Raw genomic sequence first — 114156 nt, 5'->3', positions numbered from 1 at the left:
ACCTGCACCAGATACCGCTGATGTCGGTGTTCCAAGGCCAAACGGACCATAGCATCGCGAGAGGGTGCGTATCTGTAAAGCGTGCGCAGGCTGACACCCGCCGCGTCGCGCAAGTCTTCGACGCTGGGCTCGGTGAACCCTCTTGCGGCGAATGTTCGTTCCAATCCGCCCGCGATCTTTGTCATCATCTCGTTCATACTTGCGTAAGTAGAGTGATCCCTCTACTTACGCAAGTAGAGTAAACATTCTACCGGAGATTTTCATGACCCTTCCCGACAAGATGTATGGCGTTGTTATGACAGGCCATGGCGGACCTGAGATGCTTGAGGTCCGCGATAATTTGACGGTTCCCACACCGGGACCGAACGACGTAATCATCCGTGTGGGCGCTGCTGGTGTGAACAACACCGACATTAATACGCGCACGGCCTGGTATTCGAAAGGCGAGGGTGAAGATGCGGATGCGGGATGGGCGGGAACGCCACTCGAATTTCCGCGCATTCAGGGGGCGGATGTTTGTGGAAGGATCGTTGCCGTAGGCCGGAACGTTGCTGCCAGCCGCATAGGGGAGCGCGTTTTGATCGAGCCTTGTCTTCGTGTTGCAGATGGTGAGGAACATTCCCCGCCTTGGTATTTCGGCTCTGAATGCGATGGGGGTTTTGCCCAATATGCGCGGGTCGATACGTCTCATGCCTATGCGGTTAAAAGTGATTTGACGGACATCGAGCTGGCGTCCTTTCCATGCTCGTATTCAACCGCTGAAAACATGCTGACCCGTGCAAACGTTAAAGCGGGAGAGACTGTTCTGGTGACCGGCGCTTCGGGTGGTGTGGGCTCAGCAACGGTGCAGTTGGCGCGCGCCCGAGGTGCAAAAGTGATCGTAGTCACAAGCCCTGCCAAGATGGATACATTGCGCGACCTTGGTGCCACGCGGACATTGCCGCGTGATGCCGATCTCGTTTCCGAATTGGGTGCGGGTTCTATCGACGTTGTGGTCGATCTGGTCGCAGGTCCCGGCTGGCCCGCGCTTTTGGACGTCCTGCGCCCCGGTGGTCGCTATGCCGTTGCGGGCGCCATTGGCGGCGCGATGGTCGAACTGGATGTGCGCACCCTATATCTCAAGGATCTCAGCTTTTTCGGCTGCACCGTTCTGGAACCAGAGGTATTTGGCACCCTTGTCGGGCGGATTGAGCGATCCGAAATCAAGCCGTTGGTCGCAGAGGTTTTTGAGCTGAAAGACATCAATGCCGCACAAATAGCCTTTGGCGACAAAGGGTATACTGGTAAGATTGTCCTCAAGGTGGACCACGCATAGTGGTGTGAACCGCTCGGGCCAGCGTGAGGATTGAATTTTTGGCACACGGGCAAAGGCGTGGTCAGGTTAGGCTATCGTCGGGGCCTTTTACCGGAACTCTTCCATGTCTGACTTCACTCTTTACGTTGCATGGAAATTCCCCACGGTGAAGTCGACTTCCGCACCGCTGGCCCAGTCAAACAGCGATCTCTTCACCGCAGTGAGGGGGCCTTCATAGACATGGATCGCATCGGGGCTGAGGCTGGCCACTTCTCCCGCTAAAATTACTTTGTTTCCGCCATGCTTCAACCGACCCGGCTCGCGCTTATATAAAAATTCTATTTCGGCACCACGGTAGACGGCGATATGCACAGACATGCAGTGCTCATGCGGTGCGAGGACCACGTCTGGATCAAACCGGCAGGTCCAGATCGTACAAGTCTCATCCTAAAATAACGTCACTTCATCGTCTTGCTGTGCTGTTATCGCATCCGCCATGGCGTCAGCCTCCGACATACTGTTCTTGAGCAGTTCGCGGATTGCAGATGTCCGGTTGTCGGGTGCCGCGGCAATCCGAGCCTGCTCTGCGAAATTTTCAAGAATTGTCTGCGGCATATCGATTATTCCCCATTGGATTTAATTGGGCGCTCAGTTTTGAGAACGCAAGGGACTATGTTGCAAAAATCCAGAAGGGGTTCATGTCGTGAATCCAGTGTGGTAGCTTCCCTGCATAAGCAAACCGACATCACCTAGGGCCGAGTGCCGAGATCTATAATGCCAGCGGAGCTGGCGGATCGGCATAAAGGCGACGTTCGCCATGTCCAGAATGCTTTCGCTATCCTCGCGCAGGTCCTCATCGATATCCTCATCGTCCAGCATTTTGCGAAAGAACGATGTCGGAGGGAGCTGCTTGGTATCCCCGACGACCACCGCTTGGCCAGCACGACTAAGCGCCCCGATCGCATTCTCCGGCGTCATTTGGGACGCTTCATCGATCACCACAAGATCGAATTCCATGCCCTCATGCAAATACTGTGCTACTGCCAGTGGCGACATCATCCAACAAGGTTTCAGCTCTAACAACGCTTGGCCAGCCCGCTGAGTAAGCTCTCGAATGCCAAGGCGATTCCGTCGCTTATTCATCTCATTAATTATCAGGCTCATTTCGGTATAAGTCGACTTGTGACCGATACCGTTTCCCTGCGGCGGACGAGCATCGCGCAACAAACCCTGGCGAATGACCTTGCGCGACATCCGGATAAGTTCGCGGTCACGCTCGATGATTTCTTCACGAATCCGGTCAAAATCCTGCCCGTCGTAGTCCTGCAATGCAGAACCGTGAATGGTGAATGCTTTGTCGACCATATTTTTGGCGATGATCGCTCGCATCACCTTGGCAAGCCGAGTGGGATCAAAATTCTCTAAATCATTGCAGGCCCAATCGACCAATTCAGTGTACCCTTGACGACGCAAGGCATCTTCGGAACGTTTGAGTTGTGCACGATCCAACAAAGCGTCTGGATCCAGCGACGCCGCTTCCAAATCAGATTTGTGATCAAACAAAAATTGCAGGGACCTATAATCTACCGGCAGACGGACACTATCGCAGAATTCTCCAGCGCGTGCGGCCAAGTCGTTGCGACGCTCATCTATTTCCATGACTGTTCGCAACAGGGAATCCGCATCGGCTGAGCGCAGGATAGATACTGCCAGATCAGTATTTTCGAAATCGAGTATCGCCCTCGCCAAACGAACCTCTCTTTCCACAGCCACGATCGCGGTAGCTTTCCCCAGATAGCGATCTCCAAGAAGGCCCCCGATCTCAGATGTCGCGAGTGAACTCTCCAATGATTGGATGCGGGCCCGGTTTCCGATAAATTCTTCGATTTCGTGCAGATCAATATCCGAACGGCCTTGGAATAGGGAAAGGTAATTTCGCGATGCAGTAAGCGCGTCATTTCCGGCGGCAATATCGTCGTTCAGGATTTCGATATCTCCGCGGAGTTCAGATAGGGTTGGCGACTATCAAGACGCGATGATTCAAGATCCTGCAGGTCAAATACCTCAACAACATCATTGAACAGGACCATCGCTTCGTAAAGCGGATCACGGGCCCAATGCTTGGCTTCAAGGCCTTCAATTCTGCCGAGGCTACCTTGGCTGGGATCGAGACCGTGCACATGACCCGAAAGGGGCAAATCTATGCCAACGGCCTCACCGCGTTTCAGCAGATTGCTGCGCCCGCAGCATAGGTATGTCCAGGCTATGCCCGCACTCAAACTCCAATAAAATTTGCGACAGCAACCAAAGGATGTCATAGTGCTACCTCGCCAAATGTGTCGCGCCATATGTGCAACAACAGGAGTGGTTCGGCCAATAGGTTGGGCGTCTGGCGCATATAAAGATGGCCTATGCCTTCAAGTCGCCCTCCCATATGCCGCGCTGCACCAGGTCGCGCGCGACATCCAAGGTGACTTGGGCGATGGCATGGCAGGCGCGGCTACTTTTGCGGGCCGGATTGGTCGCCAAATAGACGGGGCGCACCATGTCTGGTTCGTGGATCGGGGCCTTGACCAATTCGCCGCGTGCGACGAAATCATGCGCGGCGGCCGGGGCAAAAATGGTATGGCCCGACCCGCGCGCCACCAGTTCTTTTATCTGTGTCATCGCGTCCATTTCGATGGTCACGTTCAATTGCACCCCGCGTGGCTGGGCGTAACTTTCGACTGTCTTGCGCAGGCCGTGCGACGGGCTGGGCAGGATCAGCTCTAGCTTTTGCAGGTCGTGTAGGCGGACGGGCGTCCCGGGCGGTGTATCAAGCGGCCAAGCGTCCGGCGCCGAAAAGAAGAACAGGCACTCGTTCAGCACGTGTGTGACGCGAAAATGATCGGCTTTGGTCAGGTCATAGATAAAGCCTATATCGACGGTGCCATCGTCGATCCACGTCTTGATATAACCGCTCATCGCCTCGATTGCCTGCAATCGCAGATCGGGGAATTCGACCCGAACCGTTTCGGCCATAGGCACGGCCATGACCATCGAAACCGAGGGCGGCATACCAAACCCGACCTTGCCACGCACCGCGCCGCCCGCCTCGCGCATTTCATCAAGGCAATCCTCGAACGCGGCGCAGACGGTGCGGGCATGTTTCAAAAGTAGCGTTCCATCATCGGTAAGGATGGTGCCGCGCGGGCTACGCTCGACCAAGCGCACACCCAGCTCTTCCTCCATGCGCACCACATTTTGCGACAGCGACGGCTGCGCGACGCCCAGAATGCTGGCCGCGACCGACAGGGAGGGCGATTCGGCGATGGCAATGAAGTACCGAAGCTGACGGATATCCATAGGCGTTCCCTTGGCTTTAGAGGGTTAGCTAAAGGGAGCGCCTATGAATTTGTCAAGTTTTCTCTGTCAGAGCGTCAGCTAAAATCGACGATCTGGCGGATCGCCGTGCCGTCGTTCAGCCGGTCCATTGCCAGGTTGATTTCATCCAGACGAATCCGGTGGCTTAGCATTTTTTCAACCGGCAGCTTGCCTTGCTCATAAAGGGCGAACATGCGGGGCAGATCGCGTTGCGGCACGCAGGATCCGATATAGCTACCCTTCAGGGTGCGTTCCTCGGCGACCAGTTTCAGCGCGTTCAGGGCCATGCGTTGATCAGGGTGGGGCAGGCCCGCCGTCACGGTCAGGCCGCCGCGGCGGGTGATTTCATACGCAGTCTCCAGCGCCTTGACCGACCCGGCCAGTTCGATGGCGCAATCAACGCCGCCATTGGTCATATCGCGCACGGCCTGAATGGTATCGCCGTCCGCCTTGATGCAATCGGTCGCACCCATGCTACGCGCGGCGTCCATTTTGGACTCGAATGGATCAATCGCAATGACACGACCCGCACCAGCCGCAGCGGCCCCAAGCACAGCCGACAGGCCGACGCCGCCCAGGCCGATCACGGCCACCGTTTGACCCGGCAAGATGCGCGCGGTGTTGAATACGGCGCCCGCGCCGGTCAGCATCGCACAGGAAAACAAGGCCGAAACGTGGGCTGGCAGATCGTGTTCCACCTTGACGAGCGAGCGGCGATCCAGAACCGCATGGGTGGCAAAGGCCGAGACACCGACGTGGTGATTAATGGGCTGGCCATCCATCGACAGGCGTCGCGCACCGGTCATCAATTCGCCAACGCCGTGATGCTTGGCCGCGCGCTCGCACAGGGCGGGGCGGCCCTCGGCGCAGGGATTGCAGTGACGGCAACCGGGGGCGAAAATGCACACAACATGATCGCCGACCTTCAGGTCATCGACGCCTTCGCCGATTTTCTCGACATAGCCCGACGCCTCATGGCCCAGTGCCATCGGCAGGGGGCGCGGACGGGTGCCGTTGATGACGGACAGGTCGGAATGGCAGACGCCTGCCGCGCCGACACGGATCAAAACCTCGCCCCGGCCCGGCGGCGCAAGATCGACCTCGCGCACCTCTAGCGGGGCTTCGGCGGCGAAATTTTTGGTAATCCCGTCGCGCATCAACACGGCTGCGGTGATTTTCATGGTGACCTCTCCCAAATGTCGCGCCCGGCGCGTTGCTGATGGCCCGGCAAGTTGATTCTGCACGCGTTCAGCGTAATGCAAAAGAGCAGCTTGCGCCACAAGGGATAGGCTAGCGCTATAGCTGTACAAGGGATAAACTATTAGTCGCCATCCAACGATCAAGAGTAAGCTGCCCTCAGTCATACCTTTGGGAGGGGGTAGATCATGTTTGTTGCACATAATAATGCCTTAGCCACATAGATGGCCTGCACTGGTGTCGCCACTGTCGCACAAGGCGCCATCCAGATGATTATCAATCCGATCGCGACCCGCTGATCGTTTATCGGGCCGCACCGGCCAATTCGGGGCAGCCCAAGCAATAATAAAGGGGAGAGAAACCAATGAAAAAACTGCTTATGGCAACTGCTGCCTGCGCTCTACTGCCGCTTGCGACGTTCGCGCAGGACAAGCCCGAGAAATTGCAAATCGGCGTCACGTCCTTTCTGACCGGCCCTGCGTCGGTCTTTGGCGTGCCGGCCAAGGCCGCAGCCGAAATTCTGGCCGAAGACATCAATGCCGCAGGCGGCATTCAGGGTGTTCCGGTCGAACTGACCTTTATCGACGAGGGTGCTGGCACCGAGGTTCTGACCTCTGAGTATCGCCGCATCGTCGAAGGTGGGGCAGATGTCATGCTGGCCGCGATTTCGTCGGGCAACTGCAAGACGCTGGCACCACTGGCCGAAGATCTCAAGGTCATCAACATCATGTGGGATTGCGGCACGCAGAAGATCTTTGAAGAAGACGATTACAACTACGTCTTCCGCTCGGGCGCGCATGCTGGCACAGAAATGCTGGCCACTGTCGCCTATCTGCTCAAGACGAAGCCTGACTTCAAAACCATCGCCGTTGTGAACCAAGACTATGCTTGGGGTCGTGATAGCTGGGATATCTTTAGTGCTGCGCTGACTGCGCTGCGTCCCGATGTCGAAGTCGTCGGTGAATTCTTCCCCAAGTTCGGTTCGGCTGACTTTTCCACCGAAATTTCGCGTCTTCAGGCGCTTCAGCCCGATGTCATCCTGTCTACCAGCTGGGGCGGCGATCTGGACACGTTCGTCCAGCAAGCCTCGCAGCGTGGTTTGACCAACACCTCGACGTTTGTTCTGCCGCTGGCCGAAAGTTCGCTTGAGCGTCTAGGATCGGCCCTGCCGTCCGGCCATATTGTCGGTGCGCGTGGCGATCACTATTGGGATCACCCCGAGCGTCGCGATGACGCCGATTTCCAAGCGTTCATGACCAAATTCGAGGACAAGACTGGAGCCAAGGCGATCTATCCTGTCTTTCACATGAGCCAAGGTATGGCCGCTATTCAGGCCGCCTATGACAAAGCTGCCGAAGCAAATGGCGGTAACTGGCCCAATGAGGATCAAGTAATCGCGGCGATGGCAGGTCTGGAATTCCAGGGTCTGGGCCGTCCGGTGACACTGCGCGAAGATCATCAAGGCATCGAGGCTCAGCTGATGGGCACATCGGTTCAAACGGGCGAGCATCCTTTTGCTACGCTTGAGAATATGATGATCTTTGACGGTGGCGAGTTGACATCACCCGTGGGCGAGGAATCGGTCGCTTGGGTTAGCACGCTGCAACCTGGCTGGGTCGATACCCTGACTGTCGAGACATTCGAGAACTGATCTCGGATACAGGTGACAAACGGGGCCTTCGACTGGCGAAGGCCCCGTTTGTCACCCTGCCTTCGATATGATTTTCTGGCTGTGTTCGCCTGATCGCTGCCTTTCAAACGCCGCCCAAACAGTGTGGACCCCAATGAACCTGACCTTGTTTCTGCTCGCTTTGTTCGACGGTATTGCCTACGCGGCGCTCGTCTTTATTGTCGCCGTCGGCTTGACGCTGATCTTCGGTGTTATGCGTATTCTCAACGTCGCGCATGGCTCGCTTTATGCCATGGGCGCCTATTTGACGGCCTCGCTGACCACCTTTGTTCTGGCGGCCGGATTGCCGCCGGTCTTTGCCTTTCCCTGCATGCTGGTCTCGTCCATCTTGATCGGCGTTGTATTGGGCGGCCCGTTAGAGTGGCTGCTGCTCAGGCGAATTTATCACAAACCCGAAGTGCTACAGCTGCTGGTTACCTTCGCGATCTTCATGATCCTCGAAGACGTTCAGCGCCTTATCTGGGGCACGCAACCGATATTCCAATCGGCCGCGCTGCAACTGATGGGGAATGTGAAGGTGTTTTCGGTCAACTACACAGTTTATCAGCTGATCCTGCTGCCCATTGTCGCGATTACCCTGCTGTTCGGGCTGCGCTATTTCCTGCGCCGCACGGTGGCGGGCAAGCTGATCCTGGCCACAACCGAGGACCGCGAAGCTGCGCAGGCGATTGGCATTGATGCTGACAAGGTGTTTCTTTTGACCTTCATCGTGGGCGCGGGCCTTGCCGGCCTTGGTGGCGCGTTGGCTTCGCCGACCACATCCATTCTGCCGGGGATCGGCGCGGATATGATCGTGCTTAGTTTTGCGGTGGTCGCGACCGCCGGTCTGGGCCAGATCGAGGGCGCGGCGCTGACCGCGTTGATGATTGGTCTTGGACGGTCTTTCGCGGTCTATGTCTGGCCCGAGACGCAGGTTCTGGTGCCGTATCTCATCATGGTAGCCGTGCTGTTGGTCCGCCCCGAAGGGCTGTTTGGCAGCCCGTCGGCACGCAAGATTTGAGGGGGGGCAGATAATGTCGATCCGTATCATCACCCCCGTAATCTTGCTGCTCTTGCTGGCGCTGGTTCCGTTCGGGGCGCAATCGCTGCAAGTGCTTCTGACGCTGGCGCTGGCCAAGGGCATCGCCGTCATGGGCGTCACCGTCCTGTTGCGTAGCGGTCAGGTGTCGTTTGGCCATGCGCTGTTCTTTGCGATCGCGGCCTATGGTGGCGCATTTACCCTGATGCTGATGCCCGGCGCCGATCTGATCGTCGTCTTCTTGCTGGGTGTCATGGCGGCGGTTCTGTCGGGCATCCTTGTGGGTCTGTTCGTGGCGCGCTACCGCTTTATCTTTTTCGCGATGCTCAACCTCGCGTTTTCCATGATCTTCTGGTCGATTTTGGAGAAATTCTATCACTATACTGGCGGCGCGGACGGTATGCGCCTGCCACGCCCGACGGTCTTATGGATCGAGATGGAGCGCGGCGCCTATGAGCTGTTCATGTTCTACCTTGCACTGGCGCTGGCCATTGGCCTTGGCTGGTTCTCAATGCGCTGGCTAGAGTCACCCGCCGGACAGTTGTTCCGCACACTCAAGACCAACGAGACACGTCTGCAATATCTGGGCATGTCGCCTCAGCGCGTGATGATGAGCGGGTATGTCCTGTCTGCCATGCTGTGCGGCACAGGTGGTATTCTGATGGGGCTGGTTCAGGGTGTTGTGACGCCGGAATACGCCTATTGGATCCGCTCGGGCGAGATGGTGTTTATCGCCGTCCTTGGTGGGGCCGGATCGGTTCCCGGGGCCTTGGTAGGGGCCGCGATTTATGAAATCGTACGCACCTATGCCTCGGCCTTTGCGGGGGATGTTTGGCAGTTGGTACTGGGCTCTTTCCTGTTGATCATCATCCTTTTCGCGCCGGGCGGTATCGCCGGTATCTATAACAGTCTGATGGACTGCATCGCCGGAACGAAGGAGGATGGCGAATGACCCATCTGCTTGAAACCAAAGGCTTGGAGATCCGCTTTGGCGGGGTTGTGGCCGCCGACAATATCTCGTTGCAGATCGACGCGGGCAAGAACCTTGCCATCATCGGTCCCAATGGGGCGGGCAAAACGACCTTTCTGAACATTTGCACCGGCTGGCTGAAACCCTCCAAGGGCAAGGTCTATTTCGAGGGCCGCGACGTGACCCCCCTGTCGCCGCGTCAGATCACGCGGCGCGGCGTGGCGCGTGCGTTCCAGATCCCACAGTTGTTCACCGAGCATACTGCGTTGGAAAACCTGCTGATCGCCGCCGCTGCGCGCGACCAGCTGCGCAACCCGATCCGAGCGTTGAAAGACACGCGTCAGAAGGCCGAGATGATGCACCTTCTGGACATGATCAACTGCACTGATGTGGCCCATCGCCAAGTGGATGAATTGTCCGAAGGCCAGCGCAAGCTGATCGACATCGCCGTGGCGCTGGCGCTGAAGCCCAAGCTGCTGTTGATGGACGAGCCGACATCAGGCGTCGCCAGCTCGGAAAAGTTCGAGGTGATGGAAATCCTGGTCAAAGCCTTGACCGAGGCCAAAGTCACCGCCGTCTTTGTCGAACATGACATGGGCATCGTCGAGAAATACGCCGACGAGGTTGCCGTCTGGAATATGGGCAAGATCGAAATGCGCGGGTCGCCCGCCGAAGTGCTGGAGCATCCCGATGTGATCCGTGATGTGATCGGGGAGGTTGTCTGATGCTGAGTTTTCACAATGCCAATGCGTCGATTGGTAAAATTCCTATTCTGCGTGGTCTGGATTTCACCGTACCTGCCTCTGGCACCGTCGCGCTGATCGGGCGCAACGGCGCGGGCAAAACGACGCTGCTGCGTTCGGTCATGGGGTTTACCAATGTCACCGGCGAAATCCGGTTTGACGGGCAGAACATCACCGACATGACCCCGGCCAAACGTCCCGCGCTTGGTATCGGCTATGCGCCCGAGGACCGGCGTCTGTTCTCGGCCTTCACGGTCGAGGAAAACATCCTGCTGCCCGCGCAAGTGGCCAAACTGGATGCCAAGACAACGCAATCGCGCATTGACCGTGTCTACCACATTCTGCCTGAGCTTAAGGTCATGGCAGACCGTCCCGCCGGGAACGTTTCAGGCGGGCAGGGCAAGATGGTGGCTCTGGGACGTGCGCTGATGCTGGGCACCAAATTGATCATGTTGGACGAACCCTTTCAGGGCCTCGCCCCTGCATTGGCCCTACGCTATGCCGATGCGCTGCGCGACCTGCGAGATACGGATCCGAACGTGACACTTATCATTACTGAATCGAACCCGTCGCTGTTGCGCGGATTTGCAAGTCTGACCTTTGTGATCGAGCGTGGCGCGGTCGCAGTAGGGTCGCTTGACGACAAAAAGGAGACGACATGATGCCGAACGAACTTAGCCTGCCCAAACCGCTGAACCTGATCGCGGGTAAATGGGTGCCCGCCGCATCGGGCGAGGAAATGGACGTACGTTCGCCCTTGGATGGCGAGGTGTTCACGACAATCGCGGCGGCACAGCCGGAAGATGTGGACGCGGCGGTAAAGGCCGCGCGCGAAGCATTTGATACAGGTGCTTGGGGCCAACTGACCGCCGCCGAGCGTGGGCGTCTGATGCTGAGGTTCAGCCTGCGCATTCTGGAAGAAGCCGAGCCGCTGGCCCAGCTGGAGTCCCGCGACAATGGCAAGCCGCTAAAACAGGCGCGCGCCGATATGGTTGCCTGTGCGCGTTATTTCGAATTCTACGGCGGCGCCGCGGACAAGGTCCACGGCGAGGTGATCCCGTTCATGATGGGTTACAACGTGCAGGTCGTGCGCGAGCCGTATGGCGTGATCGCCTGCATCATCCCGTGGAACTACCCGTCACAGATGTTTGCGCGTGCGCTGGCACCAGCGCTGGCTGTGGGCAATTCCACCGTCTTGAAGCCGGCCGAGGATGCGTGCCTGACCTGTCTGCGTCTGGCCGAATTGGCGGGTGAGGTCGGCTTTCCCGATGGCGCGATCAACGTGGTCACGGGTCGTGGTGACGTTGCGGGCCGGGCCCTGTCCGAACATCCCGGCGTGGATTTCATCGCCTTCACCGGCTCGCCCGAAGTGGGCCAGATGATCCAGATCGCAGCGGCGAAAAACTATATCCCCTGCACGCTGGAACTGGGCGGCAAATCCCCGCAAATCGTATTCGACGATGCCGATATCGATGCGGCGCTGCCATTTCTTGTGGGCGGGATCATCGCCAATGCGGGCCAGACATGCTCGGCCGGGTCGCGCATCCTGATTCAGGAAGGTGTCTACGACAAGGTTGTCGCGGGCCTGAAAGAGCGGTTTGAGGCGCTGGAAGCATCCGATATCGCGGAAGAGGCGGCATTGGGTCCGGTCATTTCAGCCAAACAGAAAAAGCGGGTCGAGGCCTATATCGACGGTGCCGATGCGCCGCTGATCGCGCGCGGCACAGTACGCGAGGGCGCGCCCAAGGGCGGATATTACGTCGCTCCCGCGTTGTTCGGGCCGGTCGATCCACACTCGAATATCGGTCAGGAAGAAGTGTTCGGCCCTGTCCTGTGTGCAATGACCTTCAAGGATGAGGCTGACGCGATCCGCATCGCCAACGACACCGAATATGGCCTTATGGCATCCGTCTGGACCCATGATGGCGCGCGACAGCAGCGCGTTGCGAAAAAGCTGCGTGGCGGTCAGGTCTATATCAACGGTTTCGGTGCAGGCGGCGGGATCGAACTGCCGTTCGGGGGCGTGCGTAAATCCGGGCATGGTCGCGAAAAAGGGTTCGCGGCGCTGCTTGAGTTTTCACAGATCAAAACGATCATCAATAAGCACAACTAAGGTAGAACTATGAAACTTAAGGGTAAAGTAGCACTCGTGACGGGTGCGGCCTCGGGCTTTGGCAAGGGGATTGCCGAGCTATTCGTGGCCGAGGGCGCAAAGGTCGCCATCGTAGACTTGAACGAGCAGGGCGCGCGTGATGTCGCGGCCAGTCTGGGCGGCGCAGCCATCGCAATCGGCTGCGACGTGGCGGACGGCGCGCAGGTGGCAGCCGCGGTCAAGCAGACGACCGAGGCGTTCGGCGCGCTGGATATCGTGGTTAACAACGCGGGCTGGACCAACAAGAACAGCCCGTTGATGGACACGGACGAGGTGACATTCCGCAAGATCTATGACATCAACGTGCTGTCGATTTTCCACATGACCAAGGCCTGCGTCCCACTGTGGCGGAGTCAGGGCAACGGTGTGATGATCAATATCGGTTCGGTCGCCGGTATCCGTCCGCGCCCCGGCTTGACGTGGTACAACTCGTCCAAGGGCGCTGTCAATTTGATGACCAAATCGCTGGCAGTAGAGTTGGCACCAGACAACATCCGCGTCAATTGCGTGGCCCCCGTCATGGGCGCGACGGGCCTTCTGGAGCAGTTCATGGGCATGGAAGACACGCCTGAAAACCGCAAGAAATTCATCGCGACCGTGCCAATGGGTCGGCTGTGCGAGGCACGGGATATCGCCAACGCGACGCTGTATCTTGCCTCGGGTGATGCTGATTTCATCACTGGTGTTGTGCTGGAGGTCGATGGCGGTCGAACCATCTAACCCCCTTCAATACACAGCCCTAAAATCAGGCCCGCGCCCATTGGCACGGGCCTGATTCGTGAATTGATGTGCCGTTTGTGTCGACCGCGACGGTCACGGGCATGTCCTGCACCGTGAATTAAGGTCGAACCGATGATCCTTGAGCCGTTCCCGTAGCACCGGTTCGAGCAACACGCCGCGTTCCGAGCCTCGCCAAATATGCCTCAAGCGGATCCTCTGCGCGCAGATTCTCCAGTGCTTTACGTAGTCGGGCAATCTCGTTGTCTTTTTGTTCAATGTCCCTTTAGTCCCATCCACGTCAAAACCCCACGCGGTTGGCACCTTTACTATTTAGCAGGCGGTGAAATGCCAAACCTTCGTCGGGAAGGCTTGCCCGTTGATTTTAAGACCGGGCCGCACAGTTACGTGGTGGGGCCGCTCTCTACACGCTCCGACGGGGGGGTCTATGAGCCAGTAAAAGGTTTGCTGGGGAACGATACACTGCTAGGCCTGCGTGGCCCTGCACGCTCTAAGGCCGCGCCGATCCTATTCGGATATCGCCATAATGAACTTGTCCGAGAAGCTATGCGAATGGTCGAGTATGTTGACAGTGCCGACGAACTGCAAGCCAACCTTGCAGGCACCCGGGACGATTGGTGTGCTGAGCCGGAAACCATGCCCGATAGCGAATTGGCAGGCATTGCCGGATGGGCTTGGAACTGCAGATTGAAAAACGGCATCTATCGTGGCCGTGACAGCGCCTTTCCTGTTCAACGGCTGGCCCTGGACGCCCTGCGCGGCCAAGCTAATGGCGTGGATGCTATCGCCCTGTTGGTGCTGTTGGAGGATCAGCACGGCCATAGCCCTGGAAAACGGTTTCCTTTGGACTTTAAAGCCATGCGGCGAGCTGGTTTGATTAACATATCCACGCCTCGTCTACGGGCCGCACGCCGCATGTTGGAAGGCGCCGGACTGGTTCGGCTGGTGAGCAAGCATCGCGCAGGGTCGCAACCACAACTGTTTGTTCTGACACGGATGAATTCGGGCCTGTCCGCCCTTGATCGGATCGCCGACACGCCAAGCTCACAACACAGCAATAGCGCGACTATGTAGCGGGGGGAGGGCTAAGATTACTTATGACGCGCAATTTCGCACCTACAAATCAAACGAGCAGTAGCCATTTGAGTTTGGCGACGTAAAATGCTTCGCATCGTCTGCTCAAGTGTAATTATTCGTTACATCCCGCGTAACGAATAATTACATCTGCGCAAGTAAGGTGCTGGTCTGAAACTTAAGAACGGAAAGCCAACGTCAGATTTATAATGTTCAAAGCGTCATCCGGCAAGCCATGCTGTAGCGCAACTTTACATCGGGCACAGTGATTTCGGTCTTGCGGCACGAACAGGTCAGCTAGGGTCAGGACTTCGGTAACGGGGACGTCTCAGTCAAGTGCTTTTTGACATACGCATCCGGCCGCATAGTTGCGGATTTGATGACAGTTGTTTTCTGAGCCGTTCTGCTTTCGCCACAGCCTTCTTTTGAGATCACCCCGGGTGCATGCTTCGGTCCGTGGTCAGCGCGATGGCTACCAACATGATGCTGGTTCAAATGCAATTCCGATGTGCCCATCTCATAGGCGTGCTCGATGTTGGTCGGCAACAGTCCGGAGCACGGCATCATCGGAACCACGTCCCTAGGGGACCTCGAAGGCCTGCAGTCAGGCGCGTGACGGCAGGAAAAGCAATTTTTTAGACCGCATGGGGCACGGCAGTGTCTGATCGAAAGTCTGTGTCATCAACCCACATCCGGTGCAGGATCACCCCGATGCGCCGGGCTAACGCGACCATGGCGCGCTTACCACCTCTGCGGCGGGCGACTTGCGCTGCCCATGTTCTCAGCCAGGTCGAACGCCCGCGGTGCAACATCACGGTCGCAGCCTGACATAGCGCGCGACGCAGGTTGACATCACCTGCCTTGGTGATGCCGCCTGAGACATCGCGTTCGCCCGACTGGTTGCGTGATGGTGTCATGCCGACCCACGGGCCAACATTCTTGGAAGATGTGAACCGGGTGGGATCATCGACGGCTGATCTGTAGGTTAGCGCGACAACAGCTCCCACTCCAGGCATCGACATAAGTCGACGACAGACTGGGTCATCCTGAGCCATCTGACGGACAAGGCGTTCCAATCCCGCCAGCTCCTTTCGCAAGGATGCCCGTGCCAGAAGCATAGGGCCTGTCGCGGCCTCCAGCATCGAATTACCGTCCGCCAATTCGCGGATTCGGTGTTCATACCTGCCCCGAGAGATAGCACCAACTTTCAACCCAAAGTTCCGCAACAGCCCACGCATAGACATTTCTAGGGCGATCATACCTTGCTGGATGGCCTTTCGGGCACCGAGCACGGCACGAACTTCTTGCGCCGAGACGGATTTGCAGTGAACGGGCCGGAACCAGCCAAGGTGAAGCAGGCGCGCAATGCCCTCGGCATCCCGCCGGTCCGTCTTGATTGGCATCGCCTTCAGGGCGCCTTTTACCTGGCGGGTTTCCATCAGGACGACTTCAAGCCCTGCAACGCTCATTGCGCGATGTAACCATTGAGACAATGGGCCAGCCTCGAGCCCAATGGCGGCAATAGTGCCGTCCTGTTCGCGGGCCCAACGCACCAATTCTTCAGGTTCACTGGCGACCTGCGCTTCTTTCACGATCTTGCCATGCTCGCTGATCACGCAAATTGCGGTCTTTGCCAGCGATACATCCAACCCAACAAACAGTCTCATCCTGTAGCCCTCCATGTGGATCCAATACGGGATGGTCGACAAATTGCCCCTGATCTTGCAAGCGGTAACAGGCAGTGTGCAACGCAGGCCCCGTTACGGCATCTCATAACCAAAAGATAACGGCTGCTGCGAGAGCAATTGCAGAGAGGAAGACGGTTGGGGATCTGTCGTAGCGGGTTGAGATGCGTCGCCAATCCTTGAGCCTGCCGAACATTCTCTCGATACGGTTACGTCGTTTGTAGCGGCGCTTGTCGTACTTGACGGTCTTTTTGCGCGACTTGCGACCGGGGATGCAGGGCGTTGTGCCCTTGTCGACAAGGGTTTCACGGAACCAATCAGCATCGTACCCTCTGTCAGCGAGGAGCCAGTCAGCCTCAGGCAGACTATTCATCAAGGCGGCTGCACCAGTATAATCACTGACTTGTCCTGCTGTGATGAAGAGGCGGATTGGTCGTCCGCTGGTGTCTGTGACAGCATGTAGCTTTGTATTCATACCGCCCTTGGTCAACCCGATCAGGCGTCCTCGCCCCCCTTTTTTAACCGCAGGCTGGAGGCCGTACGATGTGCCTTGAGGTAGGTGGCGTCGATTGAGATGGTTTTGTTGTCGGGGGGGTAATCGCCCCCTTTTTAACGGGGTGCATCTGTAGAACTTACGCGGCCATTTTCAGTTTCATAGCGGGTGTGATGCCGCCGATGCCCATGTTCGGGCGGTCGTTGTTATATGTCCAGAGCCATTGTGTGGCCTGATCCTGAGCCTCCTCGATGCTTTCGATGATGTATTGATCCAGCCATTCATGCCGAACCGTCCGGTTGTAGCGCTCGACATAGGCGTTCTGCTGGGGCTGTCCGGGTTGGATGTGCTGGATCGTAACACTATGTTTCTCAGCCCATTTTCTCAGTGTTTCGCTGATATATTCCGGCCCATTGTCGACCCTGATCGTGCCCGGTTTTCCGCGCCATTCGATAATGCGATCAAGGCTGCGGATGACCCGTTCGGCAGGGAGCGAGAAATCAACCTCGATCCCCAGCCCTTCGCGGTTGAAGTCGTCCAACACATTCAAAAGCCGAAAAGCCCTGCCGTCGCCGAGGCGATCCGCCATGAAGTCCATGGACCAGGTCACATTCGGTCTGTTCGGGACCGCCAGAACGTCAGGCTTCTCCCGTTTCAGCCGCTTGCGCGGCTTGATGCGCAGGTTCAGTTCCAGCTCACAGTAGATCCGGTAGACCCGCTTGTGGTTCCACGGATGCCCCTTCACGTTGCGCAAATGCAGGAAACACAGGCCAAATCCCCAAGTCTTGCGCGCATCCGTCAGCCCTGTCAGCAGATCGGCGATCACCTCGTTCTCGTCTTTCAGCTTCGGGCTGTAACGATAGCAGGTCTCGCTGACCTCGAAGGCCCGGCACGCCAGCGCGATGCTGACGCCCCGTCGCTCTACCGCCGTTTCGGCCATCTCGCGGCGCTGAGATGGCCCCGTTACTTTTTTCCGAGGGCTTCCTTCAATAAGTCCGCCTGCATGCTCAGATCTGCATACATCCGCTTCAGCCTGCGGTTCTCTTCCTCCATGGCTTTCATCTGGCTGACCATGGATGCATCCATGCCACCATACTTCGCACGCCATTTGTAAAACGACGCATTGCTCATGCCATGTTCACGGCAAAGCTCGGCCACCGGCACACCACCTTCGGCTTGGCGCAGGATCGCAAGGATCTGGGGTTCGCTATATCTGGTCATTTTCATTCAAAATCTCCTCGTTCATCTTGCCGAGAAAATTCTACTTCCGCAGCCCCTTACTTTCGGGGGGGATTACCCTAAGGGCCAGTCGAGTTGACCGCTTCCAGCCATGCCGCCCTTGGACGAATTGCCAACGAAAGCGTCAAAATCGACTTTCGATTTAAGATCATCGTTGATTACTTGCAGGTCTGGATCACTCAAGGCTGTCGCCAATTTTCGTATTGGTCGACCGTACGTGTTATAGTCTGCTTGCTGAATGTCTAAAATTGCATTGTTGAGGTCTTCAAGTGCGGAAGCTACGGTCATAAAATTCTATTTCCCAATCCGCGCCGCCGCTGCTTTTTCAAGAATGCTGTTGCGTGCTTGTTCTTTGAGTTGTCCGGCAAGGTTCTGTATCCAGTCGTTTCGCTCATAAGATCGTGTTTTATCGTCGATTGCATCGCTTATTTTTTGCAATGCGGCTTCGATGCTTGCGGGATCGCTTGGATCAAAACTTACACTAGCCAATTCGCCGTCGATTTCGCGGGCAAATTTCGACATTTGCTCTGTCTTCTTCATAATCGCATCAAGGCCTGTAATTTTCATCGCTCAACCGTTCATAATAAATTCAACGAAACTTTGCGACAACTTCGATCTTAGCACAAGATTAGGATTCACGTTTCCGTAAGAGCCTCACTCAAATAGCAGCGCATTCCAGTCAATTCCGCGACATGCATTGCAACATGCAAAGAGACAATCCACCCATAGGTTTTCATTTAAAAACAAACACTTACAGGGGATTGTGGCGGAGACGAAGGGATTCGAACCCTCGAGACCCTTCCGGGCCTACTCCCTTAGCAGGGGAGCGCCTTCGACCACTCGGCCACATCTCCACTTACGCGTATAGCCAAGTAAACATGGGTGACACAAGGCTAAAAAGCCAATTTTTGAAATTTTCCAATGTGGTCAAAAAAACCCTCAAAGTGGCACTGAGAGGCACTGAATGGCACTGGGTATGGGAAACATTTGGGCAATTTCCCTTACAGGAAAAGCGCCTTCGGCTCGAACAAGCACCACAAACGGTTGCGATTACGTGCTGTAGTCCCTTCAGACATTTATACAAACCTCACGCCCCCCAACCGACAAACCCCACAAAAATTTATCAAACTTTCGCGCGATATGATTTCCGATGCGTAGACTTCGCACCGAGTTTCTCATCATGATGAAATCTTCAGTAACAGAACACTACTCCAGCATCGCAACGATCGAAGAAATTGAACATTACCTCAGGGTAAAGGGCGACAAGCGAAGAGAACTCTTCGCCCACTGGGGTCTTCCGAGTAATCGTTCAATGTTGTGGTCCGAACTCTGGTCCTCGATGGGATTAGACCCGACTCAGCGCAAGAAGCTTTGGGGTGACCTTCAAGCACCGCTCTGGGACATTAAGGAGGTATCCCAGGTTACGGGCATTAGCGTCGGTGCAATCAATGCTTGGTGCAACAAGGATAGATATCCAGAGCGCTTCCCTCCACCCATTCGGCTTGGCCCACGCAAGAAATTATGGATCTCTCTGGAGATTCTCGCATTTGAGCAGCCAAGCCTGTACTTAGTACGAGCAAAGGAAATCCGCCGACTTCCACATCTCCCCGTGTTCGCTAAACCGCAACCGATGGCTTTGAAAGTTGATCTCAACCCATTGCCCTCCACTCCCGAGACAGAAAAAACTTCTTCGCCTCATGATCGATCGGCCATTGCGCAATGCTGATACCGTGTTGCGTTGGGGTGAGGACAAGCGATCGTCGAAAAACCGGAATAGCAGGCAAGCCCTCATCTTCATCTTTGGTGCATAGCCTTCGCCATGGAACGGACATGAGAGCACGAAGAATCGGGTCCTGCGAAGGTGGCGGAAAGAGATCGTTCGTGGAGGAAATACCAGAATATTCTCTAAATAGCTTTGCGTCAGCGATAAAGTGGTGCGTTATTATGCCTTCAGGTAGTGTACCCGCAACAGGACCCAGCAGCCAGGCATCCTGAGCGTGGAATCGTGGACGAGCGCCGGAAATCGAAATACTCGAAAGGTCGTGCGCATGTATGCTTTGACTCTTGGCTCGACTTGGATCGACAGCATAAAGATGGCAATTACCAACAAACTCCGTATAGCCAGCCGTTTGATGCACTCGCCATATCGGGTCCTCATGCCAATCTTCGCTCATCTCTATAGATTGGTCGCTTTGATATTGGTGCGATGCGAACCAAGAAGATACGGCAGGATTGGAAGAGAAGTCTAAATAAAATGAGCGCCAGCCGTAATGCTGAAGAATTGCCTGTGTCTCTTCGATACTTCCAGACGAACCATCCACATACAGGTAGGGTGCCAGCGCGAAGCGGGCGTAATGACTCCATTTTAACATTAGAGGTGGGACGCATCCCGCTCTGTCGAAAGGGTAATCCCCCCCGAAAGTAAGGGGCTGCGGAAGTAGAATTTTCTCGGCAAGATGAACGAGGAGATTTTGAATGAAAATGACCAGATATAGCGAACCCCAGATCCTTGCGATCCTGCGCCAAGCCGAAGGTGGTGTGCCGGTGGCCGAGCTTTGCCGTGAACATGGCATGAGCAATGCGTCGTTTTACAAATGGCGTGCGAAGTATGGTGGCATGGATGCATCCATGGTCAGCCAGATGAAAGCCATGGAGGAAGAGAACCGCAGGCTGAAGCGGATGTATGCAGATCTGAGCATGCAGGCGGACTTATTGAAGGAAGCCCTCGGAAAAAAGTAACGGGGCCATCTCAGCGCCGCGAGATGGCCGAAACGGCGGTAGAGCGACGGGGCGTCAGCATCGCGCTGGCGTGCCGGGCCTTCGAGGTCAGCGAGACCTGCTATCGTTACAGCCCGAAGCTGAAAGACGAGAACGAGGTGATCGCCGATCTGCTGACAGGGCTGACGGATGCGCGCAAGACTTGGGGATTTGGCCTGTGTTTCCTGCATTTGCGCAACGTGAAGGGGCATCCGTGGAACCACAAGCGGGTCTACCGGATCTACTGTGAGCTGGAACTGAACCTGCGCATCAAGCCGCGCAAGCGGCTGAAACGGGAGAAGCCTGACGTTCTGGCGGTCCCGAACAGACCGAATGTGACCTGGTCCATGGACTTCATGGCGGATCGCCTCGGCGACGGCAGGGCTTTTCGGCTTTTGAATGTGTTGGACGACTTCAACCGCGAAGGGCTGGGGATCGAGGTTGATTTCTCGCTCCCTGCCGAACGGGTCATCCGCAGCCTTGATCGCATTATCGAATGGCGCGGAAAACCGGGCACGATCAGGGTCGACAATGGGCCGGAATATATCAGCGAAACACTGAGAAAATGGGCTGAGAAACATAGTGTTACGATCCAGCACATCCAACCCGGACAGCCCCAGCAGAACGCCTATGTCGAGCGCTACAACCGGACGGTTCGGCATGAATGGCTGGATCAATACATCATCGAAAGCATCGAGGAGGCTCAGGATCAGGCCACACAATGGCTCTGGACATATAACAACGACCGCCCGAACATGGGCATCGGCGGCATCACACCCGCTATGAAACTGAAAATGGCCGCGTAAGTTCTACAGATGCACCCCGTTAAAAAGGGGGCGATTACCGAAAGACGTAACTAATGACGTTTTACCGGTGTTTGTAGTATAGTTTTTGGTCTGCCCCCTCGTATCGACGGCTGGCCAAAGGCTGCAAAGTGGCTAATAAACCTGCCCGAATACAAAAAACGGCGATTTGAGTTACCTGCACAACTTGGACCAAGCGAAACGCGTGGTTCTGCGGTGGATGGAGCCTGGCGGTCCTCTCGACGCGACATTAGCGCGACCGGATAGCGACGCCCTCGACATTCTTGATCGCGCTGGACACCTCGTTCCCAGCGAAACGCCCGCGGTTGTCAGCACACTTTCGGGTCAGCTTTTACATGATCGACCCACCAGCATTCAGCTTCCTCGTCTCATTTCGGTCGCGCAGGCAACGCGTAGCTTCCGAAGCGTGAAAGTTCAGAAGACGAGCCAGACGGTCCAAATACTCTTCAGATTGCCTAGGAGAAATGCTTTAGACGGGGCTTTATGCCAGCAGGGCCAGAATTTCCTGTGCCGCTGCAGCCGAGGACGCAGGGTTTTGCCCTGTTACCAGCTTGCCATCGCGCAGCACAAAGCTTGCCCAATCCGCACCCTTTTCATAGGCACCACCTTTGGCTTTCAACATATCCTCCACCAAAAATGGAACGATGTCTGTCAGGCCAACAGCCTCTTCTTCGGTGTTGGTGAAGCCCGTTACGCGGCGCCCCGAAACCAAGGGTTTTCCGTCTGTCCCAAGCGTATGGCGGAACACGGCCGGGGCGTGACAAACGGCACCAACGGGATGGTCTGCTGCGGCAAAGGCTTCGATCAGGCGCTTGCTGTCGGCATCTTCGGCAAGATCCCAAAGCGGGCCGTGGCCACCGGGATAGAAAATCGCGTCAAAGCCGGTCTCTGTCACGTCGGCAAGTTCAAGCGTCGTCGCAAGCTGTTTTTGCGCATCAGCATCGGCCTTGAAACGACGCGTGTCGTCCGTCTGGGCACCGTCATCATCGCTGGAGGGGTCAATGGGTGGCTGCCCCCCTTTGGGCGACGCGATGGTGATCTCGGCCCCTGCGTCTTTGAAGACGTAATAGGGGGCTGCGAATTCCTCCAGCCAAAAGCCGGTTTTCTTGCCCGTGTCGCCCATTTTATCGTGTGAGGTGAGAACCATAAGAATTTTCATGACTATATCCTTCATTTATTGCCAACGCGGATCACGCGCTTGCCAAAGTTTTCGCCGTTCAAAAGTCCGACAAAAGCCTCGGGTGCATTTTCCAAGCCGTCGATGATCTCTTCGCGATATTTGATTTTACCCGTCTCAATCCACGCAGACATTTCCTTGGCGAATTCAGGGTAGAGGTGGCCGAAATCATCAAAAATGATAAAGCCCTGAACCTTGACCTTTTTGCGCAAAATCTGACCCATTAACCAATTCATACGATCAGGGCCATTTGGCAGTGCGGTTGCGTTATATTGCGAGATTAACCCACAAACCGGTACCCTCGCGTTGGGGTTTAGCAATGGGATAACGGCATCAAGGACCTTGCCGCCAACATTCTCATAATAGACATCGATGCCATTGGGCGTCGCTTTGCCCAGCTGATCGGCAAAGTCATCGGCTTTGTGGTCAATACAGGCGTCAAAGCCCAATTCGTTCACCGCATAGGCACATTTATCTCGCCCACCTGCGATGCCTACGACGCGGCACCCCAAAAGTTTGCCGATTTGACCAACCGTAGCACCGACCGGGCCGGTGGCTGCGGCGACAACAATCGTCTCTCCTGCCTTTGGCTCACCAATCCGTGTTAGTCCAGCCCATGCCGTAAAGCCGGGCATCCCGAGGATACCAAGCGCCCATGACGGGTGATCCGGCGTTTTGCCAAGGTTGGTCACACCCGTGCCATCCGATAGGGCGTAATCCTGCCAGCCATTGAAGCTGAGAACAAAGTCACCCTCAGCAAACCCGTCGACATTGGATGTGATAACCTGCGCCACTGTGCCACCAACCATCACGCCGCCAATCTCAACGGGTGGGGCGTAGGAGGGGGCATCGCTCATCCGGCCGCGCATGTAAGGGTCAAGCGACAGAAATTCAGTGCGCAACAGCATCTGATCTGCGCCCGCTGTGGGGATCGTGGTTTCCTTAAGGGTTAGGGTGTCTCTGGTCGGTGCGCCCTTTGGACGCGTCGCCAAAACAAGCTGCCGATTGGTTGTTGTTGTCTGTGTCATGATTGAGCCCTCTTACAGTGCTGCGTTAAGAATGCGGCGCGCGGTGTCTGGTGTAATGGCCTGGTTTTCACCAAGTGCGGTCATGCCGTGGCTTTCCAGGGCTGCGACAAGCAGGTCGATGTCGGGTGCCCCAAGGCCATAGTCCCCAAGGCGGGTGTCGATCCCCATTGCGTGGAAAAAGTTCCGGGTTGCATCAATCGCGGCGTCGATGCGCGTGTCGTCGTCGCCTTCGCGAATGTTCCAAACATTGGCCGCATATTGCAGCAGCTTTTCGCGCTTGGGGCCGCGCTGGTCTTGCATCAAGGCGGGCAGAACAACGGCCAAAGTACGGGCGTGATCTGTGTCATTTAACGCGGTGATTTCATGCCCGATCATATGGCTTGCCCAGTCTTGCGGCACGCCTGCGCCGATCAGACCGTTCAAGGCAAGTGTTGCGGTCCACATCAGATTGGCGCGGATGTCGTAGTCATCTGGCGTTTCCAGCGCCTTAGGGCCCAGCTCGATCAGCGTGCGCAAAAGCGTTTCGGCAAAGCCGTCCTGAACAGAGGCTGCGACGGGGTATGTCAGATACTGTTCGATAATATGCACGAAAGCATCGGCCACGCCATTCGCGATCTGGCGCGGGGGCAGCGTGTAGGTAAGCTCTGGGTCAAGGATAGAGAAAACGGGATAGCAATGCGCGGTCATAAACGGCAGTTTCGCACCTTTTTCGGCATGTGTAATGACAGAGCCGGGGTTCATCTCGGACCCTGTTGCGGGCAAGGTTAGCACTGTGCCAAACGGCATCGCGGATTTCACAACGCTGCCCATAGAGGTCAGAATTTCCCATGCATCGCCGTCGTACTTGGCCGCCGCTGCGATGAACTTGGTTGCATCAATGACGGAACCGCCGCCGACAGCCAACAGGAAAGTGATGCCATGCTCGGCGATCACATCCACAGCTTTGATCGCAGTGGCAAAGCGTGGGTTCGGCTCAATTCCACCGAATTCAACAACCGTGCGATTGCCAAGTGCGGACCGGACTTGGCCCAGAACGCCGGTTCGTTCGGCGCTACCGCCGCCATAAAGAAGCAGAACCTTTGCTTGCGCCGGTATTTGGGCATCAAGATCCGCGATACGACCTTTGCCAAAAAGAATATGTGTCGGGTTGTGCAAATCGAAGTTGTTCATGGGTGGTTTCCTTTGATTAAAGTGCGCAGGCACATCTCAATGTCGCTGCACGGTGTATGGTTTCGACGTATAAATAGACCGGTCGTCTAGGTTTGCGGCAAAAAAATGGCTTATGGGGGTGGGATTGCGATGTCCGTCGATCTTAGCGCGGCGTCCAAGGGGGTGCTGTCCTGTGTCAGCCCTGCAATAAGGCTGGCGCCTAGCCACTGGTGATAGATTGATTGGGCGACGCTCTGGATGTCTTTGATCGGGGCAATCGAGCCTTCGTTGATGCCCTCTTCAATGGTTTCGGTCAGGCTTGTGATGATGTCAGTAACGCCGCGCTGCAAGATTTTGCTCATATCCGGTGAAAGATCGGCCACCTCGGCAGATAGCTTCACCACGAGGCAGCGGTCCTGCAGGTTTGGCCCGGTTTGTTTTTGTAGCCAGCCCTCAAAATAACGCAGCAACCGTGCGCGTGCATCAAGCTTGGAATCGAGCAGCGTTTCGCCAAGACTAGCGTGGTATTGTGAGACAAAATCATCGAGTAGCGCGCAACCATAAGCCTCTTTGGACGCAAAGTAGTGGTAGAAGGAGCCTTTGGGCACGCCCGCTGCTTTCAACAGTTCATTCAGCCCCACGCCAGAATATCCCTGCCGCGCCGTCAGGCTGCGCCCAACGGATAAAATGTGACTGCGTGTATCTTTGGTTTGTGTGCTCATAGGGGATACATAGGCATAATTAGACCAGTCGTCTAGGGGCATGCGGATTCTTTTTCCAGTATCGTGAATTGCAATTTCGGCTTCGTGTCACCGCCATTGCTCTTGGCTGACTCTGTTGCTCAAATCAGCTGACGGACGGCTCTCCCCTTATCTCAGACGGATTTACCCCACGGCTTCCGTGACGGGGATGCCAAGCGCGGTGTAGCCGTTCAGGATCGCAACGCGCACTTGAACCTCGGCGACCTGGCGGTCAAAGTCGCGCGCCATTAGGCCCTGGCCCAGCAGTTTCATGCAATGCATCCGCTGCCCGGCAGGGTTATGCGAAGCATGAGCCCGAAAGGGTTTGTCTCGACGCGGCTCCGGCGGAGGTATCCGCTCCAGTTTCGCCAGAGTGCCCGACCCAGATATCTTGATGCGCGGAGTGCGTCGTTCCTGCCATGGCCCCGGCAGTGGTTGGCTTCCATGGCTGGGCATTTCTACGCGGGGGGATGACCGCAGAGGCTCCATGATCGGCAATGGCGTTATGGCATCGGCGCGTGTCGTATGCACCATCCGCAGTTACGCTGCCGATCTGCTGATCGCGTGGGATCTGGTTGAGCAGATGAGGTAACATCGGTGCATCACCGGTATTGCTGCCCGTGATCTCAACCGCTCTGGCTTCCAGCGTTTGCTCATCGATACCCCCTCTCGGCAGATTGCTTTGCAATCGCCTACCGGGCAGTGGATGTGGATCTTGCGCCAGACGCGTCGCTTGGGGCCGCCGTGCTTGCGGGCGTTCCATTCGCCTTCACCCTCGACCTTGATGCCAGTGCTGTCCGCTGCCCGGCAGGGTAGTGCGCAGCAATGCCTGAGAGGGCAGTGGTCAGGCACGTCTGGATGGCAGCGTCACTAAATGTCCGCGACCTGCCCCGCTTGCCGGAAGGTTCGGCATCCCAGCTCATCTCGGGACCGAACCAGCCTTACGGCGATTACACGTAATCGCCTACCGGCCAACGGATCGTCAGTGATCCGCGGCGCTTTAACGCCGCGTTATAATCAGCCCAGTTCGTCGTCTTATAGGTAGGTGATGTCGGTTTGCTTATGCAGGGAAGCTACCACACTGGATTCACGACATGAACCCCTTCTGGATTTGTGCAACATAGTCATGGGGGACGCTGTCTGCGTCATAGCTATTTGGTAGGACTTGCGGCATGCGAAGGCAAGGCGGATGCTATAAGTTGATTGAATTTAAGGATTTTTTATGAATTCCCATGCAAAGGGTCTGGAGTCTCGCTGTGCTTTTTGTAGGTGGCTGACATGGTCAGGCTGCGCTCCGAACTTCGCGCAGATTTCTGGAATGCCTGATGGGATCACAAGCATGGATCACGTCTGCGTGAAAACTTACGCATTGGCAACAAAGTGTTGCGGGGTAAGCCATGACAGGTAATAGTCGTCCACTACAGGTGGCTTGCCGCCACAACCCTTACATTTGCACACTCAAGGATTTCACGTTTCCATGACAGCCTGCCTTCTCAATCCGGCAACGGTCAGTAGATGCTGATCTATACTCTACGCCGTGTGCTGGCGATTATCCCCGTGATGGTCGTGGTCGCACTGGTTGTCTTCTCGCTGCTCTACTTTAGTCCGGGTGACCCCGCATTGGTGATGGCGGGCGAGACGGCTACGCCAGAGGAAATCGCACGTATCCGCACGGCGCTGGGCCTTGATCGGCCCTATCTGGTGCGGCTTGCTGAATGGTCTTTTGGGATACTGAGGGGTGATTTTGGCCAATCGATATTCTTCGGCAAATCCGTCGCAGAGCTGATCGTACAGCGCACCATGCCAACGCTTTGGCTTTCGCTTTTGACCATGTTTTTTGCGCTGGCCTTGTCGCTGCCGCTTGGCATCGTGGCCGCCTGGCAGGCCGGGCGCGCGCCTGACCGGATAGCGATGGGCTTTGCCGTGCTGGGCTATTCAATGCCGGTCTTTGTTTTGGGTTACTTGCTGATCTTTGCATTCTCGGTCTGGCTTGGCTGGTTTCCTGTCCAGGGCTACAAACCGCCGTCAGAGGGGCTTTGGCCTTTCCTGAGCCATCTCATCCTACCCGCCTTTACGCTTGGGGTGGTGTATGCCGCGCTTATTGCACGGATCACCCGTTCCGCCATGCTAGAGGTTTTGCGCCAGGATTATATGCGTACGGCCCGCGCCAAAGGCCTGAGCCTTTGGTCCATGTTGCTGGGGCATGCACTTAAAAATGCGGCGATCCCGATTATGACCATTGTGGGTATCGGCTTTGGCTCGGTCATTAGCGGCGTTGTCGTGACGGAGACGGTGTTCAACATTCCCGGCATCGGGCGGCTGACCGTCGATGCAATTCTGCGCCGCGATTATCCTGTCATTCAAGGCGTGGTATTGGCGTTGTCAGGTGTTTACGTTCTGATCAATCTTCTGGTTGATCTTAGTTACGGGCTTTTCGATCCGAGGATGAAATATTGAGCGCCGCTGTTTCCCCCACAACTGCTTCAACCCCGGACGGGTTGACCCTTGGTGATGTATTGCGCCACCCGACGATCATGATCGGTGGCATTATCATGTTGGTTATGATGGCAGCGGCCCTGCTCGCGCCTTGGCTGGGGACGGTTGACCCGCAATCGCTTTCGGGTCTGCGGCGGTTGAAGCCCCCAAGCATGGAGATCTGGTTTGGCGGCGATATGGTCGGTCGCGATGTCTATAGCCGCACAGTTTACGGTGCGCGGGTTTCACTGATGGTCGGGCTGTCCGTGGCCACGATCTCAATTTTGATCGGGTTAAGCATCGGATTATTGGCCGGGTTTGTCGGCTGGATAGATGCTATTGTGATGCGCATTATGGATGGGCTGATGGCGATCCCGTCTATTCTTTTGGCGGTGGCATTGATCGCCCTTACCGGTGCCAGTGTGGGGAACGTGATCCTTGCGATCACAATATCCGAAGTGCCGCGCGTTTCCCGGTTGGTACGAAGTACAGTGCTCTCGTTAAAAGAGCGACCTTTTGTCGAGGCGGCGCTGGTTGTCGGCACACCCTTTCCCGCGCTGCTTTGGCGCCACATCCTGCCCAATACGCTTGCGCCTTTGTTGGTGCAGGGCAGCTATATCTTTGCCGCGGCGGTGCTGACCGAAGCTGCGCTTAGCTTTATCGGTGCCGGTACGCCGCCCGAAGTGCCAAGCTGGGGCAACATGATTTCGGACGGTCGCCTTGTATTTCAGATCGCACCACATCTGGTGATCTTTCCGGGTGTGGCCCTGGCGCTGACGGTGCTTGCGGTGAATATGATCGGTGACGGGCTGCGTGATGTGCTCGATCCAAACTTCCGGGTGCGCTGATATGGCCTTGTTAGAAATCGATACGCTTTCGACGGCTTTTGCCAGTCGCCAAGGTCAGGTTCTGGCCGTGGATCGACTATCGCTGCAAGTAGAGCGGGGGGAGACGCTGGCCGTCGTTGGCGAATCCGGCTGCGGCAAAAGCGTAACAGCCCTGTCTGCGATGCGCTTGTTGCCCGAACCCCACGGGCGGATTACCGGCGGGCAAATCCGCTTTGATGGGCGTGACCTTGCAGGCCTTAGCGAAGCACAGATGCGCAAAGTGCGCGGTCGTGACATCGCGATGATCTTTCAAGAGCCAATGACAAGCCTGAACCCCGTGTTGACCATCCAGCGCCAGATCGGCGAGACGGTGCGCCTGCATATGGGGCTGAACGCGACAGATACGCGGGCGCGCGCGTTGGAGATGTTGGAGCTTGTCCAGATCCCCGAACCCGCGCGGCGATTGACGCAATATCCACATGAGTTGTCGGGCGGCATGCGGCAAAGGGTGATGATCGCAATGGCATTGGCCTGCGACCCGAAACTGCTGATCGCGGATGAGCCGACGACCGCGCTTGATGTCACGATTCAGGCACAAATTCTGGAAATTCTAAGGGACCTCTCCACACGTCTTGGCATGGCGACCATGTTGATCACACATGATCTTGGCGTTGTGGCCGAGATGGCGTCGCGCGTTGTGGTGATGTATGCCGGCCGCATGGTAGAGCAAGGGGCCGTGGCGGATGTGCTGCACAATCCGCGCCATCCTTATACGGTCGGGCTGCTGGGGGCGGTGCCCAAGCTGGGGTCAAGCCTGAAGGCCGGCCCGCGCCCGACGCTTGCCGAAATTCCCGGAACCGTGCCGCTTGTGCGTGCGGCCCAAAGTTCTTGTGCGTTTGCGCCGCGCTGTCCGCTGGCCGTGGACCGTTGCCGTGCCGAACTGCCACCGGCCGTCGATCAGGGCGCAGGGCATGTCAGCGCGTGCTGGCGCACAGAGGATGTTCCTGCCATGGCTGCGAAATTGCGGGAAGGCACGCCATGACGCTTTTACACGTTCAGGATCTGAAGAAGCATTTCCCAGTCCGGCGCGGCGCGCTTGATTGGCTGAAGGGTGCACCGGCTCAGGTTGTACATGCGGTGGACGGGGTCAGCTTTGACATTGCGGCGGGCGAGACCTTGGGCCTTGTGGGCGAGTCCGGTTGCGGAAAATCCACGGTCGGCCGCAGTATCGTGCGGCTGGAAGATGCCACCGCCGGGGATATCAGCATTGACGGGCGGGCCATTACCACGCTTAGCCGACATGATTTTCGCAGCCTGCGCAAAGATGTGCAGTTTGTGTTCCAAGACCCCTTCGCCTCGCTGAACCCGCGCATGACGGTGGCACAAGCTGTGGGGGAACCTTTGCGCAATTTCGGTGCCACCGATCCGGTCGCCCGCCGTGCAAGAGTGGCCGAGCTGATTGAACGCGTGGGGTTGCGACCCGACCAGATGGACCGTTTTCCACATGAATTTTCAGGTGGCCAGCGTCAGCGCATCGGCATTGCCCGTGCGCTTGGCTTGAACCCGAAACTGATTGTTTTGGACGAACCGGTGTCGGCGCTGGATGTTTCGGTACAGGCGCAGGTAATTAACCTGTTGATCCGTTTGCAGCAGGAATTCGGCATCGCCTATCTGTTTATCGCGCATGATCTGGCGGTGGTGGAACATATCAGCGACCGTGTCGCCGTGATGTATCTGGGCAAGATTGTGGAGCTGGCCGAAAAGCGCAGCCTTTTTGCACGGCCCCGCCATCCCTATACGCAAGCGCTTTTGTCGGCTGTGCCGGTTGCCGATACCCAGGTGCAACGCGACAAGATCATTCTGAAGGGTGATTTGCCAAGCCCGATCCAGCCGCCGTCAGGCTGCCGCTTCCGCACGCGCTGTCCCATCGCTCAAGCTATTTGCGCCAAGCAAGAGCCACCCTTGCGGCAGGTCTCGGCAGGTCATAGTACCGCCTGTCACTTCGCGGAATAGACCTTTTGACAGTAACGGGCCGCCCCCATCAGAAGGCGGCCCATCTGTTTATTCCGACTTGGAGATGTTCCAAAGGATCATCGTGCCGGGCATCCCGATAACACCGCTCAGCTTGGGCGAATGTGCGGCTGGTACGTACCACTGGCCAAAGGGCACGTAGGGCACAACATCATTGTAAGCCATGACCTGGATCTGATCGGCGAGCGCCTGACGATCCTCAGGTGTCGCTGCATCGGGGAACTGATTGATCAGGGCCTGCATCTCATCGTTGCAAGGCCATCCTGGCCAGGCCTTGTCACAGCTTGCCTGCAGCGGGATGTTCCCGACCGGATCAGAGATCAGCAGACCGGGCCAATAGGTCAGGCCGATATGCCAACCACCCTCGGACGGTGCGGCACGGCTTGCACGGCGCCCTGACATCGCAGCATAATCCAGCGCCTGCAACTCAACATTGACACCAATGGATCGCAGGGCTTCTGCAAGGACCAGTGTCGAAGAGTTCATGGTTTGGACATCCGTCGGGTGCAGGATGATGATGGTTTCGCCGTCATAACCCGCTTCGGCAAAAAGCGCCTTGGCTTTTTCCTTATCCTTGCCAAAATCAGCCTCAACCCCGGCATCGCTGGCCAGCGGCGCGCCGCAAACCAAGAAGGCGCTACAGGTTGAATACAGTTCCGGATCACTGAACATTGTGGTCAGGAATTCATTCTGGTCAACAAGATACAGCAAGGCACGCCGCGCACGGATATCATCAAAGGGTGGATGAATATGGTTCATCCGTATCATCCCCTGCGAGCCAAGCGTGTCTGTCCGGCGGATTTCTATTCCGGCAGACCGCAAGATTGGCAAGAAGTCGGTGCCGGGCGATTCAAGATAATCCACTTCGCCGTTTTGCAAGGCAAGGATTGCCGATTGCTGGTCGCGGATGTTCAGCCATTCCACACGGTCGACATTGACAACCTTACCGCCGCTGGCCCCGTTTGCGGGTTCATCACGCGGGACGTAGTTCTCATTGCGCTTATAGACGACCTTAGATCCCGGAACCCATTCTTCGGCGACAAACTCAAAGGGGCCGGAGCCGATAACTTCGGTAACGGCCACATCGGGGGGCGTTTCTGCCAATCGCTTGGGCATAATGACCGGCAGGATTACGCTCGGTTTGGACAAGGCATAAAGCATCAGTCCATAGGGTTTGTTCAGGCTCCAGACGACTGTCTTGTCGTCCGCAGCCTTTAGCTCGGCGGTGCGGCTCCAGATTTGCCGTCCAAAGCTGTCTTTCGCAGCCCAGCGGGTCATGGAGGCGACCACATCCTCGGCGGTGACAGGCGCACCATCGTGGAACGCCAGCCCGTCGCGCAGAACGAATGTCCAGGTCAGCCCGTCTTCGGATTCTGTCCAGCTTTCGACCATCTGCGGCTTGGGGGTCTGGTCCTCATCACGGGCAAACAGGACGTCATAGACCATTGCGGCGTGGCGCTGAACGATGCCCAGGGTCGTGACGATCGGATCAAGCGATTGCAAATCGGCATAGGGTACAACGCGAAGAACACGGTTTTCGGGCACTGAGGTCTGCGCAAGCGCGGGCGCGGTTGCCATTAAACAGGTGAGCATTGCACCGGCAAGCCCACCTTTCAATCTTCGAAGTACTGTCATTATAGCATCCTTATCGTTGCGGTTGCGGGGTCAATCTTGCAGAACAGCGCCGTCGGGCTTGGACATGCCGATAGCGACTGCCGGACGTTTCGCGACACGGTCGTGCCAGCGCTCCAGATGCGGAAAATCATTGAGGTCAAGCGTTGCCCAATCCGAGCGGGCAATCCATGGAAAAGCCGCGATATCAGCGATTGAATAGTCGCCGCCAAGATAGGGCACCTCAGATAAACGCTTTTCCAATACGTTGTAGATCCTGCGGACCAGGCCGACGCTATGCAGGCGCGCGGCCTCCGGTTTTTCAGGGGCCAGATCGGTCCAGTGGTGCGCTTGCCCCATTGTCGGCCCAAGCCCGGTCAGCGCCACCATCAGCCACGCCATCGCGTCTGCAAGGGGGCGGTCGCTTGTAGGCAAAAGGCGCCCGTGACGCTGTGCGAAATCAAGAAGAATGGCCCCGGATTCGAATAGCACATGGTCCCCCGATGCGTCATTCCACTCGACGATGGGGATCTTGCCATAGGGATTGCGGGCCAGCACCTCGGGGGCATTCTGTTCGCCGCGCCGGATATTGATTGGCACGACGGTATAATCGAGGCCCAGCTCCTCTAGGAGTATCGAGACGCGGTTCGAATTTGGTGTGGCCCAAAGCCATGCCTTTAGGTCCTGTTCTTTTTGCAAAAGCCGTTCCGATACTGATATTTTGTCCGATAGCAAGATCCCGTGCCTGCAGGCACGTTCGGGGCACTTCGTGTGAAGTGGTTTGGCCGTTCACCGATCCAAACCCATGCGACGGTTCAATTTGATACCACGTCACTGTACCAAAGGTTTTGGATGGCGCAAGCGCGATGATGCCCGATCCTGAGTACAAAACCTCTTGCGCAGGCCTTCGGTGATTTATATACGCACATATGCGCTAATGTACGTATATATGCCTGAACAAAGATGGTGAACAAAATGCAAGAAAACCCGTGGACGATAGCAATAGATGAGTTCCTACATGTCGGTGGCGCACTGGTCGTTATCATCGCATTTGTAACGGTGATGACGGGCATTCTTCGGGAATATATCCCGCAGGACAAGCTGCAGAAGAAACTGGCAAAACACGAGAATCGCGGCCCTTTGATGGGCGCGCTTCTTGGGACGTTGACCCCGTTTTGCAGTGCGTCGATGGTGCCGGTCGTGATGGGAATGGTAGAGATGGGGGCCTCGATGGGGACGATCTTCGGGTTCCTGATCTCTGCGCCCTTGTGCAACTTTGTGGTGGTCGCGCTTATTTTTGCAACCTTCGGCCTTAAAGTCACTCTTGTCTATATTGCCATCACACTCGGTGGGGCGGTTCTTTCGGGGTATTTGATCGGGCTTACGCCATTGAAGCACGCCGTTCGACGCAACATATCCGCGCCTGCACCCAGTTGTGGCGGTGTGCCGGTGCCTGCCTGCGGGGGCGGCGCGCCAACGGTGGCGTCGGTAAGCTGTGATGACGCTGTAGCAACCAGCGGTGACATGTCTGCGCCTGTCGATTGCTTTGGCGGTGCGGGCGTGGCGGCCCATCCCGGACTGTCCCATGCCGACCGTATCCGCGCCTCCATGCCCTTTGCTTGGGCCTTGTTCAAGCGCATCATCCCCTATGTCCTGATCGGTGCCGTGATCAGCGCCCTGTCCGCGGCATTCCTGCCTGCGGAAATGGTTGAAAAATACGTCGGCAGCGATAGCTGGTCTGCGATTCCGATTGCGGCCGGGATTGGTGTTCCGCTCTATCTGCGCATTGAAATGGCGCTGCCCCTGCTTCAGGTGTTGATCGCCAAAGGCATGGGTATGGGGGCCGCCATGGCGCTTTTGATCGGCGGCACAGGGGCCAGTCTGCCCGAGATCGCGATTATCTCCTCAATCCTCAAGCCCAAAGCCGTTGTGGCTTTCGTCTTTACCGTGCTGACGCTTGCCATGGTTGGCGGGGGGCTGTTCGTTGTCATCGCCTGATGATGTCATGGGGGGCGACCGCAGGGCACCCCGCAGCCTTGGTCTGGCAGCACTAACCTGCCCCTTACGAGCATGGATGGCCATGAAGCTTAAGATCAAAACAACGCTCTTGAACCTGTGTCCCTATACCCATCTCTGGCGGGCCGGCAGGCGGATGATAACGGACCGAAAGCTGCCCGAATCCGCGCGGCCGGGGGCCTGTATCGCGCTGTTGGGGCTGTTTTGCCCGCTCTTCTGGATTGCCTTGTTTTCAGGGGCGGGCAAAGGGGAGCTGATCTTTCATGCGATCCATTCGGGCGTCGTGTTTTTGATCGGGATCGTGATGTTGTTGGTCGGTCTTGCGAAAGAAAGCCGTAACCTCTCTGCAAAGGATCCAACGCATTGCCGTTCTGTGAGGGCTCGGATAGATTCCGATAGGGCTGATCACGGGGGAAAAGATGGATGACCGCTACGTCGAAGCGCTGAAGGCCATAGCAGAGCCCCACCGTTTGCGGTTGTTTTGGCTTTTGCTGGAGGTCAATGAGCGTATCTGTGTTGCCGAAGCCATGGATGTGCTGGGAGAGACCCATTACAACGTGTCCCGAAATCTGAAGATCTTGCTGAAAGCGGGGCTTGTGCGCGCCGAGAAAGACGGAAAATGGGTGTTTTATACGTTGAACACCAAGGATAACGCTTTTTACCGCAGCCTTGCAAATACCGTCCAGACGATCCCTGCATATGAGTGTGAGGATGAAATCAAGCGATGTCGTTTGCGGTTGAGCCTGCGCAAAGACGGGCGTTGTGTTGTGGGGGCAGGGAGTGCCGAGTGGGCGGAAATCTCTGGCCCTGCAACACTGGGATAGGGCCGCGGAGCACAGTGAATACTGCCATGGGCCGGGTATGCAAAGAAGAGGAAATCACAATGACGGACCGACTTGGGGCGAGTGAAGCGCGACAAACGCAGGGATCGCCGACTGAGGTCTTTTGGGCGTTCCTTTGGCTGGGACTGACCAGTTTCGGCGGGCCGATTGCACATCTGGGTTATTTTCGCGATGAGCTGGTGATCCGGCGGCGCTGGCTGTCGGATCAATCATATGCGGATCTTGTGGCACTGTGTCAGTTCCTGCCCGGTCCGGCGTCGTCCCAAGTGGGCTTTGCCTTGGGTATGATGCGGGCAGGTTGGATGGGCGCAATTGCGGCCTTCGTGGCCTTCACCCTGCCGTCCGCCCTCGTACTATCGGGGTTTGCTGTGACGGCGGCGTCGATGTCCGGGCCTATTGGCTCTGGTGCTCTTCACGGGTTGAAGATTGTGGCGGTGGCAATTGTCGCACAAGCGGTCTGGGGCATGGCGCGGACCCTTTGCCCCGACCGCGCGCGTGCAGCTATTGCCGTTCTGGCGGTTATCCTTCTGGCGTTCCTGCCTGCGGCAGTTGGCATGATCTGTGCTATCGTTGTGGGCGCTGTGATCGGCCTGATGCTTGGGCGGGGAACAGCGATGTCGACCGGCGGCCACATGGCAATGCCGGTGACCAAAGTGCAGGCAGGTCTTGCCTTGGCCACTTTCGCCGTGCTGCTGGTCGGTTTGCCCTTGATTGCGGGTGTTTCCAACAGTCTGAATGTGGTGGACAGCTTCTTTCGTGCAGGCTCTTTGGTGTTCGGGGGCGGCCATGTGGTTTTGCCGTTGTTGCAGGCCGAGGTCGTTGATCCGGGCTGGGTCACGGCGGATCAGTTCTTGGCGGGCTATGGGGCCGCGCAGGCAGTCCCGGGGCCGCTCTTTGCTTTCGCAGCTTATCTGGGGGCGGTGCTTGGCCCCGAGCCGAACGGGGGTGTCGGTGCGGTTCTGGCGCTTTTGGCGCTGTTTCTGCCCGGGTTTTTGCTGTTGATAGGGGCTTTGCCGTTCTGGGATCATTTCCGGACCATACCCGCCGCCCAATCAGCGCTCCAGGGGTCGAATGCCGCTGTGGTCGGTATTCTTGGGGCCGCACTCTATACACCGGTTTTCACCAGTGCGGTTCTGGACATGCAGGACTTTGCGCTGGCGCTGCTTTGCTTCGTGGCGCTGCTGGTTTGGAAGGCACCGCCATGGCTGGTCGTGATTATCGCGGCAGTTGGAGGCATTGGATTGCAGCTGCTGGGCTAAGCGGTATTTTTGCCCGAAAAGCCCTTGCGGCAATGGCTTATCGCCTTGCTGCAGGGGGCGGGCGCACGACAAATTCGGTTTATGCTGCGCCCTCGTAGCCCGCTTATGCCCACAGAGTGGCGTTCAGCCTTTCATCTAGAAACTCCAAACGGTCCTGAGCCCAAAAACGCGCGCTCTTATAGACATAGGTGGGCGTGCCAAACACGCCTGCGGCGCTGGCCTCGGTATGGCTTTTTTCCCAAAGGGCGTGGATTTCGTCGCTTTCCTTCATCGCGAGCAATCGCGCGCCGTCCATACCTTCGGCATTGGCGACATCAACCCGCACGGCGGCATCCAGAATGTCACGCTCCTCCGCCCATAGGGGCATGGCTAAAGCGCCGCCTGCAAGTGCCATGCCGAGCGCAAGCGCGCTGGCCCCCATTTAGAACCGTAAAAACTTTATTGTCTGTCTCCCGTTTTAGGGAAAGGCATTGCAGTCTATTCTTGGTTTCAACGACAGCTCACTTTTGTTTGCGCTTCAGCGTGGCGGACCCAAGCGGATGCATCAAGCGATTGGCCCAGCAGAAAATGGCGATTGCGTGGACCAGGTCGCGCGCCATCAGGCTCTGGCCCAGCAGTTTCATGCAATGCATCCGCTGCCCGGCAGGGTTATGCGAAGCATGAGCCCGAAAGGGCTTGTCTCGACGCGGCTCCGGCGGAGGTATCCGCTCCAGTTTCGCCAGAGTGCCCGACCCAGATATCTTGATGCGCGGAGTGCGTCGTTCCTGGCCATGGCCCCGGCAGTGGTTGGCTTCCATGGCCGGGCATTTTTGCGTGGCGGTATCACCGCAGCCGCACCGCGCTCGGCGATGCCGTTATGACATCGGCGCGTGTCGTATGCACCATCCGCAGTTACGCTGCCGATCTGCTGATCGCGTGGGATCTGGTTGAGCAGATGAGGTAACATCGGTGCATCACCGGTATTGCTGCCCGTGATCTCGACTGCTCTGATTTCCAGCGTTGCTCATCAATGCCCTGCCGGGCAGTGGTCAAGCACGTCTGGATGGCAGCTTCACTGAATGTCCGTGACCTGCCCCTCTTGCCGGAAGGTTCGGCATCCCGCTTCATCTCGGGATCGAACCACATCGTCAGTGATCCGCGGCGCTTCAGTGCCGCGTTATAATCAGCCCGGTCCGTCGTCTTATAGGTCGGCGATGTCGGTTTCCTCATGCAGGGAAGCTACCGCACTGGTTTCACGACATGAATCCCTCAACCCCTTTGTGCAACAGTGCCCCTGTTTTAGGGAAAAGGCATTCCAGTCCATTCCTGGTTTCAACGACAGCTCACTTTTGTTTGCGCTTCAGCGTGGCGGACCCAAGCGGATGCATCAGGCGATTGGCCCAGCAGAAAATGGCGATTGCGTGGATCAGGTTGTCGATCTCATCCGGCGATAATCCGGCATCGCGCAACGTGGCGACATGGTCACGTGTGGCGGCTACGGGTGTGGCCGAAAGCGCCTCTGCAAAGGCAAGGATTGCGGCATCCCGCAGCGACAGCCGGTCACGGTTTCGGGTCCAGATCCCGTATATCACATCTGAGGACCCGCTCTCAGTCGCATGGTGATCCGCAGGAACATAGGCGCAGTATTTGCAGCCGTTGACCAGCGAGGCGCCAAGCGCACCAAGTTCACAGTTTGCCCGCGACTGGCCGCCTTTGATGCGCACGGCCGACGTGGGGTTTTCTGCCTTTCCCCTAGATCATGAGCGTCTTAAATGCCTTGCCCAATGCGATTCGCCGCTTGTCGCCGCGGTCCAAAAAGGTGGCGTATACGACTCCGCCGAACATTTGCCGCTTTCGGTGTTCACAGAGGTGAGGCTAGCAACCGTCAGTAACAGCTTTCGCATTCGCAACCAGATCGGCCGTGCGTTGCAAGGTCAGGATGTGCGCCCGACTGCCGAAATTTTGACCACTCTTCTTTGAACGCGGTTATGGCGGCGGGGGTGGGCATCGGAATTGCGATCCCGTCACGGCCTTTGGTGTGCCTGTTCAGGGGATCACTATTCGCCCCCTTGCCACGCACATCAAGTATAGCTGGGGGATGTTTACCCCCTTGGAAACGAACCTGATGGATCACTTGGTGCAATTGACCGAAGCCTTCACCGAAGTAAGTTTGGCCATTGTGTCGCAAGTCGAAGACCTGCGGAATGGTCCCTCAAAAGGACAAGCCGGTTAGGACGTCGGTTTGCCCGGCTTGAGTGGCCGCAAGGTCCGGTTGTAACCCTCACCATACAACCAGGGGTGCTCTGTTCAGAGCTGAGATGCGCAAGACCGCGTGAACCCTTCACCGCTGATCCGGATAATACCGGGGGAGCGAGGGAAAATGTTTATAGGCGCGCAAGTGTCGCTTTATCCGATGACGTCAGATTTTGTTGGCGTTATCACATCGGGGCTCGCGGCCCTTACACCCTATCAAGACAAGCTGCGGGTTGAGACGGACGACATTTCGACCTTGATGGTCGGTGCGCCTGATCCGCTGATTGATGCCATTCGCGATCTATTTGCTGCCACCGCGCGTCGCCCCGATCATGTTACGATGCATGTCACCCTGTCGCGTGGTTGTCCGGGTGAGCCTGACGATCCAAGCTGTCGTTGTGACACGCTGGCCCGTGCACAAGATCAATCCCTTGAGGACCGCAAATCGCTTGCGCTTGCGGCGGTGCGCGCAGCCCCAGATCTTGAGGCCACGATCGATGTGCTGGGGCAAGACAGGCATATGGATGAAATCTATGGCTGCATCGATTTCCTGAAGGCGTCAGGTACATTCGTGAAACCCAAGAACTTCTGCACGCGCCCGCGTGGTGATGCGGGCGTGGTATTTGAGACTGTGCGGCAAGCGTTCTTACGGTTCGGTCCTGCCGAGGGTCATGTCACGATCGATCTGACGGCCTCGGCCAACAGCCCCAGCCTCGGCTAATTCCCGATCAGCGCGGCACGGTTGCGTTTGGAGACGTCATGCAGTTCATGCGACATATTCTGCCGACCATTTTGCTTGCCGCGGCGCTTTTGATGGCGTGGCAAGCCTATTGCACGCTGGCCGCCGTGTCACCGCTGCTGCTGCCCGCACCCGACCTGCAGATCTGTCAGGCAAGACCTATGCAGGCGTTGGTGGCGGGCAGGGCCGATTTCACCCTTGAAGTGGCGACTTGGAAGGGGGTGAATGGCGTGCTTTTGGGGCGTCAGAAATCCTATTTCACCTATGCCGATTACGGTATCCCCGATCAACAAAACGGCTATATCGGCACCCGCGCGGAGGTGTTGCAAGAGGATGCCGAAATGGTGGCCGCATTTATGCAAGCAACGCAGCAGGGCTATGAATGGGCGGCCGACCACCCGGCGCAGGCGGCGGACATGTTGATGGCAGCAGGCGAATTTCCGAACCCGGCTTTGGTTGGCGCCTCTATTCAAAGCATCGTTGGCGGCGGCTATTTGCGGGATGGTGATACGGCGGTTGGCACGATCGATGCAGATCGTTTTGCCGCGATGGCACGGTTCCTTTTTGACAGTGGTGTCCTCAAGGACACGACCGGCACACCGCTGGAATGGCCGGGGGATGTTTCGGCGTGGTTCGATCAAAGCTGGCTGGCGGATTGATCTCTTTTGCTGGCAAGATCGGTTACCGCATCAGTGCTCCCTGTCACAAAGGCCATGATCAGCCAAAGAGGCGAGCACGTAGCAATCTTCCGAGACGCCGCCTCCGTGACAGCCCTTGGCAATCCGGCTAAGTTCCTGCTCCAAGGTCTTTAGGCGTTTGATCTTCTCGCGCACATGGGCAAGCTGCGAAGTTGCGATTTCGTTCGCGGCTTCGCAGGACTTGTCGGGGTGTTCCTGGAGCTCGATCAGGGAAGAGATCGCCTCTATCGAGAACCCCAGATCACGTGCGTGGCGGATAAAGCTGAGCCGTTCCAATCCGGTCTTGTCGTATCGTCTTTGGTTCCCCTCGGTGCGTTCCGCCTCTGGCATAAGTCCCATGCCCTCATAGTAGCGAACCGTGGGAACTTTGACCTTGGTGCGCTTTGACCGTTCGCTGATAGAATACATGAAAGCCCCTATAACCTCTAGCTTGTATAGATATTGCGGGGGCTGGTGCCCGAACTCAAGAGCCGCCCGCATCACCGGTTTTCGGGCTATGTATTTTCTTTGCATAATATGGGGGGCGGCGATAAACTATGCCAGCAAAAGCGTGGGCGGTGCCGTCGTGCGTATGGATATAAGGGTGATCTCGGTGTTGATATCTAAGGCTAAATCTGTCTGTTTCGCGGGGTTCGCAATATGATTTCCATCGTTGCAGAGAGCCCCTTGGGGCCGGATCTGGACTTGCTAATGGCCCGCCATACGGCGGATATGCATGCAGATACCCCTCCTGATAGCATCCATATGATGGACGCAGGCCAGCTGGCCGTGCCTGCGGTCTCATTTTTCGTGATGCGCGATAATGGTGTTCCGGTCGGCATGGGGGCTTTCAAGCGGATTGACGACACGCATGCCGAGATAAAGTCGATGCATATTCTGGTCGAAGCCCGCGGCCGTGGCCTGTCCAAACGTATGTTGTCGCATTTGGTGGATGAGGCGCGTGCAAGCGGCCTTCGCAGGCTAAGCCTAGAGACCGGCATACAGCCCACATTTGTTGCCGCGCGTGCACTTTACGAAAAAGCGGGCTTTATCCTGTGCCCCCCGTTCGAGGGCTATAGCGAAGATCCCAACAGCATCTTTCTTACAATTACACTTTGAATTGGCGTTCTTGGTGGGGGCGGCACGTCTGTGTGCTTTCGCTGGCTCTGTTGCACAACCCTTGGCGGATGCAATGTCCGGCCCGATCATGGTGTATAATTACCGGTTGTCGTTGAACACCATGAAGGTCGAAAACTATGTTAGCGAAGGGATCTGAGGGGCGCGCCCCTTAATTCCGGTCAATCCAAAAATCTCTTGAACCTCTAGTTGCTAGAGGCGTTAGGCATAGAATCACGAAGAGTGATGCCCAGCCATATCCGGAGAGAACGATGACCACAACTTTGCCCGACCAAGCCGAACCCCGTTGCGAATGGACCGTTCGGGCATGGATTGCGGATCATGTGCCAATAAGAACAAAACCGCCTTGGAGCGGCTTCCGGGCGTGTCCGATATCAACGTGGCCTTGATGACCGAGAGGTTGAAACTCTCGCTTGATGAAACGCAGACACGCCGTGACAAGGTGGAGGCAACGGTGAAGGCGCTTGGTTATGGGATCAAAGAATGGCGGGTTGGACGCAGCCGGATTGCGGCGGGCGACCGCGCTGGAGGAGGAAGGCAAGACCGTTGCCGTGCTCTACCGCGACCAAGAACCCCTTGCCCTTTTTGCGCTGCGCGATGAGCCACGCAAGGACGCGGCCGAGGCCGTGCGCTAGTTGCGCGCCATGGGAATTAGACCGATTATCCTGACAGGTGACAACCCGCGCACTGCGGCCGCTATTGCGGGCGGTCTGGGCATGGAGTTTCAGGCAGAGATGATGCCCGAGGACAAGCTGGTCGCGATCAAAAAGCTGGGTGAGAGCGGCCATGTGATGATGATTGGTGACGGCATCAATGATGCACCCGCGTTGAAGCAGGCCTGCGTCGGTGTGGCGATGGGATCGGGCACCGATGTGGCGCTGGAAACCGCTGATGCGGCCATCCTGCGGGATCGTGTGACAGATGTGCCCGCGCAAATCCGGCTGGCACGGGGGGCGATGGCCAACATCCGCCAGAATGTGATGTTGGCGCTGGGATTGAAGGCCGTGTTTCTTGTCACCTCGGTCCTGGGCTTGACGGGCCTTTGGATCGCCATTTTGGCCGATACCGGTGCCACTGTGCTGGTGACATTGAACGCGCTGCGCCTGTTGCGTTTCAACCCCGAACAGGAGGGATAAGCGCTAAGCCTTGAAGAAATACGCCGCCCTCTGTCGGCTGAGCTCCGGTTCCATTTCGGGATCGTAGCCGCCTTTGCGCGCTTCAATCATGGCGCGCCAAGGGTAGCTTATGTTGCGGCTTTCAAGGATGGCCATGTGCTCTTCCATCGTTCTAATCTTGCGGGGCGGGTTCCCGGCATAGACCATACCACCTTCAATGCGTCCGCTGACCACGCTGCCCGCGCCGATTATGGTGTTGGGGCCGATGTTCGATCCCGGAAGGATATAGGTGCCCACCCCGATGAATACGTTGTCACCGATGACAACGGGCCCCACGGCATCAAATTTGGTTCCATGCGCTTGATTAAGCATAATCGCCGATCCGTCGTGGCCGGATACAAACCCGCCTGTGATCCAGACGTTATTTCCAATCCGCGTTAGATGCGGGTCCGTAAAAACGGCCGCAGGATTGATAGAGCAATTATCACCCATGCTTTCAAAACCGGCATGGCGGCGCATGTATTCTGTCCAGTCATCCAGCGACGGATTGCCGAATTTACGCCAAATCTTGACATATTTTCCGTGCTCGACCGCAGACTTTCGCAGAAACTTAATCAATAACTCACGTAACATTTATGTAGTTCCTCAGTTTGGGCGACTGTATCGGCCCAAGGGGGTATTCTCAAGTTAATGGGATAAAACACATGCTTGCGTAGGCATCTTCATGCCTGTGCTTGATATGTGTTTCTAAACCGGAAAACGTATTCCCTTTATTAAGTGGGGTTATTGTCAGCGCTATTTTATATCTGGGCCTGTTTTTGTATTTTTTAATTGGCCGATTACCAGGCCATTAAATTGCCGCATCGGGAAGGGGCTCCTCTTTTCCCAAACGGTTCCTTTGATGGGCGTTGTTGCATAAGTCGGTTTTAAGACGCGACGTCCCCGTTCCCCTTTTGGGTCAGGCAACGCGTTCGATCTCGGCGGTGCCGAGTGCATTGAAGCGGTTCATGAGTGCCACACGGATATGGACTTCAGCAGCTTGGCGGTCGGGGTCTCGTGACGCGATCCTCTCACCGAATGCTTTGAGACATCGCATCCCGGCCTCGATACGACTTCTGACGTGATAGCCGGACCAGCGTTTCCAAATGGCCCTGCCCAGGCGTTAGGTCGCCCTGAGGATGTCGTTGCGGGCTTGGGCGGAGGGACAATCCTCTTTCCAGCGGCGGCCATTCTTGCGAATGGGGATGACTGCGGTGCCGCCTCGATCAAGGATCGCGGTGTGACAACGGCGGGTGTCGAAGGCGCCATCCACTGCCCGGCAGTGCATGTTTACATGCATGTGAGGGACCGGTCACTGTGCCGATCTGTTCATCGGGCGGGATCTGGTCCAGAAGATGAGGTAGAACCGGGCTGTCACCGTGGTCGCTTGAGGTGAACTCCACCGCCCGGATGTCGTCGGTGGCAGTATCCATCGCCAGATGCACCTTACGATACTGGCGGCGGCGATGTGTGCCATGCTTGCGCGCAAGCCATTTGTTACCCGGCAGGGGATTGCATCGCAATCGCCCGAGAGGGCGCCATCGCCCAAGAACTTGATCCCCGTGCTGTCCACCAGCAGGTTCATAGGCCCCGGCGCACGGCGGTTCGACATTTGCACCGTGATGGTCTTTTGTCGCCGACTCAGGGTCGAAAAGTCGGGCACCGTCCAGTCCAGGCCTGCCATCTGCAGGATGCTGCCCACCATGCCAGTCGCTTGCCGCAGTGGTAGGCTGAACAGAACCTTCACCATGAGGCAGAACTGTATCGCGGCGGGAGAAAACACTGGTGGGCGACCAGGGCGGCCCGCCTTCGGGGCGAGCCACATCATGTCCTTGTCCAACCACCCTCTCACGCATGCAGGCATGCGTTGCCGGGCAACGGATCAACAGTGAACCACGGCGCTTCAGCGCATCGTTGTAGGATTTCCAGTTCGTCGTGCGATAGCGGGCGATTGGGGGCTTGCTCATGAAAGCCTGTCTAACCGCATTGTTTCACCTTGTGAATCGCCTGCCGTCAGAGTTTTGCAACAACGCCCATACCATCTGCCCTTGGCAAAACCTAACTTGATTTTTCAGATCTTTGATCTCACCACCGACATTCGACGCTTGCGCTCATCGCAGCATCGGTCGAAGAAGGCTCAATGCCGACCTCGAATGCAGCGCAGCATTTCACGATATGATGCATTGTCAACGTCGGGTTGTCGTTGTGGGAGGGCGTGGCAGATCGGAGGAACTGTCATGCAAACACCAAACTTACCCGCCATCCGCGCGCTTCGTCGGCCTAGAATAAGGGCCGGATCATCGACTAGAAAAGGCCGCTCAAGCCCGAACACGTCTGGGGGCACTGTCAGAAGAAACCTTGTTGAGGCGGGCAGGGCGAGCAATTAGCTTCGTGGGATGACTATGTTGCACAAATCCAGAAGGGATTCATGTCGTGAATCCAGTGTGGTAGCTTCCCTGCATAAGCAAACCGACATCACCTACCTATAAGACGACGAACTGGGCTGATTATAACGCGGCGTTAAAGCGCCGCGGATCACTGACGATCCGTTGGCCGGTACGACACGCGCCGATGTCATAACGGCATCGCCGAGCGCGGTGCGGCTGCGGTGATACCGCCACGCAAAATGCCCGGCCATGGAAGCCAACCACTGCCGGGGCCATGGCCAGGAACGACGCACTCCGCGCATCAAGATATCTGGGTCGGGCGCTCTGGCGAAACTGGAGCGGATACCTCCGCCGGAGCCGCGTCTAGACAAACCCTTTCGGGCTCATGCTTCGCATAACCCTGCCGGGCAGCGGATGCATTGCATGAAACTGCTGGGCCAGAGCCTAATGGCGCGCGACTTCGACCGCCTGGTCGCCGAGGTTCAAGTGCGCGTTGCGATCCTGAACGGCTACACCGCCCTTGGCATCCCCGTCGCGGAAGCCGTGGGGTAAATCCGTCTGGGGAAAGGCGCGAACCGTTCGTCAGCTGATTTGCGCAACAGAGTTGCGTGGGATGACAAAACGCAGTCCCTTTCGTTGCTTCAAGACGAACCCAGAGATTATCCGTCTGGCCGTGATGCTATATGTGCGGTTTCCGCTTTCGCTTCGCAATGTTGAGGATGTTTTGCACGAACGCGGCATCGAAATCAGCCATGAGACGGTTCGATTTGGGTGGCACAGATTTTGTCCGCTGTTTGCTGCAGAGATCCGTAAGAAAAGGGTCAGCCAGATGCGCGCATATTCGAATTGGCAATGGCACTTGGACGAAGTGTTCTTGAAAATTAACGGCGAGACGCATTATCTTTGGCGGGCGGTGGATCACGAAGGAGAAGCCCTGGAAGGCTTTGTTACAAAGCGCCGGGATCGCAAGGCAGCATTGAAATTCCTGAGTAAAACAATGAAGCGTCATGGGCGCGCACATATTTTCGTGACCGACAAGCTGCGATCCTACGGTGCGGCGATGAAGGTAATCGGCAGCACCGAAAAACAGGAAACTGGCCGCTGGCTAAATAATTGGGCCGAGAATTCACACCAGCCATTTCGAAGGCGGGAACGGGCTATGCGACGCTTGAGGCGGATGCGAACCCTGCAGATATTTGTCGCCGTCCACGCCTCGGTCCACAACCATTTCAATCAGGAACGACATCTCTACAGCCGATCAAATTTCAAGCTCAACCGCGCAATCGCTCTTGCCGAGTGGCGTCAACTCGGCGCGGCATAAGGATCAGCCTTACTGTCCTTGGAGAGACAGCTTCGCATTTGTCTGACACCACCGCGGCTAACAATCACACCACGTTCGGCAAGCAGATCCTCGACACCCGCCGCGCTCAGCGGGAACCGGTGGTACGCCCGGACAGCGTAAGCGATGATTTTACGTGGGTGACGAAAGCCCTTAAGGCGGAGCATTGGCCCGGTATTTTCATGCGCCACCCGATAGCCAATCCAGCAGGGCTGAACAACTTGGCAATGCCGTCCTGACCCTAGCAGTGCGTGAGTAAAGCAGGCGCATTGAGTCTTGCAGTCTATCAAGCTGTTGTTATTATTTTATTGGTGAAAAAAATCTGGTGGTACATACGCCAACCATTTTCAGGCACGGCGCTTTCCCATAAGTTCGGCAACTAATTGTTGAACCGACTTCGTCTGTTTTTCCGGCCAGCACCGCGTGCTTGCATGGGGGAGAGGGGGGCTGGACAGGGAAAGAAGCTGGCGCAAGCCTTGGCCGCCCTGCGGTTTTCGGGATGCCACGATCCAGGCTCCGTTCAAGCTGCCCCTGAGACAGACGCCAGGTATGGTTGTCGGCTTGCTGCAGATGGCGGATCTTGAACGGGGCGGTGCCCGATTACACCACCTTGTGCGACGGCAAAAGACGCGGGCTGTCCGGATCCCAAAGGGCAAGCGATCGGCTTGGGGACTGCTGGTGGCGGCTATGACGCCCAAAGCCGGGTCGAGAGTCCGCGATGCGTTCGCCGAAGGGCTTCAGGCAGTGCATCGCGGCAAGACATCCAGACCGCGAAACCCAAATCAGCATCGCGCCGACAAACCACTTCAATGCGTCAGGCATCGCCAAGAACGTTCGCGTGGCCTGAAGCCCGTGGGGAAAGGGGAAGTCACGCCTCAGGCTTGAGGCGCGCACCCGCGCCTACTCCACGGAACACTTCAACAGGCCGCTTGACAAATAGGCACGAAAGCTGCCCATTTGGTAAAAATCTGTTCTGCAGTCATGGGTGCAGAACAGAGAAAGTAAAAACAATAGGGAGTCCATCATGTCTTTTGATCCATCTTTTCGTAAATTAGGCGCCTTTGCGCTTTCTTCGCTTTTGCTTGGGGTTGCTCCCGCAGCACTCTTTGCCAACACTCCGGCCGATACGCTCGTGATTGCCGATGCGATTGACGATATCGTCTCGCTCGACCCGCATGAGGCGTTCGAGTTTTCGGGCACTGATATCGTCAACAACACCTATGACAGCCTGATCGAGCTTGACCCGCAACAGCCCGGCGAATTGCTGCCCGGCCTTGCTGAAAGCTGGGATGTGTCCGAAGACGGCCTGACCTATGTATTCAAGATGAAGCCGGGCATCACCTTTTCGTCTGGCAATCCAGTGCGGGCTGAGGATGCGGCATGGTCACTGCAACGCGTCGTCAAGCTGAACAAGAACCCGGCGTTCATTATCAACCAGTTCGGCTTTACCCCCGAAAACGTTGAGGGAAAAATCACAGCGGATGGTGACACCCTTACCATTGTCACTGACAAACCCTATGCGCCAACATTCTTTTACAACTGCCTGACGGCGGCCACCGGTGCCATTGTGGACAAAGAAACCGTCATGTCCCATGACGACGGTGGTGACATGGGTGGCAAGTGGCTCAATACCAACTCGGCTGGTACAGGTGCTTATACGCTGCGGTCGTTCAAGCCGAATGAAAGCGTTGTTCTGGAGGCGCGTGAGGGCTATTGGCGCGGGGATGCCAAGTTGAAGCGCGTCTTCATCCGCCATATTCCAGAGGCGGCGACCAACCGTCTGCTGCTGGAAAAGAGCGATATCGACATCAGCCGTGAAATGACGCCGACCGATATTTCGGGCATCGAAGGCAACGCCGATCTGAAGGTGCAGGATGATGTTGGCGGGCAGGTTTACTACCTTGCGATGAACCAGAAAAATGAGGTTTTCAATAACCCCAAGGTTCTGGAAGCGATGCGCTATGCTGTGGATTATCAGGGTATGGCGGGCAGTTTTCTGAAAGGTCAGCAGGTTGTGCATCAGGCCTTCTTGCCCTCAGGCTATCTTGGCGCGCTGGACGATACACCCTACAGTCTTGATATTGAAAAGGCCAAGGCGCTGTTGGCAGAAAGCGGTGTCGGGCCGATTAAAACCTCGATCACTGTGCGCAACGTGCAAGAGCGTATGGACATCGCCCAGTCGATCCAGAACACTTTTGGCCAAGCTGGCATTGAGGTGGAGCTGAAAGTCGGTGACGGGGCCGAGGTGTTGGGCATTTACCGCGCCCGTCAGCACGAAATCACTGTGCAAACATGGGGTCCGGATTATCCTGACCCGCATACCAACGCCTCCACTTTTGCGATGAACCCCGACAACTCGGACGAGGCGAAACTGACCGGATATCTGGCATGGCGCACCGCCTATGATCCCGGTGAGCTGATGACTATGGCGGAGCAAGCCGTTACAGAGCGTGACACGGCCAAGCGTAAGGTCCTTTACGAAGAAATTCAGCAAAAGCATCGCGAAACATCGCCCTTTATTGTGATGTTCCAGCAGGCCGAACAATCGGCCATGCGCAAGAATGTAGAGAGCTTCTATACTGGCGGGGCGACCGATCAGGCGACGTTCTGGCTGGCCACGAAGTAAGCACAGCAGGCGGGCGGTTTTTTGGCCGCCCGCCGCTATTTATATGACAGATACTTCGCACCCCTCCCGTATTTCGCGCTTGCCTGCGTTTTTACAGCAGATTGCAGGCATTATTCTGACGCTGGCCATCACTCTGTTGGGGCTGCTTCTGGTGACCTTTGTCATCTCCCGTGTGGTGCCGATTGACCCGGTTTTGGCCGTGCTCGGTGAACGCGCGACAACCGCGCAATATGATGAAGTGCGGCTGGCTTTGGGGTTGGATGAGCCGTTGTGGAAACAATTCGCCATCTATGTCTGGGACGCGCTGCACGGTGATCTGGGCAATTCGATCAAATCCGGCAGGCCCGTCGCGCAGGAAATTGCCCGCTATTTCCCCGCCACCTTGGAACTGGCAACGCTTGCCACAATTATCGGCGTCATTGTCGGGGTGCCTGCGGGCGTTTTGGCCGCCACCAAACCCGGAACCTGGATTGACCAGATCGTGCGGGTTGTGGGTTTGATGGGGTATTCTATGCCGGTGTTCTGGCTGGGGCTGATCGGTTTGCTGCTGTTTTACGGCATTCTTGGCTGGGTGGGCGGGCCGGGGCGGCTGGACAGCGGTTTTGAGATGATGCTGGAATTTGATCTGACCCAATATACCGGCATGATCTTGCTGGATACCGCGCTGAACGGGCGTTGGGATATGTTCGCCAACGCCATCAGCCATATCATTTTGCCTGCCTCGCTGTTGGGCTACACCTCTATGGCCTATATCAGCCGGATGACGCGCAGCTTTATGATGAACGAACTGGGGCAAGAATATATTACGACGGCGCGCGTCAAGGGCATGCCGGAATACCGTGTGATCTGGGTGCATGCCCTGAAAAACGTGATGGTGCCGCTGATTACCGTGATCGCCTTGTCCTATGCCTACCTGCTGGAAGGTTCGGTTTTGACCGAGACTATTTTTGCGTGGCCCGGGTTGGGGCGTTATATCACCGACTCTTTGTTTTCCGCTGATATGCCTGCGGTTTTGGGCGGGACTGTGGTTGTGGGGGCGGTGTTTGTAACGCTGAACATGCTGTCGGATATCTTGTACCGACTTGTTGATCCGAGGGCGCGGTGATGGCTGTCTTTACATATTTGCGCGACCAGAACCCGTCCTCGCGGATGCAGGCACGGCTGGGGCAATGGTATTTGGCGTGGCTGCGGATGCGGCGCAATCCACTGGCGATGACCGGGCTTGCAATCATTCTGGCGCTGCTTTTCGTCGCCGCTTTTGCGCCATGGCTGGCACCCTATGACCCATTGGAGCAGGATTTGGGCCGTCGCCTGCTGCCACCGTTGTCGCCGGGCCATTTATTTGGCACCGATGATTTTGGTCGTGACATGCTTAGCCGGATTTTGTTTGGCAGCCGGATTACGCTTTATATTGTGTCGCTGGTCGCCGTTACTGCCCCGGTTCTGGGGTTGTTGGTTGGCACCGTGGCGGGGTATTTCGGCGGCTGGACGGATCAGATCCTGATGCGCATTACCGATATCTTCCTTGCCTTCCCGCGTCTTATCCTTGCGCTTGCACTGATCGCGGTGATGGGGCCGGGGATTGAAAACGCGGTGCTGGCCATCGCCCTGACCGCATGGCCACCCTATGCGCGTGTGGCGCGGGCGGAAACGCTGACGGTTCGCACCTCGGACTATATCGCGGCAGTTGGTTTGCAAGGGGCGGGGTCGGGGCGGATCATCTGGGGCCATGTGATGCCGATGTGCCTGCCGTCTGTCATTATCCGCGTCACGCTTGATATGGCAGGGGTGATTTTGATCGCTGCCGGTCTGGGCTTTTTGGGCCTTGGCGTGCAGCCGCCCTTGCCGGAATGGGGGCTGATGATTTCGTCGGGGCGCAAACTGTTGTTTGAACAGTGGTGGGTCGCGACGGTGCCGGGCCTTGCCATTTTCATCGTCTCGCTTGGCTTTAACCTTTTGGGCGACGGGTTGCGCGATGTACTGGACCCAAGGAATAGTGGCAAATGACCCTTCTTTCAGTTAAGAATCTGCGTGTTAATTTCGACACCGAAACCGGCGTGGTGGAGGCGGTTCGCGGCGTGTCATTCTCGCTTGGGCGCGAACGGTTGGGGATTGTCGGTGAAAGCGGGTCCGGGAAAACCATGACGGGACGTTCGGTGCTGCGGTTGATCCGCCCGCCGGGCCATATCAGCGCGGATGAGATGGTGTTTGACGGCATCGACTTGATCGGAGCCAGTCAAAAGGAAATGCGCGCGCTGCGCGGGCAACGTATCGCGATGGTGATGCAAGACCCGAAATACTCGCTAAATCCGGTCATGCGGATCGGCGCACAATTGACCGAAGGCCTGCGCCAGCGCGACCGGATGTCAAAGGCAGAGGCCCGCATCAAGGCCATCGCCGCGCTGGAGGCTGTGCAAATCCGCGACCCTGAACGCGTGATGGACGCCTATCCGCATGAGCTGTCGGGCGGCATGGGCCAGCGTGTAATGATCGCGATGATGCTGATCCCTGACCCTGATTTACTGATCGCGGATGAGCCGACCTCGGCACTGGACGTTACGGTTCAGGCGGAAATCCTGTCCATTCTTGATAATCTGGTGAAAACGCGCGGCATGGGGCTGATCTTTATCTCGCATGATTTGCGTCTGGTCGGGCGTTTTTGTGACCGCGTTTTGGTGATGTACAAAGGCCGCGTGGTAGAGGAGTTGGCAGCGAAAGATCTGATGCACGCCAAACACCCCTATACACAAGGTTTGCTGAACTGCCTGCCACGGATCGGCGGCAATCGCGCCCCGCTTGCCGGGCTTGATCGCGATGCAGAATGGGCAACGTAAAATGCTGATTGAAGTTGAAAACCTATCCGTCACCTATACTGCCAAAGGGCGCAAGGTCCGCGCCGTAGAGAACGTCAGCCTGTCTGTTGGCTTGCATGAAAGCTATGGCTTGGTGGGGGAAAGCGGGTCGGGAAAATCGACCATCCTGCGCGCGATCTGCGGGCTCGCACCTATCAGTGCCGGCTCGATCCGCATTGACGGGCAGCCTTTGACCGCCCCCCGCAGCCGCGATTTTGTGCGTCAGGTCCAGATGGTCTTCCAGGATCCCTATGCCTCGATCCACCCGCGCCACACGATTGACCGCACCCTGTCGGAACCGCTGGCGATCCACGGGATCAAAGACAGCGACGCCCGCGTTATTCAGGCGCTGACCGATGTTGGCCTGCCGACCAGCTTTCGCTTCCGCTATCCGCACCAACTTTCGGGTGGTCAACGCCAGCGGGTTGCGATTGCGCGCGCACTGATGTTGGAGCCGTCGATCTTGCTGCTGGATGAGCCGACCTCGGCGCTGGATGCATCGGTGCAGGCGGAAACCCTGAATCTTCTGTCCCGTTTGCGCAACGAACGCGGCTTGACCTTCCTGATGGTCAGTCACGATTTGGCGGTCATCGACCATATGTGCGATCGCATTCTTGTGATGCAACAGGGCAGCGCGGTTGAAGAACTGACCCGCGATCAACTTGCCGGTGCCCAGATGCAAACCGACTATGCCCGCACCCTTTTCGACGCGAGTGCGGACCGTATGCTTGAAGGCTAACCCTTACCCCGCACCCCAAAAACCAGTAATTAAACAGGTCTTTCTTCATGTATCATCCGGTTTTCGACGGCCATAACGACTTTCTGCTCCGGCTTTTAAAGGACCCCGAACGGCGAGAGGATATCTGGCTCAAGGGTGATGGCACGGGCCATCTTGACTTGCCACGTATGCGCAAGGGCAGCTTTGCAGGCGGGTTCTTTGCGATCTATATCCCGTCGCCCATGGCGCATGACGCGCCTGATTTTCAAGAGATGATGCAAAACCCACCGTTTGAGGTGCCGCTGCCGGACCCTATCCCGGCCCATATCGCACAGCCCACGGCGCTTGCGATGGCGGGGCACCTATTGTGGATGCAGCGTGCTGCACCTGATGATTTCGCGCTCTGTACCACGGTTGTTCAAATCCGTGATGCCATGGCAAAAGGCAAGATAGCCGCGATCATGCATATGGAAGGCGCCGAGGCGATCAGCCCCTCTCTGGACGAATTGCCGCTATATCATGCGATGGGTTTGCGCTCTCTCGGGCCGGTTTGGTCGCGACCTACGGCCTTTGGTCATGGCGTGCCGTTCAAGTTTCCCGGCTCCCCCGATACGGGTCCGGGCCTGACGGATGCAGGTAAAGATTTGGTCCGCGCCTGTAATGAAATGCGCATCATGCTGGACCTGAGCCATTTGAACGAGGTGGGGTTTAATGATGTCGCCCGACTTTCAGACGCGCCACTTGTTGCGACCCATTCAAACGCCCATGCGGTGACCCCCTCCACCCGCAACTTGACAGACCGGCAGCTGGCGATGATCCGTGATAGCGGTGGCATGGTCGGGCTAAACTATGCCAGCGGCTTTTTGCATCCTGACGGTAAAGAGGGCGCCGATATGGGATGGGAACCGATCTTGCGCCATATGGACCATCTCATTGAGCGGCTGGGCGAAGATCATGTCGGGCTTGGATCTGATTTCGACGGCGCAACATTGCCCAAAGGGATAGGCGATGTAACAGGGCAACATGCCCTACAAGACGCGCTGCGCAGCCATGGTTATGACGATGCCATCCTCGCTAAGATTTGCCATGAAAACTGGCTTGCGGTGTTGGAGCGAACATGGGGCGGGTCGTAATGCCTGTTATCCCGTTTCGACGTGGTTGGGCAATTTTCAAACTACCACTGTGTTTGGCATAGTCCTTACACCCAACGCCAAGGTTCAGGCCTTCGCTAACGGGGACGTCTCAGTCAAGTGCTTTTTGACATACGCATCCGACCGCATAGTTGCAGATTTGATGACAGTTGCTTTCTGAGCCGTTCTGCTTTCGCCGCGGCCTTCGTCGGAGATCATCCCGGGTGCATGCTTCGGTCCGTGGGCAGCGCTTGGCTGCCAACATGATGCTGGTTCAAATGCAATTCCGATGTGCCTATCTCATAGGCGTGCTCAATGTTGGTCGGCAACAGTCCTGACCACGGCATTATCGGAACCACGCCCCTGCGCGACCGCCGGTTTGTGATCCAACGAACAGATAGTTTTTGCGCCCAGGCACTAAATCGCTCCGCGATATGGGCGCTTGTTTCTGGTGTTGCGCTGAGTTGGGATTTGTTTCGCGATTTGAGATGTTGGGTGTGTGCTGTTGGTTGAGGTGATTTTGCCTCGATTGACAGAGGGTTTTCCCATGAGCATTCAGCACTCCACTCCAACACCGCCCCTTACCGCCGGAGCCGCGTCGAGACAAACCCTTTCGGGCTCATGCTTCGCATAACCCTGCCGGGCAGCGGATGCATTGTATGAAACTGCTCGGTCAACGCCTCTCCGCGCGTGACTTCGATCGTCAGGTTGCGGAGATCCAAATCCGCGCAGCGATCCTAAATGGCTTCACAGCTCTCGGCATACCCCATACAGTGGTCGTAGGCTAAATCCGTCTGGGGTTAGGGGAAGTGTGACCTCAGGCCGATTTGTGCAACAAAGCCGCTCGCGACTGCAAACGCCGTTCTAATCAAATCCGCAATGTCCAGCTCCCTCGCCGGATAATCCAGGTTCACTCCCTACAGCGGCCATTCTTCGCCCCGCACCTCTCGGGCGTTCTACTTCCCCGGACCCAGCTCTCCCTTCAACCGTGCTAACGATTTCATTTTCGAATCTTTAGCTCGTACTGCGTAAAATTGAGGCCATTTGGTGCCTCGGCTTCATTCTTCCTTCTTGCTTAAGCCGTACCAAGGGATTCACACGACGCAAAAGGACTGCCCGATGCCCACATACTCATTCATCGGCTATTCGACTGACTCGTTGGTCTACGATTCTGTTAATAATTCGTGGTCGCTTCGGCCGGACTACGACCAAGACCTGCATAGGGTTCAGTTTTCCATAAGCGACGATGACGCCTATATGGGCGGGGACAACTTCGATGACGAAACCGGCAACGACGCCAACCAGTTTGCAACAGTCACGGATATGAATGGCTCGCCCGTCGCAAGCGGGCAGGTCTATGCCGAAGAATTTTACGCCGTTTCCAACTCAGCGACGGGGCCGATCTGGATCGAAAAAGTGGAGATAGCAGGCAAGCATGTCGGTTACCTGGTCAGCGCGCCTCTGGATCCCAGTCTGACTTATTCCCAAACAACTAAGATGGACTCGGAGGATAATGCGCCAGACAGTGATGCTCCACAGGGCAATACGCCATCCTATGCCTCGCTTGCGGACGTTCCTCCGTGTTATGCACCAGGAACTTTAATCGACACACCTGACGGTCCGCGAGCAGTTGAAGCGCTTGAGCCCGGAGATATGGTCATTACCCGCGACCACGGTCCTCAGCCAATCCGCTGGACTCACCAAGGCGAGCACTCGTTGGACGACGCCGAAGTTAATGAAAAACCAGTCCAAATCAAGGCTGGCTCCCTCGGGTACGGTCTTCCGTCCCATGACTTGATCGTATCGCCGCAACACCGCATCCTTGTCGGCGGGGTCGGACAGTTGCATCAGGTCTTTGCCACCGAGGCGTTTGCGCCCGCGAAATCGCTGACAAGTGTGCAGGGCATCCGCCACATGCAGAGCAAGGCCAAAATAACATGGGTTCATTTCGCCTGCGACCGCCATGAAGTTGTAACCGCCAACGGCTGTTTGTCGGAATCCCTACTGCTCGGGCCTATGGTCTTGAACGGATTGCAAACCGTCGAACGTAACGCGCTGATCGATATCTACGGACCTGCGCTGACGCCAGACGTGGCCCTGAATGGCCCACCTGCACGGGAATGTCTGACCGTTGGCGCAGTCAAACGCCGCATTTTCGAACACTTCAAGGAAAAGGGAAAACTCATCGCCAAGGAAATCAAGAAATGGAACGTGGATGCAGCGTTGGAGAAATATGAGGTCGAGCAGATGCGCTTGGCGAAATCGTCAGTTCAATCCAATACGAATACAATCCTCGTCGCGTAGGCTTCGCATCGGCGCGTCAAAGAGGGCTTTAGCTGCGCTACAGAATAATGGTAAGTTTGGGCGGTGATCTCAACCGGTCGATGCAACACACTGTGCGAACTTCTCTGCTGGCGTTTGATATTGCAAGGTCTTGCGAGGTCGTTCGTTGAGTTGCCTTGCGATAGCGCTGAGTTTTGCTTGGGAATGGACGTACAGGTCGGTTCCGTGTGGTAAATACTGCCTCAAAAGCCGGTTGGTATTTTCGTTCGATCCGCGTTGCCACGGTGACTGAGGATCGCAAAAGTAGACATCAACATCCGTGGCCAGCGTGAAGCGCGGATGATCCGCGAGCTCTTTTCCGCGATCCCACGTGAGAGATTTGTACAACTCGCGTGGCAGGTATTGTGCCGACTTGATCAATGCCGTGATGACACTCTTGGTGCCCTTGTTCGCGACTTTCACCAGCATCACGTACCGAGAATGCCGCTCAACAAGCGTCGCGACATAGCTGTTCTTGGATCCGCCAATAAGGTCCCCTTCCCAGTGCCCCGGTACGGCACGATCGTACGCGCTCTATCGCAACACGCCCCGCGCCTCGCTGTATCCTGGCGTTCGATTGTTGAGCCATCAACCGCGCACCGGTCTTGGCAGCAATCTGGTCCAACAACTCCATCTGCGGGGCGCGCAGGGCCAGACCCGTGACCAAAATAGTCGTGCGCTTGCCTGCACGCAAAGCATCGGCCGCGTCCCTGATGCGTTCTGCGTCGGGGGCTTGCGGCACATGTGGCGAAAGCGGCGCAGGCTTGGCCATCGAGGTTTCCGTCCACGCTGCATCGGCATGAAGGATAAGTGTGGCAATCTGGCCGGAGTTGGCGCGGGCGGCCTTAATAGCCTCTTGTGTCTTTGTGCCAACTGTATCCGATGTCGCGGCCCGACCCACCCATTGCGACATGGGCCAAGCGAGAGAGTCAATGTCGGAGGTCAGCGGCGCGTCATGCATCAGATGATAGGTTGCGTGGTCTCCCACCACGTTGATTATCTGAGTATGTGCGCGCCGGGCGTTGTGGAGGTTTTCCAACCCGTTCGCCAGCCCCGGCCCTAGATGCAACAGGGTCGCCGCCGGTTTGTCGGCCATTCGGGCATATCCATCGGCGGCCCCGGTGAGCACACCTTCGAACAGGCCAAGGATACAGCGCATCCTGGGCTGGCGATCTAGTGCCGCTACAAAATGCATCTCGGAGGTACCAGGGTTGGCGAAGCAAACGTCGACGTCATTCGCGAGCAATGTTTCACAAAGTAGATCGGCACCGTTCATCTGTGTTGGTCCTTTATCAATAAAGTTGCTTGGTGGCGAGCAGTCGAAAGAACGCCCCAGCCCGTCGCAGCCGCGCCTAACAGCCGGGAGAATATGTCTGATTTGGTTCTTGAATAGGCGGCTATCCCCGCACTATGCGGTACAACAGCATTATCTGGCGTTGTGATGCTGTAACGCGCAAAGACGTTTTCATCCGCCTCCCGCCTCCCGCCTCCCGCCGCCCCAGTCCGGCATAATGGCTTGTTGTTCGCCGTACCTCTGCGTGCAAAACCTTCGTAAGAAAGCCTGCGAAATCCACATTGCTAACCAACTCTGGCACCCCGGATAAAGGACTCAGTATATTGTGGCTGGCCGCAAAGTCCTTCTCTCGATGGAAAGTATCGCGCGGCGGCGCGCTGTTGTCGCGGTGTGTGGCTGCCACTATTATTACGAAACCGTTAAAGGAAGTAGCCTCGACAGCAGTCGTGTCGGAAACTAGGGAAAGAAACACCGCGTCCATATGTTAGGATGCCTGTCGCAAGCCGGCATGCCCGGACTCGACTTGCTGGCCATAGTTCTTGAATTTGACCAAAACATCAGCGACCTGAGACTCTGACATGATTGACGGTTCGCCAAGCGGCAGGCACATGACATACTGATGCGCCAGCTCCTCGACGGTTACGGCCAGTGAAAGCGCTCGAGCAATAGACACATGCCCAGTAATCACTCCGTGATGCGCTAGCAAGCAAGCGCGGCGCCCCTCTAGCGCCAATAGCACACTATTGGCCAGTTCCTGGGAGCCAAAAATCTCATAGGGGGCGCAGCGGATATCAGAACCGCCTGCTGAAGCAATCAGGTAGTGTATGGCCGGAATGTCGCGCCCGAGGATAGACAGTGCAGTTGCATGAGTTGAATGGGTATGCACCACCGCGTTCATGTCGGGCCGCGTTTGCAAAATGTCGCGGTGGAAGCGCCATTCACTGGATGGCATAACATCGCCCGTATAAGTCGCATCCCAACCCATCGCGACAACATGTTCCGGGGTCAGCTTGTCATAGGAAATGCCGGTAGGCGAGATCAAAAATCCGTCACCGTAGCGCACGCTGATATTTCCGGATGTGCCCTTGTTAATACCAAGGCTGTTCATACTACGGCAGGCTTCGATTAACTCGGTGCGCAGGGCCAGTTCTTTGGATGTCATAGCGTTCCTCGGTCTATTTGATTAGTTAATTAGATGGTTTGCCAAGAAAGTTTCGGCCGATATTATTCGGCATAATGGTGATTGATCGCCGCGCTGCACAGCAACAAGCGCCAGAATCCTAGTCAACGCCTTTGCAAAAAAATGCGGGTATCAGGACGCCATCGTCGAGAATGTAAATGTTTAAAGAGTTTGCCAAGGTTTTCATTCTACTTCTCTTTGGTAGTTTTCAAGTCAGTATTGCGCGAAAAACCTGGCAAAACGTCGATGTATTCGTCACCTTCCAGTGAAAGATCCTGCAAAATTTCTGCGGTATGCTCCGCAAACTGCGGCGGTGCCAACCGGTAGCTCGGCGGGGTTCTCGACAATTTGATCGGGCTGCCCGTCCCACGGTATTGGCCTATGTCTACAATCATTTCGCGGTGGGTCGTATGCGGGTCGGCCACCACCTGATCAATGCTACGTACAGACCCGCAAGGCACGCCTGCGTGGATCAGGCGGTCGACCAATTCGGTGCAGGCAAACGCCGCAAGCGCCTGCTCCAACTCCACCTTCAGCGTATCACGATGGATGTTGCGTTCTTGGTTCGACTCAAAACGTAGGTCTTTTGGCAGTTCAGGGCGGCCAATCTCGGCGCACAGCGTTGCAAACTGGCGATTGTTTCCCACAGCAAGAAAGATCGGATCGGTGCCGGTCGCAAAGGTATCATAGGGGCAAATGTTGGGATGTGCATTGCCGGTTGGACGAGCCACTTTGTCCGATAGGTAATAATTGGGCAAATGCGGATGCAGCAACGAAACGCCACAATCATACAATGTGGTTTCCACAAACTGTCCCTTGCCGCTAAGAGTGCGTTCCGCAATGGCCATCAAGATACCAATCACGGCGTTCAGACCCGTGACCATATCCACCACAGGAAGGCCAACGCGCAGCGGCTGCCCGCCGATTTCGCCATTGACGCTCATGATCCCGCAAGACGCCTGAATAGCCGCATCATAGCCGGGCAAACCACCCAGTGGGCCGTCCGCACCAAACCCCGAGACCCGACAATGGATCAGCCGGGGAAAGCGTGCAGACAACTCATCGTAGCCGATGCCCCAGCGTTCCAGCGTTCCCGTTTTGAAATTCTCAATAAAGACATCTGCCGTTTCCAGCAGCGCAAGCAACACTTCACGCCCAGCAGGCTGAGCGATGTCCAGCGCCATCCCACGTTTATTGCGATTTAGGCCAAGGAAATAGCTGGCTGTACCGTCAAGAAAGGGGGGGGCCCAGCCACGGGTTTCATCGCCTGCTGGCGGCTCTAGTTTGATAACATCGGCCCCGTGGTCGGCCAAAATCTGGCCGGCATAGGGACCGCCAAGCACACGGCTGGCGTCGATGACCTTAAGATGGGAGAGTGAACCAAAGTCAGGCATGTCGGATATTCCAGTTGATCAGAGGACGGGCAAAGCGGCGCCATCCCGGCGCATCTCGGCTGCAAAGGCGGGGTAAGTTTCTTCCAGCTCGTCCAATACCCGACCGCGCAGAAGCGCCAGCATGGCGTTGTCCGGAGTAGCGGTTACGGGCGGCGCGGCATCGTGCAAAAAGTCAAAGCCGGTGGCGGCGCGAATTTCGTCAAGATCATGGCCCGGATGCACGCTTTCAAGCGTAAATCCGGGGCGTGTTTTGTCAAATTGGAACAGACCCTTGCTAGTTAGCAATGCATAGGGGCCGCCGGTGCGGTGAATGCCCGGATCGCTAGTTCCCGGTGCGCTTATGAAATCGACTTTTTCAACAAAAACGCGCGGCGAATGCTCTTCGCGAAACAAGATCACGCGTGGCACTACAAAATAAAGATAGGCGGCGCCGAATGATCCCGGCCAGCGCACAATGGATTGAGGATAGTCGCCGACACCCACAAGGTTCACATTGGCCTGCCCGTCGATCTGGCCGCCGCCCAAAAAGAATGCGTCAATCCGCCCTTGACCGGCGCAGTCGAACAACTCGGTTGATCCATTGGTGAAAAAATTATGCTCCACCGACCCCAAAATCGAAATGCGAATTGGTGCGGCACCCACTTGCTCCTTCATTGCGCGCAGCAACATTGCGCCTGCCGCAGGCATGGGTGACGATGCCCCGACTGCGACATGGCGCACCCCTTCCAGCAGGCGTGCAATGGTGCAGATCAGTATTTCTCGCGGCAGAACTTGGCTCACTTTACAGTCTCCGCTTGCTGAGTTGCCATATAGTCAGCAAAGCCTTCCGCCGTACGCGCTGCCTTGCCATAGAGCAGCAGTTCCGGCGTGTCGGGCGCATATTCGCCCCACAATCCGTAGGGCCACGCACCTTTTGGTGCGAGAGCAATGGCAGTGACATAGAGAGCGGGCAGGGTACCTGCCGCGGTCATCTCATCCGCTAGTAACGAGCCCTCGACAATGCGTTCCACCGTCACCAGGGTGGTCGTCGAAGCATAGGCCATCGCAGCCAGTTCCCGCCGCCTGCCGATCCAGACGTTACCATGTTTGTCGGCCATCGCCGCGTGGAAAATTGCCACATCAGGTTTGATTGCTGGAATAAGGACTATTGGATCTCCACCGTCGGCAAAGGGATTGTCGATGATCCGCCAATCGGCGCGGTGATGCAGCACATCCGTGCCGATCAACCCGCGCATCGGTACAAATGGGCTGCCCTTTTGCGCTGCCATCAGTCCTGCATGAATTGCGGGACAAGTAGCACCCTTCACCAGGATCGCGCCTTCCTTAACGGCATGATTGAAGTGAGGCGCCCCGCCTGCTTCACCCAGCGACATTGCACTGGTCTCCACCGACCGCACTAGTCCGGCGCCGATGAGTTGATCAACTTGCAAGCCACCTGTCGGCACACAAACCAGGTCAAGATCGCCCGCGCCATGGTCTATCATTGGACGTGTCATCGCCATTGACACGCCTGCATAATCAACAGGCAGCGCCACGCGCATTCCAGAGGTAATGGCGCCCGCTAAAGCACGAGGATTACTTAGCATCGACTGTCTTCCTCTTTACGGCCAAAGACACAGCTTTCCTAGGTGGAACGTTTCTATACCTGTTCCATTGTATAGAACAATATCCTGTATTTTAGGATAGAGACTCTTTCCTAATCATGTCAATCACCAATCACCTGCGTTATTGCGCGAAAAAGTTGTCCTTTAACAATTGATTACGCCGCAGTGCGAAATTGACGGTGATAAGATGGAAGTTCTTGACAAGAGTTCCGAATTAATAAAGCATTCTTGGAATATCGTTCTGTATTGTGGAACGAGGTACGGGGAGGGGGCATTATGACTGATCGCTCGATTATGCACGTTGATCGTTGGGGCGGAGGCATCACTTCTTTGCTACGCGCAGAAGCACGATGGGATCGGGCAAGTATCTCAATCCGTAAAGTGATGAAATCTTAAACGGAAACGGGCGGGTCGCAGCTACTTTTATCATTAGTCAATGCACTGATGTGTGGTGAAGCAGCTGGCTAATCCTTAAGAGGAAAACGTGCAAAATGGACAAAGCTTTTATAAAAGGACTTCGTTTGATCGAAGCTTTGGCCCTTAGCGAAACTCCCCGTGGGGTGACTGATCTTGCTACAGAGTTAAATCTTACCAAAAGCAATACGCACCGTTTGCTGGCCACCTTGCAAGCCCAAGGCTATGTGCAGCAAATTCCGACCTACAGTACTTATCAGTTGACGACCCGTATCTGGGAGCTTGGCAGCCATGTGATCCACCGTATGGACCTCATTCAAGTGGCGCGGCCAGCGATGATTAAACTGGCGGAGCAGACCGGCGAGACTGTGCATCTTTCGCTTTTGGAAGATACGGACGTGGTTTATGTCGACAAGATCGAAAGCACGCATCACATTCGCGCCCACACCAGAGTCGGCGCACGCGCCCCAGCCTTTGCGGTGGCCACTGGCAAGGCCATGCTCTGCCATAAACCCGACAGCTATCTGGAACGATTCACCCCGCATTTCCAGCGATATACCGAAACAACCCTCACAACGCTGGCAGAGCTGCGCGCAGATATTTCTACCGCCCGCGCGCAGGGGTACTCTTCTGTTTTGTTAGGTGAATGGCGTGACGGAGTGGCCGCCTGCGCCTGCGTCATTCTTGGCCGCTCAGATGAACTGGTCGGTGCCATTGGCATGTCTGGCCCGGATTCACGAATCAAGCGTAAGCAGTTGAAAGAATGTTCCATCTATGTGGTTGACGCTGCTCACAGTATCTCCGTCGCCCTTGGCAATACGTCCCGGGGATAATCCCCGTACCCCTCTGAAAGCAGGCCACACGATGACTTATCCCAACACTCAACTACTGATCGCTGGCGTCTGGCGTAATGGCTCAGATAACGCCAAAATCGACGTGAGAAACCCCGCTACTGGCGATGTGATTGGTGTAGTGGCCCATGCCACCCTAGCTGATCTGGATGAAGCACTTGCCGCAGCTGATGCCGGTTTGCGGATTTGGGACGTGATGGGCGCGTTCGACCGGTACAAGATTATGCGCCGTGCAGCCGACTTGCTACGCGACCGCGCTGACCGTGTAGCAGCTATGATGACAAACGAACAGGGCAAGCCACTGGCTGAAGCGCGGGCCGAAGTGATCAACAGTGCAGACATCATCGACTGGTTCGCCGAAGAAGGCCGCCGTGCCTATGGCCAGATCATTCCAGCCCGCCACAGTAACGTGATGCAGATGGCAATCAAACTACCTGTCGGCGTGGTCGCGGCGTTTACGCCTTGGAACTTTCCGATCAATCAGGTGGTACGCAAATTGTCCGCCGCCCTTGGGGCAGGCTGTTCGATCATCGTCAAAGCCCCAGAGGAAACCCCAGCTGCCCCCTCCGAACTTATCCGCGCTTTCGTTGACGCAGGCGTCCCATCAGGTGTTATCAATCTGGTTTACGGGGTTCCGTCCGAAATCTCTGAATACCTTATCGCACAACCAGTGATACGTAAAATCTCGTTCACTGGCTCAACGCCTGTTGGCAAACACTTGGCCGCCCTTGCGGGTAAACACATGAAGCGCGCCACTATGGAGTTGGGCGGACACGCCCCCGCATTGGTGTTCGATGATGCCGATATTTCCCAAGCGATCAAATTACTGTCCACTGCCAAATTTCGCAATGCCGGACAGGTCTGCATATCGCCAACCCGCATTCTGGTTCAGGACGGCGTCTATGAACAGGTACTGGACGGCATCACCCGTTTTGCAAAAGCAGTTAAGGTCGGCGATGGCATGGCGAGTGACACACAAATGGGCCCACTTGCAAATGAACGTCGGTTGCTGGCGCTTGAAGAATTGATCGAGGACGCTGTGGCGCAAGGTGCAGTTTTGTGTGCAGGGGGCAAGCGCATCGGTAATAAAGGCTACTTCTATGAACCGACAGTGCTTTCCGATGTGCCGCTTTCGGCGCGGATTATGAACGAAGAACCGTTCGGCCCTGTCGCCATCGTGAATCGTTTTACCAATATTGATGGGGCGATTGCAGAGGCGAACCGCTTGCCCTTCGGCCTGGCCTCTTACGCCTTTACCGGGTCTGCTAAAGCAATCCATGCCATTGGTATCGGGATAGACGCCGGCATGACCACGATAAACCACATTGGTCTTGGCATGCCCGAAGTGCCCTTCGGCGGGGTGCGTGATTCCGGCTATGGAACTGAAGGCGGATCAGAGGCTATCGAGGCTTATTTGATCACTAAATTCGTGACCCAGATGACAGCTTAGCTTTTGATATGGCCGACTGCGCAGGCCAAGTGGCGCGCAAATGGAATAGGTGCTGATTGGTATTGGCACATTTGAACAACACTTAAGCGAATGTGAGGTTACCTTGACCCAACCCCTAAATCCCAGAAAACAAGATCTAGCCGTTCTACGCGGGATTTATAAATCCCTGATCTTAGCTGAAACGATCATATGTTACGGAACATTTGCACTAGGTACCATCGCGCTAATAATTGATATTTTTGGACGCGAATTTTTGGGAAATGGCGTGTTCGGCGCGCAGCGGTTTGCCGTATATTGCATGGCGCTGGCGGGGATGATGGGCTTTTCTTATGTCATTAGCGAAGGTGGGCATCTGCGCCCCTCGGCAGTAGACCGCATGTTTCCTGAAGGTTGGCACGCCGCGATGGCGCGTTTTGGCGACCTGCTCTCGGCACTGCTTTGTGTATTGCTTGCTTGGGCCGCGTTCACTTTCGTATCCAGCACTTACCAGATCGGTGAACGTGACATGACCCTTCCGCTGGACCTTTGGACGATCCAAACCGTGCTCATTCTTGCGTTTGTCTTTGCCGCCACGAAGTTTATGATTTTCTTTATTGCGCCCGCCTTACGGCCCAACGATAACGGAGAAGCGATGTGACTGGGATCTTGATCGCAGTCGGCGCGCTGCTGCTCGTGCTTTTGCGCCAACCAATGGTTTTGGTTTTGGCCTTTGCTGTTATCTGCATGCACGAATTCGTTGCGCGCAATTCCTCAATCGACTTTTTCATTCAAGACTTGTGGTTTACCATCGACAGCGACGTTTTGTTGCCGATCCCGATGTTCATCCTTGCGGGTAATATAATGAGCAAAGGGCAAATCGCGCAGCGGCTAATCGATATTATGGTCGAACTTACGGCCAATTTGCGTGGTGGGCTTGCGGTTGCGGCGGTGCTGGCTTGCGCAGTCTTCGCCGCGATTTCCGGCTCTTCCATTGTCACACTCGCCGCTATTGGGTCGATCATGTATCCTGCATTGCTGAGGGAGGGGTATTCACGTCCCTTTTCCTTGGGACTTTTGTGTACGGGGGGGACACTCGGCATCCTCATCCCGCCATCCATTCCCATGATGCTGTATGGAATTATCACCGATACATCGATCGTTAATCTTTTCATGGGCGGCGTTGGGCCCGGAATATTGATGGTGATGACGATCTCCGTATATTGCGTTGTCGTCGCGCCGATCCCATCAAAAGGCAACTTTTCGGGGGCACGACTGCTCACCAGTCTGCGACGTGGCGGGCCTGCGCTACTACTGCCGATCATCTTGCTAGGCGGGATCTACAGCGGCTACTTTACCGCGACAGAAGCCGCCGTCGTTTCACTAGTCTATGCGCTTTTGATTGAGGGATTGATTTACCGCGACCTTCACTTAAAAGACGTGGGCGCAATGCTGGGAGAGACCATCCGGCTTTTCGGCACATTGCTGCCGCTTTTGGCGCTGGCAGGCAGTTTCAACACTATCCTTGATTATGAGGGTGTACCTCGGATGCTGGTCGAATGGATGAGCCATTGGATCACCAATCCGATAACAGCTGGCTTGACGATGAACGTGATCTTGCTTTTGGCTGGATGTTTCATGGATGTCGGATCGGCTATCTTGATCCTGTCGCCACTACTGTTGCCGCTGATGGTATCGCAAGGTTTTGACCCGGTTCATGTTGGGGTCATTACTACAGTTAACCTTGAGATCGGCTATATTACCCCACCCGTTGGCATCAATCTTTTCATCGCGATGGGGGTCTTCCGCGAAAGTTTTGCGACAATTGTGCGCGGGGTCTGGCCCTTTGTAGGTTTGATGATCATTCCGCTACTTATCATCACCTTTGTACCTTGGATCGTACATGTTTTTGTACCTTGAAGAATGGATAAAATTCTATGAACGGCGCTGATGCTCTTTGTGAAACCCTGCTGGCGCATGGGATCGACACCTGCTTTGCCAATCCCGGCACGTCAGAAATGCATTTTGTTTCGGCGCTGGACCGGCAACCGCGCATGCGCTGCGTATTGGGACTGTTTGAAGGTGTCGTGACCGGTGCCGCAGATGGCTATGCGCGTATGGCCGACAAGCCGGCAGCAACGCTGCTGCATCTGGGCTCGGGTCTGGGCAATGGGCTGGCAAACCTTCACAATGCAAGGCGCGCCAACACGCCAATGGTCAATATCGTCGGGGATCACGCAACGGATCATTTGCAATATGATGCGCCGTTGACCAGTGATATCGCGGCTATCGCAGGCGCGGTTTCACATTGGGTGCGCAGCACTGCTGGCCCAGATCAAGTGTCGCACGACGCCAGAGATGCCATTGCCGCCGCATGGTCGCCACCGGGCCAAATTGCCACACTGATTTTGCCCGCTGATGCCGCTTGGGGCGAAACCAATCGGGTAGTGGCGCCAGCCACGCGTGCCTCACGCGCGGCACCTGACGAAGCGGCTGTGCGCGCAGTTGCCGAAGCAATCCGCAGCGGCAAAAAAACGACGCTGTTGTTGGGTGATGTAGCTTTGCGTGGCAAGGCTCTGCAAACGGCGGGTCGCATAGCCAAAGCAACGGGCGTGCGTCTTTTGGCGCAACAGGCAAACAAGCGATTGGAACGTGGCAGAGGGCGTGTGCCGCTTGATCGGGTGCAATACCGTGTCGCGGATGCAATTGCGCAGTTCGCGGATACCGAGGTTCTGGCACTGGTTGGTGCCCAGTCACCCGTCGCCTTTTTCGCCTATCCAGATATGCCCAGCACGCCGATTGGTGCGCACACTGAGGTGCTGCAACTTGCAGGTGGCGAAGCGGATCTGTGTCAAGCTCTCCAACAGCTAGCGGGCGAGCTCAGGATTCCACGCGATGTTGTGCCCGATGTTGCGCCAGTATGGTCTGATGGGCTTCCTCGGGGCGACCTTACAGTCGACAAACTGGCGGTGGCGGTTGCCGCTCTGCTGCCGGAGCACGCGATCATTGTAGATGAAGGGATAACCGCGGGACGTGCGATTTATTCCGCTACACAATCGGCTGCACCGCATGATTACCTACAACTAACCGGCGGCGCAATTGGTAGCGGTTTGCCCATGGCTACCGGGGCGGGTCTGGCTTGCCCTGACCGTAAGGTTGTATCGGTACAAGCAGACGGCAGTGGTATGTATACGTTGCAAGCCCTTTGGACGCAGGCTCGCGAAAAGTTAGATGTGGTGACAATCATCCTTGCGAACCGCCGCTATGCGATTTTGCACGGTGAATTAAAGAATGTAGGGGCTAACAAAGCAGGCGCGAACGCTTCGTTGATGCTTGATCTTGATCGTCCCGAACTTGACTGGTGTGCCTTCGCCAAAGGTGCCGGTGTCGAAGCCGCCCGTGCCACGACCGCTGAAGAATTGTGCGATCTGCTGACTGCCGCCTGTGCCAAACGCGGACCGTTTCTGATCGAAGCGATGCTGTGAAAACTTTAAAATTACGATAAAATGGAGGAGAAAACTGATGAATAGACTTTTAAGGAACGTTTCAGCCTTAAGCTTGGCCGCGCTGATGTCCATGCCCGTCTCGGTACAAGCCGAAGAGGTAATCCGGATTGCAGGATCGCTGCGCCCTGGCTCAATGATGCATGGTATCATCCAAACATTCATTGATAATTTCAACTCGAAATCGGGCGACGATTACAAGGTTGAGTATCAATTAGTTGGAAATGATCAGGAAATGACGCAGCAGGTCATCCGTGGCCGATTGGAGATTGGCACAACTGGTCTTGCTGGTGCGGCGGTATCCATCCCACCGGGTGCGGTGCTGTCGATGCCCTATCTGTGGAACAACGATGCGCAACGGCGTTGGGCCACTGATAATGTGGTACTTCCGGTGCTAAAGGATATTTTTACTGAGAACGGACTTGTAGTTATTGGCATGGGCGATGCCGGGTGGTCCAACATGTTTTGCAAGGAAAGTTGCTCAACTCCTGAAGATATCGCAGGCAAGCGGTTCCGCATTCCGCCAGCTGCTTCGGCGCGTGCATTCTGGGAAAAAGTTGGCGTAAACGGCGTTCAACTCTCTCTCCCTGATTTCTTTACTGGATTGGAGCAGGGCATGGTTGAAGGTGGTGATCTTCCGCTGACATTCTTTGTCACTACGCCTGCCGCACAATATGCAAAGACCTATGTGACAACCAACCAGTACCATCACGAACAGATCTTTTTCATCAACAAAAGCTACTTTGAAGGTCTTCCGGAAAATATTCAGGAACTTCTGATCACCGCCATGCCATCGACTGATGAAATGCGGCGGCGGCAGGATGAAGACGAAGTGCTTCAGGCAGCCAAATTCGAAGCAGCTGGTGGCAAATATATCTTACTGTCGGAGGATCAGAAAAAAGTTTGGGCTGATAAGGTAGGCGATACACATGAGGCGCTGCTGACAAACCTGCCTGAAGGGGCCACGCGCATTTATGAGGCGGTTCAGGAAGGCAAGCGGCAATTCGCCGAGCAGCCAGAAGCAAGTGCAAAACCGTAATACATACCGTAATAAAAAATGCGCGCCGGGGTTCAGCCACGGCGCGTTTTTTTTACTATAGGGCAGGGTGAAAATACCTCAAATTTATACGGTGCAAGCAGCACGAGCCTGCGCGGTCATCTGGCCGATAGCGTTAATATTTTCCTCACTGCGCAACAAATTGTACGCGAATTGAAATGCCTGCGCCTCGTGCCGGGCACGCAAATCGTCATCTTTTATCGCATCAAATTCAGGAACATGGGCACGTCCTATTAGGCGGCGCACAACCTCCACCGCAGCATAACCAACTGCATCATCCAGGACGCGCGCGAGGTAGCTGTGCAGAAATGCATCAGTTGCACCTGACAACACAGGTGCGGCAAAGTTGGCGTAAGCAAAGACTCCGCCATCGCGATTTTTCTGCCAATGAGTTGCAAATTTCTGCACAAACCCTTCCCACAACGTTTCGATTGTATTCAGTATGTTTTCACGCTGTGCATCGCTGCCACCATGGGCTGGCAAGATGAAGAAACCTAAAAGCAAATTGCCAATCATCATGCCGATATCAAAGCCCATTGGCCCGAAAACCGCGAATTCTGGGTCGATCACAAAAGTTTCGTCCGAGGTGGCCATGATTGAGCCCGTGTGCAGATCGCCATGTAGCAAGGCGTCTGTGCGGGTAAGAAAATCCAGTTTCAGTTGCTCTACCCGCATGCGGACAATTGGGTCAGATTGGATGCGAACGACTGCTGCATCAAGTTGGGGACGCGTCCACCTGTTGTCATCAGAACCGACAAAAGCATCCGTAAACACCAACCTTTCGGTTATCTCGCACAGTTCCACATTGCGCGAAAATTCGGCAACCAATTGTCGCTTGTCGCTTGGCTTCAGCGCAAAATCGGACGTGTTGAACAAACAATTCGCGAGATAGGTGGAGATATGGTCGGCAAAGTCAGGATATTCCTGACCCGCCATCAACCCTTTGCGCAGGATCTCATGCGGAGTGATAAACTCCATCGCAAGCATAGAGGCATCGGCGTCGTAAGTATAAACGGTTGGGACATGCAGCGGCGCAAGTTCGCGAAACAGGCGAAGCGCACGTGCCTCAAAGCCAAGCCGGTCGCGAGTAAGAGCCCGAGTGCCGCGTGAAATCCGTGACCATGAAGGCGCATGTTTAATCGCCATTTGCACCTTTGGCGTCCGGACGTGAAAGATAAAATTCAAGTTGCCGTCGCCGATCTCACTAATCTCTGCTACGTCGAGATCTGCGCCAAAATGCACCAGCAAATCGGGTTGGGCGGCTATATGGCCACGAAGGCCTTCAGAGTTGGAAACTCCATTATTATCCTGAGGTGAGAACTGCGTCATAATATCCCTATAAGTGCGTTCAAAAGCGATCCACAGCAAGTCAGACAACTTTTTATTGGCTTAAAATCATTATCATGGTCGGCACTTTCCAAGTCAATGTGCTGGTAGAGAGCGTGATGGTAAAGTTATCACTAAAGGGTCAATTATTAACGAGAATTCAGCCGTTGATCTTTTAAGCATTCAGATTTGTTAGAAATTAGAGCGTGAAAGCAATGAATTGCGACACCGCTGGAGAACTGTTGATACGTCTATCGGCCCTGCTGCAAAAAATTCAGCTTCAGATCGGATTTTTCTTACCTTGAACCGACTCATCCCGCGGCATCCGTTGCCTGTCAATTGTTTGCTAAAAAACAACGAGAAGGACTCGCTCACAGAGCAACTTGAAGTATCGCGTTTTTGTTTTGAGCAAACTTCGTCGATGATACCCGCTCCAACCATTGTCCGGCTGGCGCATCCTTAGGATAGCGCGGAGAGGGGACACTAAATTGCGTGGCCGAGACTGCGCGTTGAGCGAAAAATTTCGGTTCTGGCCTTTACGCTAAGTGTGTTTTCCATTCGTATCCGTGCGTTTTACGCGAGTTGATGACAGCACATCTCCAACTCGATCTCCGTCGGGTAGCGATTTGCCGTGTTGCTTTTCGTCAGGAACATCATCCATATTTAAGACAATGGTCTCAGGCAAACTGCTACGGTTCAGTGGCAAAGATCATCGTAGCTTTTCTTGGCCAGCTGGATGCGGAAGACAAAATGGTCTGGGGCATGATGAGCGGCGTGCAGAATGGTCTTGCCAAAAGCGACATCACCTACGAACATGGATATCTGTGGATTGAAGGCAAAACTTGGCAAGAATATCAGCAATTTACTTTGATTCAGATGAGATTGGCCTTATGATGGAATCATCGGAGTTTATGATAAATTCCATGAACCAGAGTATCAAGTCTAAGTGAACTAATAGGCGGCTGGCCGGCTATCTGTCTGTCAACTATCCCATCACAAAAAAGTGCGGGCCGAGCCATTCTGTTGGCGGTTGAGGGGTACCGCATTGCATACAAAGATTCGAAGGAAATCAAAATGGCGACAGAACTGTTAGTGAAAATGCCGACGCTTCATGACAAGAGTGTCTTGATAGTGGATGGGATGGTGCAAATTCTGGACCGGAGGAGCTTTCCGTTTCAGATCGAATACGTTGACTGCAAAACCGTTGAAGACGTCGCCGTAGCCATCGAGGATATGGTTACCCAAAGCGGCGGCCCTTATTATGCAGCCAGCGCCGGGCTGGTGCTGGCTGCAGCAGAGGCTGAAAAGCTAACCGATCCGGCGGCTAGGATGACATGCTTTGATTCGGCTGCAAAGCGTCTGATAGCAACGCGGCCAACGAACAACATGATCTTCACGGCAGTCACCAAGGTGATGGAGAAAGTAGCCGACATTATCGACCGAGAGGATTTAGTAGGCGCCACTGAAAGCGCGGTTCTCACATTATGGCAAGAACATCGCGCCACTGGTGTCGTTCTGGGCGAATATGCTGCTGCACTGATCCAAGAAGGCGATACGATTCTAACCCATTGCTGGGGGGAATCCACAATCATGGAAACGGTAGCGGCAGCCTTGCGCCAGGGCAAAAAATTCCAAATGGTCTGCACCGAAACCCGCCCTTATCTTCAGGGCAGTCGCCTGACTGCGCATAGTATCGGTGAAATGGGCGTGGATGTAACTGTGATCACAGACAGCATGGGTGCAGCAGCAATGGATGCGGGCAATATTTCTCGGCTGATGACGGCTGCGGACCGCGTCACCGGAGCTGGGCACGTCATCAACAAGGTCGGGACGCTGCAGCTTGCCATTGCGGCACGTCACTTCGGCATTCCATTCACCGCTATGGTTAAAAAGCCTGATTTCTCCACGATGGCGCCTGAGGATGTGCCAATGGAAATGCGCGACCCTGAAGAGGTTCTGCATTGTCTAGGCCACCGCACGGCAACAACACTGGCACGAGGCTGGTATCCGGCATTTGACATCACCCCACCGGGATTGGTGACCAACATTGCCACTTACGACGGGGTTTTTGCGCCGGATCATTTGAAGGAATTCAAAAGTTAGCCGCCCCGATATTCCCAATGATCTGATCTAAGCTACGATCACTACGAACGGTCTTGTCAGAGGAAACTGGCTTGAGTTGGGCCGGACGTCGGTCTAGCCTCGCCGTATGACAAAACTCCGCCCTTTCTGGAGTGCCCCCATCGGGCGATCCAGTCTAAATGTTAGTGCATGGTGGGCCTCTGGTCTATCGGCATCATGCTTTCCGGCGACAGTGGGCGATAGCCCAATGCGTTGTGGGGCCCGACAGTATTGCAATGATGACGCCAGCGCTCGATGAGGATCTAGGCCTCGCGTAACGTGTAGTACACCTCGCCATTGAGCAGCTCGTCCGCTGTCCTGCAACGGTTTTCCTAGAAACCGTGAGTATCCGTATTGGTCAAGCGTGGACCTTGGTCCACTTTCTGCGATCCCGCAGGAGGGAATTTGCCATCACAAGAAGTTTGCGCATGATTGCTGTCATGGCCAGCTTCTTACACTTTCCAGAAGCTACCAACTGGTCATACTTCGCCTTCATGTCGGAATTGAAGCGTGTTGCGACAACGGCGGGCAGTATCCATCCGGTGAAGGCCAAATATGGGTCACGCTTGATGTCTGTTTTCCAAGGCGATCAATTCGCGTAGGTTCTCTATACCGAATGGGGTGAAGGCCAAGATCTCAATATCGGTGGTGCCGCAAACCAAGATTATGCGATCTTCGGGCTGCATTCCGTTGGCAAGTTCATGAAGCCGATCCACGGTCTCGCCCAGTTCTGCGGAGACGCGGTCAACGGTTTCGACGGCATTGACTTTGAAGATACAGTTGCTGAAGACGTTCCGCAGCGCATTTCGCGGTATTCATAGCAACCGCCAAACAGATCGAGACCCAGCTTGCGATAGCGCGCTTCGGCCGTTCGATCCGTTGGGCCGCACAAAATGGTCGATGTGTTGATGGAAGGAGTTCGGTTGCTGAGGGAAAACGCCAGGCAGATATTGGCGATTGAAGGTGCAGACGAAATCCAGACCGTTGTTGAAGACATAGCTAGGCTGGCTGTGCTAGGAATTGCCAACGAAGACTACCGACCGATAACGGTTACTGCTGTGGAAGCATTAGCATCACTAACACTTGACCTGTTTCGTAGCAGAAACCGAGATATTCGCTATGCATCCGAAAAAATCAGAAGCTGGATTTCAATACTGGCCGGTTGGACCTGTCGCGGTTTGATGCCGCTCCTTTGATAGCATTTATTGCAACAAAGGAGACTGACTATGGGACTGAAACGAACAGACGAATTTAGGCAAGATGCGGTGCGTATAGCGCTGACCAGCGGGCTTATGTGGTTGATTGACGCCTTGAGAACCTCGATCGCTTCCGCAGTCGTATAGCCCTTTTCACGGATATGTAGCTTTTTGGGAATTTCTTGCCGCACCAATTCCCCTTCGTTGGTGGGGAGTTGATCATTGACGTAAGCCCATTTCAGCACTGCGTTGATAGCGGCAAGATATTTGTCTGAGACTGTTTTTGCCGACATGCCGGATTCGAGCAGAGCGTCGCGCCATTTGATAAGATCGCGTTTGGTGATTTTGCGGGCATCATCATGACCAAGGAATTTAATGAGACTACGAATTACGCCCTCCCAATTCGCGCCACCATCGCGGTGTCGGCCGGTCATTTGGCGCTTTTTGATGTAGTCATTGAATAGCTGCTGCAGCGGTACTCGGGCGGGATTTTGTACTGGGACGGTGGTTGGTTTTAAGATCGAGTCTGTCGGTGTATCCAAGAAAGTGCCTTCATCGCGTTCCAAGGTGCGTTTTAACGCATCGATCTCGGCACGGGCGATTCCACTCGCCAACCCACGCCACTCGACCGAGTCCTGCTCGACGTCTAGCATCTGTTCCACAATATATTTTTCGACGCTAGCATCAATAAGTCTAAAGTCACCGGCACTGGCAGCCGAGCGGAGCGCATTGAGGCGACGCACGCGGTTTTGGTGATCGAAGTGACGAGCGCCCGCTTTCAGTTCGTAATCGGTATAGAGATTGAGCACTGCAACGCCATGGCGTCGGGCGTCACCTTCACCTGCTTCAATGCGTTGCATTGCTGTCTCATACTCCGCATCTATTTCTGCTGGAGTAGGCATAGCATCACGTTTGTGTTCGTCGGCTTGAAGCAGATGGGTATAATGTAACCATGCGGCGGCAACCTTGTCATCTGGTGTCATTGTGCGGTTGTTTGCTTCAGTTGGTGCTTTTTCGGTTCCACCTTCGGCGGATTGTCTTGCCTGTTGGATTTGCGCTTGCAAGCGTGCGACGGCTGCGGCGTGTTTGCGGTTGGCAGTGCGAAGGTCACCACCCAAAGGCTCGATCAATTCAGATTTCCCAAGAATGGCTTGTAGGCTTTTGGGAACAGCGACGCGCGCCCAAAAACGCCCGTTCTTTTTTTCCAATGGCGCCGTTTTCCCGCCATACCCAACCTCATTCTGGCACCTGCTCTGGCACTAAAAACGGCACTATGCTCAGGTAATCAAGCACTTTTTTAGTATCAATGAGTTAAGGTGGTGCTGTGAGAGAGGATTGAACTCTCGACCTCACCCTTACCAAGGGTGTGCTCTACCACTGAGCTACCACAGCATCCTACGCGATGATCCGTGTTCATCAGCGTGTGGCGGGTGATTAGTCTGAAATTTCTCAGGGTGCAAGGGTAATCTGGACGCTTTTTAACGACTAAGGTAGAGAAGGGGCATGAATGATGATCGTAAAAGCCAAAATCCTGTGAAAAAACCCGCCACTGCGCGCCAGAAAACGGCTGCGGAACTGCGAGAGGCGCGCCTCAAGGCAGCGCTTAAAGCGAACATGGCAAAGCGAAAATCGCAAGCAAAGGCCCGAAACGGGCAAAACATAGAATAAGCAGAGGCGGTATATGGATTCGATTCTTGTAAGGGGTGGTGGTGAGCTCAATGGTGTGATTCCCATTGCCGGGGCCAAAAATGCCTGTCTGACGTTGATGCCTGCGACGCTGCTCAGCGAAGAACCGCTGACGCTGACCAATGCGCCGCGGCTGTCGGATATTCGCACGATGACGGAATTGCTTGGGTCGCTGGGGGCCGAGGTGGCAAGCCTTCAGGGCGGGCAGGTCTTGGCCATGTCCAGCCACAACATCCATAACCATACCGCTGATTATGACATCGTGCGCAAAATGCGGGCGTCCATTTTGGTGCTGGGGCCGATGCTGGCGCGGGACGGGCATGCGATTGTGTCGCTGCCGGGTGGCTGTGCGATTGGTGCGCGCCCTGTGGATATGCATTTGCAGGCGCTGGAGGCGATGGGCGCCGATCTGGAGCTACGCGACGGGTACGTTCATGCCAAGGCGCGTGGCGGGCGTTTGACGGGCGCACAGTTTGAATTCTCGGTGGTCTCGGTCGGGGCCACGGAAAATGCGCTGCTGGCGGCGACTTTGGCGCGCGGCACCACCGTCTTGAAAAACGCGGCCCGTGAGCCGGAGATCGTGGATCTTGCCCAATGCCTGCGCCGTATGGGCGCGCAGATTGAGGGCGAGGGCACCAGCACCATCACCATTCAGGGCGTCGACCGTTTGGGCGGGGCCACGCATCCGGTGGTGACAGACCGGATCGAACTTGGCACCTATATGCTGGCCCCCGCGATTTGTGGCGGTGAGGTGGAATGCCTTGGCGGGCGTATGGACCTTGTCGGGGCGTTTTGTGAAAAGCTGGATGAGGCGGGCGTCTCCGTTGAGGAAACCGAGCGCGGCCTGAAGGTGAAGCGCAAGAACGGGCGTGTGGATGCGGTGAATGTGACCACCGAACCTTTCCCCGGCTTTCCGACCGATTTGCAGGCACAGATGATGGCGCTGCTTTGCACCGCCAATGGCACCAGCGTGTTGGAGGAACGGATCTTTGAGAACCGCTTCATGCACGCGCCGGAATTGATCCGTATGGGCGCGCAGATCGAGGTTCAGGGCGGCCATGCCACGGTGACGGGTGTGGACAAACTAAAAGGGGCACGGGTGATGGCGACCGATCTGCGCGCCTCCGTTAGCTTGATCTTAGCGGCGATGGCAGCCGAGGGCGAAACCGTGGTCAGCCGCGTCTATCACCTCGATCGCGGCTATGAGCGGGTTGAGGAAAAGCTGGGCGCTTGCGGCGCGCATATCGAGCGGATCACAACATGAGCGATGCCCGGTTTGAAGATGGCGCCGACAGCCCGCTTGCGCTGATGGTTGCGGAGGCTGCGGATATAGAGGTGGTCTCAGCGCTGCTGCAAGATGCGGTGTTTGCGGGCAGCGACATGCGCTATGTCGCCAAGCGGCGGGAGTTTGCGCTCTTGCTCAACCGTTTTCGGTGGGAGGATCTTGCCGCTGCTGAACGCACCGGTCGCGCCTATGAAAGGGTGCGCACGGTGTTGATGTTCCGCGACGTTCTCGCGGTGCAAACGCAGGGCATCGACCCCAAGGATGGCGATACGGTGCTTTCGCTTTTGGCGATCACTTTTGAGCTGGGCGCGGATGGCGCGGGCCGTGTGGTGCTGACGCTGGCCGGGGACGGCGCACTTGCCTTGCAGGTAGAGGCGTTGAATGCCGATCTGCGTGATGTGACGCGGCCCTATGTGGCGCCGTCGGGCAAGGTGCCGGATCACGGAAACTAAGGGCATTTGCTTGAGGTGGCGGGCGTCGCGCGCTAAGGGGTTATATGTTGTAAAAAGGGGCGTTTGATGCCGGTTTTCCTTTCCACCGATGACAGTGATTTCGAGGCGCGCTTTGCCGCACTTTTGGCGGCCAAGCGCGAAGACAGCGTCGATGTGGATGATATCGTGGCTGGTATCATCGCCGATGTGCGCACCCGGGGTGATGCGGCGGTGTTGGAGCTGACCAAACGGTTTGATCGTCTGGCCCTGACGGCAGAAGCGATGCGGTTTTCCGCTGCCGAGATTGAGGCTGAATGTGCCAAGGTCTCGCCTGAGGATCGCGCGGCGCTGGAGCTGGCGGCCGAACGTATCCGCGCCTATCACGCGCGCCAACGCCCCGAAGATGCGATGTGGGAGGAGCCGACCGGCGCGCGGCTTGGCTGGCGCTGGACGCCGGTTACGGCGGCGGGGCTTTATGTGCCGGGGGGGCTGGCGAGCTATCCTTCATCGGTGTTGATGAACGCGATTCCAGCACAGGTCGCGGGGGTTGAACGGCTGGTGATTTGTTGCCCGACACCGGACGGGGTGGTGAACCCGCTGGTTTTACTGGCGGCCAAAATCTCGGGCGTGACGGAAGTGTACCGCATCGGTGGCGCGCAGGCGATTGCGGCCTTGGCTTATGGTACCGACACCATCGCCCCAGTCGACAAGATCACCGGACCGGGCAATGCCTTTGTGGCCGCCGCCAAACGCCGGGTCTTTGGCCGTGTGGGCATTGACATGATCGCGGGGCCATCGGAAATTCTGGTGATTGCGGATCGGGATAATAACCCCGACTGGATCGCGCTTGATCTGTTGTCTCAAGCCGAGCATGATGAAAGCGCACAAAGCATTTTGGTGACGGATGATGCGGGTTTTGGGCAAGCGGTGGTGCAGGCTGTTGAAAAACGGCTGGAAACGTTGGAACGCCGCGCCATTGCGGCCCCAAGCTGGCGTGACAATGGTGCGGTGATCGTGGTGCGCGATCTCGCCGAGGCCGCGCGGATTTCCAACCGTGTGGCCCCCGAGCATCTTGAACTGTGCGTGGCCGATCCCGAAGGCCTAAGCCAACAGATCACCCATGCCGGTGCGATTTTTCTGGGTCAATATACCCCCGAGGCCATCGGTGACTATATCGGCGGGCCGAACCATGTGCTGCCCACGGCCCGCTCTGCGCGGTTTTCCAGCGGGCTTTCGGTCTTGGATTTCATGAAGCGCACCACCTTGGCACAGATGACCCCGGCGGCCCTGCGTGCCATCGGCCCTGCAGCGGTGCGGCTGGCCACATCGGAAAGTTTGCAAGCGCATGGGCTGTCGGTGCAGGCGCGGCTTGACCGTTTGAATGACTAAAGCCCTTGCGCCACAGGGCGCAAAAGGCCATCAATCCTTAATCCCTGTGATGGAAATACCCGATGACCCGCATTTGCCATATTGAAATTGATGACACCGGCCTTGCCGCTGCAACCCCCGAGATTGAACAGGAACGCAAGGTTGCGATCTTTGATCTGCTGGAGGACAACAGCTTTGCCTTGCCGAAGCGCGATGACAGGGCGGTGCCCGAGGGGCCCTTCCGTCTTGCGCTTTCTATCCGTGAGGGGCGTCTGGTTTTCGATATCAGCAATGAGGCGGAGGAAAAGGTCGGGGAGTTTCATCTTTCGCTTGGACCTTTCCGGCAGGTGGTAAAGGATTATTTCCAGATCTGTGAAAGCTATTTCGAGGCGGTAAAACGGCTGCCCCCCAGCCAGATCGAGGCGATTGATATGGGGCGCCGCGGCATCCACAACGAAGGCGGTCGCATCTTGCAAGAGCGTCTGGAGGGGAAGGCCGATGTCGATATTGATACCGCGCGCCGCCTCTTCACCCTGATTTGCGTTTTGCACTGGGGTTAAGAGTGGCCGGTTTTCCACAATCGGTACTATTTTGCTGTGACCATAATGCGGTCCGGTCGCCAATGGCAGAAGGGCTTATGAAAAAGCTCTATGGTCAAAGGGCTTATGTGCAATCTGCGGGGGTTAAGAACGATCTGGAGATTGACGGGTTCTCCATCGCCGTTAGCCGCGAGTTGGGGATCGAGCTTTCAAAACACCGCAGCCGCTCTTTTGAGGAAATGCGCGATTGGGGCGATGATCTGACGCAATTCGATCTGATCATCGCGCTGTCCCCGGCCAGCCAGCGTATGGCGCTTGAGCTGACTCGGTTTCATCACCTAGAGATCGAATATTGGCCGGTGATGGACCCGACTGGCCTTGGCGGTTCGCGTGAGGCCAAACTTGCCGCTTATCGCCAAACGCGCGACCAGATCCGCAGCCGCATGTTGGAACGTTTCGGCCCGCCCGAGGAAGAGCAGGCGTAATGCACATGCGGGTTGTGAACGGCAAAAGACCGCGCGCCAATTCTGGATGCACAAGCTTTGAAGGATAGATCATGAAAATTGCCGCCGCTGCCTACCCTCTGACCTATTTCAATGATTTCAATGAATATAGTGCCAAGATCACCGCTTGGGTGGCTGATGCCGCAGGGCAGGGCGCGCAGCTTCTGGTCTTTCCCGAATACGGCGCGATGGAACTTGCCAGCCTCGGCGGTCGTGCCGTCGCCCAAGATATCGAGGCCGCCTTGCATGAGGTCGCCGGCCATGCCGCCGCCGTTGATGCGTTGCATGTTGAACTTGCCGCCCGATATGGTGTTTACATCCTTGGTGCCTCGGCTCCCTTCTTTATTGGGGAACGTCCTGTCAACCGCGCAATGTTCTATGGTCCCGAGGGTGTGATTGGCCATCAGGACAAGCAAATCATGACACGGTTTGAATGTGATCCATGGAACGTTATCGCGGGCACAGGCCTTAACGTCTTCGACACTCCCATCGGCAAGATCGGCGTGCTTATCTGCTATGATAGTGAATTCCCCCTGCTTGCGCGCACAATGGTCGAAGCAGGCGCCGAGATCCTTCTCGCGCCCTCCTGTACCGAAAGCTATGCAGGCTTTACCCGTGTACGCGTCGGCTCCATGGCGCGTGCGCTTGAAAATCAGTGTATCGTGGTCCATTCGCCCACAGTCGCAGCATGTGATTTTTGCCCCGCAGTAGAGGAAAACGTCGGATCGGCCTCGATCTACGGTCCGCCCGATCACGGCTTTCCCGAAAATGGCATTTTTGCGCAAACGCCCCTTAACCAGCCGGGCTGGGCCGTGGCAGAGGTTTCTTTGGATGCTATCCACGATATTCGTCGCGATGGTGGCGTGCTCAATCATAAAGATTGGGCGGAACAGGCCGCGCGGATCGCGGTTAAAAACAACGGCTGACCTCTTTCCGTGGCAACGCCGTTTGAAAGGGGCTCAATGCCCCTGAAAACGGCAGCTCTCCGGTTTTGCGGGACCCAACAACAAAGGACTTTGGCAATGCCAGATTTGAAACTCTCAGCGGCAGAATTTTTGCAATCCCGGCGGTCGGTGCCTGCCAAAACGCTGGGCCTGCCCGTGCCGGATAAGGCCGCCCTAATGCCCTTGCTGACTGCCGCCTGCCGCGTGCCGGATCATGGCAAGTTGGAGCCTTGGCGCTTTGTGGTGTTAGAGCGTGGCGCGATGGAACGCTTGGCATCCCTTGCACAGACTCGCGCCACAGCGCTTGGGCTGGATGCGGAAAAAGCTGCCAAAGGCATTTCGCAGTTTGAGGCGGGGCAGCTGGCCGTTGTTGTCATTTCCTCTCCCAAACCCTCCGATAAAGTCCCGGAGATTGAACAGCTCCACTCTGCATCCTGTGCATGTTTTTCCTTGCTCAACGCTGCACTGGCGGCCGGATGGGGGGCAAACTGGCTGTCGGGTTGGCCCACGTTTGATCGCAGCTTCGTTGAGGAAGGTTTTGGCCTGTCGCCCGCTGAATCGGTAGTCGGCATTGTTCACATCGGCTCCATCACCAAGCCCAGCCCCGAGCGTCCGCGCCCCGATGTTGCCAGCCTGATCACTTGGGCCTCCGCATGATTTTCGGTGCATTCTTGAAAGCCGTGGCACAGCTTGGCGATCCGCGCTTCCGGCGGGTGATGTATTGGGGTGTCGGGCTGACACTGGCATTGCTGATTGCCATCTACGCGCTGTTTTTATGGGTGATCCAAAGCTTCGTCCCCGCCGCGATCGAGATCCCCTTTGTCGGCCCTGTTGCCGGCCTTGGCACGCTGCTCAGCTGGGGCTCGGCCTTCTTGATGATCGTGCTGTCGGTGTTTTTGATGATGCCTGTAGCCTCGGCCTTTACATCGATGTTTCTGGATGATGTGTCCCAAGCGGTAGAGGATCGGCATTATCCCGGCCTCCCCCCCGCGCTAAAGCAAAGCTTTGGGGATGCGGCGGTGGATACGCTGAATTTCTTTGGGCTTTTGGTCGCGCTGAACGTGCTGGCGCTGATGCTTTACCCCTTCGCGGGGCCGTTTATTCCCGTGGTGTTCTGGGCGGTCAACGGGATGCTGCTTGGGCGGGAATATTTCACGCTGGTCGCGGCGCGGCGTTTGGGGCGCCCGGCGGCAAAAGCCTTGCGCAAGCGTCACTGGCTCACGGTGTGGTGGGCAGGCAGCCTAATGGCCGCCCCGCTCTCTATCCCTTTGGTGAACCTGGTGATCCCGGTGTTGGGGGCGGCCACGTTCACGCATCTGTTCCACCGCCTGAACGGAAAAGTTCCGCGTTAGTTTGTGGAAACAGGTGGCAGCCGGTGCATCCAGTCAAAGTCGCGCACCGAGATAACGCCGGACAGGATAATCGCACATAGGATCGCCCAGATTACGGTGGCGAAAATCGTGGTGATGATGGCTTTGCGCTTCATCACAAAGCCCGCAGGCGCGCCCGCAGGGGTGCCGGGAACCACGTGCCCCATATCCCCTTGCGAGGTTGTACGTATTTGTAAGACCACGAAGAAAACCATAAACCAGCTTACGGAATATAGCACGAAGGCGGCAGAGATGGTCATACCTGCTCCAACTCTACCAAGCAGCCGTTGAAATCTTTGGGGTGCAAAAAGAGCACGGGTTTGCCATGCGCGCCGATCTTCGGCTCTCCGCTGCCCAAAATCCGCGCGCCTTCGGCCAGAAGCTTGTCACGCGCGGCCAGAATATCATCGACTTCATAGCAGATGTGATGAATGCCGCCCGCCGGGTTTTTTTCCAGAAATCCGTTGATGGGGGAGTTCTCGCCCAAGGGATAGAGCAGCTCGATCTTGGTGTTCGGCAAGGTGATGAAAACCACCGTCACCCCGTGGTCGGGCTCATCCTGCGCGGGGCCGACATCGGCGCCAAGGGTGTTGCGATATTGTGCCGCGGCGGCGTCCAGGTCTGGTACGGCAATGGCCACATGGTTCAGGCGTCCGATCATCACTCGCTCCTTTTGGGATTCTTGGGGATATATGCGGCGTGGGGCGGCATTGGGCAAGGGGCGGGGGGAAATGGCACCGGTTTTTGTGCCGATCTTCATCAAATATTAGGGAGAACTGGTGTCTGATAGGGGGTCGATGCTAACTCGAACCAGAAAGGTGCAAGGATGCCATACCCCCAAGGTCCATTTCCGGCCAAACCCATGCCGGAAGGCCCCGGATTTGCGCATCTGTATGATCGGGTGGCCTTGCCTCTGGCAGGTGTTACCCTTTTGGCTGTGGAAGATAGCCGTTTTGCGTCCGAGGCGTTGCGCCTTTTGTGTCAGCGCAGTGGCGCGCGGATGCGGCGGGCAGAAACCCTTGCTGCGGCGCGGCGGCATTTGGCGGTTTACCGGCCGGATGTGGTGTTGGTCGATCTTGGCCTGCCCGATGGCAATGGCGCGGATCTGATACGGGAGCTGACGCGCGGTCAAGGACTTGGCAGCCTTGTTCTGGCCATAAGCGGCGATCCCGACGGGTGGTCACAAGCGGTACGTGCAGGTGCGGCAGGGTTCCTTGAGAAACCTCTGCAAAGCCTCGCGGCATTTCAAAAAATGATTTTGACACATCTTCAAGGGCAATCGGGCTTGGTACCGCGTGCGGATGATAAACCGATCCAGCCCGATCCGCAGGCATTGCAAGATGATTTGCTTCATGCGGCCGACCTTATCGCGCAGGGGGATGAAAACCCACGGCGCTATGTGGTGGATTTCGTCTCTGGTATTGCGCGCAGCTCTAACGATACGGCATTGGCCTGCGCGGCCGCTTCGGCCCGCACGTCAACCGAGGGGATGATTGAACTTGGCGCCCTGCTTGGCCAGCGTATCAGCCATTGCGCCGATCCTTTTGCGATCGGATCAGTTGCCGGGGCGAAGGCCGGGGTCGCTATTGGCGCGCACAAGACGGGTTAGGTCGCTAAGCTGCTCCCTTTGCCGTCCGCTCGCATCAAAGTTGGAAGGCGCAAGCCATGCGGTAAAGGCCTCATATAGGGCAGGCCATTCACTGTCGATCACGGAAAACCAAGCTGTGTCACGGTTGCGACCCTTGGCAACAGCCGCTTGGCGAAAGATCCCCTCATAGGAAAAACCGAGCCGCTGCGCCGCCCGCCGCGATGCCATATTGCGCGCATTGCACTTCCATTCGTAGCGGCGATAACCAGCGTTAAAAGCCCATTGCATCATCAAATACATTGCCTCGGTCGCTTGTCGCGATTGTTGAAGCTCTGGTGCGATGCAGATACTGCCGACCTCGATCGATCCGGCCGCAGGATCTATCCGCAAAAAGCTTGCCACCCCGCCGCAATGGCCCGAGACCAGATCGCGGATTGCATAAAACTGCACACTGGAATCGTTTGTTTTTTCCTTCACCCAGCGGTGATAGCTTGCCGCCGAGGAAAATGGCCCATCATACATGTAGTCCCAAAGGGCGTCATGGCCGGAAAAGGCACGAAAAAGGTCGGCAGCATGGAGATCGGCATCAAGGCGTTCCAGCACCACATGATGGCCCGTAAGGGTGTCGCCGTCGGGTGCCACGGGGCCGCGCCAGTGCAACAGGTCTTTTTCCATCAATCAGGCCCACTCCAATATTCTTCGCAATTATGTATGCGGTGATCTGCGGGTTCCGGCAACCCTGTTTCGCGGTGGCTGGGCTTGCGGCCTATACGGTTGCGGGGCTGACAACCCAGATCACCTCACAGGGGGTATCACCGATTGTCCAAAATCGAACCATTGTCCAAGCCGGAAAGGCGAAACTATCCCCTTTCTTGATGATATGCGACATTCCATCAAGCTCTAGCCCCAAGGTGCCGCCAACGACCAAACCGCATTTCCCGCCCTCGGTGTTGGAATAAGGCTCCCCTGAATCGGCACCCGGTTGCATCATGAAGCGCAGCATCTGGATTTGGGGCTGGGTGTCGGGGGTCAGCAATTGCTTGCGCAATTTTCCGTCGTCAAATGACAACTCCCGCCGACTTTCGTTGCGCACCACATAATCACTGTTGTCCTCTGGCTTTTGGGAGGCGGGCTCGAACAGCCAGGCGACGGGCATATCCAGCGCGGCGCAGATCGCGCGCATGGATTTGACGGATGGCAGGGCGAGGCCGCGTTCGACCTGACTGATCATACCGATTGAAAGGCCCGCGCCTTGCGCCACCTGTTTCAGCGACATGCCCCGCAGCTTGCGGCGAAAGCGTAGGCGGGCCCCGATTTGGGGTTTTCCGTCAAGCATGACTTCGGGGGCCATCGATGGTTGCATGGCAAAATGCTGTCCTATTGTTCGCGGTAACATTAGCGATTAATTTTCTCTTTTTGTAAAACGAAATAAAATTACTTGCATAATATTTTAATCTTGCCAAAATTTAAGGGCGAGAGTTGATCTGAAAAGCCCGCCCTTACACCATGAGGGGTAGAGGCTTGCGATTGTCGTCAGGGCGTCTTTCAGGGGCCTTGCCAACTAAGGGGAGAGTTTATGAAACATGTCGTTAAAGCGCTTGCGGTCTCTGGGCTTGCTGTTTGTGCAGCACAGGGTGCACAGGCGCGCGATCTTACGATTGCCGGCTGGGGTGGGAATTATCAGGACGCCCAACGCGAATCCTATTACACGCCATTTGCCGAATCGAAGGGCATGGCCTTTACGGAAACAACCTATCTTGGCGGTCTTGCTGAGGTGAAAGCGATGGCTGACACCGGCAATGTGACATGGGATCTGGTGACGGTGGAAGGTGCCGACCTTCAGCTTGGCTGTGACGAAGGCTTGTTCGAGGTGATTTCGTGGGATGATATCCCCACGCAGGACGAGCTGAACCCCAATGCGATCAACGAATGCGGTGCGGGCAATGTGGTGATCGGCAACGGTTATGCTTATAACTCTGAAACTTTTCCGGACGCGCCCCAAGATTGGGCTGATTTCTTTGACACCGAAAAATTCCCGGGCAAGCGTGCGGTTCGCAACCTGCCCAAGTGGAATCTGGAATATGCGCTTCTTGCTGATGGCGTTGCCGTGGATGACGTTTATGATGTCCTGTCCACATCCGAAGGCGTCGACCGTGCCTTTGCCAAGCTTGATATGATCAAGGATGATGTGCAGTTCTGGGATGCCGGTTCGCAGCCGGTCGAATGGCTTGCGGCGGGCAATGTTGTCCTAAGCACCGCCTATAACGGCCGCATCATTACCGCCAAGAATGAAGGCCAGCCGCTGGAATTCGTGTGGAAGAACCACATCTACAGCATTGATTCCTGGGCCATTCCAACAGGCGCAGAGCATAAGGATGTGGCGATGGAATTTATCGCCTTTGTAAGCGAAGCGGCACCGCAGGCAAAATTCTCGGAGTTGATGCCCTACGGTCCGACAAACATGAAGACCGCTGAGATGTTGGCGGAGGATATCGTGAAAGACCTGCCAACTGGCAAGAACACCGAAGATGCGCTGTTCTTTTCCGATGCTTTCTGGATTGACCATTCCGATGCGCTGACCGAGCGCTGGAACAACTGGGCGACGCAGTAACCTTGAACTGACACGCTCGCTAGCCCTGCTTGCCATAACCGGCGGGCAGGGCTAGGCCACGGTCCAGAACAGAATGGAAAGAGCCATGCGAAACGCAAATGGCAACCGTTTGGCAACAGTCATGTTGCTTATCATGCCGCTGATCATTTATTTGATGTTCTACCTTTACCCGCTGCTGACAGTGGGAAGCCAAAGCGTGGACAACAGTACGCTTTACGATCAATTTCAAACTCTTTCAGAGGTGGTCGAGGACGGCAGCCCTGATGAGCGTGCCGCCGCCCTTGTTGCCGATCTGATCGCCGCCGACCGCCGCGATCTGGCCGAGGCCGCGCGCAACCTGAACCAGGAACGCAGCGGATTTCGATCCCTGTTGATCAAATCCGGTAAAAAGGCCGAGGAACTTCCGCCAACGATGGAGGGGTTGACCGCTTTTGACAAGCGGTGGGGGCAGCAGGTCTATTGGGACATTCTGGCCCGCAACATCGCACCGATCACTTGGAGGCATTTCCAAAAAGCTTCTGGTTTCAAGCCGGATGGCGACGGCGGTTTTGTTCAGGCCGAGGGCGATGACATCTATTTGCGCATCATGGTGCGGACCATCGTTATTGCGACGCAGGTGACGCTGTTGACGTTGCTGATCGGCTATCCGCTGGCCTATGCTGCGGCCAATGGCAAGCCGCGGCTTGCGACGATTGTTTTCATGGTCGTTTTGCTTAGCTTCTGGACCTCGATCTTGGTGCGGACATCGGCTTGGGTTGTATTGTTGCAGACCCATGGCTTGCTCAATAACCTGCTGATATGGCTGCGCATTATATCTGAACCGCTGCAGCTTATCTTCAACCGTTTCGGCACTGTGGTTGCGATGACGCATGTTTTGCTGCCCTTTGCCATTCTGCCGATTTTCAACGTGATGAAGACCATCCCGATATCCCAAAGCGACGCCTCGCGCAGCCTTGGGGCCGGCGGGATAGAAACCTTTTTGCGGGTCTATTTCCCGCAAACCCTGCGCGGCGTTGCGGTCGGTGGGGGCACTGTGTTTATCCTTGCCCTTGGCTTTTACATCACACCGGCGCTGACTGGCGGGCCGAGCGACCAGATGCTGTCCTATTACATCGCGGATTTCGTGAAGAAATCGCTGAATTGGGGCATGGCTTCGGTGCTCTCGGTGATGCTCTTTGGCTGTGTAGTGCTGATTTTGGGCCTTGGGTCCGGGGCTTGGCTCTTGTTCAAATCCCGCAAAGGAGGGCGTTGATATGTCACGCGCAATCTATTGGGTAAGCCTTGTCCTAAGCATGCTGTTCCTTGCGCTACCGTTGCTGTTGGTACTGCCGCTGGCCTTCAACGAAAGCTCTTTCCTGACCTATCCGATGGAGGGGTTTACCTTTGATTGGTTCAAGGTCGCCTTTACCCAGCCGCCGTGGATGCCTGCCTTCTTCAACAGTTTGAAGGTTGCCTTTGGTGCATCTGTTGTTGCGGTGGTGATCGGCGGGCTGGCGGCGATGGGGACCATGCTTTCGGGCCGCTTTGGGCAGATTGTCCTGTCGGGGCTGTTCATCTCGCCGATTGTTATCCCTTCGGTGGTTTTAGGCGTGGCCTTTACCTATGCCTTCGGGCGCGCGGGCTTTGGCGGTGGTTATGTGTCGCTGGTGCTGGCGCATGCGATCCTAGGTGCGCCGCTGGTGTTCTTGTCGGTGATGACATCGCTCAAGGGGCTGGACCCGGAATTGGAGCGCGCGGCGGCCTCGATGGGGGCATCGCGCGCTTATCGGTTTCGGACCGTAACCTTGCCGCTGGCGGCGCCGGGCTTCATGACAGGCGCGCTTTTCGCCTTTGTCACCTCATTTGATGAGGTGGTGGTCGCGCTGTTTCTGGCGGCCCCGCAATCGACGACGCTGCCGATCGCGCTGTTCTCCGGTCTTCGTGACCGGTTGGAACCGACGATCATCGCCGTCGCCCTGATGCTCTCCTTGCTTTCGTTGATGTTCTTGCTGGTGCTGAACTGGCTGCAACAACGTTCGCGCTACAAAACGCGTGGGAAATAAAATGTCCTCTTTGGAAATCAAAAATATCGACAAGTTCTACGGTGCGACGCAAGCGCTTTTTGATGTCTCGCTGAATATCGAGATGGGGGAGTTTGTGACCCTGCTTGGCCCTTCGGGGTCGGGCAAAACCACCTTGCTGAAAATCCTTGCGGGGTTTGAGCCGGTCAGCAGCGGCACGATCTTGATGAACGGGCGCGACATCAGCCTGCTCTCGCCGGAAAAGCGCAATTTCGGGCTGGTGTTCCAAGGCTATGCGCTGTTTCCGCATATGACGGTGCATGATAATATCGCCTATCCGCTGAAGGTGCGGCGCGTCGCCAAGGATGAGATTAACGAGCGGGTGACAGCCATTCTGGATCTGGTCCAGCTTGGCAAATTCGCCGGTCGCTATCCGGCAGAGCTGTCTGGCGGCCAGCAGCAGCGCGTGGCGCTGGCGCGTGCTTTGGTGTTCAAACCCGACCTTTTGCTGTTGGATGAGCCGATGTCGGCGCTGGACAAGAAGCTGCGCGTTGATCTGCAAGAGGAGCTGCGCGATATTCACCGCACGCTTGGCACCACTTTCATCAACGTCACCCACGACCAAGAAGAAGCGATGCATATGTCCGATCGCATCGCGGTGATGAACCACGGCCGGATCGCGCAGTTTGATACCGCCTTCAACCTTTACCGCCGCCCTGATACCCGCTTTGTAGCTGATTTCGTTGGAAAATCAAACATCCTCAGTGGCGAGGTTGCGCAAGAAGGCGATACGGCCATGTTCCGGGCCAATGGCGTCGCTGTGCCACTTGCAGAGGCGCCGACGATGCTGGATGCCGAACTGATGATCCGCCCCGAGGATAGTACGGTAGAGGTGGAAGCCGTAAACGATGGCCGTATCTATCTGCCGGGCAAGGTTCTCAGCTCCACCTATTCGGGTGATCGTGCGCTTTATTCGCTCGCGATGGATATGGGCGAGAACTTCATCGTTTACGGATCGGCCCGCGCGGGCATCCATGCGGATGGCGCGCAGGTTCAGATGGCTTTTGCGCCCGGGGATTGCACGTTGCTGCGCAAATCCAACGGCTAGGCCCGAAGGGGGGCGACGCGATGAAAACGACGCCCTTCTGGTGGGAAGACGCCGCGCCGCAACACGCCGAGCGCGTGATTGACCGCGATCATTGCGGGGTGTTGGTCGTCGGGGCAGGCTATACCGGCCTGTCCGCGGCGATCACCTTGGCCGAGGCTGGTGTCGATGCTTTCGTGATTGATGCCCAGCGGGTTGGCGAGGGGGCAAGCTCTCGCAATGGTGGGCAGATCGGGAATACGCCCAAGTTTGATCTGGCCACGGCCAAGCGCAGGTTCGGCGACAAGCGCGGTGCCGAGGTGATAGAGGATTACCGCCAATCGATGCCCTTCATGCTGGCCCGCGCAAAGTCGCTGGGCGAAGATGTGGATCTTAACCTCAACGGTTCTGTTATTGGCGCGCATTGCCGCGCCGACCTTGCGGATATGCGCGCGGCCCGTGCGGCTTTGCCGCTTGATGCGCAGGCAAAGCTGGAGATACTGGAAGAGCATGAGGTCCCACGCGCTATCAAGACCGATACCTACCGCGGGGCGGTGATCAAAAACGGGCAAGGCTCGCTCCATCCGGCGAAATATGTGCGGGCTTTGGCCAATCGGGCGCGCGCGCTTGGGGTGCGTATCTTTACCGGCTGCCGCTATTTGGGGGCGCAGCGCGTGCCTGCGGGGTTTCAGGTGCAGGTGACGGGCGAACAAGGCCCCGTTGTGCTGCGGGCCGATCAGGTCTTGATCGCCGTCAACGGCTATGCCGGGCCAGAGCAGCCGTGGCTGCGCAAACGTGCGATCCCTGTTCAAAGCTATATCATCGCGACCCAAAGCCTGCCTCTGGCGCAGATGGAAGAGCTGTTGCCCATGAACCGCGCGGCGAGTGATAGCAAAAGGGTGCTGTGCTATTACCGTCGGTCGCCGGATGGGACACGGATGTTGTTTGGCGGCCGCGCGCGGTTTCGCACCACCAGCGAGGCCCGATCCGCGATCGGCTTGCGCGGCTATATGGAGCAAATCTTTCCCAGCCTCAAAGGGGTTGAGATCACGCACTCCTGGCTTGGCAATGTGTGCTTTGCCTCGGATTTCACCAGCCATGTCGGCAGGATGCCGGACGGGCTGCATTATGCGTCATGCTATAACGGCAGCGGTGTGTCGATGGCCACCTATATGGGCCACCGCGTTGCCGAATTGATGCTGGCGCGCGAGGGGGCGGATCGCGGTGTGGTCAACGCGCCTTTCCCCAAGGTGCCGTTTTACAATGGCAAGCCGTGGTTCTTGCCTGCGGTCGGCGGCTTGTACCGGCTTCAAGACAAATTGGCCCGTTGGCGCGACGGCGCCTAAGGCCCCACTTCATCCCAAGGAAAACCCATGAACGCCAAGGCATTCCCGCATCTTTTTACCCCGCTGACGATCCGGGGCACCACTTTGCGCAACCGTATCATGTCCACGGGCCATGACACGCTGTTGCCCCATGGCGGGCAGGTCTCGGATGAATATATCGCCTATCAAGAGGCCCGTGCCCGTGGGGGGGCCGGTCTGATCGTGACGCAGGTGGCAGGCGTGCATGAGACCGCGCGCTACACCGCGCATTTGCTGATGGCCACCGATGACGACTGCATCCCCGGCTTTCGCAAACTGGCCGAGGCCTGCCATGCCCATGGCGCGGTGGTGATCTCGCAGCTGTTCCATCCGGGGCGTGAGATTATGGAGGGCGCGAATGGTCTGTTGGCGGTGTCCTATTCCGCCTCGGCGGTGCCGAACGAGCGGTTCAAGATGATGCCGCGTGCGATGGACAAGGCGATGATCGACGAGGTGGTGCAGGGATATGCCGATGCCGCCCGCCGGATGTGGCAGGCGGGGTTTGACGGGGTGGAGTTTGTCGGCTCGCACGGCTATTTGCCCGCGCAATTTCTGAACCCATTGGTGAACCTGCGCACCGATGGTTATGGCGGCTCGCCCGAAAACCGTTTGCGCTTCTTGCAAGAGGCTCTGGCCGCGATGCGCGCCGCCACGGATGAGAATTTCATCATCGGCATGCGGCTTTCCGCCTCGGAGCGCGACGAGGGCGGGCTGACGATAGAGGATGCCTTGCAGGCCAGCCGCGCCTTGCAAGAGCAGCTTGACTACCTCTCGCTGACGGTCGGGACCTCGGCCACTCTGGGCGGTGCGGTGCATATTACCGCGCCGATGAATTTCCCCGCCGCCTATGTCGCGCCCGAGGTGGCACGCTTCAAAAAGGCGCTGACGATTCCGGTTTTTGCCACTGGCCGCATTAACCAACCGCAAGAGGCTGAGGCGATGCTGGCGCGCGGCGAGGCGGATGTCTGCGGCATGACCCGCGCGTTGATCTGTGATCCGGTGATGCCCAATAAGGCCGAGGCGGGGCAAGTGGATGATATTCGTGCCTGTATCGGCTGCAATCAGGCCTGTATCCACCACTTCCATAAGGGGCTTTCGATCAGCTGTATCCAGCATCCCGAAACCGGACGAGAGCTGCGCTTTGGTTCCAAGCCGCAGGCGGCCTCCCCCCGCAAGATTATGGTGATCGGCGGTGGTCCTGCGGGGCTGAAGGCGGCGGCCACCGCGGCCGAGCGTGGCCATGATGTCACCCTTTATGAGGCCGCAGCCCAGCTTGGCGGGCAGGCGCTTTTGGCGCAGCTTTTACCGCATCGCGCGGAATTTGGCGGTATTATCACCAATCTGGCAAGTGAATGCGGGCGCGCGGGGGTAACGATTGTCAAAGGCCAGACTGTTGATGCCGCGTTGATTGATGAAACCGCGCCTGATGCGATCATTCTTGCCACAGGGGCTGTGCCCTTTTTGCCAGACATTGAGAGTGATGGCGAAATGCAAATTCTGGGCGCCTGGGAGGTGTTGCGCCGTGAGGCTCGCGCCGGTGCGCGGGTGGTGATTGCCGATTGGCGTGCCGACTGGATCGGGATGGGTCTGGCCGAGATGCTGGCGGCCGACGGGTCGAATGTACGTCTGGCGGTCAATGCGCCGATGGCAGGGGATACGATTCCCTATTACGTTCGCGATACGATGCTGGGCAACCTGCACCGGCTGGGTGTCGAGGTGATCCCCTATGCGCGACTTTTTGGCACACAGGATGATACGGTGTTTTTGCAGCACACCGCCTCGCAAGAGCCGATTATTCTGGAGGGGGTGGACAGTCTGGTGCTGAGCCTTGGCCACCGTCCGCAAGACGATCTGCAAGACTGCATCCGTGTGCGCGGGATAGAGTTGCACCAGATCGGTGACGCCATGTCCCCGCGCACTGCCGAGGAAGCAGTTTATGAGGGCATGATAGCAGGGACCAGCGTTTGAAGTGAATGCCAAAGCCTGACGTAGCGTCATGTTCGCGGCGCAAGGCGGGTTCATGGTTAACGTCACGAAAAAAATCGGGAACCGTTTGGGTGGGCAAGATTATTACCTTGTAAATTTCCGTCTGATCGGTTTTCTTGCCACCCTAACAGGGAGGCAGCTATGATCATCAAAGCGATCGACACTCTGAATGAGGTCGTTGGCAGGGTTGTGTCTGTGGTAGCAATCGTTTTCGCTGCCATGATTATTTTTGACGTAATAATGCGATATGTTTTCAACGCCCCGACGCGCTGGGCCTTTGATGTCACCAAACAGCTATACGGCTTTTATTTTGTGATGCTGGGCGGTTACGCGCTGCGCCATCAATCGCATGTGCGTGTTGATCTGGTGACAGAAACGCTTGGTAACACGGCGCGGCGCTGGGTTGAGGTTGCGGGTTATTTGATCTTCTTCTTCCCCTTTGCTTGGGTTTTCGTAACCCGCTCTTGGGATTTCGGGATGAAGTCATGGCAGCAGGGAGAGACCACCTATGGTTCGGTCCAGCTGCCGGTTTACCCGTTGAAACTGGCGATGGCCGCCGCGGCTTTTCTTTTGCTGATACAGGGTATCTCGGAAGTGCTGAAACTTATTCTTGGACGCGAGGTTCCGCACCATGACTCCTGAGATTATTGCCCTTTGCATGTTCGGGCTTTTGCTGACGGGCCTGTTTATGGGCCACCCGTTGGCCTTCGTTCTTGGCGGCACGGCCGTTTTGGGCACCTTGATTGCGGGCAAGCCGATGGTGCTGGGCATCGTTATCAACCGGATTTTCGGCGATGTGCTGGATAACTTCACACTGATCGCTATCCCCCTGTTTATTTTGATGGCGAGATTCCTGTCTGACAGCGGTGTGACCGACAAGATGTTTGAAAGCCTGCGTTTGCTGTTGTCCAACGTGCGGGGCGGGCTGGCGCTTGCGGTGGTATTTATCTCCATCCTTTTGGCGGCGACGACCGGGATTATTGGCGCATCCATCACCGTGATGGGCGTTATGGCGCTGCGTCCGATGCTGCAATACGGCTATTCCCCGACGCTGACGACGGGCGTTATCGCGGCTTCGGGCTGTCTAGGTATTCTTATTCCTCCGTCCATCATGTTGATCCTGATGGCCTCTTACTCGCCGTTGTCGGTGGGGGAGCTGTTTGCCGGTGCGATGATTCCGGGCGTGTTGCTGGGCCTGCTTTATGCGGTTTGGGTGGTGATTGTTGCGATTTTTGATCCGAAATCGGCCCCTGCGGTTGAGCCAGATGAAAAAATCGCACGCGCTGCACTTGTGCGGATGCTGTTGATTGAGGCGTTGCCGCCGCTTGTGTTGATCCTTGGCATCCTCGGATCCTTGCTTGCGGGGATCGCCACCGCCACCGAGGCTTCAGCCATTGGGGCGGCCTTGGCGCTTGGCATCGTTATCTTGCGCCGCAAGTTTGAATGGAAAACCTTCTATTCGGCGATGCTGGAAACGGGGCGTACTTCTGCCATGATCTTGTTTATTGTGGTCGGAGCCACGGCCTTTACCGGGGTGTTCAATATCACCGGAGGGCTGCGCGCCACACAAGAAATTATCCGCAGTCTGGACATGGCGCCTTGGCTCTTGATTGTGATGATGCTGTTCATCGTGTTCATTCTGGGGGCGTTTCTGGACTGGACGGGGATCGTTTTGTTGTCCTTCCCGATCTTCCTGCCGATCGTTCAGGAGATGGACGTGAACCTTCTGTGGTTTGTGGTTTTGATGGCATTGGTGCTGCAAACCTCGTTCCTGACGCCGCCGTTCGGATATGCGTTGTTCTACCTGCGTGCAATTGCCCCCAAAGAGGTGCGCACCGGGCAGATCATCGCGGGTGTGATGCCCTTCATCGGGCTGATCATTCTGATGTGCATTGCCGTGGCATTCATACCACAGCTGGTGTTGTGGCTGCCACATACCCTTTATACTAACTGACCATTGAGGAGGAGAGATCAATGAAAACCATTCCTATGATGACCGCCGCGGCTCTGTCGCTTGGCATGGCAAGTGCTGCCGTTGCACAAGAAAGCTGGACCATGACAACCACATGGCCCACCTCGCTGGAGCTGATCGAGATCGACAAGCACTTTGTTGAGCTGGCGAACAAGTTGACCGGTGATGACCTTAGCATCGAGTTCTTTGAAGGCGGCGCATTGGTGCCAGCCGGCGAAGTGTTCGGTGCGGTCGAATCGGGCACAATCCAAGCCGGTGGTGACTGGCCCGGTTATTGGGCTGGCCGCAACTCGGCATTCTCGCCTTTGGCCACGACGGCATCGCTTTTCAACGCGGTGGATTACGTGAACTGGATCCAGCAGTGGGGCGGCGCCGAGATCTATAATGAGATCTATGGCAAGTTTGGCATGGTCTATTTGCCTTACGGCGTGACCAACAACGAATCTGGTTTCCGGACCAACAAAAAGATCGAAACGCTGGATGACCTGCAAGGCATGCGTCTGCGTCTTTCGGGCTTGGAGCAGGGTCGTCTGTTGGAAGAGCTTGGCGGTAGCCAGGTTTCCATGGCCGGTGGCGAGATCTATCAATCGCTGGAACGTGGCGTGATTGATGGCGCTGAGTTCTCCACCCCCAACGTCGACTTCTCGGGCGGTTTTCAGCAGGTTACCAAATTCTGGGCGACCCCCGGTTGGCACCAGTCGGCGTCGGTCTTTGGTGTGATGATCAACAAAGATTCTTGGGATGCGCTGAAGCCTGAAACCCGTGAGATGCTGCAAGTTGCGGCGGATGCGAACCTGATCTGGTCGCTTGCCTTCACGGAAAAGCGCGCGACCGAAGCTTACCAGCAGTTCAAAGACGCGGGGATCGAGATCACCCGCTATGACGACGCGACGCTGGAAAAGATTCAGGTAATGGCCAATGGCGTTATTGAAACAACCGCCTGCGAAAATCCTGACAGCGCGATGGTTTACCTGAGCATGATGGAATACTTGGGCGACTATGCCAAATGGCGCGATGCCTCTGCACCGTTCAACCTTGGCCGTACGCCAAATGGTCCGGATATTGAAAAACTGCGCGCTTGTGCTGCGCAATAAGCACTGACTAAAATGCAATTTAAAAGGCCCGCCACGTGCGGGCCTTTTTGCATCTGGGCTTCGGGGACAGGCGGGCGAGCATGTGTTCCGTCTAGTGCAATGATATTGTTACATTATTATGTTTACCTCATGAATGCTTGAATTAGTTGGTTCGGAGCGGCACAGTGCCTATACCACCATGGGAGAAACAAAATGACACATAAGCTTTATCTTGGCGCCACCGCGATTGCGCTTGCGCTGGCTGCCCCCGCAAATGCGGATACCTTGCGGTTGCTGACATGGGGTGGCTATGCCCCCGATGCCGTTATCGACCTCTTTGAGGCTGAGACAGGCCACACGGTTGAGGTGACCCTGTCCAACAATGAGGAAATGATCGCCAAGCTGCGCGCCACGGGCGGCGGCGGTTTCGATCTTGCGCAGCCAAGCCAAGACCGTATCGCAGGTCCCCAGCAGGAATTCGGCATCTATAAGCCGATTGATCTAAGCAAGGTCGACACCTCGCTTTTTATCGCTTCGATGCTGGAAGCGACCAAGGCCAACACCACCGTTGACGGTGAGATTTATGGCCTGCCCAACATCTGGGGCACGTCGGGGCTGATCGTCAATTCTGCGCAGGCGCCGGATGTGAAGGATTACACCGACCTTTGCGATGAATCGCTGATGGGCAAGGTGAGCTACCGTTTGAAGCGTCCAACCTTGATCGGCTTTGCCTTTGCGATGGGGATGGACCCCTTCGCCGCCTATGATGATGAGGCCGCCTATAAGGACATCCTCGATAAGGTTGAGGCCAAGCTGATTGAATGCAAACCTGTCGTGAAGGCCTATTGGGGCGGCGGCGACGAGCTGTTGAACCTTATGCGCTCGGGTGAGGCGGTTGCCTCTATGGCATGGGATACCGGCGGTTGGAAGCTGAACAACGACAACCCAGACATCAACTTCGTGGCCCCCGCATCGGGCGCTTTGGGTTGGGTTGATACCTTTGTCTTGCCAGCACAGGGCCGCGCGGATGATGCCGCCTATGCCTGGATCAACTTTGTGATGAAGCCTGAAATCGCCGCGATGGTGACCGAGGCTGCGGGCAATTTCACCGCCTCCCTCGGGGCGGATGAATTTGCCGATGAGAAGCTGAAGGCGCAATATCAATCCAGCTTCCCGGCCGAGGCGATTGACAATATTCGTTGGTATCCACCGGTTCCCGCCAATCTGGAACGGATCGAGGGCGAAGCGCTGGACCGTGTCCAAGCCGCGAAGTAAGTAACGCTTTATTGCTATCAGACGGCCCGATTTTTGATCGGGCCGTCTCTTCCAATTCAAAGGACATGCCATGACTGCCGATCTTACCCCCGATTTGGAATGCCGCGCGCTGACCCGGCATTTCGGTGATGTCGTTGCAGTGCAGGGGGTCGATTTCTCGGTTCCGGCGGGATCGTTCTTTTCCATACTTGGGCCGTCGGGCTGTGGTAAAACCACCATCATGCGGATGATCGCAGGGTTTCTGGAGCCCACCAGCGGCGATATCTTGATCAAGGGGCGTTCCGTCTTGGGTGTGCCGCCGAACAAGCGGCCGGTGAATATGGTGTTTCAGCATCTCGCGCTGTTCCCGATGATGAATGTTGCCGAAAACATCGGCTACGGGCTGCGCCGTCAAGGCGTCGCCAAGGTCGAGATTACCCGCCGCACGGGTGAGGTTCTGGAACGTATCAACCTGCCCGGCATCGGCACCCGCAAAGTCTCGGAGCTTTCGGGCGGACAGCGCCAGCGCGTGGCGATTGCCCGCTGCATGGTCTTGCAGCCGGATGTTTTGCTGCTGGATGAACCCTTGGGCGCGCTTGACCTCAAGCTGCGCGAAAAGATGAAGGTAGAGTTGAAGGCGCTTCAGGCAGAGTTTGACACGACCTTTGTCTATATTACCCATGATCAGGGGGAGGCGCTGGTGATGTCGGACGCTGTGGCGGTGATGAACGCCGGCCGGTTTGAACAGGTCGGTGCGGCGCGTGACCTTTATTACCGGCCTGAAACCGCCTTTGTCGCCGGTTTCGTCGGTGAGGCAAATCGTTGGCGCGGGCGCGTGGAAACCGTTGATGGCGCGCTGGCAGAGGTGCGCAGCGAAAGCGGTCTGTTGATCCGCACACAAGGCCAAAACCTTCGCCTCGGCGACAAGGTCGAGATATTCGTGCGGCCAGAGGCGATTGCCATCAACCTTGATGCAAAAACCGCCGCCGCAAATCCCAACCAGATGGCCGTAGAGGTTAGCGCCTTGCTGTTCAACGGCGCCAATAGCCGCGTTTTGGTGCGTGATCCGCAATCGGGCGCGGAAATCGATGTCGCCTTGCCGCAATCTGCCGAATATTCCAACCTCGCCAAAGGCGCGCAGGTTCATATCAGCTGGGGCCGCGAACAAGCGCTTTGCTTTGCGGATGCAACGCTATGAGCAGCAAACGCCTCGGGTTTTTCCTTTTGCTGGCACCTTTGGTGCTTTGGCTGGGGTTGCTTATCATCCTGCCACATATCGATATGGCCATTGTCTCCTTGCGCACCCGCGTTGCGCCGCGCGAATATGCGCCAAGCCTTGATAATTACGCCGCCTTTGTGACCGAGCCGCTGTATCTATTCACCTTCCTGCGCACTGCCGTGATGTCGATCCTTGCGACTGTGATCACCCTGATCATCGCGTTCCCGATCAGCTATTACATCGCCAAGATCGCCAAGGGCCGCAGTCAGGCCGCCTTGTTCCTGATGTGCCTTGTCCCCTTTTGGGTGTCAGAGCTGGTCCGCACCTTCGGCTGGATCATCCTGCTGCGCGAAACTGGCGTTATCAGTGGGTTTTTGCAATGGCTCGGGCTGGCGGATCAGCCGATTGAGATGCTTTATAATGATGCGGCCATGATGCTGGGGCTTGTCTATACCTCGATGTTGTTCATGGTGGTGCCGCTGACGACAACGCTGGAAAGCCTTGATGATGCGGTGATCGAGGCGGGCTATGACCTTGGCGGCACCGGCCCCTCGGTCCTGCGTGAGATCGTCATTCCCCACGCCATGCCGGGCATCGTTTCCGGCTGTATCGTGGTGTTCATGCTGTCATTGGGCAATTACCTCACGCCCACAATGTTGGGCGGCAAGGACAGCCTGTGGTTCACCCAGTTGATCTATTCGCAGTTCATCGTCCGCTTTAACTGGGAGCTGGGCGCGGCATTCGGCTTTTGCTTGCTGTTCGCGTCGTCCCTTATCGTTTGGGGCACATTGCGGCTGACCGGCCAAACATTGGAACGCACAATGGGAGAAGGCTCATGATCCCCTCAATCCCGCGCTCGCGCACAATGCGATTGGCTTACGGCGCCTATGTGACCGCATTTTTCATGTGGCTGGCCTTGCCGCTGATCACCGTGTCGGTCTTTGCCTTCAACGACAGCCTGTTTCCGTCCTTGCCTTGGGAGGGGTTCACATGGGGTTGGTTCTTTGGCGATGCCCGCCCGCAAATTGGCCTACTCCATGAGCGGCGGATTTTGGCCTCTATCGGCACCTCGGCCTTTATTGCGACGGTGGTTTCGGCGCTTGCGGTGACGGTGGGCACGACCAATGCCTTCCTTTTTAACCGTTACAGCTTTCGCGGCCGCGGGTTCCTATATGTGCTGATGTTGCTGCCGCTGGTGGTGCCGGGGATTGTACTCGGGATCTCTATTTTGGTGTTTTCCAGCCGCGTTGCCGGCGTGGTGCAGGATGTGACGGGCCTTTACAGCGAGGTGCTGCGCCCCGGCCTGCCTTTGGTGATCGCGGGGCAGTTTTCCTTTATTACCACGATTGCCACGCTGGTGATCTCGGCCCGGTTGATCAAATTTGACCGCTCGCTAGAGGAGGCCGCGCTGAACCTTGGCGCGGGGCCCCTGACGGCGATCAGGACCGTGACCATCCCCTATTTGCTGCCCGCATTGGTCGGCGCATTCGTGGTGGCCTTCCTCATGAGCTTTGAGAATTTCAACACCACCTTGATGCTTGTCGGGTCCGATGCGCCGCTGACGATCACGATGTTTGACCGGTTGAAAGAAGGCTCCACCCCCGTGCTGAACGCGGTGTCCTTGCTGTTGATGCTGGGGTCGGCGGTGCTGGCGCTGTTGATGATCGCGGTGCAGCGGCGCTGACGTGGCTCAAGGCAAAAGGGCGGTGATGCGGTCATGCAGGGCGGCTGAAATGGTGATGCCATCCTTACGGGTTTGGGCGCGCCGCGCATAGCGCTGCTGCGAGGGTAGCCGCGCGCCTTGGTCTGTGAAGCCTGCGAAAAGCTGCTCGGCGCGGCGGCTGTTTGCATCAAGGTCCTGCCCGCCCAGCAAAGCAGGGTCCAGCGCGATAATCAGCTCTCCGTGGCAGGGGGCGGCTTGTACGCCCCCGTCAAAGTCCATCGAGGCGCGGCTGGTCATATCCCCGATCAAGGGGCCTGCAAGCAGCTCGATCATTGTGGAAAGCGCTGTGCCTTTATGCCCGCCAAAGGTCGACATCGCACCGGCCAACACGGCCGCCGGATCGTTTGAGGGTTGTCCCGCAGCATCCACCCCGCAGCCATCGGGCAGGGTTTTCCCCGCCAGCTTGGCCATCGCAATATCGCTGCGGGCCATGGCGCTGGTTGCAAAGTCGAATACGAAAGGGTCCGCTTTTACGCGCGGCCAGCCAAAGGCCAGCGGATTGGTGCCCAGCACGGGGGTTGTGCCGCCAAAAGGGGCGACCCAGGCATGGCTTGGCGTCATGGCCAGCGATACAAGGCCCCGCTTTGACAGCCGCTCCACCTCTGGCCAAAGCGCTGAGAAGTGGAAACAATTGTTGATGGCAAGGACCGCGACGCCGCAAGATTTTGCCTTTTGTTCGAGGATAGGCAGCGCCCGTTCAAATGCCAGAAGGGAATAGCCAAAACCCGCATCGGCCCGCACCACGGCGGGGGCGGGGCTGGTGATTTGCGGCTCTGCACTGGCGACGAAATGCGGGCTTTTTATCGTCATCACACAACCCGGCAGGCGTTGCAGCCCATGAGAGGCGCGACCGTCTGCCTCGCAATCGGTGATCGTTTGTGCTACCGGCCCTGCTTGCGCATCCGAGAGGCCTGCTTGGCGCAAAATCGACAAGGCCAGAGATTTTACTTCATCGAGGGTCAGCTTGATGGCGGCGGGATCATGGGCTGTCTTGTCAATCACGAGATATTCCTTTGGGCGCGACGGTGTGTATTGCGATACCACCCCGAATGTCGCCAAGAGTCAAACTTGACGTCTGCCGGTTTATTTTCATAAGGTAAGTTACATACTTTGCGCGCGTCAATATTGGGGTGCCTGAGACGGGGTGTCATTATGTCTGAAGATAAGATTAGGAATATGGAGGAATTTTCCGCCAAATGTGGCGTGTCACGCCCCACTGTTTCCAAATATTTCAATGATCCGAACAGCGTACGAAAATCTACAAGGGACCGCATCGAGGCTGCACTGGAACAGTTCGATTTTCGCCCGAATGTCTACGCAGTCAACCAGAATCGACGGTTGACTAAGAACATCGGAATCGTTGTGCCCTTCGTGGCCGATCCATTTTTTGCAGAGCTTGCCCGCAATATCGAACGGCGCTGCATCGATGCCGGTTTTTCGCCGTCAACCTTCAGCGCCCATGGTAGCTTGGATTACGAAAACGAGATTCTTGATACGATCAGATCCATGCGACCAGCGGGCGTTTTGCTAGCACCGCTTGGGCGTGCCTCGGACAAAAAAAAGATCGAGGCCTTTTGCCAGAACGTCCCGACGGTTCTTTTTGACTGCAATATTGAAGGGATAGGCGCGCCGTTCATCGGTTCGAACAATTTCCAGTCGGTGCCGCTGATGGTGGATTACCTGTGCCGAACCGGAGAGCCACCTTGTTTTTTCGAGATGGCACCGGTGAACCCGAACGCGAACAAGCGGCGCGATGCTTACCGTTCAGCGATGGAGCGATTGGGCCATGAGCCAAAGATCGTGCGGGTCGACGGGCAGGGGTGGGAGTTTGAAAACATCGGCTATGCGGGCGGGATCCGCGCCTTTGCCGAGGGGGGCTTTCCCAGCCGGACTGTTCTTTGCAGCAATGACCGTCTGGCCATCGGCCTTTTGGCCGCAGCCTATGAAAACGGTGTGCGTGTTGGACTTGGCGAGGGGTACAGCTTGCGTGTCGCGGGCCATGATGACCACCCTTTCGCGCGGTTCACCTGCCCCTCCCTGACGACGATGGCCCAAGATTACAAAGCGATCTCGGAGCGTAGCGTGGAGACGCTATTGCACCTGATTGAGGGTGGCTCTGCGGATGATTCGGGCTGTGAGAGCTTGTTTGACGGGCATCTTGTGCTGCGTGCATCCGCTTGAATTTCCGCATAACTTTACGCGCGTAAAATTTATATTGACGTCGCGTAGTGCTGCCGTCTACTCTTATTCCCAAGAAGAGGGACACTAAGGGAGGACGAAAATGAGACTGAAAGCACCATTAACGATGGCGAGCATGGTTGCATTGGCCACGGCGAGCTTTGCGCAGGCAGAGACAACGCTGACCATTGCGACTGTGAACAACGGCGACATGATCCGTATGCAAGGCTTGGCTGAGGATTTCACATCGAAAAATCCCGGCATCAAGCTGGAATGGGTTACGCTGGAAGAGAACGTGCTGCGCCAGCGCGTGACACAAGATATTGCGGCCAAGGGCGGGCAGTTCGACGTGATGACAATCGGCACCTATGAGGTTCCGATCTGGGGCGCGCAGAACTGGCTGGTCTCGCTGAATGATCTGCCGGCCGAATGGGATGTGGATGACATTTTGCCCGCGATCCGTGGCGGTTTGACCATCGACGGCGAACTTTACGCCGCACCCTTTTACGGCGAAAGCTCGATGGTGATGTATCGCCGCGATCTGATGGAGGCCGCGGGCCTTGAGATGCCGGATGAACCCACTTGGGCCGATATCGAAACAGCCGCCGCTGCGATGAACGACAAGGAAAACGAGGTCTACGGTATCTGCCTTCGCGGTAAGGCCGGCTGGGGCGAGAACATGGCGTTCTTGACCGCGATGGCCAATTCCTTTGGCGGGCGCTGGTTTGATGAAGACTGGAAGGCCCAGTTTGACAGCCCTGCGTGGAAGACGACGCTTGATACCTACATGAACCTGATGAACAACTACGGCCCTCCGGGTGCGTCGACCAACGGGTTCAACGAAAACCTGTCGTTGTTCCAGCAAGGCAAATGCGGGATGTGGATTGACGCGACCGTTGCCGCCTCTTTCGTGACCAACCCTGAGGATAGCACTGTGGCCGATAAGGTCGGCTTTGCACTTGCCGCCGATAACGGGCTTGGCAAACGCGGCAACTGGCTTTGGGCTTGGTCCTTGGGCATCCCTGCCGGTTCTGACGCCACTGAGGAGGCCAAGAAGTTTATCGCTTGGGCCACAAGCAAGGAATACACAGCCTTGGTTGCGGCAAGCGAAGGCTGGGCCAATGTTCCTCCGGGCACGCGGACCTCTTTGTATGAGAACCCCGAGTACCAAAAGGTGCCTTTTGCGGAAATGACGCTGCGGTCCATTAACTCGGCCGATCCGAACGCACCAACGGTTGATCCGGTGCCTTATACCGGCGTGCAATTCGTCGCGATCCCGGAATTTGCGGGCATTGCGACACAGGTTGGCCAAGAGTTCTCGGCAGCCCTTGCAGGTCAGCAAACGGTGGATGAGGCGCTTGCCAATGCGCAGGCCCTGACCACTGACGAGATGGAAGCCGCTGGCTACTGATCTCCGGCTTATGGGGGCGCGTCGGTTTGCGCGCCCCCATTCGCACCATATTCCCGACAGACGCAATCAACCGCGGCCCTTTGCCCGCGAGGAGAAATGTCATGGCGACCCATCAGTCCCGATCCGCAGCACGTTTGATGATGGCCCCCGCAGTTGTCCTGCTTCTTGGCTGGATGCTGGTGCCGCTGTCGATGACGCTTTACTTTTCATTCAAGAAATACCTGCCACTGCGCGGCGGCGACCTTGGCTGGGTGGGGTTCGAGAATTACACCCGCTTTGTCACCTCCAGCGCATTCTGGCCCTCGGTTCAGGCGACATTGGTTATTGTCGGGGCGGTTTTGGTGATCACCATCTTCTTTGGCATCTTGCTGGCGATGCTGTTGGATCAGCCGATGTGGGGGCAGGGGATTGTCCGCATTCTGGTCATTGCGCCCTTCTTTGTGATGCCAACGGTTTCGGCACTGGTCTGGAAGAACATGTTCATGGATCCGGTGAACGGGCTGTTCGCGCATCTGTGGGAGTTTTTCGGTCTGGCCCCGATCGAGTGGCTTAGCCAGGCATCCATGACGTCGATCATCATGATTGTGTCGTGGCAGTGGTTGCCCTTTGCGACGCTGATCCTGCTGACCGCGATCCAGTCGCTTGACGGCGAACAGATGGAGGCCGCCGAGATGGATGGCGCGCCCGCCCTGTCCAAGTTTTTCCACCTCGTGCTGCCGCATATGGCCCGCGCGATCACCATCGTGGTTTTGATCCAGATGATCTTCCTTCTGTCGATCTTTGCCGAGATTTTCGTCACCACCCAAGGGTCCTTTGGCACCCGCACGCTGACCTATCTGATCTATCAGCGCGTGCTTGAAAGCCAGAATGTCGGGCTCGGCTCGGCGGGTGGGATATTTGCGGTCATTCTTGCCAATATCATTGCCATCTTCCTGATGCGCATTGTCGGCAAGAATCTGGACGCCTGAGGGGGAGCATATAATGGCACGCACAGTCACCACAAATCGCAAGATCATCAACACCGCCGCGGCTTGGACCATCGGATTGCTGATCTTCTTTCCGATCCTCTGGACCATCCTGACCAGCTTTAAATCCGAGGCAACCGCAATCTCCGACCCGCCGGTTTTCCTGTTCTTTGACTGGTCGCTCGACAACTACCGCGTGGTGTTAGAGCGGTCCGATTATGGCCGGTTCTTGCTGAACTCTGTCATCATTGCGGGCGGGTCGACCATTCTGGGCATCATCATCGCGGTACCTGCGGCATGGTCCATGGCCTTTGTTCCATCCAAGCACACCAAGGATATCCTGCTTTGGATGCTTTCGACCAAGATGTTGCCTGCGGTCGGCGTGCTTTATCCGATCTATCTGATCTTCATCAAGATGGGGCTTTTGGACAGCCGGACCGGCTTGACCGTAATCTTGATGCTGATCAACCTGCCGATCATCGTCTGGATGCTGTACACCTATTTCCGCGAAATCCCCGGTGAGATTCTGGAGGCCGCGCGGATGGACGGCGCAACCCTGCGCGAGGAAATCGTCTATGTGCTGACGCCGATGGCGGTGCCGGGCATTGCCTCAACCCTGCTGTTGAATTTCATCCTTGCGTGGAACGAGGCCTTCTGGACCCTGAACTTGACGGCGGCAAAGGCGGCCCCGTTAACCGCTTTCATCGCCAGCTATTCCAGCCCCGAAGGCTTGTTTTACGCAAAACTCTCTGCCGCCTCGACCATGGCCATTGCGCCAATCCTCATCCTTGGCTGGTTCAGCCAGAAGCAGCTTGTGCGCGGTCTCACCTTTGGCGCGGTTAAATAAGGAATTACCTCATGGGAAAAATCCAACTTAAGCAGGTCACCAAGAAGTTTGGCGACGTTCAGGTCATCCCGCCCCTTGATCTTACCATCGAGGACGGAGAGTTCGCGGTCTTTGTCGGCCCTTCGGGCTGTGGCAAATCCACCTTGCTGCGGATGATCGCAGGGCTGGAGGATCTGACCTCTGGCAGCATCGAGATTGATGATGCGGATGCAACCGCTACGCCACCGGCCAAGCGCGGCTTGGCGATGGTGTTCCAGTCCTATGCACTTTATCCGCATATGTCGGTGCGCAAGAACATCGCCTTTCCGCTGCGGATGGCCAAGATGGACAAGGCCGAACAGGACCGCCGGATCACGGCGGCGGCAAGCGCGCTGAACCTGACCGACTATCTGGACCGCCGCCCCGGCCAGCTTTCGGGCGGGCAACGCCAAAGGGTGGCAATCGGGCGCGCAATTGTCCGCGAACCTTCGGCTTTTTTGTTTGATGAGCCGCTGTCGAACCTTGATGCCGCGCTGCGTGTCGGCATGCGGCTTGAGATTTGCGAAATGCACGAACGGCTGAAAACCACGATGATTTACGTCACCCATGATCAGGTCGAAGCCATGACCATGGCCGACAAAATCGTGGTCCTGCAAGCCGGTGTGATTGAACAAGTCGGCAGCCCGCTGGAGCTTTATCACGCGCCGCGCAATCTGTTTGTGGCGGGCTTCATCGGCTCCCCAAAGATGAACCTGATCAGCGGACCAGAGGCCGCCAAGCGCGACGCCAAAACCATCGGCATCCGGCCCGAACATATCGACGTCTCTGACAGTGGCGGCATGTGGCAGGGCAAGGTTGGGGTCGCTGAACATCTCGGCTCTGACACCTTCTTTCATATCCATGACACCGGACTGGCAGAAATGATTACAGTGCGCGCACCGGGTGAGGTAAGTTTCCGTCACGGCGACACCATCCACCTGACGCCCCGCGCTGATCAGATCCACCGCTTCAATGCAGAGGGGCTTCGGTTGTCATGATGCGCCTGAAGGGGAAAACCACGCTTATCACAGGGGGCGCGCGCGGCATTGGTCGCGCGTTTGCAGCCGCCTATATCCGTGAGGGCGCGAAAGTTGCCATTGCCGATATCAATATCGCACGGGCCCGCGAAACCGCCAAAGAGCTTGGGGCCATCGCGGTTGAAATGGATATCTCCTCCCAAGCCAGCATCGACAGCGCCGTGGATGAGGTGGTTACCGCATTCGGGCATATCGACATTCTGATCAATAACGCCGCTCTGTTCTCGGCAGCGCCGATTGTGGAGATTGAACGTGACGATTTTGACCGGCTGTTTGCTGTTAATGTTGGAGGCACGCTTTTCACCCTGCAGGCGGTCGCAAAGCAGATGATCGCGCATGGGCGGGGCGGAAAGATCATCAATATTGCCAGCCAAGCGGGCCGCCGTGGCGAAGCGCTTGTCGCCGTTTACTGCGCGACAAAGGCTGCGGTGATCTCGCTGACGCAATCGGCGGGGCTTGATCTGATCAAATATGGCATCAACGTGAATGGGATCTCCCCCGGCGTGGTCGATGGAGAGCATTGGGAGGGGGTCGACGCCTTTTTCGCCAAGCATGAGAATAAGTTTCCCGGCCAAAAGAGGCGTGAGGTGGGGGCTGCCGTGCCCTTCGGGCGCATGGGTCAAGCCAAGGATTTGACAGGGATGGCCGTGTTCTTGGCCAGCTCTGATGCCGATTACATCGTAGCACAGACCTATAATGTGGATGGTGGCCAATGGATGAGCTGATCCCCCTGTCAAACGCAACGCTTGGGCAGGTGGCCGTGCGCGTTCCACGCTATGACCGTGTCGGCTTGCGCCCCGGTATCGTTCATATCGGGCTGGGCAATTTCCACCGCGCGCATCAGGCGTGGTATCTGCACCGTTTGTTTGACGAAGGCCTAAACCATGATTGGGCCATTGTTGGTGCCGGTGTGCGCCCCGGTGACGGCGCCCAACGTGACCGCCTTCTGGCGCAAGATTGCCTGACCACGTTGATAGAGCTGGACCCCTCGGGGAAATCGGCCGAGATCACCGGCGCGATGATTGATTTTCTGCCGGTTGAGGCGGGCAACGGCCCCCTGATCCGGCAAATGGCAGATCCGAGCATTCGGATCGTGTCGTTGACGGTGACCGAAAGCGGCTATTTCACCGACCCTGCAACGGGTGATTTTGATGCGACCCATGATGACATCCAGCATGACGCCACAAACCCGGACCACCCCCGCACCGCCTTTGGGGCCATGATTGCGGCGCTGAGGCTGCGCCGTGATGCTGGCCTTGGGCCCTTTACCTGCCTGAGTTGCGATAATCTGCAAGGCAATGGGGCGGTGTTGCGTCAGGCGGTTCTGTCGCTTGCGCATCTGTCCGATAGCGCGCTGGCCGATTGGATCGATGCCGAATGCAGCTTTCCCAATTCAATGGTGGATTGCATTGTTCCGGCCACGGGTCCGGCCGAAATTGCGCTGGCTCATGGTTTCGGGATCAAGGATGCGGCCCCCGTCACCCATGAGAATTTTCGGCAATGGGTGATTGAGGATGCTTTTTGCGCCGGCCGTCCGGATTGGCACAAGGTCGGTGCGATATTTTCCGACAGTGTGCATGATTTTGAGATGATGAAGATCCGTATCCTTAACGGCGGGCATCAGGTTATTGCAGCCTCGGGCGAATTGCTGGGGCTGGGGACGATTGCGCAAACCATGGCGCATCCCGGTATCCGCGCGCTTTTGCGCAAAACCGTCACCGAGGAAATCGCCCCGCATGTGGCCTCGGTGCCCGGATGCTCGGCGCAGGAGTACCTTAATTTGGTTGAGCGGCGGTTTTCCAACCCCGAGATTGCCGATACCACCCGCCGCGTGGCCTATGATGGTTCCAGCCGCCATCCGGGGTTTATCGTGCCCTCTATCCGGGCGGGGTTGAAGGCAGACACGCCTGTTCGCGGGCTTGCGCTCGTCTCGGCCATCTGGGCGCGCTATTGCACGGGCATCCGAGAGGATGGCAGCGAAATTGCGCCAAATGATCCGCATTGGGATTTGTTGGTGCCCGCCGCAAATGCCGCAAAAATCGCGCCTAAGGCGTGGCTGGAAATGCGGCATTTTTACGGAGAGCTGGTTGATAACAAGGGGTTTTCTGCCGATTTTTCAGCTTGGATGACGCTTATCCAAAGCGACGGCGTCGAGGCCGCAATCGAGGCCTATACTAGCAGCTAATCCCGCAATCTAGCGGCCCAGTTTCTTGATGATAACCGCCGCCAGATTATCGATTGCAACCCCTGTCGCCTGCGCTACGGCGGCGGGGGAATTGTCTGTCATCGGGGCTGTGACCGTGAACCGCTGGATGGTTTCGCGAATTGCGCCGCGTGGGGCTGCGATGGCGAATTGACCGCTTAGCTCAAATTGGCCATCCATTTTTGCGATCATACGATCGATGCGCACCTCCAGCCGTGCATCGGCAGCGTCGGCAAGTGGCCAAGGCTCGGCGGCGACATTGGCGGTGGAGCGCAGATCAAGGCTGCGGGCCAAGGCACCCGTCACGCCGCGCACCGGATCATCGGCCCAGATCGCCTTTGACACCACTGTCAGTGCGCCGTCTTCCTGTTCCACCACAATCTCGGATGCGGCAGCATAGGCCGGAAGTGACACCTCACGCACCTCGATGCTCCGCACGGCCACCCGCGTTTGGCTGGTCTCGGTCGGGGCGGCGATGGGGAACCGCGCGTTGGTATCACCGCAGGCAAAAAGCGGCAAAGCGGTGGCGAGGGTGATGGCAGCGATACGCAGGGTCATATCAACGTCCTAAGATAAGGGAATTGGGGTTACGCTCGATTGTGCGGGCAAGCTGCGAGACGGATTTGGCCGCCGCTTTTAGTTCCCTGAGCAGATCAAGCGTTTCGGAATTGAAGGTTGATCGGTCACCATAAGCCGACAGCAGCGCATCGGCCTTGGAGGCAAGCTGATCCAGCTGTGCTGTGACATCGGGGAAGTCACGCGCGGCTTGGGCCACCGCATCGGCGGCCTCACGTGCCGAGGCCAGCGTTGCATTGGTATTTTCCACCGCACCGCCTTCGCGCAATTCACGCAAAGACGCCTGTATTTCGGTCAGCGCCGAGGCGAGGGCAGGCGGGATATCCTTGACGCCCTCGGCACCGATCAGCGCATCGGTGCTGTCCATCACACGGGTCACGGCGGCGATCAGCTCTTCGGCTTTCAGCTCGTTCACCTTGGTCGCGATGCTGCGCAGATCCGCGATCAACTGTGGCAAATCACCCGAGGCGGCGGCGATATCGGCCGAGGCTTTGTCAAAGCTGGTCAGGGCGCTGGAAAGTTGGTCAACCGCGCCGCGCTCTTTCAGCTCCGATACGATGCTGCGCAGGTCAGCAATCACACCGCGCAATTCGGCAGGGATCGCTTGGGTGTCCTCTTTGCCGATCAACTCGCGGGCATCACCGATTAGGCCCAGAATTGCATCGGGGGCCAGCTGGGTGCTTTGCGACGTCGCAATCGCCTCAATCGAGGCCATCAGAGAGATGGTCTGGTTCATCACATCTTCGATCGGCAGGTTGTTGATGCGTTGCAAGACCCCTTCGGCGGTCGCGGTGAAATCGGGAAGGTCGGAGATGACGCTTGGGATAATTGGCGTGCCATCCCCGTCTTGACCAAGCTCTGCGGGGTCGGCATTGTCGATATCGGCCAGCTCTACCTTCAGCGCGGCGCTAAAGATGCTGGTGGTCGACAGGCGTGCGCGCACCCCTTCGGCAACCAGTTTTGCGATAAAGGCCTGCGTGGTCTCGGCGTCTGCATCGGCATCAAGGCCCAAGGCTTGCGGATCGATAGAAATCACGGCGCGCATGTTAACGGCACTTCCCGCATCGGTTTTCACGATAAAGGCACCGATGCCGCTAACCTGCCCGATACGTAGCCCGCGAAATTCGACCGGCGCGCCAGAGGTAAGGCCGCTGATGGATTCGCGGAAGACCACCGACATCTTGACCGAATTGGCGCTGAGTTGGGTAAAGACGCTGTCACGCGCGGCGGTCTCATTTGCAAAGAGGCGGATGATGGTGTCATCGGAGATAGGCGCACCGCCCGTGACCATATTTTCAAAGGCGATCCCGCCGGTCAGCAAGGACCCAAGGCTGGCGACGTTCAAATCCAGCCCACTGGGCCCCAGCGTGACCGAAAACCCCGCCATGTTCCAGAACCGCGAATTCGTGTTCAGGAACTTGTCATAGGGCGCATTGATGAAGGCCTCGACATCGGTGCTATCGGCGGTTTCCGACAGGCGGGGGGTGTCAAGGCGGCCAACCTCCATCCCGCGGAAAAATACCGGCGCGCCAGCGGTCAGGCTGGTGCCGTTCTTGGAGCGGATCTTGATGCGCGTGCCCTCATGGCCGGGGCGGATCAGCGGGGTTTCCGACAAGCCCTTGAATTCGCGCGCATCCGAGGAGGTCGTGGGTATCCATGCGGAATCGATATAGACGCCTGAAAGCACAGTCGACAGCCCGCTGATGCCCCGAGCGCTTACCTCTGGCCGCACAACCCAGAACAGGGTGTCGGGGCTGAAGGTTGCCGCCACATCCTTGTCTATGCGGGCCGCCACGATGACCTTGGACATGTCGGCTGAGAAGTTGACCTCCTCTACCGCGCCGATGATCACATCACGGTAGCGGATGGTCGTATCCTTGGGGGTGATCCCCGCAGCATCCTGAAAGACGATGGTGATCAAACTGCCCTTGTTGCTATAGCTTTGCCACGCCACGCCAAGGGACACCATTAACGCCAGTACAGGCACCAGCCAGACCAGCGACAGGTTGCGCCAAGGCGAGCGTTTCGCAGGGCTTACGTCCATTTCAGGTACATCAGGCAGTGTCATTTGGCTTGGTCCTTGTCTGCGTCCCAGATCAGCCGAGCGTCAAAGCTTTGGGCCGAGAGCATTGTAAAAGCAACGGAGAGGGCAAAACTAACAGCCGCGATGCCGGGATGGATGCTGGCTGCGGCGCCCAATTGAACGAGTGCCGTCAAAATTGCAACGACAAAGACATCGATCATCGACCAGCGCCCGACAAATTCGACCACCTCATAGACTTGATGACGCAGGTGCGCGCTGCTGCGGTGGGGGCGTCCAATGCCCAGTGCCAGATAGGCGATGGCAAGGAACTTACTGGCCGGAATGACGATGCTGGCAAAAAATACGATGCCCGCAATGCCCAGCGATCCGTGGTGCAGCAATTCCACAATGCCGCCCAGCAGGGTGCTTTCGGATTGGCTGCCCAAGGTGGCGGTTTTCAGCATCGGATAGGTATTGGCGGGGATAAAGGCGATCACGCCCGCAATCCACCACGCCCAGACCTTTTGCAGGCTTTGCGCATCGCGGCTGGCAAGATTGGCGCCGCAACGCAGGCATGTTTTCGCGCCCGCGGGATGAAGCTTGCCGCAGGTCGTACAGCTGACCAATCCCGCTTCGCGGGCCGTCAGGTAGTGCCGCGCGTTTCCAGGGTTTTCCATATGATCAGACTGCTCATGAAGTTATCTTGGAGGATGGTGATAAGGACGAGGGCGGCAAAGGCCCAAAAGGCCGGCCCGATGGTCAGCGTTGCAAGCCCCCCCACCTTGACCAAGGCAACCGCCACGCCAACGATGAACACCTCGGCCATCGCCCAGGGTTTGAGGTGCTCCGCAATGCGAAACGCCCGTGCCGCCCCGCGCACGGGGTGATGCCCCAGCGCCATCGGGGCCACCGTATAAAGGATCGCGGTCAGGCGCGTCAGCGGCAGCACCACAATCAGCGCCGCCATTGCCAGTGAAAGCGGCACCATCAACCCTTCGGAATAGGCGAGGATCGTATCGATCACCGAGGCTTGTTGGCGCAGGCCATGTGTCTCGATCGTCAGGAAAGGAAAGCTGATGGCAGCCATCATCAGGATCGTGGCGGTGATGGCCAACATTACGATCCGCGTCATCGCATTGGGGCGTGGGGTCGCCAGAATATGATGGCAGCGCTTGCACGTTCCGCGCCCGCCTTGCGGAATAGCCGAAAACCGGTGCAGTGTATCGCAAACAGGGCATGCCACCAGATCCGACAGATCGGCGCCAAGGCTGTTTTTACCTGATTGAAATGCACGCTCCATCCCAGCCGTTTATAGCATTTTGCGGCATCTGCAAAGCGACATCGCCGTGAGGGATCCCGTGGATTTGGTGTGGCGCGCAGACTGGTTGAATCGGGGGCCGTTCTGCGGCACTGTGTGCGAAATTATGCGCTCGGGGGTGACTTTTGTGCCGCCGCCGCCACAACCACAGAAACCCTGCATATGAGCTTTCTCGGCATTGATATTGGAACCTCAGGGCTGCGCGCCTTGCTGGTAAGCGACAGCGGCGAGGCCTTGGGCACGGCTGAGCAAGGTTATACCACATCGCACCCCCACTCGGGCTGGTCAGAGCAAGACCCCGCGGTATGGATCGCCGCCTTGGAAGGGGCGGTGGCGCAGCTTCGCGACCGGCATGCCGCGTTTGCACAGCTTCGCGGTATCGGCGTGGCGGGGCATATGCATGGGGCGGTTTTGCTTGATGCCGATGACAAGGTGCTGCGCCCCTGCATCCTGTGGAATGACAGCCGCAGCCATGCCGAGGCCCGCGCACTAGATGCCCGCCCCGAGTTTCGCGCCATCAGCGGCAACATTGTTTTCCCCGGCTTTACCGCGCCCAAGCTGGAATGGCTGCGCAAGCATGAGCCTGATATTTTTGCACGCACGGCCAAGGTGTTGCTGCCTGCGGCGTTCCTGAACCTCTATCTGACGGGGGATCATGTTGCCGATATGTCGGACAGTGCTGGTACGTCGTGGCTTGATGTCGCGGGGCGGGATTGGTCGGATGTGTTGTTGAAAAACAGTCATATGCGCGTCGACCAGATGCCGCGATTGGTTGAGGGCAGCGCAGAGGCGGGCGTGTTGCGCCGCTGCATTTCACAGAAATGGGGGTTGGCGGGCAGGGTGAGCGTTGCCGGCGGGGCAGGGGATAATGCGGCGGCTGCCTGCGGTTTGGGCACCCTGCAAGAGGGTCAGGGCTTTGTGTCGCTCGGCACCTCGGGCGTGGTGCTGTTGGCGCGAGACAGGTTTTGTCCCGCCCCGCAAAATGCGCTGCATACCTTTTGTCATGCGGTGCCGGATCGCTGGTATCAAATGGGGGTCATGCTCTCGGCGGCGGACAGCCTGACGTGGCTATCCTCGATCACCGGAGTTAGCCCGAAAGCGCTGACCACGGCGCTGGGTCCAAAGATCAAAGCGCCGGGACCAGTGGCGTTTTTCCCTTATCTTTCGGGGGAGCGTACGCCGCATAATGATGCCGCAATCCGCGCAGGGTTTATCGGGATCGGCAAGGACAGCAGCCGCGAAAATCTGACCCAAGCGGTGCTGGAAGGCGTCTGTTTCGGGCTGCGCGATTCATTTGAGGCGATCGCCGCCACGGGTGCGCGCTATGATAAGCTTTATGCGATTGGCGGGGGCAGCGCTTCAAGCTACTGGCTATCACTGCTGGCGACGGTGTTGAAAACGCCGCTGCATGTCCCCGAAGGCCGTGAATTTGGTGCAGCGCTTGGGGCTGCAAGGCTTGGCATGACTGCGGCCTTGGGTATACCGGTAATGGACGTGATGCGCCCGGCCCCCACAGCGCAGGTGATCAAACCTGTTGAGGGCCTTATTGATGCCTTTGATGCGGCTTATACCGCTTTTCGTGCGGGCTACCCTATTTTGAAATCCCACCCGAGGGCGGGCCTGCAATGATATCTGCCGACTTTGAGAGGATGAGCCAGTGACCGAACATACGACAGCCCGCAAAATCTTGATTACCGGAACGGCGGGGTTCATCGGCTTTCATCTGGCAAAGCTGCTGCTGGCCGAGGGTTTTGAGGTCCACGGCTATGACGGCATTACGGATTACTATGATGTCACCCTCAAGCAACGTCGCCATGCGATGCTGCAACAAAACCCGAATTTCGCCGCCACCGAAGGCATGTTGGAGGATGCGGAGAAATTTGATGCCGTCGCCGATGCGTTTCAGCCGGATGTGATTGTCCACCTCGCGGCGCAGGCCGGTGTGCGCTATAGCCTCGAGAACCCGCGCGCCTATCTCGACAGCAATGTCATCGGCACATTCACGGTGATGGAGGCGGCGCGGCGGCTGAAGGTGCAGCATTTGCTGATGGCCTCTACCTCCTCGGTTTATGGCGCGAATGACGTGATGCCGTTTGTCGAGACCGAAAAGGCAGACTTGCCGCTGACCATCTATGCCGCGACCAAGAAAGCGAATGAGGGGATGGGCCATGCCTATGCCCATCTGTGGGACCTGCCCACGACAATGTTCCGTTTTTTCACCGTTTACGGCCCTTGGGGGCGACCCGATCTGGCGCTTTATAAATTTGTGGATGCAATCCTCGATGATCGGCCGATCGACATTTACAACAACGGTGAGATGTACCGCGATTTCACCTATGTCGATGATCTGGTGCGCGGTATCCGGCTGTTGATGGATGCGGTGCCGCAACAGCCCGACAGCAAAGAGGATATCCCCGCATGGGATAGCCTTTCGCATGCGGCGCCCTTCCGTGTGGTCAATATTGGCAATTCCGACAAGGTGCGCCTGCTGGATTTTGTGGATGCGATC

At 56.8% G+C, this 114156-nt stretch carries 105 protein-coding genes, 2 tRNA genes and 16 pseudogenes (2 of these 123 only partly in view); 75 read left to right on the top strand and 48 right to left on the bottom strand.

Annotated elements, in window-relative coordinates:
* A protein-coding gene (locus EOK75_RS16300; protein WP_240794071.1) for a TetR/AcrR family transcriptional regulator crosses the window boundary here: on the bottom strand, positions 1-185 show its 5' portion. 328 nt of this gene lie to the left of the window's left edge; only the first 185 of its 513 coding nucleotides appear in the window; the start codon lies at positions 183-185; the stop codon falls past the left edge of the window.
* Between the two features lie 77 nt (positions 186-262).
* Here EOK75_RS16300 and EOK75_RS16295 point away from each other — a divergent pair, with 77 nt between their 5' ends.
* The gene (locus EOK75_RS16295; RefSeq protein ID WP_420821936.1) at positions 263-1315 is read left to right on the top strand and encodes an alcohol dehydrogenase family protein; all 1053 of its coding nucleotides are present in this window, start codon (positions 263-265) and stop codon (positions 1313-1315) included.
* Positions 1316-1435: 120 nt separating this feature from the next.
* Here the strand turns inward: EOK75_RS16295 and EOK75_RS16290 are convergent, their stop codons facing one another.
* The 3 genes from EOK75_RS16290 to EOK75_RS16285 all read right to left on the bottom strand — a co-directional run bounded on the left by EOK75_RS16290 (position 1436) and on the right by EOK75_RS16285 (position 3067).
* On the bottom strand, positions 1436-1672 hold the full coding sequence (locus EOK75_RS16290) for a hypothetical protein (protein WP_137195102.1): 237 nt from the start codon (positions 1670-1672) through the stop codon (positions 1436-1438).
* 69 nt (positions 1673-1741) lie between these two features.
* Positions 1742-1909 carry a hypothetical protein gene (locus EOK75_RS20905; protein ID WP_168199272.1) on the bottom strand — a complete coding sequence of 56 codons (168 nt, stop codon included), beginning with the start codon at positions 1907-1909 and terminating at the stop codon, positions 1742-1744.
* A gap of 81 nt (positions 1910-1990) precedes the next feature.
* Positions 1991-3067 (bottom strand): AAA domain-containing protein, encoded by a 1077-nt coding sequence (locus tag EOK75_RS16285; RefSeq protein WP_137195101.1) that lies wholly within the window; start codon positions 3065-3067, stop codon positions 1991-1993.
* 269 nt (positions 3068-3336) lie between these two features.
* Here EOK75_RS16285 and EOK75_RS16280 point away from each other — a divergent pair.
* Positions 3337-3546 (top strand): annotated as a pseudogene (locus EOK75_RS16280) (DDE-type integrase/transposase/recombinase); the annotation flags it as partial.
* A gap of 157 nt (positions 3547-3703) precedes the next feature.
* Here the strand turns inward: EOK75_RS16280 and EOK75_RS16275 are convergent.
* Both EOK75_RS16275 and EOK75_RS16270 read right to left on the bottom strand, forming a co-directional pair.
* Complete coding sequence (locus tag EOK75_RS16275) at positions 3704-4639, bottom strand: LysR family transcriptional regulator (RefSeq protein WP_137195100.1); 936 nt, start codon at positions 4637-4639, stop codon at positions 3704-3706.
* 74 nt (positions 4640-4713) lie between these two features.
* A complete protein-coding gene (locus EOK75_RS16270; protein WP_137195099.1) occupies positions 4714-5838 on the bottom strand; it encodes a zinc-dependent alcohol dehydrogenase family protein in 1125 nt (374 codons plus the stop codon).
* A 380-nt stretch (positions 5839-6218) separates the two neighbouring features.
* Between EOK75_RS16270 and EOK75_RS16265 the strand changes: the two genes are divergently transcribed.
* From EOK75_RS16265 to EOK75_RS16235, 7 genes are all read left to right on the top strand, one after another.
* A complete protein-coding gene (locus EOK75_RS16265) occupies positions 6219-7505 on the top strand; it encodes an ABC transporter substrate-binding protein (protein WP_137195098.1) in 1287 nt (428 codons plus the stop codon).
* A gap of 133 nt (positions 7506-7638) precedes the next feature.
* The gene (locus EOK75_RS16260; RefSeq protein ID WP_137195097.1) at positions 7639-8544 is read left to right on the top strand and encodes a branched-chain amino acid ABC transporter permease; all 906 of its coding nucleotides are present in this window, start codon (positions 7639-7641) and stop codon (positions 8542-8544) included.
* A 13-nt stretch (positions 8545-8557) separates the two neighbouring features.
* Positions 8558-9514: a branched-chain amino acid ABC transporter permease gene (locus tag EOK75_RS16255; protein WP_137195096.1), complete on the top strand. Its 957-nt coding sequence runs from the start codon at positions 8558-8560 to the stop codon at positions 9512-9514.
* Positions 9511-10257: an ABC transporter ATP-binding protein gene (locus EOK75_RS16250; RefSeq protein ID WP_137195095.1), complete on the top strand. Its 747-nt coding sequence runs from the start codon at positions 9511-9513 to the stop codon at positions 10255-10257. The genes EOK75_RS16255 and EOK75_RS16250 overlap by 4 nt, the downstream gene beginning before the upstream one ends.
* Positions 10257-10937 (top strand): ABC transporter ATP-binding protein, encoded by a 681-nt coding sequence (locus EOK75_RS16245; protein ID WP_137195094.1) that lies wholly within the window; start codon positions 10257-10259, stop codon positions 10935-10937. The genes EOK75_RS16250 and EOK75_RS16245 overlap by 1 nt, the downstream gene beginning before the upstream one ends.
* Positions 10937-12388, top strand: a complete 1452-nt coding sequence (locus EOK75_RS16240; RefSeq protein WP_137195093.1) for an aldehyde dehydrogenase family protein — start codon at positions 10937-10939, stop codon at positions 12386-12388. The genes EOK75_RS16245 and EOK75_RS16240 overlap by 1 nt, the downstream gene beginning before the upstream one ends.
* 9 nt (positions 12389-12397) lie before the next feature.
* A complete protein-coding gene (locus tag EOK75_RS16235; protein ID WP_137195092.1) occupies positions 12398-13147 on the top strand; it encodes an SDR family oxidoreductase in 750 nt (249 codons plus the stop codon).
* Positions 13148-13172: 25 nt separating this feature from the next.
* Here the strand turns inward: EOK75_RS16235 and EOK75_RS21685 are convergent.
* Positions 13173-13265: pseudogene (locus EOK75_RS21685) on the bottom strand (hydrolase); the annotation flags it as partial.
* Positions 13266-13717: 452 nt separating this feature from the next.
* Here EOK75_RS21685 and EOK75_RS16230 point away from each other — a divergent pair.
* The gene (locus EOK75_RS16230) at positions 13718-14239 is read left to right on the top strand and encodes a hypothetical protein (protein ID WP_137195091.1); all 522 of its coding nucleotides are present in this window, start codon (positions 13718-13720) and stop codon (positions 14237-14239) included.
* 635 nt (positions 14240-14874) lie between these two features.
* Here EOK75_RS16230 and EOK75_RS16225 read toward each other — a convergent pair.
* The 7 genes and pseudogenes from EOK75_RS16225 to EOK75_RS16190 form a co-directional block, all read right to left on the bottom strand.
* The gene (locus EOK75_RS16225; RefSeq protein ID WP_137192047.1) at positions 14875-15906 is read right to left on the bottom strand and encodes an IS110 family RNA-guided transposase; all 1032 of its coding nucleotides are present in this window, start codon (positions 15904-15906) and stop codon (positions 14875-14877) included.
* A gap of 103 nt (positions 15907-16009) precedes the next feature.
* Positions 16010-16512, bottom strand: a pseudogene (locus EOK75_RS16220) (IS5 family transposase); the annotation flags it as partial.
* A gap of 44 nt (positions 16513-16556) precedes the next feature.
* Positions 16557-17644, bottom strand: a protein-coding gene (locus EOK75_RS16215) for an IS3 family transposase (protein ID WP_137192138.1) whose coding sequence is annotated in 2 segments (ribosomal slippage) — positions 16557-17383 and positions 17383-17644 — 1089 coding nt in all. Because the reading frame shifts where the segments join, the coding sequence is not laid out codon by codon here.
* A 66-nt stretch (positions 17645-17710) separates the two neighbouring features.
* On the bottom strand, positions 17711-17944 hold the full coding sequence (locus EOK75_RS16210) for a hypothetical protein (RefSeq protein WP_137195090.1): 234 nt from the start codon (positions 17942-17944) through the stop codon (positions 17711-17713).
* A gap of 6 nt (positions 17945-17950) precedes the next feature.
* On the bottom strand, positions 17951-18223 hold the full coding sequence (locus tag EOK75_RS16205) for a hypothetical protein (RefSeq protein ID WP_137195089.1): 273 nt from the start codon (positions 18221-18223) through the stop codon (positions 17951-17953).
* A gap of 197 nt (positions 18224-18420) precedes the next feature.
* A tRNA-Ser gene (locus EOK75_RS16200) sits at positions 18421-18510 on the bottom strand.
* Between the two features lie 795 nt (positions 18511-19305).
* Complete coding sequence (locus EOK75_RS16190) at positions 19306-20028, bottom strand: FRG domain-containing protein (RefSeq protein ID WP_137195087.1); 723 nt, start codon at positions 20026-20028, stop codon at positions 19306-19308.
* A 103-nt stretch (positions 20029-20131) separates the two neighbouring features.
* Between EOK75_RS16190 and EOK75_RS16185 the strand changes: the two genes are divergently transcribed.
* A protein-coding gene (locus tag EOK75_RS16185) for an IS3 family transposase (RefSeq protein WP_137192138.1) occupies positions 20132-21219 on the top strand; the annotation gives its coding sequence in 2 pieces (ribosomal slippage) (positions 20132-20393 and positions 20393-21219; 1089 coding nt in all).
* Positions 21220-21718: 499 nt separating this feature from the next.
* Here the strand turns inward: EOK75_RS16185 and EOK75_RS16180 are convergent.
* The 5 genes and pseudogenes from EOK75_RS16180 to EOK75_RS16160 all read right to left on the bottom strand — a co-directional run bounded on the left by EOK75_RS16180 (position 21719) and on the right by EOK75_RS16160 (position 26395).
* Complete coding sequence (locus tag EOK75_RS16180) at positions 21719-22396, bottom strand: type 1 glutamine amidotransferase domain-containing protein (RefSeq protein WP_137195086.1); 678 nt, start codon at positions 22394-22396, stop codon at positions 21719-21721.
* An 11-nt stretch (positions 22397-22407) separates the two neighbouring features.
* Positions 22408-23442 (bottom strand): NADP-dependent oxidoreductase, encoded by a 1035-nt coding sequence (locus EOK75_RS16175; RefSeq protein ID WP_137195085.1) that lies wholly within the window; start codon positions 23440-23442, stop codon positions 22408-22410.
* Between the two features lie 12 nt (positions 23443-23454).
* The gene (locus tag EOK75_RS16170) at positions 23455-24612 is read right to left on the bottom strand and encodes an iron-containing alcohol dehydrogenase (RefSeq protein WP_137195084.1); all 1158 of its coding nucleotides are present in this window, start codon (positions 24610-24612) and stop codon (positions 23455-23457) included.
* Between the two features lie 110 nt (positions 24613-24722).
* Positions 24723-25313, bottom strand: a complete 591-nt coding sequence (locus EOK75_RS16165; protein WP_137195083.1) for a TetR/AcrR family transcriptional regulator — start codon at positions 25311-25313, stop codon at positions 24723-24725.
* Positions 25314-25475: 162 nt separating this feature from the next.
* A pseudogene (locus EOK75_RS16160) lies at positions 25476-26395 on the bottom strand (IS5 family transposase).
* A 451-nt stretch (positions 26396-26846) separates the two neighbouring features.
* On the opposite strand from EOK75_RS16160, the gene EOK75_RS16155 reads away from it, so the two are divergent.
* From EOK75_RS16155 to EOK75_RS16140, 4 genes are read left to right on the top strand one after another with little or no spacing between them, the layout of a single operon-like run.
* Positions 26847-27788 carry an ABC transporter permease gene (locus tag EOK75_RS16155; RefSeq protein ID WP_137195082.1) on the top strand — a complete coding sequence of 314 codons (942 nt, stop codon included), beginning with the start codon at positions 26847-26849 and terminating at the stop codon, positions 27786-27788.
* Complete coding sequence (locus EOK75_RS16150; protein WP_420821952.1) at positions 27785-28654, top strand: ABC transporter permease; 870 nt, start codon at positions 27785-27787, stop codon at positions 28652-28654. The genes EOK75_RS16155 and EOK75_RS16150 overlap by 4 nt, the downstream gene beginning before the upstream one ends.
* Position 28655: 1 nt before the next feature.
* Positions 28656-29675 carry an ABC transporter ATP-binding protein gene (locus EOK75_RS16145; RefSeq protein ID WP_137195081.1) on the top strand — a complete coding sequence of 340 codons (1020 nt, stop codon included), beginning with the start codon at positions 28656-28658 and terminating at the stop codon, positions 29673-29675.
* Positions 29672-30646, top strand: a complete 975-nt coding sequence (locus EOK75_RS16140) for an ABC transporter ATP-binding protein (protein WP_137195080.1) — start codon at positions 29672-29674, stop codon at positions 30644-30646. The genes EOK75_RS16145 and EOK75_RS16140 overlap by 4 nt, the downstream gene beginning before the upstream one ends.
* 48 nt (positions 30647-30694) lie before the next feature.
* On the opposite strand, the gene EOK75_RS16135 is transcribed toward EOK75_RS16140, so the two are convergent.
* Positions 30695-32299, bottom strand: a complete 1605-nt coding sequence (locus tag EOK75_RS16135; protein ID WP_137195079.1) for an ABC transporter substrate-binding protein — start codon at positions 32297-32299, stop codon at positions 30695-30697.
* 30 nt (positions 32300-32329) lie between these two features.
* On the bottom strand, positions 32330-32974 hold the full coding sequence (locus tag EOK75_RS16130) for a glutathione S-transferase family protein (RefSeq protein ID WP_137195831.1): 645 nt from the start codon (positions 32972-32974) through the stop codon (positions 32330-32332).
* A gap of 276 nt (positions 32975-33250) precedes the next feature.
* Here EOK75_RS16130 and EOK75_RS16125 point away from each other — a divergent pair, with 276 nt between their 5' ends.
* The 4 genes from EOK75_RS16125 (at position 33251) to chrA (ending at position 36392) form a co-directional block, all read left to right on the top strand.
* Positions 33251-34273 carry a permease gene (locus EOK75_RS16125; RefSeq protein WP_137195078.1) on the top strand — a complete coding sequence of 341 codons (1023 nt, stop codon included), beginning with the start codon at positions 33251-33253 and terminating at the stop codon, positions 34271-34273.
* Between the two features lie 82 nt (positions 34274-34355).
* On the top strand, positions 34356-34718 hold the full coding sequence (locus EOK75_RS16120; RefSeq protein WP_168199271.1) for a hypothetical protein: 363 nt from the start codon (positions 34356-34358) through the stop codon (positions 34716-34718).
* Positions 34711-35115, top strand: coding sequence for an ArsR/SmtB family transcription factor (locus EOK75_RS16115; RefSeq protein ID WP_137195076.1), 405 nt, complete (start codon positions 34711-34713; stop codon positions 35113-35115). Before EOK75_RS16120 ends, EOK75_RS16115 begins: the two co-directional genes overlap by 8 nt.
* A gap of 59 nt (positions 35116-35174) precedes the next feature.
* Positions 35175-36392 (top strand): chromate efflux transporter, encoded by a 1218-nt coding sequence (chrA, locus tag EOK75_RS16110; RefSeq protein WP_137195075.1) that lies wholly within the window; start codon positions 35175-35177, stop codon positions 36390-36392.
* Between the two features lie 103 nt (positions 36393-36495).
* On the opposite strand, the gene EOK75_RS16105 is transcribed toward chrA, so the two are convergent.
* The 3 genes and pseudogenes from EOK75_RS16105 to EOK75_RS16095 form a co-directional block, all read right to left on the bottom strand.
* On the bottom strand, positions 36496-36759 hold the full coding sequence (locus EOK75_RS16105) for a DsbA family protein (protein WP_168199270.1): 264 nt from the start codon (positions 36757-36759) through the stop codon (positions 36496-36498).
* 220 nt (positions 36760-36979) lie between these two features.
* Positions 36980-37601, bottom strand: a pseudogene (locus tag EOK75_RS16100) (transposase); the annotation flags it as partial.
* Between the two features lie 113 nt (positions 37602-37714).
* Positions 37715-38095, bottom strand: a complete 381-nt coding sequence (locus EOK75_RS16095; RefSeq protein WP_137195073.1) for a peroxidase-related enzyme — start codon at positions 38093-38095, stop codon at positions 37715-37717.
* Between EOK75_RS16095 and EOK75_RS16090 the strand changes: the two genes are divergently transcribed.
* The 3 genes from EOK75_RS16090 to EOK75_RS16080 all read left to right on the top strand — a co-directional run bounded on the left by EOK75_RS16090 (position 38019) and on the right by EOK75_RS16080 (position 40022).
* Positions 38019-38351: a type 2 periplasmic-binding domain-containing protein gene (locus EOK75_RS16090; protein ID WP_205965531.1), complete on the top strand. Its 333-nt coding sequence runs from the start codon at positions 38019-38021 to the stop codon at positions 38349-38351. The genes EOK75_RS16095 and EOK75_RS16090 overlap by 77 nt on opposite strands.
* A 400-nt stretch (positions 38352-38751) precedes the next feature.
* On the top strand, positions 38752-39345 hold the full coding sequence (locus EOK75_RS16085; RefSeq protein ID WP_137195071.1) for a YkoF family thiamine/hydroxymethylpyrimidine-binding protein: 594 nt from the start codon (positions 38752-38754) through the stop codon (positions 39343-39345).
* 38 nt (positions 39346-39383) lie between these two features.
* Positions 39384-40022 carry an ABC transporter substrate-binding protein gene (locus tag EOK75_RS16080; protein WP_240794126.1) on the top strand — a complete coding sequence of 213 codons (639 nt, stop codon included), beginning with the start codon at positions 39384-39386 and terminating at the stop codon, positions 40020-40022.
* Between the two features lie 30 nt (positions 40023-40052).
* On the opposite strand, the gene EOK75_RS16075 is transcribed toward EOK75_RS16080, so the two are convergent.
* Positions 40053-40469 carry a MerR family transcriptional regulator gene (locus EOK75_RS16075; protein WP_137195070.1) on the bottom strand — a complete coding sequence of 139 codons (417 nt, stop codon included), beginning with the start codon at positions 40467-40469 and terminating at the stop codon, positions 40053-40055.
* A 231-nt stretch (positions 40470-40700) separates the two neighbouring features.
* Here EOK75_RS16075 and EOK75_RS16070 point away from each other — a divergent pair, with 231 nt between their 5' ends.
* The 3 genes and pseudogenes from EOK75_RS16070 to EOK75_RS16060 form a co-directional block, all read left to right on the top strand.
* Positions 40701-41159, top strand: a complete 459-nt coding sequence (locus tag EOK75_RS16070) for a GNAT family N-acetyltransferase (protein ID WP_137195069.1) — start codon at positions 40701-40703, stop codon at positions 41157-41159.
* A 310-nt stretch (positions 41160-41469) separates the two neighbouring features.
* Positions 41470-41589, top strand: a pseudogene (locus EOK75_RS21890) (heavy-metal-associated domain-containing protein); the annotation flags it as partial.
* 67 nt (positions 41590-41656) lie between these two features.
* A pseudogene (locus tag EOK75_RS16060) lies at positions 41657-42313 on the top strand (HAD-IC family P-type ATPase); the annotation flags it as partial.
* 3 nt (positions 42314-42316) lie between these two features.
* Here the strand turns inward: EOK75_RS16060 and EOK75_RS16055 are convergent.
* Both EOK75_RS16055 and EOK75_RS16050 read right to left on the bottom strand, forming a co-directional pair.
* On the bottom strand, positions 42317-42925 hold the full coding sequence (locus tag EOK75_RS16055; RefSeq protein WP_137195067.1) for an acyltransferase: 609 nt from the start codon (positions 42923-42925) through the stop codon (positions 42317-42319).
* Between the two features lie 325 nt (positions 42926-43250).
* A pseudogene (locus EOK75_RS16050) lies at positions 43251-44298 on the bottom strand (IS5 family transposase).
* A 584-nt stretch (positions 44299-44882) separates the two neighbouring features.
* On the opposite strand from EOK75_RS16050, the pseudogene EOK75_RS16045 reads away from it, so the two are divergent.
* Together EOK75_RS16045 and EOK75_RS16040 are read left to right on the top strand one after the other, a co-directional pair.
* Positions 44883-45270 (top strand): annotated as a pseudogene (locus EOK75_RS16045) (hypothetical protein); the annotation flags it as partial.
* A gap of 61 nt (positions 45271-45331) precedes the next feature.
* The gene (locus EOK75_RS16040) at positions 45332-46039 is read left to right on the top strand and encodes an IS6 family transposase (RefSeq protein WP_137195066.1); all 708 of its coding nucleotides are present in this window, start codon (positions 45332-45334) and stop codon (positions 46037-46039) included.
* Positions 46040-46053: 14 nt separating this feature from the next.
* Here the strand turns inward: EOK75_RS16040 and EOK75_RS16035 are convergent.
* Positions 46054-46224: pseudogene (locus EOK75_RS16035) on the bottom strand (IS6 family transposase); the annotation flags it as partial.
* Positions 46225-46480: 256 nt separating this feature from the next.
* On the opposite strand from EOK75_RS16035, the gene EOK75_RS21885 reads away from it, so the two are divergent.
* The 9 genes and pseudogenes from EOK75_RS21885 to EOK75_RS15990 all read left to right on the top strand — a co-directional run bounded on the left by EOK75_RS21885 (position 46481) and on the right by EOK75_RS15990 (position 55687).
* Positions 46481-46942: a transposase gene (locus tag EOK75_RS21885; RefSeq protein WP_168199269.1), complete on the top strand. Its 462-nt coding sequence runs from the start codon at positions 46481-46483 to the stop codon at positions 46940-46942.
* A gap of 139 nt (positions 46943-47081) precedes the next feature.
* Positions 47082-48683, top strand: coding sequence for an ABC transporter substrate-binding protein (locus EOK75_RS16025; protein WP_137195064.1), 1602 nt, complete (start codon positions 47082-47084; stop codon positions 48681-48683).
* Between the two features lie 43 nt (positions 48684-48726).
* Positions 48727-49788: an ABC transporter permease gene (locus tag EOK75_RS16020; protein ID WP_137195063.1), complete on the top strand. Its 1062-nt coding sequence runs from the start codon at positions 48727-48729 to the stop codon at positions 49786-49788.
* Positions 49788-50690: an ABC transporter permease gene (locus EOK75_RS16015; protein WP_137195062.1), complete on the top strand. Its 903-nt coding sequence runs from the start codon at positions 49788-49790 to the stop codon at positions 50688-50690. Before EOK75_RS16020 ends, EOK75_RS16015 begins: the two co-directional genes overlap by 1 nt.
* Entirely contained in the window at positions 50687-51517 is an 831-nt protein-coding gene (locus tag EOK75_RS16010; protein ID WP_137195061.1) for an ABC transporter ATP-binding protein, read from the top strand. The genes EOK75_RS16015 and EOK75_RS16010 overlap by 4 nt, the downstream gene beginning before the upstream one ends.
* Before the next feature lies 1 nt (position 51518).
* The gene (locus EOK75_RS16005; RefSeq protein WP_137195060.1) at positions 51519-52274 is read left to right on the top strand and encodes an ABC transporter ATP-binding protein; all 756 of its coding nucleotides are present in this window, start codon (positions 51519-51521) and stop codon (positions 52272-52274) included.
* A gap of 47 nt (positions 52275-52321) precedes the next feature.
* Complete coding sequence (locus tag EOK75_RS16000) at positions 52322-53386, top strand: dipeptidase (protein WP_137195059.1); 1065 nt, start codon at positions 52322-52324, stop codon at positions 53384-53386.
* Between the two features lie 644 nt (positions 53387-54030).
* Positions 54031-54171: pseudogene (locus EOK75_RS15995) on the top strand (IS5/IS1182 family transposase); the annotation flags it as partial.
* A gap of 331 nt (positions 54172-54502) precedes the next feature.
* Positions 54503-55687 carry a Hint domain-containing protein gene (locus tag EOK75_RS15990; protein WP_137195058.1) on the top strand — a complete coding sequence of 395 codons (1185 nt, stop codon included), beginning with the start codon at positions 54503-54505 and terminating at the stop codon, positions 55685-55687.
* Positions 55688-55756: 69 nt separating this feature from the next.
* On the opposite strand, the pseudogene EOK75_RS15985 reads toward EOK75_RS15990, so the two are convergent.
* The 6 genes and pseudogenes from EOK75_RS15985 to EOK75_RS15960 all read right to left on the bottom strand — a co-directional run.
* Positions 55757-56230 (bottom strand): annotated as a pseudogene (locus EOK75_RS15985) (IS30 family transposase); the annotation flags it as partial.
* Position 56231: 1 nt separating this feature from the next.
* A pseudogene (locus tag EOK75_RS15980) lies at positions 56232-56981 on the bottom strand (acetolactate synthase large subunit); the annotation flags it as partial.
* Between the two features lie 502 nt (positions 56982-57483).
* On the bottom strand, positions 57484-58161 hold the full coding sequence (locus EOK75_RS15975; RefSeq protein ID WP_137195056.1) for a class II aldolase/adducin family protein: 678 nt from the start codon (positions 58159-58161) through the stop codon (positions 57484-57486).
* A 206-nt stretch (positions 58162-58367) separates the two neighbouring features.
* Positions 58368-59573, bottom strand: a complete 1206-nt coding sequence (locus EOK75_RS15970) for a CaiB/BaiF CoA transferase family protein (RefSeq protein WP_137195055.1) — start codon at positions 59571-59573, stop codon at positions 58368-58370.
* Positions 59574-59591: 18 nt separating this feature from the next.
* Positions 59592-60353: a CoA-transferase gene (locus EOK75_RS15965; protein ID WP_137195054.1), complete on the bottom strand. Its 762-nt coding sequence runs from the start codon at positions 60351-60353 to the stop codon at positions 59592-59594.
* On the bottom strand, positions 60350-61159 hold the full coding sequence (locus EOK75_RS15960; RefSeq protein ID WP_137195053.1) for a CoA transferase subunit A: 810 nt from the start codon (positions 61157-61159) through the stop codon (positions 60350-60352). Before EOK75_RS15960 ends, EOK75_RS15965 begins: the two co-directional genes overlap by 4 nt.
* A gap of 509 nt (positions 61160-61668) precedes the next feature.
* Here EOK75_RS15960 and EOK75_RS15955 point away from each other — a divergent pair.
* The 6 genes from EOK75_RS15955 to EOK75_RS15930 are packed head-to-tail and all read left to right on the top strand — an operon-like array spanning position 61669 to position 68410.
* Positions 61669-62424: an IclR family transcriptional regulator gene (locus EOK75_RS15955; RefSeq protein WP_137195052.1), complete on the top strand. Its 756-nt coding sequence runs from the start codon at positions 61669-61671 to the stop codon at positions 62422-62424.
* A 31-nt stretch (positions 62425-62455) separates the two neighbouring features.
* Positions 62456-63892 carry an NAD-dependent succinate-semialdehyde dehydrogenase gene (locus EOK75_RS15950; RefSeq protein WP_137195830.1) on the top strand — a complete coding sequence of 479 codons (1437 nt, stop codon included), beginning with the start codon at positions 62456-62458 and terminating at the stop codon, positions 63890-63892.
* A gap of 49 nt (positions 63893-63941) precedes the next feature.
* Positions 63942-64529: a TRAP transporter small permease gene (locus EOK75_RS15945; RefSeq protein ID WP_137195051.1), complete on the top strand. Its 588-nt coding sequence runs from the start codon at positions 63942-63944 to the stop codon at positions 64527-64529.
* Positions 64526-65788, top strand: coding sequence for a TRAP transporter large permease (locus tag EOK75_RS15940; protein ID WP_137195050.1), 1263 nt, complete (start codon positions 64526-64528; stop codon positions 65786-65788). Before EOK75_RS15945 ends, EOK75_RS15940 begins: the two co-directional genes overlap by 4 nt.
* 17 nt (positions 65789-65805) lie before the next feature.
* On the top strand, positions 65806-67353 hold the full coding sequence (locus tag EOK75_RS15935; RefSeq protein WP_137195049.1) for an acetolactate synthase large subunit: 1548 nt from the start codon (positions 65806-65808) through the stop codon (positions 67351-67353).
* Between the two features lie 37 nt (positions 67354-67390).
* Complete coding sequence (locus EOK75_RS15930) at positions 67391-68410, top strand: TRAP transporter substrate-binding protein (protein WP_137195048.1); 1020 nt, start codon at positions 67391-67393, stop codon at positions 68408-68410.
* 84 nt (positions 68411-68494) lie between these two features.
* On the opposite strand, the gene mtnK is transcribed toward EOK75_RS15930, so the two are convergent.
* On the bottom strand, positions 68495-69796 hold the full coding sequence (gene mtnK, locus EOK75_RS15925; RefSeq protein WP_205965525.1) for an S-methyl-5-thioribose kinase: 1302 nt from the start codon (positions 69794-69796) through the stop codon (positions 68495-68497).
* 543 nt (positions 69797-70339) lie between these two features.
* On the opposite strand from mtnK, the gene EOK75_RS15920 reads away from it, so the two are divergent.
* Both EOK75_RS15920 and EOK75_RS15915 read left to right on the top strand, forming a co-directional pair.
* Positions 70340-70648, top strand: coding sequence for a hypothetical protein (locus EOK75_RS15920; RefSeq protein ID WP_137195046.1), 309 nt, complete (start codon positions 70340-70342; stop codon positions 70646-70648).
* Positions 70649-70828: 180 nt separating this feature from the next.
* On the top strand, positions 70829-71857 hold the full coding sequence (locus EOK75_RS15915; RefSeq protein ID WP_137195045.1) for a s-methyl-5-thioribose-1-phosphate isomerase: 1029 nt from the start codon (positions 70829-70831) through the stop codon (positions 71855-71857).
* A 161-nt stretch (positions 71858-72018) separates the two neighbouring features.
* Here EOK75_RS15915 and EOK75_RS21430 read toward each other — a convergent pair.
* The 4 genes and pseudogenes from EOK75_RS21430 to EOK75_RS15895 all read right to left on the bottom strand — a co-directional run.
* Positions 72019-72186, bottom strand: a pseudogene (locus EOK75_RS21430) (integrase core domain-containing protein); the annotation flags it as partial.
* Between the two features lie 47 nt (positions 72187-72233).
* Positions 72234-72407 (bottom strand): annotated as a pseudogene (locus tag EOK75_RS21945) (IS110 family transposase); the annotation flags it as partial.
* A gap of 1710 nt (positions 72408-74117) precedes the next feature.
* Positions 74118-74279 (bottom strand): annotated as a pseudogene (locus EOK75_RS21880) (DUF6538 domain-containing protein); the annotation flags it as partial.
* Between the two features lie 109 nt (positions 74280-74388).
* Positions 74389-74463 (bottom strand) — tRNA-Thr (locus EOK75_RS15895).
* Positions 74464-74752: 289 nt separating this feature from the next.
* Between EOK75_RS15895 and murA the strand changes: the two genes are divergently transcribed.
* The 8 genes from murA (at position 74753) to EOK75_RS15855 (ending at position 81179) form a co-directional block, all read left to right on the top strand.
* Positions 74753-76021 carry a UDP-N-acetylglucosamine 1-carboxyvinyltransferase gene (gene murA / locus EOK75_RS15890; protein WP_137195043.1) on the top strand — a complete coding sequence of 423 codons (1269 nt, stop codon included), beginning with the start codon at positions 74753-74755 and terminating at the stop codon, positions 76019-76021.
* Entirely contained in the window at positions 76018-76494 is a 477-nt protein-coding gene (locus EOK75_RS15885; RefSeq protein ID WP_137195042.1) for a DUF2948 family protein, read from the top strand. Before murA ends, EOK75_RS15885 begins: the two co-directional genes overlap by 4 nt.
* A 66-nt stretch (positions 76495-76560) precedes the next feature.
* Positions 76561-77862: a histidinol dehydrogenase gene (gene hisD, locus EOK75_RS15880; RefSeq protein ID WP_137195041.1), complete on the top strand. Its 1302-nt coding sequence runs from the start codon at positions 76561-76563 to the stop codon at positions 77860-77862.
* Positions 77863-77924: 62 nt separating this feature from the next.
* Complete coding sequence (locus tag EOK75_RS15875) at positions 77925-78401, top strand: UPF0262 family protein (RefSeq protein ID WP_137195040.1); 477 nt, start codon at positions 77925-77927, stop codon at positions 78399-78401.
* Between the two features lie 2 nt (positions 78402-78403).
* Entirely contained in the window at positions 78404-78865 is a 462-nt protein-coding gene (locus EOK75_RS15870; RefSeq protein WP_137195039.1) for an arsenate-mycothiol transferase ArsC, read from the top strand.
* A 71-nt stretch (positions 78866-78936) separates the two neighbouring features.
* Entirely contained in the window at positions 78937-79809 is an 873-nt protein-coding gene (locus EOK75_RS15865) for a carbon-nitrogen hydrolase family protein (protein WP_137195038.1), read from the top strand.
* Between the two features lie 96 nt (positions 79810-79905).
* The gene (locus tag EOK75_RS15860) at positions 79906-80484 is read left to right on the top strand and encodes a nitroreductase family protein (RefSeq protein WP_137195037.1); all 579 of its coding nucleotides are present in this window, start codon (positions 79906-79908) and stop codon (positions 80482-80484) included.
* Positions 80481-81179, top strand: a complete 699-nt coding sequence (locus EOK75_RS15855; protein WP_137195036.1) for an EI24 domain-containing protein — start codon at positions 80481-80483, stop codon at positions 81177-81179. Before EOK75_RS15860 ends, EOK75_RS15855 begins: the two co-directional genes overlap by 4 nt.
* Here EOK75_RS15855 and EOK75_RS15850 read toward each other — a convergent pair.
* Together EOK75_RS15850 and mce are read right to left on the bottom strand one after the other, a co-directional pair.
* Positions 81176-81457, bottom strand: a complete 282-nt coding sequence (locus tag EOK75_RS15850) for a DUF1467 family protein (RefSeq protein WP_137195035.1) — start codon at positions 81455-81457, stop codon at positions 81176-81178. The two genes, EOK75_RS15855 and EOK75_RS15850, sit on opposite strands and share 4 nt — an antisense overlap.
* The gene (mce, locus tag EOK75_RS15845; RefSeq protein ID WP_050526275.1) at positions 81454-81858 is read right to left on the bottom strand and encodes a methylmalonyl-CoA epimerase; all 405 of its coding nucleotides are present in this window, start codon (positions 81856-81858) and stop codon (positions 81454-81456) included. The genes EOK75_RS15850 and mce overlap by 4 nt, the downstream gene beginning before the upstream one ends.
* A 165-nt stretch (positions 81859-82023) precedes the next feature.
* Between mce and EOK75_RS15840 the strand changes: the two genes are divergently transcribed.
* Complete coding sequence (locus tag EOK75_RS15840) at positions 82024-82806, top strand: response regulator (protein WP_137195034.1); 783 nt, start codon at positions 82024-82026, stop codon at positions 82804-82806.
* Here EOK75_RS15840 and EOK75_RS15835 read toward each other — a convergent pair.
* Together EOK75_RS15835 and EOK75_RS15830 are read right to left on the bottom strand one after the other, a co-directional pair.
* Positions 82753-83460, bottom strand: a complete 708-nt coding sequence (locus EOK75_RS15835; protein ID WP_137195033.1) for a GNAT family N-acetyltransferase — start codon at positions 83458-83460, stop codon at positions 82753-82755. The genes EOK75_RS15840 and EOK75_RS15835 overlap by 54 nt on opposite strands.
* A gap of 91 nt (positions 83461-83551) precedes the next feature.
* Positions 83552-84148, bottom strand: coding sequence for a helix-turn-helix domain-containing protein (locus EOK75_RS15830; RefSeq protein WP_137195032.1), 597 nt, complete (start codon positions 84146-84148; stop codon positions 83552-83554).
* Positions 84149-84361: 213 nt separating this feature from the next.
* On the opposite strand from EOK75_RS15830, the gene EOK75_RS15825 reads away from it, so the two are divergent.
* From EOK75_RS15825 to EOK75_RS15765, 13 genes are all read left to right on the top strand, one after another.
* A complete protein-coding gene (locus EOK75_RS15825; RefSeq protein WP_137195031.1) occupies positions 84362-85396 on the top strand; it encodes an ABC transporter substrate-binding protein in 1035 nt (344 codons plus the stop codon).
* 85 nt (positions 85397-85481) lie between these two features.
* Positions 85482-86648 (top strand): ABC transporter permease, encoded by a 1167-nt coding sequence (locus EOK75_RS15820; protein ID WP_168199266.1) that lies wholly within the window; start codon positions 85482-85484, stop codon positions 86646-86648.
* Position 86649: 1 nt separating this feature from the next.
* Positions 86650-87438 carry an ABC transporter permease gene (locus EOK75_RS15815; protein ID WP_137195029.1) on the top strand — a complete coding sequence of 263 codons (789 nt, stop codon included), beginning with the start codon at positions 86650-86652 and terminating at the stop codon, positions 87436-87438.
* Between the two features lies 1 nt (position 87439).
* Positions 87440-88504, top strand: coding sequence for an ABC transporter ATP-binding protein (locus EOK75_RS15810; protein ID WP_137195028.1), 1065 nt, complete (start codon positions 87440-87442; stop codon positions 88502-88504).
* 20 nt (positions 88505-88524) lie between these two features.
* The gene (locus tag EOK75_RS15805; protein ID WP_137195027.1) at positions 88525-89826 is read left to right on the top strand and encodes an NAD(P)/FAD-dependent oxidoreductase; all 1302 of its coding nucleotides are present in this window, start codon (positions 88525-88527) and stop codon (positions 89824-89826) included.
* A gap of 27 nt (positions 89827-89853) precedes the next feature.
* Positions 89854-91812: an oxidoreductase gene (locus EOK75_RS15800; protein WP_137195026.1), complete on the top strand. Its 1959-nt coding sequence runs from the start codon at positions 89854-89856 to the stop codon at positions 91810-91812.
* Between the two features lie 159 nt (positions 91813-91971).
* Positions 91972-92472, top strand: a complete 501-nt coding sequence (locus EOK75_RS15795) for a TRAP transporter small permease subunit (RefSeq protein WP_137195025.1) — start codon at positions 91972-91974, stop codon at positions 92470-92472.
* Entirely contained in the window at positions 92462-93784 is a 1323-nt protein-coding gene (locus EOK75_RS15790; RefSeq protein WP_205965524.1) for a TRAP transporter large permease, read from the top strand. The genes EOK75_RS15795 and EOK75_RS15790 overlap by 11 nt, the downstream gene beginning before the upstream one ends.
* Before the next feature lie 20 nt (positions 93785-93804).
* Positions 93805-94896 (top strand): TRAP transporter substrate-binding protein DctP, encoded by a 1092-nt coding sequence (gene dctP, locus EOK75_RS15785; protein WP_137195024.1) that lies wholly within the window; start codon positions 93805-93807, stop codon positions 94894-94896.
* 192 nt (positions 94897-95088) lie between these two features.
* Positions 95089-96150 (top strand): extracellular solute-binding protein, encoded by a 1062-nt coding sequence (locus EOK75_RS15780; protein WP_137195023.1) that lies wholly within the window; start codon positions 95089-95091, stop codon positions 96148-96150.
* Positions 96151-96220: 70 nt separating this feature from the next.
* Positions 96221-97327 (top strand): ABC transporter ATP-binding protein, encoded by a 1107-nt coding sequence (locus EOK75_RS15775; RefSeq protein WP_137195022.1) that lies wholly within the window; start codon positions 96221-96223, stop codon positions 97325-97327.
* Positions 97324-98187 carry an ABC transporter permease gene (locus EOK75_RS15770; RefSeq protein WP_137195021.1) on the top strand — a complete coding sequence of 288 codons (864 nt, stop codon included), beginning with the start codon at positions 97324-97326 and terminating at the stop codon, positions 98185-98187. Before EOK75_RS15775 ends, EOK75_RS15770 begins: the two co-directional genes overlap by 4 nt.
* The gene (locus EOK75_RS15765; RefSeq protein WP_137195020.1) at positions 98184-99032 is read left to right on the top strand and encodes an ABC transporter permease; all 849 of its coding nucleotides are present in this window, start codon (positions 98184-98186) and stop codon (positions 99030-99032) included. The genes EOK75_RS15770 and EOK75_RS15765 overlap by 4 nt, the downstream gene beginning before the upstream one ends.
* Before the next feature lie 6 nt (positions 99033-99038).
* Here EOK75_RS15765 and EOK75_RS15760 read toward each other — a convergent pair whose 3' ends face one another.
* The gene (locus EOK75_RS15760) at positions 99039-100070 is read right to left on the bottom strand and encodes an Ldh family oxidoreductase (protein WP_137195827.1); all 1032 of its coding nucleotides are present in this window, start codon (positions 100068-100070) and stop codon (positions 99039-99041) included.
* A gap of 153 nt (positions 100071-100223) precedes the next feature.
* Between EOK75_RS15760 and EOK75_RS15755 the strand changes: the two genes are divergently transcribed.
* The 7 genes from EOK75_RS15755 (at position 100224) to EOK75_RS15725 (ending at position 107712) form a co-directional block, all read left to right on the top strand.
* A complete protein-coding gene (locus EOK75_RS15755; protein ID WP_137195019.1) occupies positions 100224-101252 on the top strand; it encodes a LacI family DNA-binding transcriptional regulator in 1029 nt (342 codons plus the stop codon).
* Between the two features lie 100 nt (positions 101253-101352).
* Positions 101353-102660 (top strand): ABC transporter substrate-binding protein, encoded by a 1308-nt coding sequence (locus EOK75_RS15750; RefSeq protein ID WP_137195018.1) that lies wholly within the window; start codon positions 101353-101355, stop codon positions 102658-102660.
* A gap of 101 nt (positions 102661-102761) precedes the next feature.
* Positions 102762-103628, top strand: a complete 867-nt coding sequence (locus tag EOK75_RS15745) for a carbohydrate ABC transporter permease (RefSeq protein ID WP_137195017.1) — start codon at positions 102762-102764, stop codon at positions 103626-103628.
* A 13-nt stretch (positions 103629-103641) separates the two neighbouring features.
* Positions 103642-104472, top strand: coding sequence for a carbohydrate ABC transporter permease (locus EOK75_RS15740; protein WP_137195016.1), 831 nt, complete (start codon positions 103642-103644; stop codon positions 104470-104472).
* Positions 104473-104483: 11 nt separating this feature from the next.
* A complete protein-coding gene (locus EOK75_RS15735) occupies positions 104484-105488 on the top strand; it encodes an ABC transporter ATP-binding protein (protein WP_137195015.1) in 1005 nt (334 codons plus the stop codon).
* Positions 105485-106252, top strand: a complete 768-nt coding sequence (locus EOK75_RS15730; RefSeq protein WP_276612542.1) for an L-iditol 2-dehydrogenase — start codon at positions 105485-105487, stop codon at positions 106250-106252. The genes EOK75_RS15735 and EOK75_RS15730 overlap by 4 nt, the downstream gene beginning before the upstream one ends.
* Positions 106240-107712: a mannitol dehydrogenase family protein gene (locus EOK75_RS15725; protein WP_137195014.1), complete on the top strand. Its 1473-nt coding sequence runs from the start codon at positions 106240-106242 to the stop codon at positions 107710-107712. The genes EOK75_RS15730 and EOK75_RS15725 overlap by 13 nt, the downstream gene beginning before the upstream one ends.
* 9 nt (positions 107713-107721) lie before the next feature.
* Here EOK75_RS15725 and EOK75_RS15720 read toward each other — a convergent pair whose 3' ends face one another.
* From EOK75_RS15720 to EOK75_RS15705, 4 genes are read right to left on the bottom strand one after another with little or no spacing between them, the layout of a single operon-like run.
* Positions 107722-108288: a PqiC family protein gene (locus EOK75_RS15720; RefSeq protein ID WP_137195013.1), complete on the bottom strand. Its 567-nt coding sequence runs from the start codon at positions 108286-108288 to the stop codon at positions 107722-107724.
* A gap of 1 nt (position 108289) precedes the next feature.
* Positions 108290-110374: a PqiB family protein gene (locus tag EOK75_RS15715; RefSeq protein ID WP_137195012.1), complete on the bottom strand. Its 2085-nt coding sequence runs from the start codon at positions 110372-110374 to the stop codon at positions 108290-108292.
* Complete coding sequence (locus EOK75_RS15710) at positions 110371-111006, bottom strand: paraquat-inducible protein A (RefSeq protein WP_137195011.1); 636 nt, start codon at positions 111004-111006, stop codon at positions 110371-110373. Before EOK75_RS15710 ends, EOK75_RS15715 begins: the two co-directional genes overlap by 4 nt.
* Positions 110973-111629: a paraquat-inducible protein A gene (locus EOK75_RS15705; protein ID WP_137195010.1), complete on the bottom strand. Its 657-nt coding sequence runs from the start codon at positions 111627-111629 to the stop codon at positions 110973-110975. Before EOK75_RS15705 ends, EOK75_RS15710 begins: the two co-directional genes overlap by 34 nt.
* A 180-nt stretch (positions 111630-111809) precedes the next feature.
* Between EOK75_RS15705 and xylB the strand changes: the two genes are divergently transcribed.
* Together xylB and EOK75_RS15695 are read left to right on the top strand one after the other, a co-directional pair.
* Positions 111810-113276 carry a xylulokinase gene (gene xylB / locus EOK75_RS15700; RefSeq protein ID WP_137195825.1) on the top strand — a complete coding sequence of 489 codons (1467 nt, stop codon included), beginning with the start codon at positions 111810-111812 and terminating at the stop codon, positions 113274-113276.
* Between the two features lie 28 nt (positions 113277-113304).
* A protein-coding gene (locus tag EOK75_RS15695) for a GDP-mannose 4,6-dehydratase (RefSeq protein WP_137195009.1) crosses the window boundary here: on the top strand, positions 113305-114156 show its 5' portion. The gene runs 180 nt beyond the window's last position; 852 of the gene's 1032 nt are visible here — the first part of the coding sequence; the start codon lies at positions 113305-113307; its stop codon lies off the right edge, out of view.

This window comes from Pseudorhodobacter turbinis (assembly GCF_005234135.1).
In the GTDB taxonomy this organism is placed as follows: domain Bacteria; phylum Pseudomonadota; class Alphaproteobacteria; order Rhodobacterales; family Rhodobacteraceae; genus Pseudorhodobacter; species Pseudorhodobacter turbinis.
Note: the sequence above shows the minus strand (reverse complement) of the source record. Positions and strands in the feature narration are given on the sequence as shown.

Coding starts and splice junctions, on each gene's coding strand:
- EOK75_RS16295 (WP_420821936.1), top strand. CDS start 263: ATGACCCTTCCCGACAAGATGTATGGCGTTGTTATGACAGGCCATGGC.
- EOK75_RS16290 (WP_137195102.1), bottom strand. CDS start 1,672: ATGTCTGTGCATATCGCCGTCTACCGTGGTGCCGAAATAGAATTTTTA.
- EOK75_RS20905 (WP_168199272.1), bottom strand. CDS start 1,909: ATGCCGCAGACAATTCTTGAAAATTTCGCAGAGCAGGCTCGGATTGCC.
- EOK75_RS16275 (WP_137195100.1), bottom strand. CDS start 4,639: ATGGATATCCGTCAGCTTCGGTACTTCATTGCCATCGCCGAATCGCCC.
- EOK75_RS16270 (WP_137195099.1), bottom strand. CDS start 5,838: ATGAAAATCACCGCAGCCGTGTTGATGCGCGACGGGATTACCAAAAAT.
- EOK75_RS16265 (WP_137195098.1), top strand. CDS start 6,219: ATGAAAAAACTGCTTATGGCAACTGCTGCCTGCGCTCTACTGCCGCTT.
- EOK75_RS16260 (WP_137195097.1), top strand. CDS start 7,639: ATGAACCTGACCTTGTTTCTGCTCGCTTTGTTCGACGGTATTGCCTAC.
- EOK75_RS16255 (WP_137195096.1), top strand. CDS start 8,558: ATGTCGATCCGTATCATCACCCCCGTAATCTTGCTGCTCTTGCTGGCG.
- EOK75_RS16250 (WP_137195095.1), top strand. CDS start 9,511: ATGACCCATCTGCTTGAAACCAAAGGCTTGGAGATCCGCTTTGGCGGG.
- EOK75_RS16245 (WP_137195094.1), top strand. CDS start 10,257: ATGCTGAGTTTTCACAATGCCAATGCGTCGATTGGTAAAATTCCTATT.
- EOK75_RS16240 (WP_137195093.1), top strand. CDS start 10,937: ATGCCGAACGAACTTAGCCTGCCCAAACCGCTGAACCTGATCGCGGGT.
- EOK75_RS16235 (WP_137195092.1), top strand. CDS start 12,398: ATGAAACTTAAGGGTAAAGTAGCACTCGTGACGGGTGCGGCCTCGGGC.
- EOK75_RS16230 (WP_137195091.1), top strand. CDS start 13,718: ATGGTCGAGTATGTTGACAGTGCCGACGAACTGCAAGCCAACCTTGCA.
- EOK75_RS16225 (WP_137192047.1), bottom strand. CDS start 15,906: ATGAGACTGTTTGTTGGGTTGGATGTATCGCTGGCAAAGACCGCAATT.
- EOK75_RS16210 (WP_137195090.1), bottom strand. CDS start 17,944: ATGACCGTAGCTTCCGCACTTGAAGACCTCAACAATGCAATTTTAGAC.
- EOK75_RS16205 (WP_137195089.1), bottom strand. CDS start 18,223: ATGAAAATTACAGGCCTTGATGCGATTATGAAGAAGACAGAGCAAATG.
- EOK75_RS16190 (WP_137195087.1), bottom strand. CDS start 20,028: ATGTTAAAATGGAGTCATTACGCCCGCTTCGCGCTGGCACCCTACCTG.
- EOK75_RS16180 (WP_137195086.1), bottom strand. CDS start 22,396: ATGAAAATTCTTATGGTTCTCACCTCACACGATAAAATGGGCGACACG.
- EOK75_RS16175 (WP_137195085.1), bottom strand. CDS start 23,442: ATGACACAGACAACAACAACCAATCGGCAGCTTGTTTTGGCGACGCGT.
- EOK75_RS16170 (WP_137195084.1), bottom strand. CDS start 24,612: ATGAACAACTTCGATTTGCACAACCCGACACATATTCTTTTTGGCAAA.
- EOK75_RS16165 (WP_137195083.1), bottom strand. CDS start 25,313: ATGAGCACACAAACCAAAGATACACGCAGTCACATTTTATCCGTTGGG.
- EOK75_RS16155 (WP_137195082.1), top strand. CDS start 26,847: ATGCTGATCTATACTCTACGCCGTGTGCTGGCGATTATCCCCGTGATG.
- EOK75_RS16145 (WP_137195081.1), top strand. CDS start 28,656: ATGGCCTTGTTAGAAATCGATACGCTTTCGACGGCTTTTGCCAGTCGC.
- EOK75_RS16140 (WP_137195080.1), top strand. CDS start 29,672: ATGACGCTTTTACACGTTCAGGATCTGAAGAAGCATTTCCCAGTCCGG.
- EOK75_RS16135 (WP_137195079.1), bottom strand. CDS start 32,299: ATGACAGTACTTCGAAGATTGAAAGGTGGGCTTGCCGGTGCAATGCTC.
- EOK75_RS16125 (WP_137195078.1), top strand. CDS start 33,251: ATGCAAGAAAACCCGTGGACGATAGCAATAGATGAGTTCCTACATGTC.
- EOK75_RS16120 (WP_168199271.1), top strand. CDS start 34,356: ATGAAGCTTAAGATCAAAACAACGCTCTTGAACCTGTGTCCCTATACC.
- EOK75_RS16115 (WP_137195076.1), top strand. CDS start 34,711: ATGGATGACCGCTACGTCGAAGCGCTGAAGGCCATAGCAGAGCCCCAC.
- chrA (WP_137195075.1), top strand. CDS start 35,175: ATGACGGACCGACTTGGGGCGAGTGAAGCGCGACAAACGCAGGGATCG.
- EOK75_RS16105 (WP_168199270.1), bottom strand. CDS start 36,759: ATGCCCCTATGGGCGGAGGAGCGTGACATTCTGGATGCCGCCGTGCGG.
- EOK75_RS16085 (WP_137195071.1), top strand. CDS start 38,752: ATGTTTATAGGCGCGCAAGTGTCGCTTTATCCGATGACGTCAGATTTT.
- EOK75_RS16080 (WP_240794126.1), top strand. CDS start 39,384: ATGCAGTTCATGCGACATATTCTGCCGACCATTTTGCTTGCCGCGGCG.
- EOK75_RS16075 (WP_137195070.1), bottom strand. CDS start 40,469: ATGTATTCTATCAGCGAACGGTCAAAGCGCACCAAGGTCAAAGTTCCC.
- EOK75_RS16070 (WP_137195069.1), top strand. CDS start 40,701: ATGATTTCCATCGTTGCAGAGAGCCCCTTGGGGCCGGATCTGGACTTG.
- EOK75_RS16055 (WP_137195067.1), bottom strand. CDS start 42,925: ATGTTACGTGAGTTATTGATTAAGTTTCTGCGAAAGTCTGCGGTCGAG.
- EOK75_RS16040 (WP_137195066.1), top strand. CDS start 45,332: ATGACAAAACGCAGTCCCTTTCGTTGCTTCAAGACGAACCCAGAGATT.
- EOK75_RS16025 (WP_137195064.1), top strand. CDS start 47,082: ATGTCTTTTGATCCATCTTTTCGTAAATTAGGCGCCTTTGCGCTTTCT.
- EOK75_RS16020 (WP_137195063.1), top strand. CDS start 48,727: ATGACAGATACTTCGCACCCCTCCCGTATTTCGCGCTTGCCTGCGTTT.
- EOK75_RS16015 (WP_137195062.1), top strand. CDS start 49,788: ATGGCTGTCTTTACATATTTGCGCGACCAGAACCCGTCCTCGCGGATG.
- EOK75_RS16010 (WP_137195061.1), top strand. CDS start 50,687: ATGACCCTTCTTTCAGTTAAGAATCTGCGTGTTAATTTCGACACCGAA.
- EOK75_RS16005 (WP_137195060.1), top strand. CDS start 51,519: ATGCTGATTGAAGTTGAAAACCTATCCGTCACCTATACTGCCAAAGGG.
- EOK75_RS16000 (WP_137195059.1), top strand. CDS start 52,322: ATGTATCATCCGGTTTTCGACGGCCATAACGACTTTCTGCTCCGGCTT.
- EOK75_RS15990 (WP_137195058.1), top strand. CDS start 54,503: ATGCCCACATACTCATTCATCGGCTATTCGACTGACTCGTTGGTCTAC.
- EOK75_RS15975 (WP_137195056.1), bottom strand. CDS start 58,161: ATGACATCCAAAGAACTGGCCCTGCGCACCGAGTTAATCGAAGCCTGC.
- EOK75_RS15970 (WP_137195055.1), bottom strand. CDS start 59,573: ATGCCTGACTTTGGTTCACTCTCCCATCTTAAGGTCATCGACGCCAGC.
- EOK75_RS15960 (WP_137195053.1), bottom strand. CDS start 61,159: ATGCTAAGTAATCCTCGTGCTTTAGCGGGCGCCATTACCTCTGGAATG.
- EOK75_RS15955 (WP_137195052.1), top strand. CDS start 61,669: ATGGACAAAGCTTTTATAAAAGGACTTCGTTTGATCGAAGCTTTGGCC.
- EOK75_RS15950 (WP_137195830.1), top strand. CDS start 62,456: ATGACTTATCCCAACACTCAACTACTGATCGCTGGCGTCTGGCGTAAT.
- EOK75_RS15935 (WP_137195049.1), top strand. CDS start 65,806: ATGAACGGCGCTGATGCTCTTTGTGAAACCCTGCTGGCGCATGGGATC.
- EOK75_RS15930 (WP_137195048.1), top strand. CDS start 67,391: ATGAATAGACTTTTAAGGAACGTTTCAGCCTTAAGCTTGGCCGCGCTG.
- EOK75_RS15920 (WP_137195046.1), top strand. CDS start 70,340: ATGACAGCACATCTCCAACTCGATCTCCGTCGGGTAGCGATTTGCCGT.
- EOK75_RS15915 (WP_137195045.1), top strand. CDS start 70,829: ATGGCGACAGAACTGTTAGTGAAAATGCCGACGCTTCATGACAAGAGT.
- murA (WP_137195043.1), top strand. CDS start 74,753: ATGGATTCGATTCTTGTAAGGGGTGGTGGTGAGCTCAATGGTGTGATT.
- EOK75_RS15885 (WP_137195042.1), top strand. CDS start 76,018: ATGAGCGATGCCCGGTTTGAAGATGGCGCCGACAGCCCGCTTGCGCTG.
- hisD (WP_137195041.1), top strand. CDS start 76,561: ATGCCGGTTTTCCTTTCCACCGATGACAGTGATTTCGAGGCGCGCTTT.
- EOK75_RS15875 (WP_137195040.1), top strand. CDS start 77,925: ATGACCCGCATTTGCCATATTGAAATTGATGACACCGGCCTTGCCGCT.
- EOK75_RS15865 (WP_137195038.1), top strand. CDS start 78,937: ATGAAAATTGCCGCCGCTGCCTACCCTCTGACCTATTTCAATGATTTC.
- EOK75_RS15860 (WP_137195037.1), top strand. CDS start 79,906: ATGCCAGATTTGAAACTCTCAGCGGCAGAATTTTTGCAATCCCGGCGG.
- EOK75_RS15855 (WP_137195036.1), top strand. CDS start 80,481: ATGATTTTCGGTGCATTCTTGAAAGCCGTGGCACAGCTTGGCGATCCG.
- EOK75_RS15850 (WP_137195035.1), bottom strand. CDS start 81,457: ATGACCATCTCTGCCGCCTTCGTGCTATATTCCGTAAGCTGGTTTATG.
- mce (WP_050526275.1), bottom strand. CDS start 81,858: ATGATCGGACGCCTGAACCATGTGGCCATTGCCGTACCAGACCTGGAC.
- EOK75_RS15840 (WP_137195034.1), top strand. CDS start 82,024: ATGCCATACCCCCAAGGTCCATTTCCGGCCAAACCCATGCCGGAAGGC.
- EOK75_RS15835 (WP_137195033.1), bottom strand. CDS start 83,460: ATGGAAAAAGACCTGTTGCACTGGCGCGGCCCCGTGGCACCCGACGGC.
- EOK75_RS15830 (WP_137195032.1), bottom strand. CDS start 84,148: ATGCAACCATCGATGGCCCCCGAAGTCATGCTTGACGGAAAACCCCAA.
- EOK75_RS15825 (WP_137195031.1), top strand. CDS start 84,362: ATGAAACATGTCGTTAAAGCGCTTGCGGTCTCTGGGCTTGCTGTTTGT.
- EOK75_RS15820 (WP_168199266.1), top strand. CDS start 85,482: ATGCGAAACGCAAATGGCAACCGTTTGGCAACAGTCATGTTGCTTATC.
- EOK75_RS15815 (WP_137195029.1), top strand. CDS start 86,650: ATGTCACGCGCAATCTATTGGGTAAGCCTTGTCCTAAGCATGCTGTTC.
- EOK75_RS15810 (WP_137195028.1), top strand. CDS start 87,440: ATGTCCTCTTTGGAAATCAAAAATATCGACAAGTTCTACGGTGCGACG.
- EOK75_RS15805 (WP_137195027.1), top strand. CDS start 88,525: ATGAAAACGACGCCCTTCTGGTGGGAAGACGCCGCGCCGCAACACGCC.
- EOK75_RS15800 (WP_137195026.1), top strand. CDS start 89,854: ATGAACGCCAAGGCATTCCCGCATCTTTTTACCCCGCTGACGATCCGG.
- EOK75_RS15795 (WP_137195025.1), top strand. CDS start 91,972: ATGATCATCAAAGCGATCGACACTCTGAATGAGGTCGTTGGCAGGGTT.
- EOK75_RS15790 (WP_205965524.1), top strand. CDS start 92,462: ATGACTCCTGAGATTATTGCCCTTTGCATGTTCGGGCTTTTGCTGACG.
- dctP (WP_137195024.1), top strand. CDS start 93,805: ATGAAAACCATTCCTATGATGACCGCCGCGGCTCTGTCGCTTGGCATG.
- EOK75_RS15780 (WP_137195023.1), top strand. CDS start 95,089: ATGACACATAAGCTTTATCTTGGCGCCACCGCGATTGCGCTTGCGCTG.
- EOK75_RS15775 (WP_137195022.1), top strand. CDS start 96,221: ATGACTGCCGATCTTACCCCCGATTTGGAATGCCGCGCGCTGACCCGG.
- EOK75_RS15770 (WP_137195021.1), top strand. CDS start 97,324: ATGAGCAGCAAACGCCTCGGGTTTTTCCTTTTGCTGGCACCTTTGGTG.
- EOK75_RS15765 (WP_137195020.1), top strand. CDS start 98,184: ATGATCCCCTCAATCCCGCGCTCGCGCACAATGCGATTGGCTTACGGC.
- EOK75_RS15755 (WP_137195019.1), top strand. CDS start 100,224: ATGTCTGAAGATAAGATTAGGAATATGGAGGAATTTTCCGCCAAATGT.
- EOK75_RS15750 (WP_137195018.1), top strand. CDS start 101,353: ATGAGACTGAAAGCACCATTAACGATGGCGAGCATGGTTGCATTGGCC.
- EOK75_RS15745 (WP_137195017.1), top strand. CDS start 102,762: ATGGCGACCCATCAGTCCCGATCCGCAGCACGTTTGATGATGGCCCCC.
- EOK75_RS15740 (WP_137195016.1), top strand. CDS start 103,642: ATGGCACGCACAGTCACCACAAATCGCAAGATCATCAACACCGCCGCG.
- EOK75_RS15735 (WP_137195015.1), top strand. CDS start 104,484: ATGGGAAAAATCCAACTTAAGCAGGTCACCAAGAAGTTTGGCGACGTT.
- EOK75_RS15730 (WP_276612542.1), top strand. CDS start 105,485: ATGATGCGCCTGAAGGGGAAAACCACGCTTATCACAGGGGGCGCGCGC.
- EOK75_RS15725 (WP_137195014.1), top strand. CDS start 106,240: ATGGATGAGCTGATCCCCCTGTCAAACGCAACGCTTGGGCAGGTGGCC.
- EOK75_RS15720 (WP_137195013.1), bottom strand. CDS start 108,288: ATGACCCTGCGTATCGCTGCCATCACCCTCGCCACCGCTTTGCCGCTT.
- EOK75_RS15715 (WP_137195012.1), bottom strand. CDS start 110,374: ATGACACTGCCTGATGTACCTGAAATGGACGTAAGCCCTGCGAAACGC.
- EOK75_RS15710 (WP_137195011.1), bottom strand. CDS start 111,006: ATGGAAAACCCTGGAAACGCGCGGCACTACCTGACGGCCCGCGAAGCG.
- EOK75_RS15705 (WP_137195010.1), bottom strand. CDS start 111,629: ATGGAGCGTGCATTTCAATCAGGTAAAAACAGCCTTGGCGCCGATCTG.
- xylB (WP_137195825.1), top strand. CDS start 111,810: ATGAGCTTTCTCGGCATTGATATTGGAACCTCAGGGCTGCGCGCCTTG.